The organism is Sphingomonas aerolata (genome assembly GCF_003046295.1).
Taxonomy (GTDB): Bacteria; Pseudomonadota; Alphaproteobacteria; order Sphingomonadales; family Sphingomonadaceae; genus Sphingomonas; species Sphingomonas aerolata.
The window spans coordinates 756,155-869,725 of the sequence record NZ_PZZN01000001.1 but is presented as its reverse complement, the minus strand read 5'-3'; the positions used below and the strand labels follow the sequence as shown (position 1 = coordinate 869,725).

Annotated in this window: 100 protein-coding genes and 3 tRNA genes (2 of these 103 only partly in view); 53 read left to right on the top strand and 50 right to left on the bottom strand. The window is 66.9% G+C overall.

Going from position 1 to position 113,571, the window contains the following annotated elements; translation table 11 throughout:
* A protein-coding gene (locus C8J24_RS03980; RefSeq protein ID WP_031396507.1) for a c-type cytochrome crosses the window boundary here: on the top strand, window positions 1–470 show its 3' portion. 235 nt of this gene lie to the left of the window's left edge; only the last 470 of its 705 coding nucleotides appear in the window; the start codon falls outside the window, past its left edge; it ends in the stop codon at window positions 468–470.
* Between the two features lie 105 nt (window positions 471–575).
* Here C8J24_RS03980 and C8J24_RS03975 read toward each other — a convergent pair whose 3' ends face one another.
* Together C8J24_RS03975 and C8J24_RS03970 are read right to left on the bottom strand one after the other, a co-directional pair.
* Window positions 576–1,460, bottom strand: coding sequence for an LOG family protein (locus C8J24_RS03975; RefSeq protein ID WP_031439794.1), 885 nt, complete (start codon window positions 1,458–1,460; stop codon window positions 576–578).
* 46 nt (window positions 1,461–1,506) lie between these two features.
* Window positions 1,507–2,172, bottom strand: coding sequence for an extensin family protein (locus C8J24_RS03970; RefSeq protein WP_056407193.1), 666 nt, complete (start codon window positions 2,170–2,172; stop codon window positions 1,507–1,509).
* Between the two features lie 187 nt (window positions 2,173–2,359).
* Here C8J24_RS03970 and C8J24_RS03965 point away from each other — a divergent pair, with 187 nt between their 5' ends.
* From C8J24_RS03965 to C8J24_RS03950, 4 genes are all read left to right on the top strand, one after another.
* Complete coding sequence (locus C8J24_RS03965; RefSeq protein ID WP_107930446.1) at window positions 2,360–3,514, top strand: phosphoserine transaminase; 1,155 nt, start codon at window positions 2,360–2,362, stop codon at window positions 3,512–3,514.
* A 203-nt stretch (window positions 3,515–3,717) separates the two neighbouring features.
* Entirely contained in the window at window positions 3,718–5,295 is a 1,578-nt protein-coding gene (serA, locus tag C8J24_RS03960; RefSeq protein ID WP_031439797.1) for a phosphoglycerate dehydrogenase, read from the top strand.
* Between the two features lie 39 nt (window positions 5,296–5,334).
* Window positions 5,335–6,435, top strand: a complete 1,101-nt coding sequence (locus tag C8J24_RS03955; RefSeq protein WP_107930444.1) for an ATP phosphoribosyltransferase regulatory subunit — start codon at window positions 5,335–5,337, stop codon at window positions 6,433–6,435.
* Window positions 6,436–6,465: 30 nt separating this feature from the next.
* On the top strand, window positions 6,466–7,755 hold the full coding sequence (locus C8J24_RS03950) for an adenylosuccinate synthase (RefSeq protein ID WP_031440105.1): 1,290 nt from the start codon (window positions 6,466–6,468) through the stop codon (window positions 7,753–7,755).
* Between the two features lie 67 nt (window positions 7,756–7,822).
* Here C8J24_RS03950 and C8J24_RS03945 read toward each other — a convergent pair whose 3' ends face one another.
* The 6 genes from C8J24_RS03945 to C8J24_RS03920 all read right to left on the bottom strand — a co-directional run bounded on the left by C8J24_RS03945 (window position 7,823) and on the right by C8J24_RS03920 (window position 12,622).
* Window positions 7,823–8,320 carry a hypothetical protein gene (locus C8J24_RS03945; RefSeq protein WP_043158426.1) on the bottom strand — a complete coding sequence of 166 codons (498 nt, stop codon included), beginning with the start codon at window positions 8,318–8,320 and terminating at the stop codon, window positions 7,823–7,825.
* A 56-nt stretch (window positions 8,321–8,376) separates the two neighbouring features.
* A complete protein-coding gene (aroC, locus tag C8J24_RS03940; protein WP_107930443.1) occupies window positions 8,377–9,444 on the bottom strand; it encodes a chorismate synthase in 1,068 nt (355 codons plus the stop codon).
* A complete protein-coding gene (locus tag C8J24_RS03935) occupies window positions 9,441–9,854 on the bottom strand; it encodes an endonuclease domain-containing protein (RefSeq protein WP_107930441.1) in 414 nt (137 codons plus the stop codon). Before C8J24_RS03935 ends, aroC begins: the two co-directional genes overlap by 4 nt.
* A 62-nt stretch (window positions 9,855–9,916) precedes the next feature.
* Window positions 9,917–10,720 (bottom strand): enoyl-ACP reductase FabI, encoded by an 804-nt coding sequence (gene fabI, locus C8J24_RS03930; RefSeq protein ID WP_107930438.1) that lies wholly within the window; start codon window positions 10,718–10,720, stop codon window positions 9,917–9,919.
* A complete protein-coding gene (locus C8J24_RS03925; RefSeq protein WP_192069620.1) occupies window positions 10,717–11,682 on the bottom strand; it encodes a YihY/virulence factor BrkB family protein in 966 nt (321 codons plus the stop codon). Before C8J24_RS03925 ends, fabI begins: the two co-directional genes overlap by 4 nt.
* Window positions 11,683–11,689: 7 nt before the next feature.
* Window positions 11,690–12,622 carry a DnaJ C-terminal domain-containing protein gene (locus C8J24_RS03920; protein ID WP_082446926.1) on the bottom strand — a complete coding sequence of 311 codons (933 nt, stop codon included), beginning with the start codon at window positions 12,620–12,622 and terminating at the stop codon, window positions 11,690–11,692.
* A gap of 95 nt (window positions 12,623–12,717) precedes the next feature.
* On the opposite strand from C8J24_RS03920, the gene C8J24_RS17490 reads away from it, so the two are divergent.
* On the top strand, window positions 12,718–12,864 hold the full coding sequence (locus C8J24_RS17490; RefSeq protein ID WP_156360378.1) for a hypothetical protein: 147 nt from the start codon (window positions 12,718–12,720) through the stop codon (window positions 12,862–12,864).
* A 93-nt stretch (window positions 12,865–12,957) separates the two neighbouring features.
* Here C8J24_RS17490 and C8J24_RS03915 read toward each other — a convergent pair whose 3' ends face one another.
* The 4 genes from C8J24_RS03915 to ku all read right to left on the bottom strand — a co-directional run bounded on the left by C8J24_RS03915 (window position 12,958) and on the right by ku (window position 20,064).
* The gene (locus tag C8J24_RS03915; RefSeq protein WP_107930436.1) at window positions 12,958–13,851 is read right to left on the bottom strand and encodes a transglutaminase family protein; all 894 of its coding nucleotides are present in this window, start codon (window positions 13,849–13,851) and stop codon (window positions 12,958–12,960) included.
* A complete protein-coding gene (locus C8J24_RS03910) occupies window positions 13,848–16,355 on the bottom strand; it encodes a circularly permuted type 2 ATP-grasp protein (protein ID WP_107931432.1) in 2,508 nt (835 codons plus the stop codon). The genes C8J24_RS03915 and C8J24_RS03910 overlap by 4 nt, the downstream gene beginning before the upstream one ends.
* A 254-nt stretch (window positions 16,356–16,609) precedes the next feature.
* Complete coding sequence (gene ligD / locus C8J24_RS03905) at window positions 16,610–19,111, bottom strand: DNA ligase D (protein ID WP_107930434.1); 2,502 nt, start codon at window positions 19,109–19,111, stop codon at window positions 16,610–16,612.
* Between the two features lie 65 nt (window positions 19,112–19,176).
* Window positions 19,177–20,064, bottom strand: a complete 888-nt coding sequence (ku, locus tag C8J24_RS03900) for a non-homologous end joining protein Ku (RefSeq protein ID WP_107930432.1) — start codon at window positions 20,062–20,064, stop codon at window positions 19,177–19,179.
* 113 nt (window positions 20,065–20,177) lie between these two features.
* Between ku and pdxH the strand changes: the two genes are divergently transcribed.
* The 3 genes from pdxH to C8J24_RS03885 are packed head-to-tail and all read left to right on the top strand — an operon-like array spanning window position 20,178 to window position 22,528.
* Window positions 20,178–20,756, top strand: a complete 579-nt coding sequence (gene pdxH / locus C8J24_RS03895; RefSeq protein WP_107930430.1) for a pyridoxamine 5'-phosphate oxidase — start codon at window positions 20,178–20,180, stop codon at window positions 20,754–20,756.
* The gene (locus C8J24_RS03890) at window positions 20,753–21,700 is read left to right on the top strand and encodes a cation diffusion facilitator family transporter (RefSeq protein ID WP_031440565.1); all 948 of its coding nucleotides are present in this window, start codon (window positions 20,753–20,755) and stop codon (window positions 21,698–21,700) included. Before pdxH ends, C8J24_RS03890 begins: the two co-directional genes overlap by 4 nt.
* 36 nt (window positions 21,701–21,736) lie before the next feature.
* Entirely contained in the window at window positions 21,737–22,528 is a 792-nt protein-coding gene (locus tag C8J24_RS03885; protein ID WP_031440564.1) for a PhzF family phenazine biosynthesis protein, read from the top strand.
* Window positions 22,529–22,646: 118 nt separating this feature from the next.
* Here C8J24_RS03885 and C8J24_RS03880 read toward each other — a convergent pair whose 3' ends face one another.
* A complete protein-coding gene (locus C8J24_RS03880; protein WP_107930428.1) occupies window positions 22,647–22,895 on the bottom strand; it encodes a UvrB/UvrC motif-containing protein in 249 nt (82 codons plus the stop codon).
* A gap of 15 nt (window positions 22,896–22,910) precedes the next feature.
* Window positions 22,911–24,035, bottom strand: a complete 1,125-nt coding sequence (mnmA, locus tag C8J24_RS03875; protein ID WP_107930425.1) for a tRNA 2-thiouridine(34) synthase MnmA — start codon at window positions 24,033–24,035, stop codon at window positions 22,911–22,913.
* A 136-nt stretch (window positions 24,036–24,171) separates the two neighbouring features.
* On the opposite strand from mnmA, the gene C8J24_RS03870 reads away from it, so the two are divergent.
* The 3 genes from C8J24_RS03870 (at window position 24,172) to C8J24_RS03860 (ending at window position 25,161) form a co-directional block, all read left to right on the top strand.
* Window positions 24,172–24,399: a hypothetical protein gene (locus C8J24_RS03870; RefSeq protein WP_031393005.1), complete on the top strand. Its 228-nt coding sequence runs from the start codon at window positions 24,172–24,174 to the stop codon at window positions 24,397–24,399.
* A gap of 102 nt (window positions 24,400–24,501) precedes the next feature.
* On the top strand, window positions 24,502–24,801 hold the full coding sequence (gene sciP, locus C8J24_RS03865; RefSeq protein WP_031393004.1) for a CtrA inhibitor SciP: 300 nt from the start codon (window positions 24,502–24,504) through the stop codon (window positions 24,799–24,801).
* Window positions 24,802–24,903: 102 nt separating this feature from the next.
* Entirely contained in the window at window positions 24,904–25,161 is a 258-nt protein-coding gene (locus C8J24_RS03860; protein WP_031393003.1) for a GlsB/YeaQ/YmgE family stress response membrane protein, read from the top strand.
* A gap of 66 nt (window positions 25,162–25,227) precedes the next feature.
* On the opposite strand, the gene C8J24_RS03855 is transcribed toward C8J24_RS03860, so the two are convergent.
* Window positions 25,228–25,953 carry an SIMPL domain-containing protein gene (locus C8J24_RS03855; protein WP_107930423.1) on the bottom strand — a complete coding sequence of 242 codons (726 nt, stop codon included), beginning with the start codon at window positions 25,951–25,953 and terminating at the stop codon, window positions 25,228–25,230.
* 233 nt (window positions 25,954–26,186) lie between these two features.
* Here C8J24_RS03855 and C8J24_RS03850 point away from each other — a divergent pair, with 233 nt between their 5' ends.
* From C8J24_RS03850 to C8J24_RS03840, 3 genes are read left to right on the top strand one after another with little or no spacing between them, the layout of a single operon-like run.
* A complete protein-coding gene (locus tag C8J24_RS03850) occupies window positions 26,187–27,401 on the top strand; it encodes an efflux RND transporter periplasmic adaptor subunit (RefSeq protein ID WP_107930422.1) in 1,215 nt (404 codons plus the stop codon).
* Window positions 27,402–27,407: 6 nt separating this feature from the next.
* Window positions 27,408–30,563, top strand: coding sequence for an efflux RND transporter permease subunit (locus tag C8J24_RS03845; protein WP_031440559.1), 3,156 nt, complete (start codon window positions 27,408–27,410; stop codon window positions 30,561–30,563).
* Window positions 30,564–30,620: 57 nt separating this feature from the next.
* Complete coding sequence (locus C8J24_RS03840; protein ID WP_244180393.1) at window positions 30,621–31,889, top strand: DUF445 domain-containing protein; 1,269 nt, start codon at window positions 30,621–30,623, stop codon at window positions 31,887–31,889.
* Window positions 31,890–31,898: 9 nt separating this feature from the next.
* Here C8J24_RS03840 and C8J24_RS03835 read toward each other — a convergent pair whose 3' ends face one another.
* The gene (locus C8J24_RS03835) at window positions 31,899–32,579 is read right to left on the bottom strand and encodes an HAD family hydrolase (RefSeq protein ID WP_031440557.1); all 681 of its coding nucleotides are present in this window, start codon (window positions 32,577–32,579) and stop codon (window positions 31,899–31,901) included.
* A 62-nt stretch (window positions 32,580–32,641) separates the two neighbouring features.
* Here C8J24_RS03835 and C8J24_RS03830 point away from each other — a divergent pair, with 62 nt between their 5' ends.
* From C8J24_RS03830 to C8J24_RS03815, 4 genes are read left to right on the top strand one after another with little or no spacing between them, the layout of a single operon-like run.
* On the top strand, window positions 32,642–33,751 hold the full coding sequence (locus tag C8J24_RS03830) for an ABC transporter permease (RefSeq protein ID WP_031440556.1): 1,110 nt from the start codon (window positions 32,642–32,644) through the stop codon (window positions 33,749–33,751).
* Window positions 33,751–34,647: an ABC transporter ATP-binding protein gene (locus C8J24_RS03825; RefSeq protein WP_031396264.1), complete on the top strand. Its 897-nt coding sequence runs from the start codon at window positions 33,751–33,753 to the stop codon at window positions 34,645–34,647. The genes C8J24_RS03830 and C8J24_RS03825 overlap by 1 nt, the downstream gene beginning before the upstream one ends.
* Complete coding sequence (locus C8J24_RS03820) at window positions 34,647–35,609, top strand: MlaD family protein (protein WP_031396265.1); 963 nt, start codon at window positions 34,647–34,649, stop codon at window positions 35,607–35,609. The genes C8J24_RS03825 and C8J24_RS03820 overlap by 1 nt, the downstream gene beginning before the upstream one ends.
* An 8-nt stretch (window positions 35,610–35,617) precedes the next feature.
* Window positions 35,618–36,208 carry an ABC-type transport auxiliary lipoprotein family protein gene (locus C8J24_RS03815; protein WP_081874269.1) on the top strand — a complete coding sequence of 197 codons (591 nt, stop codon included), beginning with the start codon at window positions 35,618–35,620 and terminating at the stop codon, window positions 36,206–36,208.
* A 7-nt stretch (window positions 36,209–36,215) separates the two neighbouring features.
* On the opposite strand, the gene C8J24_RS03810 is transcribed toward C8J24_RS03815, so the two are convergent.
* The 8 genes from C8J24_RS03810 to C8J24_RS03770 all read right to left on the bottom strand — a co-directional run bounded on the left by C8J24_RS03810 (window position 36,216) and on the right by C8J24_RS03770 (window position 48,432).
* Window positions 36,216–37,070 carry an HpcH/HpaI aldolase/citrate lyase family protein gene (locus C8J24_RS03810; RefSeq protein ID WP_107930420.1) on the bottom strand — a complete coding sequence of 285 codons (855 nt, stop codon included), beginning with the start codon at window positions 37,068–37,070 and terminating at the stop codon, window positions 36,216–36,218.
* Between the two features lie 66 nt (window positions 37,071–37,136).
* Entirely contained in the window at window positions 37,137–38,756 is a 1,620-nt protein-coding gene (locus tag C8J24_RS03805; RefSeq protein WP_107930418.1) for an alpha-D-glucose phosphate-specific phosphoglucomutase, read from the bottom strand.
* Window positions 38,753–40,198, bottom strand: a complete 1,446-nt coding sequence (gene glgA / locus C8J24_RS03800) for a glycogen synthase GlgA (RefSeq protein ID WP_107930416.1) — start codon at window positions 40,196–40,198, stop codon at window positions 38,753–38,755. The genes C8J24_RS03805 and glgA overlap by 4 nt, the downstream gene beginning before the upstream one ends.
* Window positions 40,199–40,241: 43 nt before the next feature.
* Window positions 40,242–41,504: a glucose-1-phosphate adenylyltransferase gene (gene glgC / locus C8J24_RS03795; protein ID WP_031396272.1), complete on the bottom strand. Its 1,263-nt coding sequence runs from the start codon at window positions 41,502–41,504 to the stop codon at window positions 40,242–40,244.
* A 59-nt stretch (window positions 41,505–41,563) separates the two neighbouring features.
* Complete coding sequence (glgB, locus tag C8J24_RS03790; RefSeq protein WP_107930414.1) at window positions 41,564–43,726, bottom strand: 1,4-alpha-glucan branching protein GlgB; 2,163 nt, start codon at window positions 43,724–43,726, stop codon at window positions 41,564–41,566.
* A complete protein-coding gene (locus C8J24_RS03785; RefSeq protein WP_208620906.1) occupies window positions 43,723–46,149 on the bottom strand; it encodes a glycogen/starch/alpha-glucan phosphorylase in 2,427 nt (808 codons plus the stop codon). Before C8J24_RS03785 ends, glgB begins: the two co-directional genes overlap by 4 nt.
* Window positions 46,150–46,279: 130 nt before the next feature.
* The gene (locus C8J24_RS03780; protein ID WP_107930412.1) at window positions 46,280–47,587 is read right to left on the bottom strand and encodes an Nramp family divalent metal transporter; all 1,308 of its coding nucleotides are present in this window, start codon (window positions 47,585–47,587) and stop codon (window positions 46,280–46,282) included.
* 221 nt (window positions 47,588–47,808) lie between these two features.
* Window positions 47,809–48,432 (bottom strand): DNA-3-methyladenine glycosylase family protein, encoded by a 624-nt coding sequence (locus C8J24_RS03770; protein WP_107930408.1) that lies wholly within the window; start codon window positions 48,430–48,432, stop codon window positions 47,809–47,811.
* 72 nt (window positions 48,433–48,504) lie between these two features.
* Between C8J24_RS03770 and C8J24_RS03765 the strand changes: the two genes are divergently transcribed.
* Entirely contained in the window at window positions 48,505–48,822 is a 318-nt protein-coding gene (locus C8J24_RS03765) for a 2Fe-2S iron-sulfur cluster-binding protein (RefSeq protein WP_107930406.1), read from the top strand.
* Between the two features lie 115 nt (window positions 48,823–48,937).
* On the opposite strand, the gene rlmB is transcribed toward C8J24_RS03765, so the two are convergent.
* Window positions 48,938–49,684: a 23S rRNA (guanosine(2251)-2'-O)-methyltransferase RlmB gene (gene rlmB / locus C8J24_RS03760; protein WP_031396279.1), complete on the bottom strand. Its 747-nt coding sequence runs from the start codon at window positions 49,682–49,684 to the stop codon at window positions 48,938–48,940.
* Between the two features lie 21 nt (window positions 49,685–49,705).
* Window positions 49,706–51,355, bottom strand: coding sequence for a M20/M25/M40 family metallo-hydrolase (locus C8J24_RS03755; protein ID WP_107930404.1), 1,650 nt, complete (start codon window positions 51,353–51,355; stop codon window positions 49,706–49,708).
* A 126-nt stretch (window positions 51,356–51,481) separates the two neighbouring features.
* Between C8J24_RS03755 and C8J24_RS03750 the strand changes: the two genes are divergently transcribed.
* The 6 genes from C8J24_RS03750 to C8J24_RS03725 all read left to right on the top strand — a co-directional run bounded on the left by C8J24_RS03750 (window position 51,482) and on the right by C8J24_RS03725 (window position 57,207).
* Window positions 51,482–51,568 (top strand) — tRNA-Tyr (locus tag C8J24_RS03750).
* 188 nt (window positions 51,569–51,756) lie between these two features.
* Window positions 51,757–52,770: a sigma factor-like helix-turn-helix DNA-binding protein gene (locus tag C8J24_RS03745; protein WP_107930402.1), complete on the top strand. Its 1,014-nt coding sequence runs from the start codon at window positions 51,757–51,759 to the stop codon at window positions 52,768–52,770.
* 33 nt (window positions 52,771–52,803) lie between these two features.
* Window positions 52,804–53,262: a hypothetical protein gene (locus C8J24_RS03740; RefSeq protein WP_042467030.1), complete on the top strand. Its 459-nt coding sequence runs from the start codon at window positions 52,804–52,806 to the stop codon at window positions 53,260–53,262.
* 41 nt (window positions 53,263–53,303) lie between these two features.
* Window positions 53,304–53,696: a helix-turn-helix domain-containing protein gene (locus tag C8J24_RS03735; protein WP_042467029.1), complete on the top strand. Its 393-nt coding sequence runs from the start codon at window positions 53,304–53,306 to the stop codon at window positions 53,694–53,696.
* Window positions 53,697–54,100: 404 nt separating this feature from the next.
* Complete coding sequence (mqo, locus tag C8J24_RS03730; protein ID WP_244180392.1) at window positions 54,101–55,834, top strand: malate dehydrogenase (quinone); 1,734 nt, start codon at window positions 54,101–54,103, stop codon at window positions 55,832–55,834.
* Between the two features lie 221 nt (window positions 55,835–56,055).
* A complete protein-coding gene (locus C8J24_RS03725; protein WP_146163633.1) occupies window positions 56,056–57,207 on the top strand; it encodes an acyltransferase family protein in 1,152 nt (383 codons plus the stop codon).
* On the opposite strand, the gene C8J24_RS03720 is transcribed toward C8J24_RS03725, so the two are convergent.
* A complete protein-coding gene (locus tag C8J24_RS03720; protein WP_146163632.1) occupies window positions 57,204–58,046 on the bottom strand; it encodes a glycosyltransferase family 4 protein in 843 nt (280 codons plus the stop codon). The genes C8J24_RS03725 and C8J24_RS03720 overlap by 4 nt on opposite strands.
* Before the next feature lie 517 nt (window positions 58,047–58,563).
* Window positions 58,564–58,637, bottom strand: a tRNA-Gly gene (locus C8J24_RS03715).
* Window positions 58,638–58,797: 160 nt separating this feature from the next.
* Here C8J24_RS03715 and C8J24_RS03710 point away from each other — a divergent pair.
* Window positions 58,798–60,117, top strand: coding sequence for a methyltransferase family protein (locus C8J24_RS03710; protein WP_107930393.1), 1,320 nt, complete (start codon window positions 58,798–58,800; stop codon window positions 60,115–60,117).
* On the opposite strand, the gene C8J24_RS03705 is transcribed toward C8J24_RS03710, so the two are convergent.
* The 3 genes from C8J24_RS03705 to C8J24_RS17485 form a co-directional block, all read right to left on the bottom strand.
* On the bottom strand, window positions 60,114–61,502 hold the full coding sequence (locus C8J24_RS03705; RefSeq protein ID WP_107930391.1) for a glutamate--cysteine ligase: 1,389 nt from the start codon (window positions 61,500–61,502) through the stop codon (window positions 60,114–60,116). The genes C8J24_RS03710 and C8J24_RS03705 overlap by 4 nt on opposite strands.
* 64 nt (window positions 61,503–61,566) lie before the next feature.
* Window positions 61,567–62,340 carry a 16S rRNA (uracil(1498)-N(3))-methyltransferase gene (locus tag C8J24_RS03700; protein ID WP_107930389.1) on the bottom strand — a complete coding sequence of 258 codons (774 nt, stop codon included), beginning with the start codon at window positions 62,338–62,340 and terminating at the stop codon, window positions 61,567–61,569.
* Between the two features lie 79 nt (window positions 62,341–62,419).
* Window positions 62,420–62,575 (bottom strand): hypothetical protein, encoded by a 156-nt coding sequence (locus C8J24_RS17485; RefSeq protein ID WP_166746254.1) that lies wholly within the window; start codon window positions 62,573–62,575, stop codon window positions 62,420–62,422.
* Window positions 62,576–62,659: 84 nt separating this feature from the next.
* On the opposite strand from C8J24_RS17485, the gene ubiA reads away from it, so the two are divergent.
* The 3 genes from ubiA to C8J24_RS03685 are packed head-to-tail and all read left to right on the top strand — an operon-like array spanning window position 62,660 to window position 65,735.
* Window positions 62,660–63,583 carry a 4-hydroxybenzoate octaprenyltransferase gene (gene ubiA, locus C8J24_RS03695; RefSeq protein ID WP_208620905.1) on the top strand — a complete coding sequence of 308 codons (924 nt, stop codon included), beginning with the start codon at window positions 62,660–62,662 and terminating at the stop codon, window positions 63,581–63,583.
* A gap of 15 nt (window positions 63,584–63,598) precedes the next feature.
* Window positions 63,599–64,945 carry a TldD/PmbA family protein gene (locus tag C8J24_RS03690; protein ID WP_107930384.1) on the top strand — a complete coding sequence of 449 codons (1,347 nt, stop codon included), beginning with the start codon at window positions 63,599–63,601 and terminating at the stop codon, window positions 64,943–64,945.
* On the top strand, window positions 64,938–65,735 hold the full coding sequence (locus C8J24_RS03685; RefSeq protein WP_277352393.1) for a 3'(2'),5'-bisphosphate nucleotidase CysQ: 798 nt from the start codon (window positions 64,938–64,940) through the stop codon (window positions 65,733–65,735). Before C8J24_RS03690 ends, C8J24_RS03685 begins: the two co-directional genes overlap by 8 nt.
* A 152-nt stretch (window positions 65,736–65,887) precedes the next feature.
* Here C8J24_RS03685 and typA read toward each other — a convergent pair whose 3' ends face one another.
* Entirely contained in the window at window positions 65,888–67,732 is a 1,845-nt protein-coding gene (gene typA / locus C8J24_RS03680) for a translational GTPase TypA (RefSeq protein WP_031441243.1), read from the bottom strand.
* A 260-nt stretch (window positions 67,733–67,992) separates the two neighbouring features.
* Between typA and C8J24_RS03675 the strand changes: the two genes are divergently transcribed.
* From C8J24_RS03675 to C8J24_RS03660, 4 genes are all read left to right on the top strand, one after another.
* Window positions 67,993–69,216, top strand: coding sequence for a toxic anion resistance protein (locus C8J24_RS03675; protein WP_107930382.1), 1,224 nt, complete (start codon window positions 67,993–67,995; stop codon window positions 69,214–69,216).
* Between the two features lie 3 nt (window positions 69,217–69,219).
* Complete coding sequence (locus tag C8J24_RS03670; RefSeq protein WP_107930379.1) at window positions 69,220–69,933, top strand: hypothetical protein; 714 nt, start codon at window positions 69,220–69,222, stop codon at window positions 69,931–69,933.
* A gap of 154 nt (window positions 69,934–70,087) precedes the next feature.
* Window positions 70,088–70,462, top strand: a complete 375-nt coding sequence (locus tag C8J24_RS03665) for a hypothetical protein (protein ID WP_107930378.1) — start codon at window positions 70,088–70,090, stop codon at window positions 70,460–70,462.
* A gap of 89 nt (window positions 70,463–70,551) precedes the next feature.
* Complete coding sequence (locus C8J24_RS03660) at window positions 70,552–70,815, top strand: DUF3297 family protein (protein ID WP_037529686.1); 264 nt, start codon at window positions 70,552–70,554, stop codon at window positions 70,813–70,815.
* A 122-nt stretch (window positions 70,816–70,937) separates the two neighbouring features.
* Here the strand turns inward: C8J24_RS03660 and C8J24_RS03655 are convergent, their stop codons facing one another.
* The 7 genes from C8J24_RS03655 to C8J24_RS03625 all read right to left on the bottom strand — a co-directional run bounded on the left by C8J24_RS03655 (window position 70,938) and on the right by C8J24_RS03625 (window position 83,753).
* Complete coding sequence (locus C8J24_RS03655) at window positions 70,938–72,806, bottom strand: ABC-F family ATP-binding cassette domain-containing protein (protein ID WP_031440648.1); 1,869 nt, start codon at window positions 72,804–72,806, stop codon at window positions 70,938–70,940.
* 158 nt (window positions 72,807–72,964) lie between these two features.
* Window positions 72,965–73,762 (bottom strand): LytR/AlgR family response regulator transcription factor, encoded by a 798-nt coding sequence (locus C8J24_RS03650; protein WP_107930376.1) that lies wholly within the window; start codon window positions 73,760–73,762, stop codon window positions 72,965–72,967.
* The gene (locus tag C8J24_RS03645; protein WP_051916213.1) at window positions 73,759–74,901 is read right to left on the bottom strand and encodes a sensor histidine kinase; all 1,143 of its coding nucleotides are present in this window, start codon (window positions 74,899–74,901) and stop codon (window positions 73,759–73,761) included. Before C8J24_RS03645 ends, C8J24_RS03650 begins: the two co-directional genes overlap by 4 nt.
* 161 nt (window positions 74,902–75,062) lie before the next feature.
* Window positions 75,063–78,416, bottom strand: coding sequence for a TonB-dependent receptor (locus C8J24_RS03640; RefSeq protein ID WP_107930373.1), 3,354 nt, complete (start codon window positions 78,414–78,416; stop codon window positions 75,063–75,065).
* 216 nt (window positions 78,417–78,632) lie between these two features.
* The gene (gene ligA / locus C8J24_RS03635) at window positions 78,633–80,777 is read right to left on the bottom strand and encodes an NAD-dependent DNA ligase LigA (protein ID WP_107930371.1); all 2,145 of its coding nucleotides are present in this window, start codon (window positions 80,775–80,777) and stop codon (window positions 78,633–78,635) included.
* Between the two features lie 41 nt (window positions 80,778–80,818).
* Complete coding sequence (gene recN / locus C8J24_RS03630; protein WP_107930369.1) at window positions 80,819–82,483, bottom strand: DNA repair protein RecN; 1,665 nt, start codon at window positions 82,481–82,483, stop codon at window positions 80,819–80,821.
* Between the two features lie 301 nt (window positions 82,484–82,784).
* Window positions 82,785–83,753: an outer membrane protein assembly factor BamD gene (locus tag C8J24_RS03625; protein ID WP_056407265.1), complete on the bottom strand. Its 969-nt coding sequence runs from the start codon at window positions 83,751–83,753 to the stop codon at window positions 82,785–82,787.
* A 236-nt stretch (window positions 83,754–83,989) separates the two neighbouring features.
* Here C8J24_RS03625 and C8J24_RS03620 point away from each other — a divergent pair, with 236 nt between their 5' ends.
* Window positions 83,990–84,814 (top strand): pirin family protein, encoded by an 825-nt coding sequence (locus C8J24_RS03620; protein ID WP_107930367.1) that lies wholly within the window; start codon window positions 83,990–83,992, stop codon window positions 84,812–84,814.
* Here C8J24_RS03620 and C8J24_RS03615 read toward each other — a convergent pair.
* Window positions 84,790–86,370, bottom strand: a complete 1,581-nt coding sequence (locus C8J24_RS03615; protein WP_107930364.1) for a glycerol-3-phosphate dehydrogenase — start codon at window positions 86,368–86,370, stop codon at window positions 84,790–84,792. The two genes, C8J24_RS03620 and C8J24_RS03615, sit on opposite strands and share 25 nt — an antisense overlap.
* 92 nt (window positions 86,371–86,462) lie before the next feature.
* Here C8J24_RS03615 and glpK point away from each other — a divergent pair, with 92 nt between their 5' ends.
* The gene (glpK, locus tag C8J24_RS03610; protein ID WP_107930362.1) at window positions 86,463–87,956 is read left to right on the top strand and encodes a glycerol kinase GlpK; all 1,494 of its coding nucleotides are present in this window, start codon (window positions 86,463–86,465) and stop codon (window positions 87,954–87,956) included.
* 18 nt (window positions 87,957–87,974) lie between these two features.
* On the opposite strand, the gene C8J24_RS03605 is transcribed toward glpK, so the two are convergent.
* Both C8J24_RS03605 and C8J24_RS03600 read right to left on the bottom strand, forming a co-directional pair.
* Entirely contained in the window at window positions 87,975–88,355 is a 381-nt protein-coding gene (locus C8J24_RS03605; RefSeq protein ID WP_107930360.1) for a hypothetical protein, read from the bottom strand.
* A 317-nt stretch (window positions 88,356–88,672) separates the two neighbouring features.
* Entirely contained in the window at window positions 88,673–90,001 is a 1,329-nt protein-coding gene (locus tag C8J24_RS03600; RefSeq protein ID WP_107930358.1) for an MFS transporter, read from the bottom strand.
* A 319-nt stretch (window positions 90,002–90,320) separates the two neighbouring features.
* Here C8J24_RS03600 and C8J24_RS03595 point away from each other — a divergent pair, with 319 nt between their 5' ends.
* The 10 genes from C8J24_RS03595 (at window position 90,321) to C8J24_RS03550 (ending at window position 99,798) form a co-directional block, all read left to right on the top strand.
* On the top strand, window positions 90,321–91,433 hold the full coding sequence (locus C8J24_RS03595; RefSeq protein WP_420894097.1) for a ubiquinol oxidase subunit II: 1,113 nt from the start codon (window positions 90,321–90,323) through the stop codon (window positions 91,431–91,433).
* A gap of 10 nt (window positions 91,434–91,443) precedes the next feature.
* A complete protein-coding gene (gene cyoB / locus C8J24_RS03590; protein WP_031395866.1) occupies window positions 91,444–93,444 on the top strand; it encodes a cytochrome o ubiquinol oxidase subunit I in 2,001 nt (666 codons plus the stop codon).
* A 4-nt stretch (window positions 93,445–93,448) separates the two neighbouring features.
* Window positions 93,449–94,093, top strand: a complete 645-nt coding sequence (gene cyoC / locus C8J24_RS03585) for a cytochrome o ubiquinol oxidase subunit III (RefSeq protein WP_042467557.1) — start codon at window positions 93,449–93,451, stop codon at window positions 94,091–94,093.
* Window positions 94,090–94,491 (top strand): cytochrome o ubiquinol oxidase subunit IV, encoded by a 402-nt coding sequence (gene cyoD, locus C8J24_RS03580; RefSeq protein WP_031395868.1) that lies wholly within the window; start codon window positions 94,090–94,092, stop codon window positions 94,489–94,491. The genes cyoC and cyoD overlap by 4 nt, the downstream gene beginning before the upstream one ends.
* Window positions 94,491–95,207: an SURF1 family protein gene (locus C8J24_RS03575; protein ID WP_107930355.1), complete on the top strand. Its 717-nt coding sequence runs from the start codon at window positions 94,491–94,493 to the stop codon at window positions 95,205–95,207. Before cyoD ends, C8J24_RS03575 begins: the two co-directional genes overlap by 1 nt.
* Window positions 95,208–95,282: 75 nt before the next feature.
* Window positions 95,283–96,593: an ATP-binding protein gene (locus C8J24_RS03570; RefSeq protein WP_042467562.1), complete on the top strand. Its 1,311-nt coding sequence runs from the start codon at window positions 95,283–95,285 to the stop codon at window positions 96,591–96,593.
* Window positions 96,590–97,138 (top strand): response regulator transcription factor, encoded by a 549-nt coding sequence (locus C8J24_RS03565; protein ID WP_197975339.1) that lies wholly within the window; start codon window positions 96,590–96,592, stop codon window positions 97,136–97,138. Before C8J24_RS03570 ends, C8J24_RS03565 begins: the two co-directional genes overlap by 4 nt.
* A 66-nt stretch (window positions 97,139–97,204) precedes the next feature.
* A complete protein-coding gene (locus tag C8J24_RS03560; RefSeq protein ID WP_244180391.1) occupies window positions 97,205–98,242 on the top strand; it encodes a radical SAM protein in 1,038 nt (345 codons plus the stop codon).
* A gap of 133 nt (window positions 98,243–98,375) precedes the next feature.
* Entirely contained in the window at window positions 98,376–98,942 is a 567-nt protein-coding gene (locus tag C8J24_RS03555; RefSeq protein WP_107045232.1) for an NADPH-dependent FMN reductase, read from the top strand.
* A gap of 1 nt (window position 98,943) precedes the next feature.
* The gene (locus C8J24_RS03550) at window positions 98,944–99,798 is read left to right on the top strand and encodes a pirin family protein (RefSeq protein ID WP_107930349.1); all 855 of its coding nucleotides are present in this window, start codon (window positions 98,944–98,946) and stop codon (window positions 99,796–99,798) included.
* Window positions 99,799–99,920: 122 nt separating this feature from the next.
* Here the strand turns inward: C8J24_RS03550 and C8J24_RS03545 are convergent, their stop codons facing one another.
* Window positions 99,921–101,864, bottom strand: coding sequence for a CocE/NonD family hydrolase (locus C8J24_RS03545; protein ID WP_107930347.1), 1,944 nt, complete (start codon window positions 101,862–101,864; stop codon window positions 99,921–99,923).
* A gap of 143 nt (window positions 101,865–102,007) precedes the next feature.
* Here C8J24_RS03545 and C8J24_RS03540 point away from each other — a divergent pair, with 143 nt between their 5' ends.
* A complete protein-coding gene (locus C8J24_RS03540) occupies window positions 102,008–102,394 on the top strand; it encodes a potassium channel family protein (RefSeq protein WP_107930345.1) in 387 nt (128 codons plus the stop codon).
* On the opposite strand, the gene C8J24_RS03535 is transcribed toward C8J24_RS03540, so the two are convergent.
* Window positions 102,391–103,275, bottom strand: coding sequence for a LysR family transcriptional regulator (locus C8J24_RS03535; protein WP_107930342.1), 885 nt, complete (start codon window positions 103,273–103,275; stop codon window positions 102,391–102,393). The genes C8J24_RS03540 and C8J24_RS03535 overlap by 4 nt on opposite strands.
* A gap of 94 nt (window positions 103,276–103,369) precedes the next feature.
* Here C8J24_RS03535 and C8J24_RS03530 point away from each other — a divergent pair, with 94 nt between their 5' ends.
* Window positions 103,370–104,917, top strand: coding sequence for a CoA-acylating methylmalonate-semialdehyde dehydrogenase (locus tag C8J24_RS03530; RefSeq protein ID WP_107930340.1), 1,548 nt, complete (start codon window positions 103,370–103,372; stop codon window positions 104,915–104,917).
* 94 nt (window positions 104,918–105,011) lie between these two features.
* On the opposite strand, the gene C8J24_RS03525 is transcribed toward C8J24_RS03530, so the two are convergent.
* Entirely contained in the window at window positions 105,012–105,329 is a 318-nt protein-coding gene (locus tag C8J24_RS03525) for a GIY-YIG nuclease family protein (RefSeq protein ID WP_031439858.1), read from the bottom strand.
* Between the two features lie 113 nt (window positions 105,330–105,442).
* On the opposite strand from C8J24_RS03525, the gene C8J24_RS03520 reads away from it, so the two are divergent.
* The 4 genes from C8J24_RS03520 (at window position 105,443) to mmsB (ending at window position 109,690) form a co-directional block, all read left to right on the top strand.
* A complete protein-coding gene (locus tag C8J24_RS03520) occupies window positions 105,443–106,588 on the top strand; it encodes an acyl-CoA dehydrogenase family protein (protein WP_031394233.1) in 1,146 nt (381 codons plus the stop codon).
* A gap of 139 nt (window positions 106,589–106,727) precedes the next feature.
* A complete protein-coding gene (locus tag C8J24_RS03515; protein WP_107930338.1) occupies window positions 106,728–107,768 on the top strand; it encodes an enoyl-CoA hydratase/isomerase family protein in 1,041 nt (346 codons plus the stop codon).
* A gap of 56 nt (window positions 107,769–107,824) precedes the next feature.
* A complete protein-coding gene (locus C8J24_RS03510) occupies window positions 107,825–108,601 on the top strand; it encodes an enoyl-CoA hydratase (RefSeq protein ID WP_037529758.1) in 777 nt (258 codons plus the stop codon).
* A 207-nt stretch (window positions 108,602–108,808) separates the two neighbouring features.
* Window positions 108,809–109,690, top strand: coding sequence for a 3-hydroxyisobutyrate dehydrogenase (gene mmsB, locus C8J24_RS03505; RefSeq protein ID WP_107930336.1), 882 nt, complete (start codon window positions 108,809–108,811; stop codon window positions 109,688–109,690).
* On the opposite strand, the gene C8J24_RS18020 is transcribed toward mmsB, so the two are convergent.
* Together C8J24_RS18020 and C8J24_RS18015 are read right to left on the bottom strand one after the other, a co-directional pair.
* Complete coding sequence (locus C8J24_RS18020; protein ID WP_338110776.1) at window positions 109,687–110,082, bottom strand: hypothetical protein; 396 nt, start codon at window positions 110,080–110,082, stop codon at window positions 109,687–109,689. The genes mmsB and C8J24_RS18020 overlap by 4 nt on opposite strands.
* A gap of 48 nt (window positions 110,083–110,130) precedes the next feature.
* Entirely contained in the window at window positions 110,131–110,547 is a 417-nt protein-coding gene (locus C8J24_RS18015) for a peptidylprolyl isomerase (protein WP_338110775.1), read from the bottom strand.
* An 88-nt stretch (window positions 110,548–110,635) separates the two neighbouring features.
* Here C8J24_RS18015 and C8J24_RS03495 point away from each other — a divergent pair.
* A tRNA-Ser gene (locus C8J24_RS03495) sits at window positions 110,636–110,726 on the top strand.
* Window positions 110,727–111,056: 330 nt separating this feature from the next.
* Here the strand turns inward: C8J24_RS03495 and C8J24_RS03490 are convergent.
* The 3 genes in view from C8J24_RS03490 to C8J24_RS03480 are tightly spaced (each overlapping or abutting the next) and all read right to left on the bottom strand, a layout consistent with a single transcriptional unit that may run on beyond the window.
* Window positions 111,057–111,512, bottom strand: a complete 456-nt coding sequence (locus C8J24_RS03490) for a Csu type fimbrial protein (RefSeq protein WP_107930334.1) — start codon at window positions 111,510–111,512, stop codon at window positions 111,057–111,059.
* Window positions 111,509–111,889 (bottom strand): FimD/PapC C-terminal domain-containing protein, encoded by a 381-nt coding sequence (locus C8J24_RS03485; protein WP_107930333.1) that lies wholly within the window; start codon window positions 111,887–111,889, stop codon window positions 111,509–111,511. The genes C8J24_RS03490 and C8J24_RS03485 overlap by 4 nt, the downstream gene beginning before the upstream one ends.
* Window positions 111,890–113,571, bottom strand: partial view of a fimbria/pilus outer membrane usher protein gene (locus C8J24_RS03480; RefSeq protein ID WP_107930331.1) — the 3' portion only. It continues 280 nt past the right edge of the window; the window shows 1,682 of its 1,962 coding nt (coding positions 281–1,962); its start codon lies off the right edge, out of view; it ends in the stop codon at window positions 111,890–111,892. It abuts the gene before it with no gap.

Sequence of the window (113,571 nt, the reverse complement as noted above, 5' to 3'; positions counted from 1 at the left end):
CCGCGTGCCACACGATCAACCAGGGCGGCGCGAACGGGATCGGTCCGAACCTGTATGCGACGCTGGGCGAAGGGATCGCGCAGGGCAAGGGCGGCTATGCCTTTACCGACGCGCTGAAGGGCGTCGGCGGCAAGTGGGACTTCGACAAGATGAACGCGTGGCTGACCAGCCCGCGCAAGTTCGCGCCGGGCACCAAGATGACCTTTGCGGGATTGGGCAGTGCCGAGGACCGCGCGAACGTGATCCTGTATCTCAACCAGCAGGGGTCGAACCTGCCCTTGCCGGCAGCGCCTGCCGCCGGTGCAGAACCCGCCGCTGCTGGAGATCAGCCTGCGACCGCCAACGCTGCCGAGGCTGCGGTCGAGAACGGCGGCGATACCGCCGATATCGCGAACACCGGCACGGCCGCGTCGGGTGCGCCATCGGTCGATCCGGAAGCTGCACGCAAGGGTGCGCGGACGGAGCAGTAATTGCGGCTCCCTCTCCTCGGTGAGGAGAGGGGCTGTTGCGGGGTGTGCGCTGTTTGGCAGCCCCTCACCCCGGCCCTCTCCCCCGAGGGGAGAGGGGGCAGAAGATCAGGCTTCTGCGGCTTCGGCCGCGGCACGCTCGCGGTAGAAGGACTGGACCGCGGCCCAGGCTTCGTCGGCAGTCTCGACATAGCGGAAGATCGACAGGTCCTTTTCGCTGACCACGCCTTCCTCGACCAGCGCGTCGAAGTTCACCACGCGCTCCCAGAACTGGCGACCGAACAGCAGCACGGGGATCGGCTGGATCTTGCCCGTCTGGATCAGCGTCAGCAGTTCGAACAGCTCGTCGAACGTGCCGAACCCGCCCGGGAATGCGGCGAGCGCGCGGGCGTGCAGCAGGAAGTGCATTTTCCGGAGCGCGAAATAGTGGAACTGCACCGACAGCGACGGGGTAACGTACGGGTTGGGGGCCTGCTCATGCGGCAGGACGATGTTCAGCCCGATCGACTCGGCCCCGACATCGGTCGCACCGCGGTTCGCCGCTTCCATGATCGACGGACCGCCGCCCGAACACACCACGAACTGACGCCAGCCGCGCTCGTCGCGGGGCAGGACGCTGACCTTGGCGGCGAGCTCGCGCGCGACGTCGTAATATTTCGACTTCTCGACCAGCCGCTCGGCGATCTTCTTCGACTTTTCGTCGCTGGCGAGTTCGAGCAGCGCCTGTGCCTTGGCGGGCTCGGGGATGCGCGCCGAGCCGTAGAAGACGAAGGTCGAGGCGATCTTCGCTTCCTCGAGCACCAGTTCGGTCTTGAGCAGCTCGAGCTGGAACCGCACCGGGCGGAGATCTTCGCGGAGCAGGAAGTCCATGTCCTGGAAGGCGAGCCGGTAATGCGGATGCTGGGTCTGCGGCGTGGAAACGATCTCGCGGGCGGTTTCAGCGTCCTGGCTGGCGTTCGCGAAAACGCGTGAGGGAATGCGGGTATCTGTCATTTCGGCGGATTTAGTCGAAAGCCGTGCGCAGGGCTAGACCGGTGTACTAGCGGCAGAAATTCGCGCGATCGTCCTCGAGATGGAGGTGATTGCGGTGCGCGGCGTTATAATCGGGGCTGAGCACCGTCCCGAACCGCTTGCAGGCCGAGGCGCGGATCGTCTGGAGGAATTGGCGAACCTGCGGGTCGGGCGACGACCAGTCGTTCAGGATGCTGATCCGTCGTCCGTCCTTCAGCACGAACCCGCCGATATCGACCGCGTTGGCGACCGCATGGCCCGAGCGGCGGCTCGCGTTGCGAGCCGAACCGACCACGTTGCGGCATGCATAGCTGCCCATGCTGTCGATCCGCGCGAGTTCGCTGCCGAGCATCTGATAGGCGGCGGGGGCGACCGCGTTGCGCGTCCAGCCGATCAGCGCGCGCGCCGCGCCGCAGCGGACCGCGGTGAGGTTGGCGACGGGCACGCCGATATCGACCAGCTTGACCGTGCCTGCGAGACCGCAGCCGGGGCCGGTTTCGCGGTCGGGCAGGAGCTGGAACGAGACGTGGAGCTGGCGCAGGTCGGCGAGGCATTGCGCGGTCTCGCGATTGCTCGGAACCGAGAGGTTGGGGCGGGTCTGTTGCGGCGCGGCGGGGCGATCGGCGCGGCCGCAGGCGGCGAGCGCGAGAATGGGCGCGAGCGCGAGCAGGACAGGGTAAAGGACGCGGTACATGGGGCCATCATCCCCGCGTGGCACCGGCTTGTCACGCGTCGCGGGGCGGCGTTGCGGCGAGTCGAGGCGTGGGCAGCGTAACGGGAGCGCATGCGCGGACATGGTTGACTCGCCGCGCCACGTCGTTAGGGCCGGCGACGGGCCACGCGGTCCCAACGCCGCGCGTGCTCTCTGTGAGGAGAGATACATGACTGATACGACCTACGCCACCGCCACAGGTGCGCCTGTGCTGCCTGCAACCAAGCCGGCACGCCCCTTTTTCTCCAGCGGTCCCTGCGCGAAGCCTCCGGGCTGGTCCGCGGACAAGCTCGCCACCGATTCGCTCGGCCGCTCGCATCGCTCGAAGATTGGCAAGACCCGCCTCCAGTACAGCATCGACCTGATGCGCGAACTGCTGAAGCTTCCCGATACGCACCGCATCGGCATCGTCCCCGGCTCCGACACCGGCGCGTACGAGATGGCGATGTGGACGATGCTGGGCGCCAAGCCCGTCACCGCGCTCGCCTGGGAAAGCTTCGGCGAGGGCTGGGTGACCGATGCGGTCAAGCAGCTCAAGATCGACCCGACCGTGGTGCGCGCCGATTACGGCCAGCTGCCCGATCTGGACTCGGTCGACTGGTCGAACGACGTGCTGTTCACCTGGAACGGCACCACCAGCGGTGTGCGCGTGCCGAACGCGGACTGGATCCCCGACGACCGCGAAGGCCTGTCGTTCGCCGATGCGACGTCGGGCGTGTTCGCCTATGACATCGACTGGACCAAGATCGATGTCGCGACCTTCTCATGGCAGAAAGTGCTCGGCGGCGAGGGCGCACACGGCGTGCTGATCCTCGGCCCGCGCGCGGTCGAGCGGCTCGAGAGCTACACCCCCGCCTGGCCGTTGCCGAAGGTGTTCCGCCTCGTCTCCAAGGGCAAGCTCGCCGAGGGCGTGTTCAAGGGCGAGACGATCAACACGCCGTCGATGCTGGCGGTCGAGGACGCGATCTTCAGCCTCGAATGGGCGAAGTCGCTGGGTGAGGACGGGCTGATCGCGCGGTCCGACGCGAATGCCGCGGCTCTGGACACGATCGTGGCGGAGCGCGACTGGCTTGGCCATCTTGCCGCCGATCCGGCGACGCGGTCGCGCACCAGCGTCTGCCTGACGGTCGAGGGTGCGGACGAGGCGATGATCAAGGCGATGGCGTCGGCGCTCGAAAAGGCCGGTGCTGCGTATGACGTCGCGGGCTACCGCGACGCACCGCCGGGCCTCCGCATCTGGTGCGGCGCGACCGTCGACACCGCCGATATTGTGGCGCTCGGGCCCTGGCTCGACTGGGCCTACGCGACCGCCAAGGCTGCCTAAAACTCGCTACTGCCGCCCTTTTTCCCACCGCCCTTTTCCGTCATCCCGGCGAACGCCGGGACCCATGGACACGGAGCATCCGCTCACTAAGCGGACCGCAACCATGGGCCCCGGCGTCCGCCGGGGTGACGGGACAGGGTGAGGACGGACTTTCAAAACCGAGCGCGCACCTCCGTTCCCCCGACATTCCCAGGAGCAATCCCATGCCAAAAGTCCTCATTTCCGACAAAATGGATCCCCGCGCCGCCCAGATCTTCCGCGAGCGCGGCGTCGAGGTCGACGAGATCACCGGCAAGACGCCCGCCGAACTGATGGCGATGATCGGCGAGTATGACGGTCTCGCGATCCGCAGCTCGACCAAGGTCACCAAGGAGATCCTCGAGCACGCGACCAACCTCAAGGTCGTCGGCCGCGCGGGCATCGGCGTCGATAATGTCGACATCCCCGCCGCCTCGGCGAAGGGCGTGGTCGTGATGAACACGCCGTTCGGCAACTCGATCACCACCGCCGAGCATGCGATCGCGCTGATGTTCGCGCTCGCCCGCCAGCTGCCCGAGGCCGACGCCTCGACCCAGGCGGGCAAGTGGGAGAAGAACCGCTTCATGGGTGTCGAGCTGACGTCGAAGACGCTCGGCCTGATCGGCGCGGGCAATATCGGCTCGATCGTCGCCGACCGTGCGCGCGGGCTCAAGATGAAGGTCGTCGCATTCGATCCGTTCCTGACGCCCGAGCGCGCGATCGAGATCGGCGTCGAGAAGGTCACGCTCGACGAGCTGCTCGCACGTGCCGATTTCATCACGCTGCACACGCCGCTGACCGATCAGACGCGCAACATCCTCTCGGCCGAGGCGCTCGCCAAGACCAAGAAGGGCGTGCGGATCATCAACTGCGCGCGCGGTGGCCTGATCGACGAGGTTGCGCTGAAGGCGGCGCTCGATTCGGGCCAGGTCGGCGGCGCCGCGCTCGACGTGTTCGTCGAGGAGCCCGCCAAGGCGTCGCCGCTGTTCAACACGCCGAACTTCATCAGCACGCCGCATCTTGGCGCGTCGACGACCGAGGCGCAGGTCAATGTCGCGATCCAGGTCGCCGAGCAGATGGCCGATTTCCTGATGTCGGGCGGCGTCACCAACGCGCTCAACATGCCGTCGCTGTCGGCGGAGGAAGCGCCGAAGCTGAAGCCGTACATGGCGCTGGCGGAAAAGCTCGGCGCGCTGGTCGGGCAGCTGACGCATGGCGCGGTGACGCGTATCTCGGTGCACACCGAGGGCGCGGCGGCCGAGCTGAACCCCAAGCCGATCACCAGCGCGGTGCTGGCGGGCTATCTCCAGACGCAGACCGCCACCGTCAACATGGTCAATGCGCCCGTGCTGGCGCGCGAACGCGGGCTCGAGGTGCGTGAGGTGCGGACCGAGCGCGAGGCGGATTACCACACGCTGCTGCGCGTCTCGGTCAGGACCGAGGATGGCGAGCGCTCGGTCGCGGGCACGCTGTTCGGCGATTCGGCGCCGCGTCTGGTCGAGCTGCTCGGCATCAAGATCGAGGCGGATCTGGCGGGGCCGATGCTCTATGTCGTCAACGAGGATGCGCCGGGGTTCATCGGCCGTCTCGGGACGGCGCTGGGCGAGGCAGGGGTCAATATCGGCACCTTCCATCTCGGCCGCCGCCAGGCGGGCGGCGAGGCCGTGCTGCTGCTGTCGGTCGATGAGGCGGTGACGCCGGAGCTGCTGACCAAGGTGCGCGCGCTGCCGGGGGTTAAGACCGCGATGGGTCTCAACTTCTAAGGCTCGCGAACGGGGGGCGAAGTGGTTAGAGGCACGCGCATGACTGCTTTGCTTCCCGAAGGTTTTCGAGACCGCCTGCCCCCCTTCGCCGATTCGGCAGCCGCGCTCGAGGCGCGTGTGCTCGAGGCTGCACGCCTGCATGGCTATGAGCGCGTCGATCCGCCGCTGGCCGAATTTGCCGACGGCCTTGAAATGCGACTGAAGGCGGGCGGGCTGCACGATGCGGTGCGGTTCGTCGATCCGGTGTCGCAGCGTACGCTCGCGATCCGGCCCGACATCACCGCGCAGGTCGCGCGGATCGCGGCCACGCGGATGGGGCATCACCCGCGGCCGGTGCGGCTGAGCTATGCCGGCTCGGTGCTCAAGCTGCGCGCGTCGCAGCTCGCGCCCGCGCGCGAGACGCGGCAGATCGGCTGCGAGCTGATCGGGCTCGATTCGGTCGCCGCCGCGCAGGAGGTCGTTGCGGTCGCGGTCGACATGCTCGGTGCGGCGGAGGTCCGCGGCGCGTCGATCGACTTCACGCTGCCCGATCTGGTGTCGACGCTCGCGGCGGGTCCGCTGCCGGTTGCGCCCGACCAGGTCGCGACGCTGCGCGACCGGCTCGACGCGAAGGATGCCGGCGCGGTCGCCGCGCTCGCGCCCGCCTATCTGCCGCTGATCGAGGCGGCGGGGCCGTTCGAACCGGCGATGGAGCGGCTGCGGATGTTCGATACGACGGGCGCGCTCGCGTCGCGGCTCGACGCGCTCACGCGGATCGCCACGGCGCTCGATGGCCGCGTCGCCCTGACGCTCGACCCGACCGAGCGGCACGGGTTCGAATATCAGACCTGGCTCGGCTTCTCGCTGTTCGCGGATGGCAGCGCGCGCGAGGTCGGGCGTGGCGGCACCTATACCGTGGTGCATGAGAGCGGTGCCGAGGAAGCGGCAACGGGCTTCTCGCTGTTTGCCGACCCGCTGGTCGACCGGGTCGTCAGCGTCGATCGTCGCCGCCTGTTCCTGCCGCTGGGTACGCCGGCGGCCGACGGTGCGGCGATGCGGGCGCAGGGCTGGGTCACGGTCGCCGCGCTCGACGCGGGCGATACCCCCGAAGCGCAGGTCTGCACGCATCTTTGGGTGGCGGATGCGCCCCGCGCGCTGTAGGCGCTGCGGGTAATTCTCAGGAGATAGAGTTTGGCCAACGTAGCAGTCATCGGCGCGCAATGGGGCGACGAAGGCAAGGGCAAGATCGTCGACTGGCTCGCCGAGCGGGCCGACATGGTCGTGCGGTTCCAGGGTGGCCACAATGCCGGCCACACGCTCGTCGTCGGCGAGAATGTGTACAAGCTGTCGCTGCTGCCGTCGGGCATCGTCCGCGGCACGCCGTCGTTCATCGGCAACGGCGTGGTGCTCGATCCCTGGGCGCTCAAGGACGAGATCGCGCGGCTCGGCGCACAGGGTGTCGTCGCGACGCCCGAGACGCTGCGCATCGCCGATACCTGCGCGCTGATCCTGCCGTTCCACCGCGATCTCGATGGTCTGCGCGAGGATGCGAGCGGCGCGGGCAAGATCGGCACGACACGTCGTGGCATCGGTCCGGCCTATGAGGACAAGGTCGGTCGCCGTGCGATCCGCGTGTGCGACCTGGCGCATCTCGACGATCTGGGGCCGCAGCTCGACCGTCTGACCGCGCATCACGACGCGCTGCGCGCCGGGTTCGGCGAGCCGCCGATCGACCGTGCGGCGCTGATCGCCGAGCTGCGCGAGATTGCCGGCTTCGTCCTGCCGTTCGCCAAGCCCGTGTGGCGCGACCTGAACGCGGCGCGCTCGGCCGGCAAGCGGATCCTGTTCGAGGGTGCGCAGGGCGTGCTGCTGGACGTCGATCACGGCACCTATCCGTTCGTCACCTCGTCGAACACGATTGCAGGCGCTGCGGCGGGCGGTTCGGGTCTCGGGCCAAGTGCAGTCGGGTTCGTGCTCGGGATCGCCAAGGCGTACACGACGCGGGTCGGGTCGGGGCCGTTCCCGACCGAGCTCGAGAACGAGACCGGCGAGCGGCTCGGTGTGCGCGGGCATGAGTTCGGGACGGTGACGGGGCGCAAGCGTCGCTGCGGCTGGTTCGACGCGGTGCTGGTGCGCCAGTCGGCGGCGGTCGGCGGCATCACCGGGATCGCCCTGACCAAGATCGACGTGCTCGACGGGTTCGAGACCGTGTCGATCTGCACCGGCTATCGTCTGCGCGGCGAGACGCTCGATTATTTCCCGGCGCATGCCGCCGATCAGGCCCTCGTTGAGCCGATCTACGAGACGATGGAAGGCTGGCAGGAAACGACTGCCGGTGCGCGCAGCTGGGCCGATCTGCCGGCGCAGGCGATCAAGTATATCCGGCGTATCGAGGAGCTGATCCGCTGCCCGGTGGCGCTGGTCTCGACCAGCCCGGAGCGGGCGGACACGATCCTGGTACGGGATCCGTTCTCGGACTGATGCGACGATCGCTGACATGAAAAAGGCCGGGCGATTGCCCGGCCTTTTTTGGATCAGCCCGTGTGGCTCAGCGTGGCGGCGTGCCGCCCACGGTCCCGCCGGTCGTTGCCGAACCGCCCATGGTGCCGCCCATGGTACCACCTGCGGCCGTGCCGCCCATCGTTCCACCCATGGTGCCCGGGCCGGTGCTGCCGGTCGACATCGAACCGGAGGTCGTGCCGGTCGTGGTGCCGGTGCCGGTCACCGTATCGGGACCCGTGGTCGTACCGGTCGTCGTACCCGTCGTGCCGCGCGTGCGGCTACGGGCGCGGGTGCCGCGCTGGGTGCGGGTCTGGGTCGCGGAATCGGTCGCCGTGGTGCCCGACTGCGTCGTCGGTCCCGTGGACATGCCGCCCATCGCGCCACCGGTGGTGCCGCTACCCATGGTACCGCCCATGGTACCACCAGTCGTGCCGCCGCCCATCGTGCCGCCCATAGTGCCACCTGCGGTACCGCCGGTGGTCTGGGCCATGGCGGCGGCCGGAAGGATCAGGGCTGCCGCTGCGATCGAGGTCAGAATACGCATGTTTCTCTCCTATCGTGTTGGAGACACAGCGTTCCGGTTCGACTTATGTTCCAGGGTCAGCCGCATTGGCCGCGGTGGAGCAGCGCCTGATCGGCAAGGACGAGTGCGACCATCGCCTCGACCACGGGCACGCCCCGGATGCCCACGCAGGGGTCGTGGCGGCCCTTGGTGGCGATCGTTGCGGCCTCGCCGGTCGGGCTGATCGTCTCGACGGGCGTGAGGATCGAGCTGGTCGGCTTGAACGCGACGCGCAGCCGGATCGGCTGGCCGGTGGCGATCCCGCCGGCAATCCCGCCTGCATGGTTGGCCAGGAATTCGGGGCCTTCTGCGCCCGGTCGCATGGGGTCGGCATTGGCCTCACCCGACAGTGCGGCGGCGGCGAACCCGTCGCCGATCTCGATCCCCTTGACCGCGTTGATGCTCATGCAGGCCGAGGCGAGTTCGGCATCGAGCTTGGCATAGAGCGGCGCGCCCCAGCCCGCGGGGACGCCGGTCGCCTCGCACGCGATCACCGCACCGAGCGACGATCCCGCCTTGCGCGCTGCGTCGACCAGCGCTTCCCATCGTAAGGCCGCTTCGGCATCGGGGCAGAAGAACGGGTTCTGATCGATCTGTGCGTCGTCGAAGTTCGTCGGGTCGATCGCGTCGCCGCCAATCGCCTCGACCCAGGCGCGGACGCGGACCTGGGGCACGACGAGCCGCGCGACTGCGCCGGCGGCGACGCGCGCCGCGGTCTCGCGCGCAGATGAGCGGCCGCCGCCGCGATAATCGCGAAACCCGTATTTGGCGTCATAGGCATAGTCGGCGTGGCCAGGGCGATAGGCCTTGGCGACGTCCGAATAGTCCTTCGAGCGCTGGTCGACATTCTCGATCATCAGGCTGATCGGCGTGCCCGTCGTGCGGCCGTCGAACACGCCCGAGAGGATCCGCACCGCATCGGGCTCGCGCCGCTGCGTGGTGAAGCGCGAGGTGCCGGGGCGGCGCTTGTCGAGCCAGGGCTGGATATCGGCTTCGGTGAGGGGGATGCCGGGGGGGCAGCCGTCGACCACCGCGCCGAGCGCGGGTCCGTGGGACTCGCCCCAGGTGGTGAAGCGGAACATCCGCCCGAAGCTGTTGACGCTCACTTGGCCCTCTCCCCGACGGGGAGAGGGAGGGGCCCATGCGCAGCATGGGAGGGTGAGGGCACGCTGGTGAGCGCGGACAGGATCGCGGCAAGCGCGTCGTCCATCCGCTGCATCACGTCGTTGTTCCAGACACGGATCACACGGTATCCCTTGTTCGCGAGGTAGGCACTTCTGTCGGCATCATAGGCCGCGTCGCCAATATGCTGGCTGCCGTCTACCTCGACGACGAGCATGGCGTCCATGCACAGAAAGTCGGCGATGAACGGGCCGATCCACACCTGGCGGCGGAACTTTGAGTCGGCGAGGCGGCGGCTGCGGAGCTTCTGCCATAAACGGGTTTCCGCCTCGGTGGCGTCACGACGCAGCTTCCGCGCGCGGTTGAGTGCTTCGGTGCCGTCCTTCTGCCTCACCGTGCCCTCACCCTCCCATGCTGCGCATGGGCCCCTCCCTCTCCCCGCAGGGGAGAGGGTATTTACACCAGTGCGATGTCGGGGGCGTCTTCGGCTTTCATGCCGATCACGTTGTAGCCGGCGTCGACATGGTGGGTTTCGCCCGTGACGCCCGATGCGAGGTCGCTGAGCAGGTACAGCCCGGCGCCGCCGACATCGTCGATCGTCACGTTGCGCTTGAGCGGCGAGTTCAGCTCGTTCCACTTCAGGATCAGGCGGAAGTCGCCGATCCCGCTCGCGGCCAGCGTCTTGATCGGGCCGGCCGAAATCGCGTTGACGCGGATATTGTCGCGGCCGAGATCGACCGCGAGATACTGCACGCTCGTCTCGAGCGCGGCCTTCGCCACGCCCATCACGTTGTAATGCGGGATGACCTTCTCGGCGCCGTAATAGCTGAGCGTCAGCATCGAGCCGCCCGGGTTCATCATCTTCGCCGCCCGCTGCGCGACCGCGACGAACGAATAGACGCTGATGTTCATCGTCATCAGGAAATTGTCGAGGCTGGTATCGACGAACCGCCCGCGCAGCTCGTTCTTGTCCGAAAAGCCTATCGCATGGACGACGAAGTCGATCGTCGGCCATTCCTCTGCCAGCTTGGCGAAGGTCGCGTCGAGCGCACCCATGTCGGAGACGTCGCAGTCGAACAGCCGTGCGACGCCCAGTTGCTCGGCGAGCGGGCGGACGCGCTTCTCCATCGTCTCGCCCTGATAGCTGAACGCGAGCTCCGCGCCGGCCTCGGACAGCTTCTTGGCGATCCCCCAGGCCAGCGACTTGTCGTTCGCCAGCCCCATGATCAACCCACGCTTGCCCGCCATCAAACCGTTCACGCCGTTCTCGCCTTCGCCTCTACCTCGTCAGCCGATTGCTCTAGCGCTGTTTCGAGGGGTTCCGCCAGTGCTGCGTTCAAATGGGCCCCGAATACCAGCCCCAGACCGATGACGTAGAAAAACAGGAGCATGATGACGACGCCCGCCAGGCTGCCATAGGTCAGGTCATAGCCACCCAGGCTCGACAGGACGATCGGCAGCAATGCGGTCGCGCTGATCCACCAGACGGCCGTGAAGAGCGCGCCGGGCCATTTGCGGCATTTCGAATAGCGATAGCGCGACGGCGTCACGGAATAGAAGAGCATGTAGAGCGCGCCGAACATCAGTAGCGCGGGGATCAACCGCGACAGGCCGACCCATCCGGCGGCGTCCTGCGCAAAGGGGACGAGGCGGTAGATGAACTGTTCGGCCGCGGTCAGGATGCCCTGCACCAGGAAGGAGAGCAGTGCCATGATCACCGAGCCAACGATCACTGCGGACGAGCCAAGCCGTGATTTCCAGAAGGGTGCGGTCGCCTTGATCCCGTAGGCGCGGTGGAAGATGTCGCGGATCGTCTCGACGAAGCTGCCGACGGTCCACAGCCCGACCAGCGCGCCGAGCCACAGCAGCGAGCCGGTGCGCGCGGCGAGCACGTCGGCGATCGGCTTGCGCAACAGGTCGGCGACGTTGGGGGGTAGAACATGGAGGAAGGATTCGACCGCACGGATCGTCTCCGTGCTCTGGCCGAACAGCGACAGGATAGCAGCCGCCACGATGAAGAACGGAAAGACCGTCATCAGCGCGAGATAGGCGAGGTTGCCCGCGTGGATGAAGCCGTCGTTGAACACGCCGACCGCGGCACGCTTGACGACCTCGAACGCATGGCTGCCCGGCTTGACCTTCGCCATGCCGCGATTGAGGCGCCTGCGCGTGCCGCCATGATCATGGGCGCGCGCCTCGGGCGTAAGATTGCTGTCGTTCACAAGGCGTTCAGACGCCCATGGCCCCCCGCGGGTTCCCGGTATTGCTCTTCGCCCAGCCCTCGACGAAGTCGGCAAGAGCCTTGTTGTCGGCCGGAATGTCGATCATCAGCGTGACGAGCTGATCGCCGCGGCCACCGGTTTTCTTGTGGAAGCCCTTGCCCTTGAGGCGCAGCGTCTTGCCCGAGGTCGTGCCCTTGGGGATCGTCAGCATGACCGGCTTTTCGACCGTCGGCGCCTTGATCGATCCGCCGAGCACCGCCTCGGCAAGGCTGATCGGCAGGTCGATGCGGACGTCATCGCCGTCGCGCGTGAAGAAGCGGTGGGGCTGGACATCGATGGTCAGGATCGCATCGCCCGCGCCGCCCGGGCCCTGCTCGCCCTTGCCTGCGAGCTTCATCTGCGTGCCACTCTCGACGCCTGCGGGCAGTTTCAGATCGAGCGTCTTGCCATCGGAGAGCGTGACGCGCTGAGGCTCGAGCGTCGCCGCGTCGACGAACGGGACCTGCAGGCGATAGGCGACGTTTTCGCCCTTGGGCTGCGGCCGCCGGCCGAAGCCGCTCGCGAACCCGCCGCCACCGCCGCGCTGGGCGCCGCCGAACAGCCCCTCGAAGATATCGCTCATGTCGGGGCCGCCGCTCTCATAGCCTTCGCTGCGAAAGCCACCGCCGGGCTGAGGACGTCCGCCGCCGCCTCCGCCGAAACCGAACGGCGCGGCGGGGTTTCCGTCGCCATCGATCTCGCCGCGATCGAAGCGCGCGCGCTTGTCCTTGTCGTTCAGCAGGTCGTACGCGTTGGTGACCTGGCTGAACTTCTCCGATGCCTTCGGATTGTCCTTGTTGCGATCGGGATGAAGCTCCTTGGCGAGCTTGCGATACGCCTTCTTGATGTCGGCTTCGTTCGCGTCGCGGGCAACGCCCAGGGTCTTGTACGGATCGGCCACTTAGGTCCCCACTCTGTCTTGCGCGTCTATGTGGGGCCGCGGCGGGCGCAACGCAATTCCCGTGCCGTGCGTTTGGCGGGCGAGAGGAGACGATGATGGCTGACAAGCAACCGATGCAGGGCGTGCCCGAGGGCGATGACGGTGCCAAGCAGAAGGACGGGGTGAACGATGCGCCGGCCAAGGACAAGGGCGGCGAGAGTGGCGGCGGATCCTATCCGAACCCGCATGAGGGGAAGGACTGACCTGTCTGTTCTCCCGCGAAAGCGGGAGCCCAAAGTCGCGGGGACGGCGTTCGTGGTTCTGGGCCCCCGCCTTCGCGGGGGAACACATAGGAGCTAGCTCGAAACCGTGTCGTCCAGCGGGGCGACGTCGACGCTGACGTCCATGCTCTGTGCGCCCGAGCCCAGCACCACGCCGTCGACCGGTGCGATCTCGGCATAGTCGCGGCCGACCGCCATGACGATATGGTCGCTGGCCATCCAGATGCCGTTGGTCGGATCCATTCCGACCCAGCCATGCACCGGCCCGCACCACAGCAGGACCCAGGCATGCGTCGCGTCCGCGCCGACCAGCCGTGGCTGGCCCGCGGGCGGGATGGTGCGGATATAGCCGGACGCATAGGCGGCGGGCAGGCCGGCGGCGCGCAGGCCGGTGATCATGATCTGCGCGAAATCCTGGCACACGCCCTTGCGGTGGAGGAACGCCTCGTGCGGCGGGGTGTCGACCAGTGTCGCATCCGCATCGAACACGAATTCGCGCTGGATCCGGCGGGCGAGCGCGATCCCTGCCTCCAGCGCGCCGCGCGTGGGGTCGAGATCGGCCGCGCAATAATCGGCGATCGCGTGGTCGAGCGGGATCAGCGGCGAGGGATAGAGATAGGTGGCGGGGCTCGCCGCGGACAGGTCGGTGCTCGCGCGCGCCAACGCCGCGATCTCGGCGAGCGTCGGGTCGCCGGCGGCGGGGACGGGGACGAGCCGGTCGACCGTCATCCGCGACCGGCTCTCGATCGTCAGGTGGCGGACCGGGCTGTCGACCACCAGCCGCGTGACGTTGGCGAGCCCGGCCTCGGCGCGCGCGGGGCTGATCCGGCCCGCGGGATGGACCGAGAGCGTGTAGGCGTCGAGCCGCTGGCCGGGCCAGTCGATGGGCTTCAGCCGGAGGTTGCAGCGCGCGAACTTGACGCTCGCGCCATAGTCGAAAGTGGTGACGTGGCGGATGTCGTAGATCATGCGAGCGTCAGTTCGCTGGTGCGGAGCGGTTCTGCGCCCTGGAGGAAATAGCGTCTCGCCAGCGCGTCGGACACGCCCGCCAGCCGGCGTTCGACATCGCCCAGCGTATCCGCGTCCAGCTCGGCGGCGGTCGCGGTCATCACGATCGCCATGAGTGCGGTCGCCTGGGCCTGTTGCGGTTCGGCCATCTCGTCGTCGCTCAGCACCGGCAGTTCGGCGAGCCGGGCGGCGATGCGGTCGGCGGAGAAGGCGAGGCTGCGCGGGTTGCCGGGGTCGAGCGCCACCAGGTCCATGACCGGCACGCGCGCGATTCCCGTCGGATAACGCTGGCGATAGGTGATCTGGCTGTCGGCGAGGTCGAGCAGCACCGACAGGTCGTCGGGCGAGGCGCCGGGCATGCCGAACAGCCGGATCGCGCGGGCCATCGCCATCGCACGCTCGATCCGGCGGCCGAGATCGTGGAACCGCCACGCCGCGGTGCGTCCCATATGCTCGGCGGACAGCCCGGCGATCGCGGCATAGCGGCGCTGGAGCGAACCGGCGCGTTCGAGCATCCCGCGATGCGTGGGGAAGGGCGCCTCGAGCAGCCGGACCATGTCCGCGGACAGCCGGTCGCGCGATCCCTCGCCGATCGCACGCGCATGGCGGTTGATCGTCGCGACGGACTGCCAGCCCTCGTCCTCCATCGCGGTGCGTGCGAACGCGGTCAGGTCGGCGCGGCGCAGCGCGGGGGGATGCGGTGCGGCGCCGCTGCCGACGATCAGCCCGACGAGCTTGCCGACGGTCTGCGCCGACAGCACCGCGCCGCCGTCCGCGTCGATCGAATTGCCGAGCATCACGCGGATCGCGGCCAGCAACGCCTCGCCGCGCTCGAGATAGCGGCCGAGCCAGTAGAAATTGTCCGCGACTCGGCTGGGCAGCGTGCCGGGATTGCGGCGGACGTGGAGCGAATCGGGCGCGGTGAGCAGCGAGACGGGTGCGACCGGCTCCGGCCCATAGACGCAGACATCGGCGGACCAGATGCCCTCGCCCATCACCGCGGCGCGCGCGTCGGGGTGCTCGCCGATCCGCGCGAACCCGCCGGGCAGCACGGTCCATTCGCCGTCGCCGCCGCGTGCTGCAAAGACGCGCAGCGTGAACGGGCGCGGTTCGAGCGTGTCGCCAACGACGACGGGCATAGTCGAGAGGCGGACGATCTCCTGCCCGACATAATCCTGCGGGCGGCGCGCCATGTCGGCGAGCAGCGCGGCACGGTCGGCGCCGGTGATGTCGGCACCCGCGGTCGCGCCGTTGGGCAAGCCGAGCGGGCGGGTGTGATAGGCGGGGGCGATCAGCAGCCGGTCGAGATCGGCCTCGACCGCGGTCCGCGCCGCGTCCTGCCCGCACCACCAGGTCGCGATGTTGGGGAGCAGCAGGTCTTCGCCGAGGATCGTGCGCGCGAGTTGCGGCAGGAAGGCCGAGAAGGCGGGGGCCTCGAGCACCGCGGAGCCGGGCGCGTTCGACAGCACGACATTGCCCGCGGCATAGGCGTCGATCAGGCCGGGCACGCCGATCTGCGAATGCGTGTCGAACGCCAGCGGATCGAGCAGCCGGGGATCGAGCCGCCGCCACAGCGCGTCGATCCGCTTCAACCCGCCGATCGTGCGGACATAGAGCTTGTCCTCGAGCGCGGCGAGATCCGCGCCCTCGACGAGCAGCAGCCCCAGATAGCGCGCGAGATGCGCCTGTTCGGGATAGCTCGGGTTGAACCGGCCGGGGGTGAGCAGCCCGATCCGCGGATCGGTGCGCTTGCACATCGCCGCCAGCCCCGCGCGGAACGCGGCGAAGAACGGCGCGTGACGCTGGACGTTCAACCGCGCCTGCAACCCGCCGAGCGTCCGGCCGACCGCGAGCCGGTTTTCGAGCGCATAGCCCGCACCCGCGGGTGCGCGCAGATGGTCGGCGAGCACGCGCCATTCGCCACTGGGCCCGCGGCCGAGATCGATCGCGATGAAATCGAGATGGCGGCCGCCGGGCGGGTCGAGCCCGACCATCGGCCGCAGGAAGAACGGGCTGCCGGTGACGAGCGCGGCGGGGATATGGCCGTCCGCGACCAGCTTTCCCTCGCCGTACAGATCGGCGATCACCGTTTCCATCAGCGTCGCGCGCTGGACGACGCCCGCGGCGATCCGCGTCCATGCGTCCGCCTCGATCAGCAACGGGACGGGGGAGACGGGCCAGGGGCGCTCGTCGGGTTCGTCGGCGATGCGGAAGCCGGTGCCGATATCGACCGCGTGGCGCTGGACGCGTTCGCGGACATGGCCGAGATCGTCCGAGGCGACCATCGCGAGCTCGGCGAAGGTCGCGGTCCAGGCGGGGTCGATGCTGCCGTCGGCGGCGGGGCAGAGCATGTCGGCGGCGGTACTGCGCGCGCAATAGTCGGCGATCCAGCGCTCGGCATGGCGTGTCGCGTCATAGGCGCTCGATTGCGCCGTATCGGTCGGGGGCGTGGATTGCGTCGCCATCTCCATGCCTTGATGCCTTCGAATAGTGGCGGCGGGTGTTTCACCTTTCGCTGGTGCGGCGCAACCTAAATTGTCGGGCGTGGGGTAGGTCGGGGAGGGGGAACAGGACTTTCCCGGGCTGGCCGTTCCCCGGCGGAGGCCGGGGCCCAGGTGGGAAGGTGGTCGTAACCTTGCGCTGCATATCCTTAGCGACTGTTCCCCAACTGGGCCCCGGCCTTCGCCGGGGAACGAGCCATATAGAGGCTGCCGCGCCCTCAGAAATCCGGCAACACCTGGTCCGCCACACCCCAGCCCTTCAAACCGCGTGACCCGGCGCGTGCGATCAGGTCTTCGGCGTCGCGCACACCCCAGCGGGCGGCGGTGTCGATGTCGCGCAATTCGCTCCATGATACGGGGGCGGCGACAGGCGCGCCGGCGCGGGCGCGGGCGGAATAGGGCATCACCGCGGTGCTGCCGCGCTGGTTGCGCAGCCAGTCGATGAAGATGCGGCCCTTGCGCTTGGCCTTGACCATCGATGCCACGAACCGGTCGGGCTCGGCGCTTGCCAGCGCCCGCGCGAAACGGTCGGCGAAATCCTTGACCGCGGGCCATTCCGCCTTGGGGGTGAGCGGGACGACGACATGGACGCCCTTGCCGCCCGACAGCATCGCGAAGCTGACGAGCCCCAGTTCGGCGAGCTGCGTCTTCAAATACTCTGCGGCCTTCTTCGTATCGTCGAAGTCGAGGCCCTCGTCGGGGTCGAGATCGAAGACGAGCCGGTCGGGCTTTTCGAGCGTCTCGTTGGAGGATCCCCAGCCGTGGAACTCGATCGTCCCCATCTGGACGCAGGCGACCAGCCCATTGGCGTCGTCGACATAGAGATAGTCCTCGGTCGACCCATCCTTCTCCCGGATCGGCACCTGATGGACCGCGTCGCCGAAGCTGCCGGCATCGTGTTTCTGGAAGAAGCAGGCGCGCGACCGGCCTTGCGGGCAGCGGACGAGGCTGATCGGGCGATTGCCGGCGAAGGGAAGGATGAGGCCGGACAGCGCGGCGTAATAGTCGGCGAGATCGCCCTTGGTGACGTCGGAGTCGTCGAAGATGACGCGGTCGCGGTTGGTGATCTTGATCGTGGTCTCAGGCGCGGCATCGGGGAGCGGGGCGGGGGTCTCGGCGACGACGTCCTTCGCCGCCTTGTCCTCGCGCAGGCCGATGAAGCTCGAATGGCGCAGCACGCCGTCGGGGGTGGTTTCGGCAAAGGCGATCTCGGCGACGAGCTTCGGCGTCACCCAGTGCGCGCCGCGGACCGCGGCTTTCGGGGCTTCGACGGTCGGCGTCTTGCGGTCGAGCGCATCGAGTTTCTCGCGGAGGTCGTCCATCAGCGCCTGGTCGAAGCCGGTGCCGACCTTGCCCGCATAGCGATAGGTCTTGCCGTCGCGGACGCCGAGCAGCAGCGACTTGAAGCCGCGCTTCTTGTCGGACGGGAGCCAGCCGACGATGACGAATTCCTGGCGGTGCGTGCATTTGACCTTGAGCCACGCCTTGGTCCGCTTGCCCTGATAGGGCGCGTCGGCGCGTTTCGAGACGATGCCTTCGAGGCCTTCGCGGCACATGGTCTCGAACAATTTTTCGCCCGCGCCGATGACGTGGTCCGAATAGCGCAGGCGGTCGTCATCGGCCGGGATCAGCGGTTCGAGGCGGGCCTTGCGGTCGAGATTGGACAGGCCGGTCAGGTCCTCGCCGTCGACTTCGAGCAGGTCGAACGCGAACAGCGTCATGTCTCCGCCGTTCGAGATCGCGTCCTTCAGCGTCGAAAAATCGGGGTGGCCGTCCTTGAAGGCGACGATCTCGCCGTCGATCAGCGCGGATTTTACGGGGAGCTTCGCGGCGGCGGCAGCGATTCCGGCGAACTTTTCGGTCCAGTCGAGGCCGGTGCGGGTGAAGACCTTGGCCGTGCCGTTCGCGACCGCGACGAGCGCGCGGTAGCCGTCATATTTGACCTCGTGCAGCCAGGCGGTGCCGGTGGGGACGGCGTCGACGAGCGTGCAGAGTTGGGGGTCGCAGAATTCGGGAAGCGTGCCGTCATTCTGGCGAAGGCCAGGATCCGGAGTATCCGCCGCGACGCTTTTCGCTCTGGGTCCCGGCTTTCGCCGGGATGACGGGGAGGGGGCGGGTTTGCTCGCGCGTGCCGGCTTCTTGCCCTCAGCAATCTCCGCCATCGTGCGGCCGGTGGACACGCTTGTCAGCGCTTCGTCGACCAGCGTGTCGGTGCCGCCCGCCGCGTCGTCGTCGATCTTGCGGAGCAGCCAGTTCTCGCGCTTTTCCTTCGCGCGGGGTTTGAGGCGGATCAGCAGCCATTCGCCCTTCATCCGCTCGCCATCGAGGACGAAGTGGAGATGGCCCTTGTCGAGGTCCTTGGCCGACTTGCCCTTGATCGGTGCCCAGGTGCCGCGGTCCCACAGCATCACCGTGCCGCCGCCATATTCGCCCGCGGGGATCGCGCCTTCGAACGTGGCGTAGCTCAAGGGATGGTCCTCGGTGCGGACCGCGAGGCGCTTTTCGTCCGGGTCGAGGCTGGGGCCGCGGGTGACCGCCCAGCTTTTGAGGACGCCGTCGACCTCCAGGCGCAGGTCCCAGTGGAGGCGGGTGGCGTCGTGCTTCTGCACCATGAAGCTGTTGCCGTTGCCGGGGGTCAGCGTGCCGGCGGGTTCGGCGGTCTTCGCGAAGTCCCGCTTGGCGTTGTACCGCGCGAGGGGGTCTGGGGTGTCAGCCACCATCGGTTTCCCGCGAAGGCGGGAGCCCAGGCTGGGTCCTCGCCTTCGCGGGGACACAACAGGGGGCGTTACGCACGTTTCTTGGCCGGGGTCTTGGTCGCAGTCTTCGGCGCGGTCTTGGCCGGGGCTTTCTTGGCGGGTGCCTTCTTCGCAGCCGTGGCCGTGCCGCCCGATTTCTCCATCGACTTCTTCAGCGCCGCCATCAGGTCGACCACGTTCGAGCCGGTGCGTTCGCCGCTGTCCTTGTCGTCGATGATCGTCTTGCCGTTCGCCTTGCGTTTGCGTTCGATCAGGTCCTTCAGCGCGTCGACATAGCGATCATGGAAGTCCTGCGGGTGGAAGTCGCCGCTGCGCTTCTCGATCAGGGCCTCGGCGAGTTCGAGCAGCTCCTCGGACGGCTTGTCGTCGGGGATGTCGCGGAAATAGCCCTGCGCCTTGTGCACCTCGTCCGCGTAGCGCAGCGTCTCAAGCACCAAGCCGCGCCCGCAGGGCTTGAGGCTGACGACATATTCGCGGCCGCGCATCGCGAGCTGGCCGAGCCCGACCTTCTTCGTGCGCCGGAGCGCCTCGCGCAGGACGATGAACGCCTCTTCCGCCAGATCGTCCGCGGGGACGACGAAATAGGGCTTCTCATAATAGAGCACGTCGATCTCGCTCGCATCGACGAACTGGGTCAGTTCGAGCGTCTTCTTCGATTCGAGCTTCACGGCGTCGATCTCGTCCTGGTCGAGCAGGACATATTCACCCTTTTCGACCTCATAGCCCTTCATGATCTCGTCCGCGTCGACCGGGCCGACGCCGGTGACGACCTTGTCGTAATGGATCGGCTGGCCCGAGGGTTCGTGGATCTGCTTGAACGAGACCGCCGCACCCGATTTGGTGGCGGAGTAGATTTCGACCGGGATCGAGACCAGCGCGAGCCGGATCTGTCCCTGCCAATAGGCGCGCGCTGCCACGGTGCGGTTTCCTTCGTTGCGAAACCGATTCAATCGTCGGCGTGGCGAGTCGTTCCGTGAGCGCCGTGCCGTGCGCTGTTTCGCGGCCCGCCAAGTTTCGCTATGGCGCTGCCATGTCCGATAACCCGATCACGCTGTTCGAGGCCTGGTACGCCGAGGCCAGGCAAACAGAAATCAACGACTCCAACGCTGTAGCCCTCGCCACTGCGGATGGGCAGGGACGTCCGTCGGTGCGGATGGTGCTGCTGAAAGGGCATGGCCCCGATGGTTTCGTCATCTACACCAACCGCGAGAGCCGCAAGGCGGGCGAGCTGACCGCGAACGCGCATGCGGCGTTGCTCTTCCACTGGAAGTCGCTGCGCCGGCAGGTCCGGATCGAGGGGCGCGTCAGCCTTGTGAGCGATGCGGAATCGGACGCCTATTTCGCGACGCGCGGCCGTGATTCGCAACTCGGGGCCTGGGCGTCGGAGCAATCGCGCCCGCTCGACACGCGCGACACGTTCGAACGCCGTTTTGCCGAGGCGCAGGCGCGGTTCGAGGGCGGCGACGTGCCGCGGCCGCCGCACTGGGGCGGGTACCGGATCGCGCCCGATCGTATCGAGCTGTGGCAGGACCGCGAACACCGCCTACATGAGCGGCGACTGTTCGTGCGCGACGGTGAAGGCTGGACCGAAGGATTGCTGTTCCCATGACCCAGGACGAACGCCGCAGGGTGATCCCGCTGGCGACGCGCGCGGCGCTCGCCAGCGTCGCGATGGCGTGTTTCCTGCTGCTGCTGAAGGGCTTTGCGGCGTGGACGACCGGATCGGTCGCGATGCTCGGCTCGCTCGCCGACACCGCGCTCGACCTGCTCGCGAGCCTCGTCACGCTGTACGGCGTGCGGCTGGCGGCGACGCCTGCCGATCACGACCACCGTTTCGGCCACGGCAAGGCAGAGGCGCTCGCCGCGCTGTTCCAGGTGATGCTGATCACCGCGTCGGCGGCGGGCATCGCCTGGCGCGCGATCCTCGCATTCAACGATCCGCAGCCGACCACGGGCGCCGATTTCGGCATCGGCGTGTCGGTCGTCGCGATCGTCGCGACGGTCTTCCTGCTCGCCTATCAGCGCCGGATCATCCGCCAGACCGGATCGGTCGCGATCCTTGCGGACAATGTTCATTACCAGTCGGACGTGCTGCTGAACGGGTCGGTGATCGTCGCATTGGTGCTCGACCAGTATATGGGGTGGAGCGGGGCGGATCCGATCTTCGGCATCGTCATCGCCTTGTGGCTCGCCTGGGGTGCTTTCTCGGCATCGTCGAACGCGATCGACCAGTTGATGGACAAGGAATGGCCCGAGGATCTGCGTGCACAGTTCCTCGACGTCGCCGCGCGCCAGCCCGGCATCCGCGGCATCCATGACTTCCGCACCCGCCGGTCGGGCAGCCATGATTTCGCACAGTTCCACATGGAGGTCGCGCGCGACCTGACCGTCGCGCATGCCCACGACATCGTCGAGGCGGTCGAGCGCAACCTGCGCACCGCGTTTCCGAAGGTCGAAGTGCTGATCCACCTCGATCCCGAGGGGCATGTCGATACCGACAATCCGCTGGTCGAGGCGGACGTGACGCCCCATTGGTTTGGCAAGCGGGTTTAACCTGCGGCGATCGACAACGGGCAGAGGGGCAGCAGCATGAGAATACCGTTCGCGCAGATCGATGCGTTCGCCGACACGGCCTTTGCGGGCAATCCGGCGGCGGTGATGCCGTTGTCCGCGTGGCTCGACGATGCGGTGCTGCTGGATATCGCGCAGGAGAACAACCTGAGCGAGACCGCGTTCATCGTCCCCTCCGCCGAAGAGGGCGTCGATTTCGACCTGCGCTGGTTCACGCCGGGCGCAGAGGTCGCGCTGTGCGGTCATGCGACGCTGGCGAGCGGGCATTTCGTGCTGTCGTCGGATAGCGCGCGCGACCGGGTCCGGTTCGCGACGCGGCAGGCCGGGATCCTCGAGGTCGCCTGCGCGGATGGCGGATACACGCTCGAGCTGCCAGCCTGGGCGCCCGCGCCAAAGGCGATGCCGGAGATCGTCGCGGCACTGACGATCGATTCGCCGGTCGAGACGCTGTGGCACGACAAGGGCTATGCGCTGGTGATCGTCGAGGACGAGGCGATCGTCCGCAACCTGAAACCCGATTTCGTTGCGCTGGCGAAGTTTCCGATCGTCGCGATCGTCGCGGCGAAGGGGTCCGCGACCGCGATCGTCAGCCGCGTCTTCACGCCTTATTATGCAATCAACGAGGACCCGGTGACGGGGTCGGCGCATGCGGTGATGGTACCGTACTGGGCGCAGACGCTGGGGGACAGTTTCACCGCGTTCCAAGCGAGCGCGCGCGGGGGGCGGCTGACCTGCCGGCTCGAAGGCGACCGGGTGGTGCTTGGCGGTGCATGCGTGACGGTGATCGAGGGCACGTTCCTGCTGCCGTGATCACGGTCTAACTCTACGTCATCCTGACGAAAGTCAGGATCCAGAGCCAGGATCGTCTTGCTTCGTTACCCTGGATCCTGACTTTCGTCAGGATGACGGAAGAGGAGCGGCGTGGCGGCTAGCGCTTGCGGCCCTTGGTCATCGGGTCAGGCTTCTTGGGTTTCACCCAGCCGGGCGGCGGGGTCAGACGTTGCTGGCTGGTGCCCAGACCCATCGCGCCGGGTTGCTGGCGGGTGAGTCCCGCGGTGTCGGCGACGGCGCCGCCGCCGCGGAGCAGGCTGATCTGGTCGCGCAGCCGCCCCGCGGTCTCGAAGTCCATCGCCGCGGCGGCGGCTTCCATCTGGCGGCGCAGGTCGTCGATATCCATACCGCGTTCAACGCGTCAGGCGGCGGCGAGTGCCGCCTCGGTCGACGAGATCCAGCCGCCGCCGAGCACGCGGTCGCCGGCATAGAGGACGGTCGCCTGCCCCGGGGCTACACCATATTCGGGTGCGTCGAACACGACGCGGTCACAGATCAGGCGGGCCGGGACGGGCTTGGCCATCGAGCGCACCTTGGCGGTAAGCGGCCCGGTAAAATCGTCGCCGAGCCAGTTGATGTCGCTCAGCTGCGCCGCCGAAACCGCGAGCGCCCGGCGCGGGCCGACGACGACGCGCCTGGTGTCGGGCTCGACGCGCACAACATAGAGCGGCTCGGGGCTGCCGCCGATCTCCAGTCCGCGACGCTGGCCGACGGTGAAGTGGATCAGCCCGCGATGCTCGCCGAGCTTCATGCCGCCGATATCGACGATATCGCCTGCGGTATCCGCCTCCGGGCGCAGCTTCTTGACCAGTCCGGCATAATCGCCGTCGGGGACGAAGCAGATATCCTGGCTGTCGGGCTTGGCCGCGACGCCGAGGCCGAGTTCGGCCGCGATCTCGCGCACGCGCGCCTTGGGCAGGCCGCCGAGCGGGAAGCGCAGATAGTCGAGCTGCGCCTGCGTCGTCGCGAACAGGAAATAGCTCTGGTCGCGGGCCGGATCCGCGCCGCGATGGAGTTCGGCGCCGTGCGTCCCCTCGACGCGGCGGACATAATGGCCGGTCGCCAGGCAGTCCGCGCCGAGATCGCGCGCGAGCTTCAGCAGATCCGTGAACTTGGGCCCCATGTTGCACTGGACGCACGGAATCGGCGTGCGCCCCGCGAGATAAGCGTCGGCAAAGGTGTCGACGACCTGTTCGCGAAAGCTCGATTCATGATCGAAGACGTAATGCGCGATGCCCAGCCGGTCGCAGACCGCGCGCGCGTCGCGAATGTCGCGGCCCGCGCAGCACGAGCCCGCGCGGCCGACCGCCTCGCCGTGGTCGTAGAGCTGCAACGTCACGCCGATCGTCTCCGCGCCGGTGGCATGCGCGAGCGCCGCGACGACCGAGCTGTCGACCCCGCCCGACATCGCGACGACGATCCGTCGACCGGCCAGCGACCCCGACCCTGGTGTCGCGCCGCCGAGCTGAAAATCCGCCTGTTCCATCGGTACACCATAGTCTCTGCGACGAGGCGTTGCAAAAAAAGCGACAGGCGCGACAACTCTTTGTCCCGAACTTTACCTCGTTTTCATTCCCCGGCGTTTAGACGGAACCTGTAGTTGGTGTTTTGCGAGTGTCGCGTTGGATCTGAGCTTCCCCCGTTTCGATCGAGAGGCCGAGCTGACCGTTCTGCCCGGTGACCTGGCGGTGTTGATCGTCGGGATCGCCGCGCGTCAGGCGGCGAGCCCGACCGCGGCGGTTCAGGCCGGGTTTTCGCGGGGTGCGATCGATCCCAAGCTGTTCGCCCCCGTCCACGGGGCGTTCAACGGGCCAATGGCGGATGCCTTGACGCGATGGAAACAGGAATGACCGCGGCGTTTACCGCGGCGTTTCAGCCATTCTTCAACTCCCTTGGCTACGGGTCGTAGCCACGTATCGAGAGGGGGCCCCCGCCCCGATCAGAGGTTGTAAATGATCGAGAACCAGAAGTTCCGCCCTGCCAAGGTCATCGGACCGCTTGGCGAGCAATTGACGCTGGATTCGCTGCCGCCGCCGAGCACGACGCGGTGGGTCGTACGCCGCAAGGCCGAGGTCGTCGCCGCGGTCAATGGCGGTCTGTTGTCGGTCGACGAGGTCTGCGACCGCTATGGGCTGACGGTCGAGGAATTTGCCGGATGGCAGCGCGCGATCGACCGGTCGGGGATGCCGGGCCTGCGCGTGACGCGGATCCAGCACTATAAGTCGCTGTACGAAAGGCAGCAAAAATACTGACCCGAATCAGCCTACATAATCAAAACGCGGGCGGAACAAACGTCCGTGCTCGCACGTCTTTCCGCCATCGCCCGGCTACGGGAACAACGGAGGGAAAGTAAAATGGGTATCATTCTTTGGCTGATCATCGGCGGCGTCATCGGCTGGATTGCCAGCATGATCATGCGCACCGACGCGCAGCAGGGCATCTTCCTGAACATCATCGTCGGCATCGTCGGCGCCTTCATCGGCGGCCTGATCCTGTCGGGTGGCTCGATCAACAGCGCACCGCTGACGCTGACCTCCTTCATCGTGTCGCTGCTTGGCGCGATCGTGCTGCTCGCGATCGTCAACCTCGTGCGCCGCGGCAGCGTCCGCTAAGAGCGGTCGCTACACAGCGTTAGAAAAGGGCCGTCCGGGCAACCGGGCGGCCCTTTTTCTGTGCGCTCAGTTCAGCAGGAAGCGGACCGAGACCGAGACGGTGACGTCCTTCTCGCCCGCGACGATCTGCGTGCTGTCCTTGGCCATCGCCGCGCGGGCCATGAAGACCGGCGGGTTCGGGTTGCCGGCATTCTCGCCATTCTCGGTGATCGAGACGATCCGCGAGACGCGCATGCCGGCGGACCGCGCATAGATCTCGGCGCGCGCGCGCGCGCGCTTGACCGCGTCGGCCCGCGCCTCGTCCAGCGCCGCATCGGGCTGGTCGATCGACAGATTGGGACCGTCGATCTGGTTCGCGCCCTCGGCGACCAGCGCATCGAGGATCGCGCCCGACTTCGCCACGTCGCGGAAGCGGATCGAGACGCTGTTGGTCGCCTGATAGCCGGTGACCGCCGGCGGCTGGTTGTCGGCATAGCGATATTGCGGCGCGAGCCCGACCGTCGCGGTGGCGATGTCGCGCGGCGCGACCCCGGCCTTCTTCAATGCCGCGAGGACGCGGTTCATCCGCTGCGCATTGTCCGCCAGCGCGGCCGCGGCGGTCGTCGCCTGCGAGACGACACCCGCACGGATCGTCGCGACATCGGGCACGCGCGTGGTGCGGCCCTCGGCGCTGACGTCGAGCACGGTCCCGGTCGCGGGGACCATCGGTTCGACCGTCGACGCCTGCGCCTGCGCCGAAACGGCGGCGGGGATCGCGGCGGCGAGCGGAACCGCCGCCAGCGTCGCGATCATGGTGAGCCTGGTCATATCGTGTCTCCCTGTAAGTCAGCCTGCTTTCGCGATTGATCGAAGCCGGGTCAACGCAGGCTGAACATCGCGTGCAGCTTGCAGACAGGTGCGATCCTGGTCATGTCTGACATTTGGCTGCGCGGCGTGCCGGGGGGGCTTGAGCACGGTGATCTATTTATATAATACAGCTGGCGAGTGGTCCGGCGGATTCGGGTCGGGACGGGGATAGCGCGCGCATGAACTACGAAGCCAGGACGATCGGCGGCGAGCCGCAGCAGGTGCTGACGGATCAGACGCCGCCGTCGCATACCCGTCGCAACATCATCATCGCGGTGGTCGTCATCCTCGTGGCGCTGGCCATCGCCTGGTTCGCGTTCGGATCGGGCAAGAAGGATGCAGCGGCGCCCGGCGCACCGACCGAGCAGATCCCGAGCGTCACCGTCATCGTGCCCGGCCGCCAGACCGTCGACCGGGTGATCGCCGCGACCGGTACGCTGGCCGCGCGCCGCGAAATGCCCGTCGGCGTCGCGGGCGAGGGCGGCATGATCACGCGCGTGCTGGTCGAGCCGGGCCAGTGGGTCGCGGCGGGGCAGGTGCTCGCGACGGTCGATCGCTCGGTCCAGACCGAGACCGCGGCATCGCTGTCGGCATCCGTAACCGTGGCGCGGTCGGACGAGACGATCGCGCAGGCGGAGCTCGACCGCGCGCAGCAGCTGGTCGATCGTGGGTTCATCTCGAAGGCGGATCTCCAGCGCAAGGCGGCGACGCGTGATGCGGCGGCGGCGCGCGTCAAGGTGGCGCAGGCGTCGCTCGGCGAGGCCCGCGCGCGCAACGGGCGACTCGACATCCGTGCACCGGCCGCCGGCCTGGTGCTGACCCGCGGCGTCGAGCCCGGGCAGATCGTCAGCTCGGGGACCGGCGTGCTGTTCCGCATGGCGATGGGCGGACAGATGGAAATGCGCGCGGCGCTGGCCGAAAGCGATCTGCTCGGCCTTCCCGTCGGCGCGCGGGCGACGGTGACGCCGGTCGGTTCGGCCAAGGGGTATAAGGGCGAGGTCTGGCAGGTGTCGCCGGTGATCGACCCGCAGACGCGCCAGGGCGTCGCGCGAATCGCGCTCGCCTATGATCCCGCGCTGCGCCCGGGCGGGTTCGCCGCGGCGTCGATCGTCGGTGGCGCGACGGTCGCACCGCAGCTTCCCGACTCGGCGTTGCAGAGCGACGACAAGGGCAGTTTCGTGTATGTTGTCGGTCCCGACGACAAGGTGGTGCGCCGCGACGTGAAGATCGGTCAGGTTTCCGACAGTGCGGTGACGATCGCAGGCGGGCTGCAGGGCAACGAACGCGTCGTCCAGTCGGCCGGCGGGTTCCTCGCACCGGGGCAGAAGGTCAAGCCCGTGACCAAGGCGACGACCAGCGCGACGACGACACCCACCAGTATCAAACGGGGCTGACGCACCATGGGTTTCCGCAACATCTCGGCTTGGGCGATCCGCAACCCGGTACCGCCGATCGTGCTGTTCCTCGCACTGACGCTGGCGGGAATCGTCAGTTTCATGCGGATGGACGTGAACAATGATCCGGATATCGATTTCCCGATCGCGATCGTCGTCATCAGCCAGCCGGGCGCGGCGCCCACCGAACTGGAAACCCAAGTCACGCAGCGGGTCGAGGCGGCGGTGCGGACGCTGCAGGGCATCGACCAGATCAGCTCGACGGTCACCGAAGGCACGTCGCAGACGGTCATCCAGCTCAATATCGGCACGCCGATCGACCGCGCGGTCAACGACGTTCGCGACGCGATCGCGCAGATCCGCGGCGACCTGCCCGAGGGGATCCTAGAGCCGCAGGTGTTCCGCGCCAACACCACCGACGAGGATATCGCGAGCTATTCCGCGATCGCCAGCGACATGACGGTCGAACAGCTGAGCTGGTACATCGACAATACCGTGGCGAAGGAGCTGCTGTCGGTATCGGGGCTTGCCGCGGTCAACCGCAATGGCGGGGTGAGCCGCGAGATTCGCGTGATCCTCGATCCCGTCAAGCTGCAAAGCCAGGGCCTGACCGCGAGCCAGGTCAACGCGCAGCTGCGCCAGGTCAATCTGAACGCGGCGGGCGGCCGCGCGGAGATCGCCGGATCCGAACAGTCGGTGCGCGTGCTCGGCAATGCCAAGAACGCCTATGACCTTGGCCAGACGCAGATCTCGGTCGGCGGGCGGACCGTGCGGCTGGCGGACATCGCGCAGGTCCGCGATCTCTATGCCGAGCAGCGGACGGCGGCGGCGATCAACGGTCGCCAGGTCATCAGCTTCGACTTCCAACGCGCCAAGGGTGCCTCCGACGTCACCGTGTTCAACGATGCGGTCAAGAAGCTCGAGGCGCTGGAGAAGCGCAATCCGGCGGTGCATTTCGTGCTGCGCTCGAACAGCGTGAAATATACCGAGGAGCAATATCACAGCGCGATCGACGCGATGATCGAGGGCGCGGTGCTCGCGGTGATCGTGGTGTTCCTGTTCCTGCGCGACTGGCGCGCGACGATCATCTCCGCGCTCGCGATTCCGCTGTCGGCGATTCCCGCCTTCTGGTTCATGGACCTGCTCGGCTTCACGCTGAACCAGATGACGCTGCTCGCGCTCAGCCTCGTCGCGGGCGTGCTGGTCGACGATGCGATCGTCGAGATCGAGAACATCGTCCGGCACATGCGGATGGGCAAATCCGCCTATCAGGCGTCGATCGATGCCGCCGACGAGATCGGGCTGGCGGTGCTCGCGACGACGATGTCGATCGTCGCGGTGTTCCTGCCGGTCGGACTGATGCCGGGTATCTCGGGTCAGTTCTTCAAGAATTTCGGTCTGACCGTGGTCGCCTCGGTGCTGATGAGCCTTGCGGTCGCGCGTCTGATCACGCCGATGATCGCGGCCTATTTCTTGAAGGCCCACGGCACCGCCAGCCACGGCGAGGGCAAGCTGATGGACTGGTACATGGCGTCGCTGCGCTTCACGCTGCGGCACCGCTGGCTGCCGGTCGTCGCCGGTGCGGCCGCGACCGCGATCACGATCGCGATGTTCTTCGTCCTGCCCTCGACCTTCCAGCCGCCGCGCGACAGCGATACCAGCACCGCGACGATCGACATGGTCCCCGGCACGACGCTGGCGCAGACCCAGGCGGTCGTGACCCGGGTCGCGAGCATCCTCCAGGCGCAACCCGATGTCGCATCGGTCTATGCCCGCACCGCGGTCGGCAATGGCCGCGTCACCGCGACGCTCAAGGACGATCGCTCGATGAAGAGCACCGCGTTCGAGCGGAGTCTCGCGCCGCAGCTCGCGGCGATCCCCGATGCGCGCGTGTCGTTCCGGTCGCAGTTCGGCTGGGGCGGCAGCAATCGCGACGTGACGATCACGCTGGGCGGCGACGACCCGGTCAAGCTCGACGCGACCGCGCAGAAGATCGTGACCGAGATGGCGAAGCTGCCGTCGCTGGTCGCGCCGCGCGTCGCGGGCAATCTGCAGCGTCCTGAAATCGTCATCCGCCCGCGGCTCGATCTCGCCGCCAATCTCGGCGTGACGACGCAGGGCCTGTCGAGTGCGATCCGCATCGCGACGCTGGGCGATATCGACCAGAACAGCGCGCGCTTCTCGCTCAGCGATCGCCAGATCCCGATCCGCGTCGCGCTCGACCAGAATGCGCGGACGAGTCTCGCGACGATCCAGAACCTGCCGGTCGCCACCGCGACGGGCGGATCGGTGCCGCTCAGCCTGGTCGCCGATATCGGGCTGGGCTCGGGGCCTACCAAGATCGACCGCGTCAACCAGCAGCGCCAGCTGTCGATCGGTGCGGATCTCGCGCCCGGCGTGATCAGCGGCGATGCGCAGAAGCAGATCCATGCGCTGCCGACGATGAACGCGCTGCCGATCGGGGTGAGCGAACTCGTGCTCGGCCAGGCCAAGTGGCAGGCCGAGATGATCAGCAACTTCATCGTCGCGGTGGTGGCGGGCGTGCTGCTCGTCTTCGCGGTGCTCGTGCTGCTCTATCGCCGTCTGTTGCCGCCGTTCGTCAACATGGGCTCGCTGATCCTCGCGCCGCTCGGCGGGCTGCTCGCCTTGTGGGTGACGGGTCATCCGATCTCGATGCCGGTCTATATCGGGCTGCTGATGCTGCTCGGAATCGTCGCGAAGAACTCGATCCTGCTGATCGACTTCGCGCTCGAGGAGATGGGCAAGGGCGTCGATATCTGGACCGCGATCGTCGATGCCGGGCACAAGCGTGCGCAGCCGATCGTCATGACCACGGTCGCGATGGTCGCGGGCATGGTGCCGACCGCGCTGTCGATCGGCGGCGACGGATCGTTCCGCGCGCCCATGGGCATCACCGTGATCGGCGGTCTGGTGATGTCGACCGTGCTGACGCTGTTGATCGTGCCGGCGACGTTCAGCATCGCGGTCGGAATCGAGCGCTGGGCGGGGCCACGACTGGGTCGCCGCCTGCTCACCTTCCGGCCCGGCGACGACGGCGCTGAAGTGGTCGGGATCGCCGGCCCCAACGCGCCGGCGCTCGGGCCGGCATCGCCCAAGATCGGCTTTCGCGATGGCGATGGCGGGACACAGCCGGCGGAATGATCGCCGGCGTGACACCTCACGGGTGAACTATCCCTGCGCTCGGGGATTGTTTCGGGCATGACATCGAATTCCCGCGTGCGCCTGGCCAAGGAAGCGACCAACCCGGCTCTCATTCGCATGCGGATCGTCGCGACCGGGCTGCTGGTGCTGATGGCGGTCGTGTTCCTGGTCAGCCGCGCGCTGGTCGACCGGCACCCCTCGATCGGCTTCGTCCGGGCCTTTGCCGAGGCAGCGATGGTCGGCGGGCTGGCGGACTGGTTTGCAGTCACCGCGCTGTTCCGCCATCCGCTCGGGTTGCCGGTCCCGCACACCGCGATCATCCCGCGGAACAAGGACCGGATCGGTGACACGCTCGCGATATTCCTGCGCGACAACTTCCTGCTACCCTCGGTCATCTCGCGCCGGATGCGGCGGCTCGACGTCGCGGGCGCGATCGCACACTGGCTGACCGATCCGCCCGAAGGGGCAGGGGGACGGTTCCGGTCGGGCGCGTCGAAGCTGGTCGCGCAGATTCTCGAAGGCCTCGACCCCGCGCGGCTCGGCGGCATGGTGAAGGCCGGCATCCGCGCAAGGCTGCGCCAGACCGAGATATCGCCGATCCTCGGCCAGCTGCTCAAGGCCGCGATCGCCGAACGTCGTCATGCCCCGCTGCTCGAGGCGGCAATCCGCTGGGCATCGGTCACGCTCGCCGCGAACGACCATCTCGTCCGCGCAATGGTGCATGAGAAGTCGGGTTCGATCCTGCGCTGGACGGGGCTCGACACCACGGTCGCGGACAAGCTGATCAACGGGTTCGACCGCCTGCTCGCCGAGATGGCGGAGGATCCCCAGCACTCGTTGCGGCTAAAGGCAGAGGAGGCGCTCGAGCGGCTGGCCTGGGACCTGCAATATGACCGCCGCATGCGCGAGCGGGTCGAGGCGATGAAGAACGACCTGCTCGACAACCCCGCGATGCAGCGCTGGCTCGACGGTCTGTGGGAGCAGGCGCGCGGCGCGCTGCTGGCGATCGCGCGCGATCCCGAGCGCGCGATGGCGGGCAAGCTGGGCGACGTGCTGCGCCAGCTCGGCGAGACGCTGCTCCACGATCCGCGGCTGTCGCATACGATCAACCGGTTCGTCCGCCGCGCGGTCGTCGGCATCGCGGCGGATTATGGCGACGGGATCGTCCGGCTCGTGTCGGAGACGGTGCGCGGCTGGGATGCGGAGACGATCACCAGCCGGCTGGAGAATGCGGTCGGTCGCGACCTGCAATATATCCGCGTCAATGGCACGATCGTGGGCGGGCTCGTGGGCCTGGTGATCCACACGGTCGACCGGATCCTCTAGTCGCCCCGGTTATCGCTCCCAGTCGGGCATCGGCCAGCCCTTTGCCTTTGCCAGCAGGCGGAGCGGGCCATGCGCGTTGACCGCGAATGGCTCGTCGGCCCAAGCAAAGGTCGGCGCATCGGAGACATGGTCCGAATAGAAGCGGACATGCGCATCGTGCCGCGCGATCCCCTCGCGCGCCATCCAGCGCTCGATCATCGCGAGCTTGGCGGGGCCGTAGCAATTCTCGCCGTCGATACCGGCGAGCAGATGCCCGTTCGCGTCGCGCAGGCTCTCGGTACCGATCACCGCATCGAAGCCGAGCCGCTCGGCGATCGACTCGACGTAGAAGCGATAGGAGGCGGTCGCCATCACCAGCCTGTATCCCGCCGCGCGATCCGCCTCGATCTGGCGGAGCGCGGCGGCGAAGACGCCGTCGCGCATCACGCGGTCGGCGAACGCCTCGGCGGCACGACGCTCCTGCGCCGGGGTCAGCGTCTTGCCGAGCATCATCCGCTGCATGATGTGCTTCAGGCGGCCGCGGCTCATCAGCTTGGCGAGATATCCCGCCGCCGCAAGCGCCGCGACCGGCACCAGCGCGAGTCGCCACGGCGCGCCGCCGGTGCGCGTGGTGTGGATCAGGAACGGCGTCCAGGTCGGCGCGTGGGTGATCGTCTTGTCCATGTCGTAGATGGCGAGAAGCTGGGTCATTGGGCCGGCTTACACAGCATTCGTCTTGCCGATCCAGTCCGTTTGCCGCAAAGGTGCCGCCGATGAGCGCGATGGCCGATTTTCAGCAGGACGGTGCCGACACGGGTACGCTTCGCTTCACCGGCGATCTGTCGCTCGCCAACATCGGAAATCTTCCCGATCGGCTCGAGGCGGTTGATGCCGCGTCGATCAAACGAGTCGATCTGAGCCAGGTCGACCGGATCGACACGATAGGCGCCTGGATCGTCCACCGCTTCGCCGCACGCAACGACGCGACGATCGACGGACTCAATGCCGACGGTCAGAATCTCTTCGATCAGGTCGTCGCCTCCGATCAGCCGCTGGCGGCACGCGGCAAGCCGGTCGGTTCGGTAAAGCGCGTGCTGGGCGAGATCGGCGACGCGGTCGTCCTGACCGGCCGGACGATGCTTGGCCTGCTCGCCTTTCTGGGCGCGACGACGATCGCCTTTGGCAGCGTCATTCGCCACCCCAAGCGCTTCCGCTTCAACGCGGTCGTCCAGCGCTTCGAGGTCGTGGGCATCGCCGCACTCGGCATCGTCGGGCTGATGAGCTTCCTGATCGGCGTCGTCATCGCGCAGCAGGGCGCGGTCCAGCTCCGCCAGTTCGGGGCAGAGGTGTTCACGATCAATCTGGTCGGGCGGCTGACGCTGCGCGAACTCGGCGTGCTGATGACCGCGATCATGGTCGCGGGCCGGTCGGGCTCCGCCTTTGCCGCGCAGCTCGGCACGATGAAGCTGACCGAAGAGATCGACGCGATGCGGACGATCGGGGTGTCGCCGATGGAGGCGCTGGTCCTGCCGCGCGTGCTGGCGGCGATCGTGATGATGCCGCTGCTCGCCTTCTACGCGTCGCTGATCGCGATCATCGGCGGTGGGCTGCTGTGCTGGATCCAGCTCGGCATCCCGCCCGTCACCTTCATCGCCCGGATCCGCGAAGTCGTGCCGATCACCGATCTGTACATCGCACTGATCAAGGCCCCGGTCTTCGGCGCGATCATCGCGGTCGCGGGTTGTTTCCAGGGCATGCAGGTCGAGGCTGACGCCGAACAGGTCGGGCTGCGCACGACCTCGGCGGTGGTGCAGGGCATCTTCCTCGTCATCGTGCTCGACGCGTTCTTCGCGGTATTCTTCACCTGGATCGGCTGGGACTGATGGCCCGCAAGACTGACGACAGCATCATCTCCGTTAAGGGGCTGAGGAACGAGTTCGGCGATTCGGTCGTGCATGATGGCCTCGACCTCGACGTCCGGCGTGGCGAGATTCTCGGCGTGGTCGGCGGGTCGGGGACCGGCAAGTCGGTGCTGATGCGCTCGATCATCGGCCTCCAGACGCCCGCCGAAGGCGCGATCACGGTGTTCGGCGAATCGAATATCGGCCGCGAGGAGACCGAGGCGACCGAGATCCGCAAGCGCTGGGGTGTGCTGTTCCAGGGCGGTGCGCTGTTCTCGACGCTGACCGTCGCCGAAAATGTCGAAGTGCCGCTGCGCGAATTCTATCCCGACCTGCCGCCCGCGCTGCTCGCCGAGATCGCGGCGTACAAGGTCGTGATGACCGGCCTGCCCGCGGATGCCGCGAACAAGTTTCCCGCCGAACTGTCGGGCGGCATGAAGAAGCGCGCCGGGCTCGCCCGCGCGCTCGCGCTCGACCCCGAGCTGCTGTTCCTCGACGAACCGACCGCCGGGCTCGACCCGATCGGCGCGGCGGCGTTCGATTCGCTGACGCAGTCGTTGCAGAAGACGCTGGGCCTGACCGTCTTCCTGATCACGCACGACCTCGATACGCTTTACGCGATCTGCGACCGTGTCGCGGTGCTCGCCGACAAGAAGGTGATCGCGGTCGGCACGATCGACGAACTGCTCGCGCTCGACCATCCGTGGATCGAGGAATATTTCAAGGGACCGCGCGGCCGCGCCGCGGTGGCGACCAAGGAGGCGCATCGCAGCGCCGACGCGGTTGCCGATGCCCACCCGACCGAAGTCCAGTCCAAGCAGTCCGCGCCGGACGACGCCGACGCGACATATGCCGAGAAAGAAGCAAGGACGCTCTGATGGAAACCCGTTCGAACCATGTCCTTGTCGGCGCCGTCGTGCTGATCCTGCTGGCGATGCTCGCGCTGTTCACCGTGTGGATCGCGCGGCTCGGTGGCACGGAAGAGAAGGAATATGACATCTTCTTCCGCCAGTCGGTCGATGGTCTGGCGCGCGGCTCCGCGGTGACCTTTTCGGGTGTGCCGTCGGGTCAGGTGAAGTCGATCTCGCTGTGGAAGAACGACCCGCAGTTCGTTCGCGTCCGTATCAGCGTGAACGAGGAGACGCCGGTGCTCCAGGGCACGACCGCGTCGATTTCGGGCGTCGGGTTCACCGGTGTCAGCCAGGTATCGCTCGATGGCGCGCGCAAGGGTGCGCCCGCGGTCGGCTGCCCCGATTCGAACGGCCAGCCATGCCCGTATGGCGTGCCGGTCATCCCGACCAAGCAGGGTGGCCTTGGCGCGATCCTCAATTCGGCACCGCAGCTGCTCGAGCGTCTGTCGACGCTGACCGAGCGGCTGACCGGGCTGCTGACCGATCGCAACCAGGCGTCGATCGCCGGGATCCTCGAGAACACCAATCGCCTGACCGATGCGCTGGCCGATCGCGGGCCGGAAATCGCCGCGACGCTGGCGCAGACGCGGGTCGCGATCCAGCAGGCGGGCGATGCCGCACAGCAGTTCGGGGTGCTCGCGCAGACCACCAACGGGGTGCTGTCCGAAGACGTGAAACCGGCGATGGCCAATCTGAACAAGGCGATCCAGTCGGCACAGACCAGCGCCGAAACGCTGAACGCGGCGATCGGCGACGCGCGGCCCGGGCTGCAGGCCTTCTCGAAGACCACCATTCCCGAAGCCAACCGCCTCGTCCACGATCTGCGTACCACCGCCGCGGCGCTGTCCTCGGTTGCCGAACGTGTCGACCAGCAGGGGGCAGGCTCGCTCGTCGGGCAGCAGAAGCTTCCGGACTATAAGGGTAAGTGATGACCGCCATGAAGACACCGCTGTTCATCCTTCTCGCGGCGCTGCCGCTCAGCGCCTGCATCAGCTTTGGTGCCGCACCGCCGCCGACCCTGCTGACGCTGACGACGCAGTCCGCGGTCGCGGTCGGGCAGAACCAGAATTCGGCGACGTCGAAGTCGATCACGCTGCAGGTGCCGACGGTGCCGCAGGCGCTGGCGACCGCGCGCGTGCCGGTGCAGGCGACCGCGACGTCGATCGCCTATGTGAAGGACGCGCAATGGGCCGAGCCGCCTGCGCGGCTGTTCGCGCGGCTGATGTCCGACACCGTTGCGGCGCGCACCGGGATGGTCGTGCTGTCGACGGTCCAGGCGGTCGGCGATCCGAGTGCAATGCTGGGCGGTGAACTTCGCAATTTCGGGCTCGACGCGACGACGCGCGAGGCGGTCGTGACGTTCGATGCCTCGCTGACGCGGGCAGGGATGCAGTCGGTCGAGAAGCGTCGCTTCGAGGCGCGCGTCCCGGTCGCGGCGATCGATGCGCCGTCCGCGGCGGCGGGGATCAACACCGCGGCCAATAGCGTCGCACAGCAGGTCGCGGACTGGGTCGGCCGCCCGCGCTGAGCTTGGGTCAGCCTTCGGGCTGATCCGCCTGCGCGAGCATCGCCTCGGCTTCGGCGAGGTGGAGTCGTTCAACCATCTCACCGTTCAGGCGGATCGCGCCCTTGTCCGCAGTGGCGCCGTCCGCGAACGCGTCGACTATTGTCCGAGCCCAGGCGAGCTGGTCGGGGGTGGGGCCGAACGCGGTGTTCGCCGCCGCGAGCTGCGCCGGATGGATCAGCGTCTTGCCGTCATAGCCAAGACCAGCGCCCTGTTCGGCTTCGGCGGCGAGGCGCTTCGCATCGTCGAGCGCGTTGCAGACGCCGTCCAGCGCCACCAACCCGGCCGCGCGTGCGGCCGTCACGATCGCCATCAGCGCGGGAATGAGTGGCGTTCGATCGACGCCTGGGCGGCAGCGCAGCTCCTTGGCGAGGTCGTTGGTGCCGGCAATCAGCGCGGTGAGCCGCGATCCCGCGGCCGCACGAGCAATCCCTGGGAGTTCGAGCACGCCGCCACAGGTCTCGATCATCGCCCAGATTGGTGGCCCGTCGGTACCCAGTGCGGCGCGGACGGCGGCAAGATCGACGGCGCCGGAGATCTTGGGCACGAGCACCGCATCGACGCCGAGACCGCGCAAGGCGGCGATGTCGTCGGCACCCCATGGGGTATCGAGCGCGTTGATCCGCACCACCAGCTCGCGCGACCCGAAACCCCCCGTGCCGATTTCGGCAACGACACGGTCGCGCGCCGCCGCCTTCTCGTCGGGCGCCACCGCATCCTCGAGGTCGAGGATCACGACGTCGCAGGCCAGACTGCGGGCCTTGGCGATGGCGCGGGGGTTGGAGGCGGGCATGTAGAGCGCGCTGCGGCGACGGCGAAGGATCATGACGGCCAGCCTAGAAGACTATGGCCGGGGTTTGAACCCCGGCCCGCCCGCCGCGCGGCGACGCGCTCAGGTGACGACGTCGGGTGCGCTGCGGCCGGTATGCTGCGCGATCCCCGCGATCGATTCGGCCGCCGCGACGATGCTTGCCAGCATGTCGCTGGTTTCGCGGTCGAGATCACCGCCGACGGGCTCATAGCGTTCGAGATAGACGCGCAGCGTCGCGCCGGTGGTGCCGGTGCCCGACAGGCGGAACACGACGCGGCTGCCGCCGGTGAAGAGAATGCGGACGCCCTGGTTGCGGCTGATCGAGCCGTCGGTCGGGTCGGTATAGGCGAACTCGTCCGCGGTCTCGACGGTGAGGTCGCCGAACTGCTTGCCGGGCAGGGTCGCGAGGCTGGCGCGCAACGCAGCCATCAACGCATCGGCGCGCGGGGTCTCGATGCCCTCGTAATCGTGACGCGCGTAATAGTTGCGGCCAAACTTCGCCCAGTGATCGCGGGCGATGGCGTCGACGCTCTCGCCGCGGACCGCGAGGATGTTGAGCCACAGGAGCACTGCCCAGAGCCCGTCCTTCTCGCGGACATGATCGGACCCGGTCCCTGCGCTTTCCTCGCCGCAGATCGTCGCCATGCCGGCATCGAGCAGATTGCCGAAGAACTTCCAGCCGGTCGGCGTCTCGTAGGCGGGGATGCCAAGCGCCGCCGCAACGCGGTCGGCGGCCGCGCTGGTCGGCATCGAGCGGGCGATACCCTTCAGCCCTCCGGCATAACCGGGGGCGAGGTGCGCGTTTGCCGCCAGCATCGCGAGGCTGTCCGACGGGGTCACGAAGCGGTGGCGGCCGATGATCAGGTTGCGGTCGCCATCGCCATCCGATGCCGCACCGAAATCGGGGGCGTCGGGGGCCATCATCGTCTCGTACAGCTCATGCGCGTGGACGAGATTGGGGTCGGGATGATGCCCGCCGAAATCAGGGAGGGGCGTGCCGTTGCGCACCGTGCCGGCCGCAAAGCCCAGCCGGCGTTCGAGGATCTCTGTCGCATAGGGCCCGGTGACCGCGCTCATCGCGTCGAACGCCATCGTCAGCTTGGACGCGCGGATCGCGTCGAAGTCGAACAGCGTCTCCATCAGCGCGGCATAGTCCTCGACCGGATCGACCACCTCGACGGGCATGTCGCCGACCATGACCTCACCGTCCTGGTCGAGATCGATGTCGGCCGCGTCGACGGTCAGCCAGCGGTCGATGTCGAGCGTCCGCGCATTGATCGCGTCGGTGATCGATTCAGGCGCGGGACCGCCATTGGCGATGTTGTACTTGATCCCGAAATCCTCGTCGGGACCGCCGGGATTGTGGCTGGCGGACAGGACCAGCCCGCCGATCGCGCCACGTTTGCGGATCATGTGGCTGGCGGCGGGCGTCGACAGGATGCCGCCGCGGCCCACGATGGCGCGGCCAAAGCCGTTTGCCGCGGCCATGCGGATCGCGATCTGAATCACCTCACGGTTGAGGAACCGGCCGTCGCCTCCAATCACCAGGGTCGCGCCGGCCTTGTCCTCGACCACGTCGAACACCGACTGAACGAAGTTTTCGGCATAATTGGCCTGCTGGAAGACCTTCACCTTCTTGCGCAGACCCGATGTGCCCGGCTTCTGATCGGTATAGGGCGTGCTAGTAACGGTACGGATCATGTAGGCTCCACAAGGCTCGAATACAGGGTCGCATAACGCCGGCCACTCTCGTCCCACGAGAAGTCCGCGCGCATCGCATTGCGCTGCAACATGGCCCAGCGATCGGGGCGTGCATAGAGCGCGATCGTTCGGCGCAACGCATGGCTGAGCGCTTCGGGCGTGATGCCGTCATGCTGAATACCGGTAGCGACGCCTGCGGCGACCGCCGCCTCGTTCGCGTCGATCACCGTGTCGGCCAGCCCGCCGGTGCGCGCGACGACGGGGATGCAGCCATAGGCCAGCCCATAGAGCTGAGTCAGGCCGCAGGGTTCGAAGCGCGACGGGATCAGGATCGCATCGGCACCCGCCTGAAGCAGATGCGAGACCGGCTCGTCATAGCCGATGCGGACGCCGACCCGGCCCGGATGCCGCTCGGCGGCGGCGAGAAAGGCGTGCTCCAGCGCGCTATCGCCCGACCCGAGCAGTGCCAGCCGGCCACCGAGCGCCACCAGCTCGTCGATCGCCGCGACGAGGACGTCCATGCCCTTTTGCCAGGTGAGCCGGCTGATGACGGTGAAGATCGGGCCGTCGCCGGTGTCGAGGCCGTACAGCGTCTCGACCGCACGCTTGTTGTTGCGGCGGCGGGTGAGCGTGCGCGCGGTGTAGCGCGACGGCAGCGCGGCATCGGTGGCGGGGTTCCAGACCGCGGGATCGATGCCGTTGACGATCCCCGTCAGCCGATCGGCACGAACGTTGATCAGCCCTTCGAGCCCCATGCCGAATTCGCCGCGACGGATCTCGGCGGCATAGGTCGGGCTGACCGTGGTGATCGCATCGGCAGCCTCGAGCCCGGCCTTCAGAAAACCCACGCCGCCATAATATTCGATCCCGTCGAGCGCGAATGCCGCATCGGGCAGCGCAAGGTCGGTGAAGATCTCCGCGCCATAGCGGCCCTGGAACGCGATATTGTGGATCGTGACGATCGTCTTGGCCGGCGCGCCGGGGCCGGGGGCGTAGCGCAGATAGGCCGGCGCCATCGCCGCCTGCCAGTCATGCGCATGAAGGATGTCGAAATGCTGGCCATCGACAACGCCCGAGGCGAGGTCGGCGGCAGCCCGGCTGAACGCGGCAAAGCGCAGCCAGTTGTCGACCCAATCGGCGCCGGTCGCGTCGCCATACGGACCGCCGCCGCGCGCAAACAGGCCGGGGGCGTTGAGGATCAGCAGCGGATGGTCGCCGATGCTCGCCGCCAGGATCCGCGCCTCGACGCCGAGCAGGTCGGTGTAGCGGTGGACGACCTTTGCCGTCCGCATGACCGCGGCGAGCGCGGGATAGCCGGGAAGGAAGGTCGTCATCGCGACGCCGTGATGCGCGAGCGCCGCGGGCAGCGCGCCGACGACATCCGCAAGGCCACCGGTCTTGATCAACGGATAGGCTTCTGACGCTACCGAGAGAACACGCATCAGCCGGGCCCCTGTCCTGATCGAGAAAGCGTCGTATACACCCTCACGCGATCAGCCGGTCGATCATGGATTTGGTTACGAGCACCACGCCGCTGTCGGTGCGGCGGAAACGCTGCGCGTCGAGTTCGGCATCCTCGCCGACGACGAGGCCGTCAGGGATGACGACGCCGCGATCGACCACGACTTTCGACAGGCGCGCACCACGGCCGATCTCGCAATGTGGCAGGATCACCGCCTGGTCGAGCATCGAATAGCTGTGCGCGCGCGTGCCCGTGAAGATCAGGCTGCGGTGGATCGACGAGCCCGAGATGATGCAGTCGCCCGAAACCAGGCTCGACACCGCTTCGCCGCGGCGTCCGTCATCGGCATGGACGAACTTGGCGGGCGGGGTGACCTCCGAATAGGTCCAGAGCGGCCAGCTGCGGTCGTAGAGGTCGAGCTTGGGCACCACGTCGGTGAGGTCGATATTGGCCTCCCAATAGGCGTCAACCGTGCCGACGTCGCGCCAATAGGCCTCGACCTCGCTGCCCGAGCGGACGCAGCTGTCGGAGAAGCGATGTGCGACCGCCTTGCCGTGCTTGACGAGGTAGGGGATGATGTCCTTGCCGAAATCGCGTGCGGATCCCGGCGTCTCCGCATCGCGGCGCAGTTCGTCGAACAGCAGCTTGGTGTGGAAGACGTAGATCCCCATCGACGCCAGCGCGATGTCCGGATTACCCGGGATCGCGGGCGGATCGGCCGGCTTCTCGACGAACGCGGTGACATTGTCATGCTCGTCGACTGCCATCACGCCGAAGCCGACCGCCTCCATGCGCGGCACTTCGAGGCAGGCGATCGTGACGTCCGCACCGGTCTCGCAATGCTGTTGCAGGATCAGCTCGTAATCCATCTTGTAGATGTGATCGCCGGCCAGGATGACCATGTATTCGGGCGCGTGGCTCTCGATGATGTCGATATTCTGGTAGACCGCGTCGGCGGTGCCCTCATACCATTGGAACTCGCTGATCCGCTGCGACGCGGGCAGGATGTCGAAGCTCTCATTGCGTTCGGAGCGCAGGAAGTTCCAGCCGCTCTGAAGATGGCGGATCAGCGAATGCGCCTTGTACTGAGTCGCGACGCCGATCCGGCGAATGCCCGAGTTGATCGCATTCGACAGCGCGAAATCGATGATCCGCGCCTTGCCGCCGAAATACACCGCGGGTTTTGCGCGGGTATCGGTCAGTTCCATTAACCGACTGCCGCGACCACCGGCCAGCACATACGCCATTGCGTCGCGCGCCAGTGGCTGTCCCCGCCGTTCAACCATGTCCGTCTCTCCCTAATCGTCCGCCGTATAACGCCCCGTTACCCGCGGCTTGTTCCGTCTCAGCCCTCAAACTCGAGCATGATCGTCGCGAGCGGGGGCAAGGTGACCCACGCCGCACCGTCCTCCGCGACCACGCCGCCGAGGTTGCCGAGCCCGCTGCCCCAATATTCATGCGCGTCGCTGTTGATAATCTCGCACCAGCGGCCGTCGAGCGGCAGCGGGATGCGGTAAGGCGCGCGCGCGATCGGCGTCATGTTGGCGATGACGGCGACGGGCTTCGCGCCAGGTGCCTTGCGCAGCCAGGCGAAGACCGAATTGGCGGCATCGTCGGCGATCAGCCATTCGAACCCGTCCGCTTCGCAATCGCGCGCGTGAAGCGCGGGCTTGTCGCGATAGACCGTGTTGAGGTCGCGGACGAGGTTGCGGATGCCCTCATGGCTGCGGCTGTTGCGCAGGCACCAGTCGAGCGCGCGGCCCTCGGACCATTCGCGGCGCTGCGCGAATTCCTGTCCCATGAAGAGCAGCTTCTTGCCCGGATAGCCCCACATGAACGCGTAATAGGCGCGCAGATTGGCGAATTGCTGCCAGTCGTCGCCGGGCATCTTGGTCAGCAGCGAGCCCTTGCCGTGGACGACCTCGTCATGGCTGAGCGGCAGGACGAAATTCTCGCTGAACGCATAGACCAGCCCGAAATTGATCTCGCCGTGATGATGCTTCCGGTGCAGCGGATCACGCGCCATGTACTGGAGCGTGTCGTGCATGAAGCCCATGTTCCACTTGAACCCGAAGCCCAGGCCGCCGCTCTTGCCGTCGTCGCCGACCGGCGCGGAGACACCCGGCCATGAGGTCGATTCCTCGGCGATCGTGAAGATGCCGGGATGCTGGCCGTACACGGCGCGGTTCATGTCGCGCAGGAAGGCGACCGCCTCCCAGTTCTCGCGCCCGCCGGTGTCGTTGGGGATCCATTCGCCCGCCTCGCGCGAATAATCGCGGTACAGCATCGACGCGACCGCATCGACGCGAAGCCCGTCGATATGATAGCGCTCGGCCCAGAACAGCGCATTGTTGACGAGGAAGGACGACACCTCGCGACGCCCGAAATTGTAGATCGCGGTGTTCCAGTCGGGATGGAAGCCGAGCCGCGGATCCTCATGTTCGTAGAGCGCGGTACCGTCGAAATGCGCGAGCCCGAACGCGTCGGTCGGGAAATGCGCAGGGACCCAGTCGAGCAGCACGCCGATCCCCGCCAGATGCGCGCCGTCGACGAACCGCGCGAACCCCTCGACATCGCCGAACCGCGCGGACGGCGCATAAAGCCCGGTCGTCTGATAGCCCCAGCTCGGATCATAGGGATGTTCGCTGATCGGCATGAACTCGATGTGCGTGAAGCCCATCTCGACTACGTACGGGATCAGCCGGTCGGCGAGCGCATCCCAGGTCAGGAACCAGCCCTCGGCATCGCGGTCCCATGATCCTGCATGCACCTCGTAGATGCTGATCGGCACGCGGCGCGGATCGACCGAGGCCCTGTGTTTGCGGTGGCTCGTATCCGCCCATTTGTGCGCGAGCGTGCGCGTGATCGACGCGGTCGCGGGACGCAGTTCGCTGGCAAAGGCGAAGGGATCGGCCTTCAGCGGCTGGAGCCGGCCATCGGGACCGACGATCTCGTATTTATAGGCGCGATATTCGGCAATGTCGGGGATGAAGATCTCCCAGACGCCGACGTCGCCGCGCCTGCGCATCGCATGGCGGCGGCCATCCCAGTCATTGAAGTCGCCGACCACCGAGACGCGCTGCGCATTGGGGGCCCAGAGCGCGAAATGCACGCCCGGCGCGCCTTCGTGCTCGATCAGGTGCGCGCCCAACTTGTCATGGAGGCGGTGGTGATTGCCCTCCGCCATCAGCAGGTCGTCGATCGGGCCGAGCACCGGGCCGAAGCTGTACGGGTCGGTCACCCACCAGTCCGCGCCGCCGCCCTCGGCATGATATTTCACCGGTTGCGGATCGCCGTCGATCGGCCCCTCGAACAGGCCGCGATCGTCGATCCGGGGGAGGGTGCCGAGTGTCGTGCCGTCGAGCGCATGCGCCTCGGCGGTCGTCGCACCCGGCAGCCACGCGCGCGCGAACGTGCCGCCGGGGCCGGCATGCACGCCGAGCAGCGAGAAGGGATCGTCGTGACGCCCCTCCAGCAGGGCAACGATGGCGCCTTCGGGTGGCTTCACATTACCGTCCAGATATCACGGGCATATTCACGGATCGTCCGGTCCGACGAGAACCAGCCCACACGCGCAACGTTGCGCACGGTCGAGGCGACCCAAGCGTCGCGATCGTTCCAGCGCGTGTCGACGCTGCGCTGCGCGGTGGCATAGCTGTCGAAATCGGCGGCGAGCATGAACCAGTCGCCCTCGTACAGTCCGCCCATCAGTCCGGCGTAGCGCTGACGATCATCGGGCGAGAACACGCCCGAGGCGATCGCCGAGACCGCCTGGCAGAGCTCGTTCGACCCGTCGATCACGCTGCGCGGATCATAGCCCGATGCGCGCTTCACTTCGACCTCGTCCGCGGTCATGCCGAAGATGAAGATGTTGTCGTCGCCGACCCGGTCCTTGATCTCGATATTCGCGCCGTCGAGCGTGCCGATCGTCAGCGCGCCGTTCATTGCGAACTTCATGTTGCCGGTGCCCGACGCCTCGAGCCCGGCGGTCGAGATCTGTTCGCTGAGATCGGCGGCGGGGATGATCTGCTCCGCCAGCGACACATTATAGTTTGGCAGGAACGCGACCTTCAGCAGCCCGCCGACCGACGGATCCGAATTGATCCGGCGCGCGACGTCGTTCGCCAGCTTGATGACGAGTTTCGCATTGTGATAGCTCGACGCCGCCTTGCCCGCGAACAGCTTCACGCGGGGCGTCCAGTCGCGTTCGGGATGGCTGCGGATCTGGTCGTACAGCGCGACCGTCTCGATGATGTTGAGCAGCTGGCGCTTATATTCGTGAATGCGCTTGATCTGCACGTCGAACAGCGCGTCGGGGTCTATGCGCAGCCCCATGCTGTCCTTGATATGATTTGCCAATGCCACCTTGTTCGAACGCTTCACCGCCCAAAACCGCTCCCTGAACGCGGAATCGTCGGCAAAAACATCGAGATCGATCAGCCGTTCGGCATCATCGAGGAAGCCGTCGCCGATCGCGTCGCGGATCAGCGTGGTGAGGCCGGGGTTGCATTGCTGAAGCCAGCGGCGCGGCGTGATCCCGTTGGTCTTGTTGTTGATCCGCGTCGGATAGAGGCGGTGGAGATCCGCGAAGACCGTCTTCTTCATCAGCTGCGTATGCAGCGCCGCGACGCCATTGACGCTGTGCGATCCGGCAAAGGCGAGGTTGGCCATCCGCACGCGCCGCTCGCCGCCTTCGTCGATCAGGCTGATCGCGGCGATCGCGCGGTCGTCTATCCCTGTGACCCCGCGTGCCTCGCGCAGCAGCCTTGCGTTGATCGCGTAGACGATCTGCATGTGCCGCGGCAGCAGGCGCTCGAACAGCGGCAGCGGCCAGCTCTCCAGCGCCTCGGGCAGCAGCGTGTGGTTGGTGTAGCCGAAGGTCGCGCGCGTGATCTTCCACGCTTCGTCGAACGCGAATTCGTGATGATCGATCAGCAGCCGCATCAGCTCGGCGACCGACACCGCGGGGTGCGTGTCGTTCAGCTGGATCGCAGCCTTGTCGGGCAGCGTGCGGATGTCGCCGAAATACTGGATGTGGCGGCGGACGATGTCCTGGATCGAGGCGGACGAGAAGAAATATTCCTGCCGCAGCCGCAGTTCCTGCCCCGCGGCGGTCGAGTCGTTGGGATAGAGTACGCGCGTGAGCGTCTCGGCGCGGAGCTGGTCGGCGAGCGCGCCGGAAAAGTCGCCCGCGTTGAACCGGTCGAGCTTGATCGGATCGAACGCGCGTGCGGTCCATAGCCGCAGCGTGTTGACGTGTTCGCCGCGCCAGCCGACGACGGGGGTGTCGACCGCCATCGCCTCGACCGCCTCTGCGGGGCTCCAGTGAACCTGACCGCTGTCGGTCGCGATGACCTCGCCGCCGAAGCCGATGAAATAGGCGCTCTCGCGGCGTTCGAACTCCCAGGGATTGCCGTGCGCGAGCCAGCTTTCGGGCATCTCGACCTGCCAGCCATCGTCGATCCGCTGGCGGAACATGCCGTTCACATAGCGGATGCCATAGCCGTAAGCAGGGAGCGCGAGGCTCGCCATGCTCTCCATGAAGCACGCCGCCAGCCGCCCGAGCCCGCCATTGCCGAGTGCCGCATCGGGCTCGATCTCCTCAAGCGCGGCAAGGTCGACGCCGTGCAGCGCGAGCGCCCGCGACACCTCGCCGCTGCGTTGCAGGTTCGTCACCGCATCGCGCAGCAGCCGGCCGATCAGGAATTCGAGGCTGAGATAATAGACGCGCTTCGCACCCGCCGCATGCGCCGCCTTGGTCGATGCCATCCAGCGTTCGACGATGTCGTTGCGCACGGTGAGGATCGTTGCCGCGAGCCAGTCGTGCGGAAGCGCGGCCTGCGCATCCTTGCCGATCCGGTGGACGAGCGTGTCGAGGATCGAATCGGCCAGCGTCTGGAGGGAGCGCTGCAGGGCGGGGTTTACGGTCACGCGAATTCCGGATCTCGTTGTCGTCACCGGTGATCCTAGCCGCGCGGACACCTTTGTCACGCGGACTTGCGAGGTCGCGGGACGCGATCGGCCAGTTAGCCGTGCATCCCCTGATCCATGTCAGTTTATCTCAGAGCATGCCGATCAGCAGGGTCGCGTTGAGGCCGATAATGACCGCGGCGATGACCCAGGCGAGCGCTTTCAGCCAGACCGGGCTGACCAGCGAACCCATGATTCGCGCGTCACCGGTGAACTTGACGAGCGGCACGACCGCGAAGGGGAGTTGCAGGCTCAGCACGACCTGGCTCAGCACGAGCAGCCGGGTCGCGCCCGCATCGCCCGCGGCGCCGACGACGAATACTGCGGGGATAATCGCGAGCAGCCGCGTGACGAGCCGCCGCGCCCAGACGGGCATGCGCAGGTTGAGGAAGCCCTCCATCACGATCTGGCCGGCGAGCGTGCCCGTCACGGTCGAATTCTGCCCCGAGGCGAGCAGTGCGACTGCGAACACGACGCTCGCGGCCCCCATGCCGAGCATCGGCGCGAGCAGCGCATGCGCCTGGTCGATATCGGCGACGTCGGTGCGCCCGGCGACGTGGAAGGTGGCGGCCGCGAGGATCAGGATTGCGGCGTTGATGAAGAAGGCGAGGCCGAGCGCGATCGTGCCGTCGATCGTCGCCATCGTCACCGCGTCGCGCTTGCCCGCCTCGGTCGGCGCGAACGCGCGTGTCTGGACGATCGACGAGTGGAGATACAGGTTGTGCGGCATCACCGTCGCACCGAGGATGCCGATCGCGATATAGAGCATCGCCGGGTTGGTGACGATCTCGGTCGTCGGCACCAGTCCGCCGAGCACCCCCGCCATGTCGGGCCGCGCGAGGAACAGTTCGAAGATGAAGCAGCCGGCGATGATCACCAGCAGCGCTACGATGAACGCCTCGAGCTTGCGGAAGCCGAAGCGTTGCAGCGCGAGGATCAGGAACACGTCGAGCGCTGTCAGCACGACACCCCAGACCAGCGGGAGCCCGAACAGCAGTTTGAGCGCGATGGCGGTGCCGAGCACTTCGGCCAGATCGCAGGCGATGATCGCGATCTCGCACAGGAACCAGAGCACGACCGAAACGCGCTTCGAATAATGCGCGCGGCAGGCCTGGGCGAGGTCGAGCCCGGCGACGATGCCGAGCCGAGCGGACAGCGCCTGGAGCACCATCGCCATCAAATTGGACAGCAAAACGACCGACAGGAGGGTGTAGCCGAACGCCGAGCCGCCGGCGATGTCGGTCGCCCAGTTGCCCGGATCCATATAGCCGACCGCGACGAGATAGCCTGGCCCGACGAACGCGAACAGCCGCCGCCAGAAGGGCGCGCCTTCGGGGATCGCGACGGTGCGATAGCTGTCGGACAGCGAATGGGCGAGGGCGGAACTGGGCGGCGGCATCGCGGGTGCTTTGCCGGATGGGAGCGGGGGGGACAAGCGGTTCGGTCGGCAGCCGGATATCGGGCGGGCGCATGGCTCTTTTTGCTCCCGTCATCCTGACGGAAGTCAGGATCCAAGGTCACGGGCACTCGCCTGCTTGGCTCTGGATCCTGACTTTCGTCAGGATGACGGGAGGGGGCTAGTGGGGTCTCGCGGGCATGGCCTCGCTTGAGCGGCCGCGCTCAGATCACCTTCATGTCAGCCTGGTAATGGTGCCAGAGGAAGATCGCCGCCGCGCCGCGGTGCGGGCGCCAGGCTTCGGCGAGTTCGCGAGTCATCTTCTCGCTCGGGCGGGCGTCGTGGCCGAGGATGCGGCCGATCTCGATCTGGACCGCGAGGTCGCCCGCGGGCCAGATGTCGGTGCGGCCCTCGGCGAACAGCAGGTAGATCTCCGCCGACCAGCGGCCGATTCCCTTGACCCGGACCAGCGCGGCGATCGCCTCCTCGTCGTCGGCGGGCAGGTTCGTCAGGTCGAGGCGGCCGCTCGTCACCTCGTCGGCGAGGCTGCGGGCATAGCCGAGTTTCTGCCGCGACAGCCCCGCGCTGCGCAGCGTCTCGTCGCTGGCGGCGGCGATGTTGGCGGGGTCCGCGGCACCGCCGACAAGCGCGTCGAGCTTGTTCCAGACCGATTGCGCGGAGGCGACGCTGACCTGCTGGCCGAGGATGGTGCGAAGCAAGGTCGCGAAGCCGCGCTCGCTGATCCGCGGGGCAGGGTGGCCCTTGTTCGCGACCGCGACCGCAAAGGCGGGTTCGATCGCACACAGCGCGGTCATGGCAGCCTGCAACTGGGCGGCGTTCAGGCCCATGACGCGAACCTTGCAGCTTGATCGGGGCGGCGGCGCGCGGCATGGACCGCGCACGGTTTTTCGGAGGACAGCATGCCCAAGCTTATCGTCGTGACGCGGGACGGGGAAGAACGCGAGCTCATGGGCGAAACGGGTCTTTCGGTCATGGAAGTCATCCGCGACGCCGGGATCGACGAGATCCTCGCTTTGTGCGGCGGCTGCTGCTCCTGCGCCACCTGCCACGTCCATGTCGACCCGGAATTTGCGGCCAAACTCAAGCCGATGAGCGAGGACGAGAACGACCTGCTCGATTCGACCAGCGACCGCGACGACTATTCGCGACTGTCGTGCCAGATCGACGTGACCGACGCGCTCGACGGTTTGAAGGTCCGGATCGCCGCCGAGGATTGATCCGGTCCCTTGGGACGGGCGGTTGGGGCGGGGGTTTCGAGCCCCACGCCCCTCACCCTTCCCACCGCTGCGCGGCGGGCCCCTTCCCTCTCCCCCGGGGGGAGAGGGGGGATAGTTAGCGCGTCGTCACCGCGTAGAGTGCGATCGCCGCGGCGTTCGAGACGTTGAGGCTCTCGACCTTTTCCGAGATGGGGAGCTTAGCGAGTTCGTCGCAGTGATCCTCGGTGTTCTTGCGCATGCCCTCGCCCTCGGCACCGAGCACGATCGCGATGCGCTGCGTCCCCATCGCGTCGGACAGCGTCTGTGTCGCATGGCCGGTGAGGCCGATCCGCCAGAACCCGGCTGCGGCGATTTCCTCGAGCGCGCGGGCGAGATTGACCACGCGGATCCACGGCACCGTCTCGAGCGCACCCGACGCCGCGCGTGCGATCGTGCCCGATTCGGGTGGTGCGTTGCGGTCGGGGGTGACGATGCCGAGCGCATCGAACGCCGCCGCCGAGCGCAGTATCGCGCCGACATTGTGCGGATCGGTCACGCCGTCGAGGATGACGAGCGGACGGTTGTCGTCCTTGCCATGCTCGAGCAGGTCGGCGAGCCACATGTCCTCGAGCGGCTCGACCTCGATCACCACGCCCTGATGCGGGGCGTCGCCCGGCACCAGTCGCGCGAGATCGGTGGCCTCGGCGAAGGTCACCGGCACGGCGGCGGGCAGGTCGAACCCGGCCAGCGCCTCGCGCGTGCCCATGATCTTGCGCACCGTGCGTTCGGGATTGGCGAGCGCCGCGCCCACCGCATGCTTGCCCCAGAAGCGCGGACGCCCCGCGGGGGCCTTGCTCGGCCGATGGCCCTTGCGTGCTGCCATCAGAGCGCTCCCGTCATCATATCAGTCATCGTCATCGCTATATCCATAAGGGTCGGTCACCACCGGCTTGGTCGGCAGTGGCGTGCGTGGCAGCGCCTTGTCCGCATTCGCCGCGCTGAGCAACACCGATGCGAGCACGATCGACGCCTGGCGCATGTCGTCGGCCTTCAGGTGATCGAAGGTGTCGGCCGACGTATGATGGATCCGGCTGCCATAATCGAGCGGATCCTGGATAAACTGGAACCCCGGCACGCCGACCTGTTGCAGGAAGACGTGATCGGTGCCGCCGGTCGGCCGCAGGACGACGTTCGACGCGCCCATTGACGCGAACGGGCTGAGCCAGTCGCGAAAGATCGGTACGACTGCGGGGTTGGTCTCCGCATAGAGCCCGCGCAATTTGCCCGAGCCATTGTCGATGTTGAAATAGGCAGCGAGGTCGGCATGACCCGGCAGCGGGGTGATCGGCCATTTCTGCGAAAAGCCGTAATAGCTTTGCATGCCGGTCTGCGGCGGGTCGTTGGGGCTGCCGCGGGTCGCCAGATGGCGGGTGACATAGGCCATCGAACCGAGAATGCCCTGCTCCTCGCCCGACCAGAGCGCGAACCGGATCGTCCGCTTCGGGCGGACGCCGGTTGCGGCCAGGATCCGTGCGGCCTCCATGATCATCGCCGAGCCCGCCGCATTGTCCGCGGCACCGTCCGCAGCGACCCAGCTGTCCAGATGCGCGCCCGCCATGACATAGCCGGCCTTCGGATCGGTCCCGGGAATGTCGGCGATGATGTTGTACGCCTGCGCATCGCTGTCGTCGAAGCGGACGTCGCTGACGATCTCGAGCGTCGGGGCGGGGCCCGCCTTGGCGAGCCGCGCGAGGCGTCGATAATCCTCCGCGGCGATCTGCACGCCCGGCAGCGCAGGCGTGTCGCCGACACCGAACAGATAGCCTTCGCCGCTGACCAGCTTGCCGTCGTGATAGGCCATCGTCGCGGTCGCGACCGCGCCTTCGCTTTTCAGGAACGCATCGAGTTTCTTCGAGAAATCGAGCCGCTTCATCCGGCGGTCGGCGGCATCGGGGTCGTAATTCGGCTGCTGAAACCGGTCGAGCCTCGCGATATCCTCGCCGCTCAGCCGCTTGAAGGCGGGCTCGGCAGGTTCGTCACCGGTGCCGGGCCGCGTGAGCATCACGATCTTGCCGCTGAGCTTGCCGCGCCATTTCGCGAAGTCGCGCTCGCGCGCCATCGGTGCGACGATCACGGCCGCGCTCAGCGCGGTGCCGTTCGTGCCGGGAGTCCAGGCAATGGGAATCGCGGTCAGCTGCACCACCCGCGGGGTCGTCATCCGCACGCTCGACCGTTCGATCGACCAGCCTCGACCGAATGCGAACCCTTCCTTGTGGACATTCGTGAGGCCCCAGTCGGCGAAGCGGCGCTGCGTCCATGCCTCGGCCGTGCGCATCGACGGCGAATTGGTGAGCCGCGGGCCGATCACGTCGGTCAGATGCTGGACGGTCACCATGACCTGGCTGTGGTTGGTCCCTTCGTCGATGATGCGGTTGACCATGGGTTGATCAGGCTTTGCGGTGCCGCCACGCTCCTTGGCGGCCGCGGGGCTGAGCGCGATGATCGTTACGGTTGCGGCGAAAATGGCAAGTCGGCACGGACGCGATTGGTGCATGAAGGTCCCCCTGGGCAATTTTTTATGCATGAAAGGCTATGCGGGGGCGGAAGTTGGCGCAACCCGCGTTGACAGCACCGACAAGCTTCGCCATTGAGCCGCCTCGCTCGAAAGAGTGGCCCCTTTGGACAGGTGGCCGAGTGGTTAAAGGCAGCAGACTGTAAATCTGCCCGGGTTTCCCGTACGCTGGTTCGAATCCAGCCCTGTCCACCAAAGCTTTGCGGTATCACCGTCCAAGCTTTGGTCCTTCGCCGGTAGCAAGGCCAGGCGCGAACCTCACAACCTTCAGATCTGTGCCGGGATGTCGTGCGGACATTATGCGCGAAAACGCGTCCCGCGACGGCATTCGGCGCGCCTCAAACAGGGATGCCTAACCGCGGAATTGCGGTTAATGTAGGTCTATGTCTGCCAGCCGCATTGATCTCCTGACCGAAGCGCAACGGGCCTGTCTTCGACTGGTCCTGACGCATCACAATTCGAAGGAGATCGCAGCGCTGCTCGGCGTGTCGCCGTCGGCGATCGACAAGCGGATCGAACGCGCGGTTCAGGTGCTGGGCGCGGGGTCGCGGTTCGAGGCTGCGCGGCTGTTGCAACGGCACGAAACCGCCGGGGATATCGACGCGCCCGCAGAGCCCCGCGTCATGCCCTCCGCCACGCCCGCGCCCCGCGCTGCGAACGACAGGACGGAGGACGGGACGTCGCCAACGCCGTCGTCCGACCTGCTGGTCGCGACGTATGATCGGCTCCCATCCGAACCAATCGACGTAGCGCGCGCGCCGTCGCATCCGCCACAGGTCGGCCAGGACGATCCATGGGGGCTCGTCCGCCGCTTCATGGGGATGACGCCCGGAGGCGGACCGGAGGGAGCGGCGCGGAACCGCCTGTCCAAGGGGGACAGGCTGATCCGACTGGTCGGGCTCATGGCGTTGCTGGCGATCACCACGGTGGCGCTGGTGACGATGACGATGACCATGACGAGCCTGTTCAGGCAGGTTCGCGGCAGCGCCGCCTCTCCCCGGGTTGAGCATTCGTCGCGCTGGGGTGGGGAATTCGACATGTTGAAGGAACGTCGTCAGGCAACCGACAGGGTTACCGCGGACTTTCTGAAGGCAGAGGCAGCGGTCGACCAGGCCGCGTCGCTCGCTGCTTCCTGCGTCGCGACCTTGTTGCAGCAGCGTGCGGCGGCAAGATTGCCGGTCGCGACCGGGATCGCCGCGCTGCAACTCGTCGCGGATGCATCGTCCGATCTGATCAAGGCCCGCCAGCGCTTCGTCGACGCGCACCGGGCGCTGGTCGCGGTACGCAGCGAAATCGGCCTCGGTGCCTTTTATGCCTATGGTGACGAGGGCGAGTGTCCGCCCAACGAAGGGGCTTTGCGCGACGATGCGCGACTGCACCTCGTCGTTGCCGCCTGACGACGCGGCCGGTGGATCGCTTGACCCGATAACGTGGACCGCGTCTGGATCTTCAACGCGCTGCAACTGGCGGCGACCGGCTATGCATTCTGGCGTGGCGGTGCCCCCGAGCGGCTGACCGGGCTTGCCCTGCTGCTCGCGGCACTGGCCACGCGGATGTTTCACCAGCTTGGCGCAGGCGAGTTCGTCGACGTCGAGATCGGTATCATGACCGTCGACATCGTCCTGCTCGGCGTGATGATCGCCATCACGCTGCACGCCGATCGGTTCTGGCCGGCCTGGGTCACCGCGCTCCATGCACTGGGGACCGGGGCGCATCTGGCCCGGGCGATCAACCCCGACGTGATCCGGCTCGCTTATGCGGTCCTGTCGGTCATGTGGAGCTACCCCATCGTCCTGCTGCTCGCCGTCGGAACGATGCGGCATGCCAGACGGGTCCGGTCGCGAGGCTGGGATCTCGACTGGAGCCGCCAGGACCCGACCCTTCCTTAGCCCTGCATCTGAGGCTTTAAATGTCTTATGCCATTCCTTTCATGCGACTCTTGAACGGCGCACGGCCCGGGCCGGCTCTTGCACCCGCCGCCGTCGATCCCGCCCGCCTGGTGAGCGCTGCCAAGCATCTGTACGAACTGCGTCGCCAGCGCGACGCGGCATTCGGTGCGGACCTGTTCTCCGAACCCGCCTGGGACATGCTGCTCGACCTGTTCATCTCGCATCACGAGGGGCGTCAGCTCAGCGTGTCCGCGGTGTGCATCGGCGCGCGGGCGCCCTCGGCGACGGCGCTGCGCTACCTTGCGATCCTGCAGGAGGCGGGTCTCGTCCTGCGGACCCGCGACAAGAATGACGGTCGACGATCGCATATCCAGCTGTCGGTCGTCGGGCGTCAGCGGATGAGCGATCTGCTCGCGGGTCTGGTGGATTGCTGATCCTCATGCCGGCCGGGTGACCGGTCGAGCTTGACGGACGAACGAACAAGATGCCTGCGGCCGGCGCCGACCGGGCGTCTTCGCGGCCGCTGCCGCACGGCTCGATCCGGCGCGCATGGCGGGCCCCGATCCGGCCATCCGCCATCCAAAGCTTGAAAAATTGCGCCTGCGATGGCATGTAAGTCTCGGATACCCGTCAATTTTACTGGTTTGCGGGCCTCCCAATAAATTCCGGCAAATGGGCGAGGACTTTGAGCAACGGTTGTGCTCGGTCGATCGCTTCTGTGCGTCTTTCGGCCGATCCTGCGCAGCCCATCCATCATCCGGCGATGCGCCCTTAGCCGTCTCCGCCCCTCGGGGGCCGGGATCGGGGGCGGGCAGGCGGTAACGAAAAAGGCATCATAGTGCGAATTGGATCGAACGACGACACGCGGACCGCCGAGCAGTCAGGCGACGCTCCGGCGGCCGGCACGGGCGTAACGCGCCGCAATCTTCTAGGCTCGGCGATCGTTGCGGGCGTCGCGGGGTCCTCCGCCATGGTCCCCCTGTCGTCGGCGCAGGCCGCGACGACGGAACGCTCGGTCGACGTGCTGCTGATCGGCGGCGGCATCATGAGCGCGACGCTCGCCGTGCTGCTGCGCCAGCTCGAGCCGAGCTGGACGATCGAGCTGGTCGAGCGGCTCGACAAGGTCGCCGAAGAGAGCTCGGGCGGCTGGAACAACGCGGGCACCGGCCATTCGGCGCTGTGTGAACTCAACTACACGCCGGTCAATGCGGCCGACGGCCGTGTCGAGATCGCCAAGGCGGTCGAGATCAACGAGCAGTTCCAGGTCACGCGCCAGTTTCTCAGCCACCAGGTCAAGGCCGGCATGCTCGGCGCACCGCGGACGTTCATCAACTCGACCCCGCACATGAACCTCGTCTGGGGCGACGCCAATGTCGCCTTCCTGCGCAAGCGCTGGGAAGCGCTGGGCGCCAGTCCGCTCTTCTCGGGCATGGAGTTCTCCACCGACCGCGCCCAGATCGCCAAATGGGTGCCGCTGATGATGCAGGGCCGCGATCCGGCGCTGCCGCTTGCAGCGACCCGCTCGCCGCTCGGCACGGATTGCGACTGGGGTGCGGTGACGCGGCAATATATCGCCGCGCTCGACAAGCAGGCGAATTTCACGCTGACGACGGGGCATGAGGTTCGTTCGCTCGAGCGCAATGCCAAGGGCGGCTGGGAAGTCACCGCGCGCGACATGAAGACCGACGACAAGCAGGTCATCAATGCGCGCTTCGTCTTTGCCGGCGCGGGTGGCGGCGCACTGCCGATCCTGCAGAAGTCGGGCATCCCCGAGGCGGACGACTATGCCGGCTTCCCGGTCGGCGGCTCCTTCCTGGTCGCGGACAAGCCCGAGATCACGCACCGCCATCTCGCCAAGGTCTACGGCAAGGCTGCGGTCGGCTCACCGCCCATGTCGGTCCCGCATCTCGACACCCGCTATCTCGACGGCAAGCAGGCGCTGCTGTTTGGACCGTTCGCGACCTTCTCGACCAAGTTCCTGAAGCAGGGGTCCTATTTCGATCTGCCTGCATCGGTGACGATCGACAATTTCCGGCCGATGGTCGCGGTCGGCTGGGACGATTTCGCGCTGGTCGAATATCTCGCGGGGCAGCTGATCATGTCGGATGCCGACCGGATGGAGGCGCTGCGCGAATATTTCCCCGGCGCCAAGGACGGCGACTGGCGCCTGTGGCAGGCGGGCCAGCGCGTGCAGATCATCAAGCGCGATCCTGAAAAGGGCGGCGTGCTGAAGCTGGGCACCGAGATCGTTGCGTCGAAGGACGGCTCGATCGCGGCGCTGCTCGGCGCGTCGCCCGGTGCGTCTACCGCGCCGTCGATCATGCTCGACCTGCTTAAGAAGGTGTTTCCGAACCGGCTGTCGACCGCCGGCTGGCAGGCCAAGATCCGCGAGATCGTGCCGAGCTACGGCATCAAGCTCAACGAGCATCCCGAACTGCTCGCCGATCACTGGGGCAATACCGCCGAGACGCTGCAACTCGCCATCGCCTCGCCGGTGGTCCATGTCGCGACCAAGCCCCGGCCCGCCGCGATGCGCGTCAAGCCGGACCGCAGCCCCGACCTCGCCCTCTGACAGCTGTCCTCGACCGCGCCCTCCCCGGCATTGCCGGGGAGGGGCAAGCTATGGCGCGCACGCGGGCCCTACTGGCGGGAAATGCCCCATATCCGATCCACGCCGCTAACGAAGATCAGGCACTCTGCGGTCATGCGCGAGCGAACATCAGAACGCCAGAATAGTAAAGCCGTCGAAATCATGTCGACCTGGGACGGTCTTGGTCAAAAAACACGATAGACTTGTCTGTCGATGCCCCCGACAGTTCTCCCGATATTCGTGTTTTGCCCCGCTTAATCGGGATAAGCGCTGGGGGAATGTATATGCAGCCTGTCCGGGCCGCCGAACACTCGAAACGTCGCTTTGTCGCATTGGATGGGTTGAGGGGGGTCGCGGCGCTGATGGTCGTGGCATACCATATCGGTATCTTCCTGAAGTTCCCGAGCGGAATGACGGTCCATGGCAATATCGCGGTGGACTTTTTTCTGTGTCTTAGCGGTTTCGTCCTCGCCTTCGCGCATGAGCGGCGGTTGCGCGAGAACGGCGGTGAGCTGGCGCGCTTTCTGATGTCACGGGTGGTTCGGCTCTGGCCAAGCGTGCTCGCCGGATCGGTGGCGGCCTTGCTCGTAGCGCTCGGCATGGCGGGCGGTCCGGGGGCGTCATCCGCCTATCGGGCGTTTGCCCTGTCCCTCGTCGTCCTGCCGCGTCTCGAGGGGCAGAATCTGGTCTGGTTCAACGGCGTCTATTGGTCGCTTTTTGCCGAGATCCTCGTCAATGTGCTTTGGGCGATTTCCGTCAAGGCCCTCGGCAATCGCGGGCTGATCACGATCGCCTTCGTCCTTTCGGTCGCGATCACCTGGATCGCCATCGACCATAATAGCGTCCATTTCTTTTATCAGTCGGTCGATATGATCGTGCCAACGACGGTCAGGGCCTTGGCGTCCTTCTGCATGGGGGTGGTCGCATACCGGATCTACGAGGCGCGTCGCGTGAAGGCGGATGTTGCGCCCGTGATCCTGATCGCCGCACTCCTCTTTCCGATGATCGTGCCCGGCGTCTCCTGGTTTGGCATCCCGCTGTCGCTCTTCTACATCCTGTGCGCCAACCCGATGATCGTATTGCTCGGCGCACTTGGGCAACGAGAGCAGTCGCGCGTGCTGACATGGCTGGGGAATATCTCCTTCCCGCTATATGCCACGCATCTGCCGGTCGTCATGCTGCTCTCTCGATTGATGGCGGGCCAGCCGCTCGCCGAGCGACTGACCGCAGCGGTCGGTATTGTGGGGGCTGCGCTGATCGTGGCGGAGGTCGTCCGCCGTTACGTCGAAAAGCCGGCGCTCGCCTATCTGGGCGCGCGCCTGCTCGTCCCGCGTCGCGCCGTTTCGGTCGGCTAGAGCGAGGCGACGAGCGGCGCCGGCCGATGCTCGGCCTCGGCACGCAGAAAGGCCCTCCACGCATCGACAAAGGTTGGCATCGAGAACGCGTCGAGACGCGCCTCGAGATCGACCCGCCGTGCTGCGATCTGGTCCGGGCGGAGTTCGGCGAGCTGTATCATCCCCGCGGCGATGGCCTCGACGGAGTGCGGATCCACCGCGATCGCACTTGGTCCCGCGACCTCTTCGAGGACGCTGTCGGCGCTGATCAGGGGCACCAGTCCGTTGCGCATCGCTTCCGCGACGGGGACGCCAAATCCTTCGAGAAGGCTCACCAGCACGAACCCCCGCGCATGCGCATAGAGCCAGCGCAACTGTTCGTCCGAGACATAGGGCAGGAGGATAACGCCGGGGGTTTGCTCGGCCTCGGCGATGACGGCGTCGGATCCCGGCTCGCGGCTGCCGCAGATGACATAGCGATAGCCCGCATCGGCAAGGCCCGCACGTGCGAATGCGCGGATGCTGGCCAGTTGGTTCTTGCGGCGCCCGATGCTGCCCACGGTCAGCAGAAACAGGCCTTCAACGCCGTCCACGGCGTGTTGCGCGCCACCCGCCACGCCGGTGCGGATCGGCGGGTAGATCACGGTGGCGGGGGACCCGGTGCCATAAAGGCGCTGAAATGCCGCCTTAGATGCCTGGCTGACAAAGGCCATGCGGGGCTGGCGTTCGGCGATGCGTGCATAGACCCGCTCGTAGAGCGCGGTGACGGACGGGGCGAAGAGTTCGGGATGCGTCAGGGGGCCGAGATCATGGCACAGCACGGCATCATGCGACGTGACGTGCCAGCCCAGCACGGTCATCGGATCGAGATGAAGGACCGCGCGTCGGCTCCGCTGTCGCGGCACCAGCCTGGGATACCGGGCTCTGAGGCGATCCTCTTCGGCCCATAATCGACCGATGACTTTGCGGGACAAGGCATTGACGCCGACCCTTTCGGGAAGTCTCCATATCTTCACGCTGCGAAATACCTCCGGCAGCGTGTCGATAATGTCCCTGCCGATAAAATACTTTCCGGTTCGATTGTGAAGCGAGAGGGTGAAGTCGACGTCCCATCGTTGAAAAGACTTGCTAATAGTATTTCATCCCGAAATCATCGGTAATATGCGCCATAGAGCTACCAGAAATCAGCAAATGGGTCATGTCGAAATCGGAATGGGCAGCCCGATTTCTAACAATCAGAAAATGCGGCGGGGCGGATGCTGTAAGGCACAGAGTTCGCCATGCCGGCTATCGCCGCTCATAACAGCGCATCTCACGGCATAGTCAGGCGATGATCGGGTCGCGCCCGTCAAGACTGGTCGACACCCTTGGAAACGATGGAGCGGGTAACGGGAATCGAACCCGTGTATTCAGCTTGGAAGGCTGCTGTACTACCATTGTACTATACCCGCGAAGCCGGCGTCGCCGCGGCCTGCGCCCCCGCTCTGACCGTCGCAAAGGCGAGACGGGTGGCAGAAGGTGTAGGGTCGCGATAGCGCGGGTCGTGGGGTGGTGCAAGCCGGGGCAGGATGGTTCATGGTTTGCTGACGAAAATCGGCTACCCCTGGCGCCATGTCCGACGCGCCCGTGCTTCCCGAGACGACGAGCCTGACCCTGCAGCGTCGCCGCGCCGCGGATCCGCGCCCCGCGTCCGCGGTCAGTCATGGCGCCGGGCTGTCGGGGCTGGCGGGGGTGCTCGGCTGGGTGGCGTGCGCGCGCGGCTGGGGGATGGACGGGCCCTATGCCGCGCTGGTCAACCTGCTCGCCTGCGCGGTCCCGATGATCCTGTGGTCGGTGCTGGTCGACAAGGTCCATTGCCGGCCGAGCACCGGGCTGGACTGGTCGCGGCCCCGGCCATGGCGCGAGACGATCGACGTCAGCCTGACCAAGCTTGCCGCCTTCTGGGTGACCTGGGCGGGGATCGCGGTGATCTATGGCACCGGGCGGTTCTATTGGGAGGGCAATTTCGCGTTCGCGATGTGGTGCTTCACCAACGCCGCGCCGATCCTCGTGCTCGTGTCGATCCCCTATGTCCTCTGGCTCGACCGCTATCTGGTCGCGCCGAAGGACGGAGCGTGGTCGCTCGGGGCATGGCTGACCGGGCAGCCGGGGGGCGACCGCGCGGCGCTCCACAACCATCTGCGCAGCTGGGGAGTGAAGGCGTTCTTTCTCGCCTTCATGCTCGCCATCGTGCCGGGCGGGTTCGGCGAGTTCATCCGCGGCGACACAAGCGCGATCCTGCGCGACCCGGTCGCGCTCGCCAGGTGGCTGATCACCTTCATGTTCCTGATCGACGTTGCGTTCGCGACGGTCGGCTATGTCCTGACGCTGCGACCGCTCGATTCGCATATCCGCAGCGCCAATCCGTTCGCAGCCGCCTGGATGGCGGCGTTGATGTGCTATCCGCCGATCATCCTGATGAGCGACGGCGGGCCGATGGACTATCACCCGGGCACGCAGGAATGGGACGTCTGGTTCCAGTATCACCCCGTCCTGCTGGTGATGATCGGCGCGGTGCTGGTCGTGCTGACCGCGATCTATGCGTGGGCGACGATGGCGTTCGGCTTGCGATTCTCCAATCTCACCAACCGCGGTATCCTGACGCACGGGCCCTATGCCTGGTCGCGGCACCCCGCCTATCTGTCGAAGAACCTGTTCTGGTGGCTGTCGACGATCCCCGTGCTGACCACGGGGACGCCGATCGACGCGGTGCGCGCGACCTTGCTGCTCGCGGCGGTGAGCGGGGTCTATTACTGGCGTGCGCGGACCGAGGAGCGGCATCTGGGCCTCGACCCCGATTACCGCGCCTATAGCGACTGGATGGCGCGCAACGGACCGGTACCGCGCCTTCTGGCGTGGGTGGCGGGGTCGCGCCGAGCGTCAGGCGCCTAGAAGCTTTCCACGCCGTAGACCTTGGCGATATCGCCGCCCCAGACACCGTTATACTTGTCGAGCAGCAGCTCGGCGGGGACCTTGCCCGAACGGACGATCTCGCGCAGCGGATCGAGGAAGCCGGTCTCGTTGTCGCCCGCCTTGTTGAGGCATGCGCGCGACGACAGGCCGGCACCCGCGATATCGAGCACCTGTGCAGCGATGTCGCGCAACTGGCCGCCACCCGCGATCGGCGCATTCAGCCCGAGCTTGGGCACGGCATCGCGCAGCGACTGGCGTTCGTCGATCGTCCAGTCCTTGACCAGATCCCAGGCCGCATCGAGCGCGCCCTGGTCGTAGAGCAGCCCGACCCAGAGCGCGGGCAGCGCGCAGATCCGGTTCCACGGTCCGCCATCGGCGCCGCGCATCTCGAGGAAGGTCTTCAGCCGCACCTCGGGAAAGGCGGTCGAGAGATGGTCGATCCAGTCGTCGAGTGTCGGCTTCTCGCCGGGCAGGACGCTGAGCTCGCCCTTCAGGAAGTCGCGGAAGCTGAGCCCCGCCGCGTCGATATATTTGCCGTCGCGGTAGACGAAGTACATCGGCACATCGAGCGCATAGTCGGTGTAGCGGTCATAGCCGAAGCCGTCCTCGAACACGAAGGGCAGCATGCCGGTACGGTGCGGGTCGGTGTCGGACCAGATATGGCTGCGATAGGACAGCATGCCGTTGGGCTTGCCCTCGGTGAACGGCGAATTGGCGAACAGCGCGGTCGCGAGCGGCTGAAGCGCGAGGCCGACGCGGAATTTCTTCACCATGTCCGCTTCCGACGCGTAATCCAGGTTCACCTGGATCGTGCAGGTCCGCAGCATCATGTCGAGCCCCATGCTGCCGACGCGCGGCATGTGCCGCAGCATGATCGCATAGCGACCCTTGGGCATGATCGGCAGCTCCGCGCGGGTCTTGTCGGGCCACATGCCGAGACCGAGGAAGCCGATGCCGAGCTTTTCGCCCGCGGCCTTGACCTGTTCGAGATGCCGGCCGGTCTCGGCGCAGGTTTCGTGGAGGGTCTCGAGCGGCGCGCCCGAGAGTTCGAACTGGCCCGCGGGCTCGAGGCTGATGCTGCCGTCCGCACCGGTCATCGCGATGACGTTCTCGGTACCATCGGGGCCGCGTTCGAACACGGGCGCCCAGCCATATTGCTCGAGCTCGCCGAGCAGCGCGCGGATGCCGCCCGCCTCGATGTACGAAGGCGCGCGGTGATCGTCCTTCGCGTACACGAATTTCTCGTGCTCGGTGCCGATCCGCCAGCGGTCCTTGGGCTTTTCACCGCGCGCGAAGCTGGCGATCAACTGGTCGCGCGACTCGATCGTCGGGCTGGTCTTTGCAGGGGCGGTCTTGCTCGTCATCGCCGCGCCTTACGCGGCGATGAACGAGGGTGCTAGAGGGGATTCGGACCGGTCGGTAGCAATGTCACGCGACGGGTGTCGGGACGGGCGGTTCGGCCGCCCAATCGCCCGCCGCCGCCATCCACAGCGCGACCGCCGCCGCCGCTGCGGTTTCCGCGCGGAGGATGCGCGGGCCGAGCCCGATGCCGACCGCCTGCGGATGCGCGCGAATCGCCGCGCGCTCGTCGGAGTCGAAACCGCCTTCGGGGCCGATCAGGATTGCCGCGGGACCGGCATGCGCGCGCATTGCCGCGAGCGCGGGCGCGCCGCCCGTCTCGTCCGCGAAGAACAGCGTGCGATCGGCGGGCCAGTCGCGGAGCAAAGCTGCGAGCTTCACCGGTTCGGCGACCTGCGGCAGCGCGGTGCGCCCGCATTGCTCGGCCGCCTCGATCATGTGCGTGCGCAGACGGTCGGTATTGGGCTTGTCGACCACGGTGCGGCGCGTGACGACCGGGACGAGCCGGTCGACGCCGAGCTCGCACGCCTTCTCCGCCAGCCAGTCAACCCGGCCTTTCTTGATAGGCGCAGCGCAGAGCCAAAGATCGGGCACCGCCTCGCGTTCGCGGAGCCGTTCGGTCACGTCGAGGACGAGGTCGCGCTTGCCGACGCTGGCCGCGGTGGCGAGCCATTCGCCGGTGCGATCGTCGAACAGCTTGACCGGGTCGCCGATCTTCAGCCGCATGACGCCGGCGAGATAATGCGCGGCGGGGCCGTCGACCGGGAGCGGACCGGAGCTTAGCGGCGTGTCGACGAACAGCCGCGGCGTGGATTGCGGCGGCCAGGCTGGGGTTGCAGGCATGGCGGGGGCCTAGCAAATCCCGCCGCATGCGGGGAGGGCGTTTCGCTCGTTCGCGATCCTCCGCCGTCAGGGGGATTGGTTAGCGGCGGTTCCAGAGTTTGCGGGCGACGATCCATACGATGATCGCGACCGCGATGCCGAGGATCAGCGCGCCCGCCACCGCGCCCGCGACGCGGAAGATGCCCCAGAAGAGCGCCTCGACGAAACGGCCGACCGCGACCGACAGGCCGATCATGCAAAGGGGCTCGAACGCGACACTGACTTTATCCTAGCCGCTGCGGGCTTGCGCGCCAAACGCCGTCTTCCTACGCCCCGCGTCATGCAGACGACACCGAGCCCGATGGACATCGTTCCCGACAGCGAACATCGCGGCCTGGTCGCGCGGCTGCCGCCGACGCTGCGCGGGCTGGCGCTGCTTGCGCGGTTCGACCGGCCGATCGGCTGGTGGCTGTTGTTCTGGCCCGGCGCCTGGGGGATCGCGCTGGCGGGCGGGGCCTGGGCGCGCTGGGACCTGATCGCATGGTTCCTGCTCGGCAGCATCGCGATGCGCGGCGCAGGCTGCGTGTTCAACGACATCGTCGACCGCGATCTCGACGCGCAGGTCGCGCGGACGCGGGCGCGGCCGATCCCGAGCGGGCTCGTCTCTCTGCGGCTGGCGTGGATCTGGCTGGCCGTGCTGGCGCTCGTCGGGCTGGTCGTGCTGCTGCAGCTGACGCCGCTCGCCGCGATTGTCGCGCTGGCGAGTCTCGCGCCGGTCGCCGCCTATCCGTTCATGAAGCGGATCACCTGGTGGCCGCAGGCATGGCTCGGGCTGGTGTTCAGCTGGGCGTTGCTGGTCGGGTGGAGCGACATCGCCGGCGCGCTGACGTTGCCGATGTGGCTGCTCTATGCGGGGTCTATCGCCTGGGTGATCGGCTATGACACGATCTATGCGCTGCAGGACCGCGAGGACGATGCGATGATCGGCGTCCGGTCGTCCGCGCTCCGCATGGGGCGGCATGTAAAGGCGGGGGTCGGGATTTTCTATGCGATCGCAGTCGGGTTCTGGGCGGCGGCGTTCTGGACGATGCGGCCCGATCCGCTCGCGATCGCCGCGCTGGCGCCCGCCGCGCTGCATCTGGGGTGGCAGGTCGTCACGCTGCGCGCGGACGACGGCGCCGGTGCGCTCGCCCGATTCCGCGCCAACCGCTTCACGGGGTTGCTGATCTTCCTCGCCTGCGTGGTTGTCGGCACGAGCCTGTGACCCTAGATCGGCGGCATGCTCACACCCGATCAAGCCCGCGACCGCGCCCATGACATCGTAGCGCGCGCCAAGGCCGCCGGCGCGGACGCCGCCGATGCGGTCTTCGCCGCCGATGCCTCGCTCGACGTTTCGATCCGCCTCGGCAAGCTCGAGGATATTGGCCGGTCGGAAAGCGAGGACCTGGGCCTGCGCGTGTTCGTCGGCAAGCGATCGGCGAGCGTCTCGACCTCCGATCTGTCGTCCGCGGCGATGGACGCGCTCGCGGCGCGCGCGGTGGCAATGGCGCGCGAGGCCCCCGAGGATGCCTGGGCCGGCCTCGCCCCTGAAAACCGCCTGTTGCACGGCGTACCGCCGATGCTCGGGCTTGCCGATCACGGTGAGGTCTCGCCCGAGCAGCTGCGCGATGCGGCGACTGCAGCGGAGGATGCGGCGCGCGCGGTGCCTGGCGTAACGAACAGCGAAGGCGGCGGCGCGAGCGCGTCGAGCAGCGTCTGGGCGCTCGCCACCAGCCATGGATTCGCGGGCGCCTATGCTTCGACAGCCTATGGCATGTCGGCGAGTGTGCTGGCGGGCGAGGGCGGCGCGATGCAGCGTGACTATGCCTATCACAGCGTGCGGCATCGCCAGCATCTCGAATCACCCGAGGCGATCGGGCAGCGCGCGGGCGAGCAGGCGGTCGCGCGGCTCAATCCGGGGCGGCTCGCGAGCGGGCCGATGACGGTGGTGTATGATCCGCGCGTCGGCAGCTCGCTGCTCGGCCATCTGATCGCGGCGATCGCGGGGCAGGCGATCACGCGCAAGACGAGCTTCCTGCTCGATTCGCTCGGCTCGCAGGTGTTTGCGCATGGCATCACGATCCGCGACGATCCACATCGGCCTTACGGATTGCGGTCGCGGCCGTTCGATGGCGAAGGACTGCCGGTATCGCCGACCGCGATCATCGAACATGGCATGCTCGAAAGCTGGCTGCTCGATTCGGCCTCGGCGCGCCAACTGGGGCTCGAGCCGACCGGCCATGCCGCACGCGGCGTCAACGGCGCGCCGGGTGTGTCGACGAGCAACGTCTTCATGGAAGCGGGCACGATGCCGCCCGAGACGCTGATCGAGGATATCGTGTCGGGCGTCTATGTCACCGAACTGATGGGCGGCGGCGCCAACGGCGTCACCGGCGATTACAGCCGCGGCGCGGCGGGCTTCAGAATCGAGAATGGCGTCATCACCGGGCCGGTCGCCGAATTCACGATCGCGGGCAATGCGAAGGACATGTTCCTGGCGATGACCCCCGCCAACGATCTCGAATTCCGCTACGGCATCAACGTGCCCACGTTGCGCGTGGAGGGGATGACGGTGGCGAGTGGCTGAACCGCCCCCGGGTCCCGTCACGACGTTGCGCGAGGCGGTCGAATCGATCGCTGCCGAAGCCGGGCAGATGGCGCTCGCGCGGTTCGGGACCGATTTCCACCGTTGGGAAAAGACGCCGGGCAGTCCGGTGTGCGAGGTCGATATCGATATCGACCGGATGTTGAAGGTGCGGCTGTCCGCACTCCTGCCCGATGCCGGCTGGCTGTCGGAGGAAACCGCCGACAATCCCGCGCGGCTCGCGTGCGACCGGCTCTGGGTCGTCGACCCGATCGACGGCACGCGCGACTATATCCGGGCACGTCCGGGCTGGTGCGTGTCGATCGCGTTGGTCGAGCGCGGGCGAGTGGTGATCGGCGTGCTCGATGCGCCGGCACGGGGTGAGATCTGGTCGGCGGCGCTGGGCGAAGGCGCGACGCTCAACGGCGCGGCGTTGCAGGCCGGATCGCGCACCGACTTTCCCGGATCGCGCGTGCCGACCGATGCGCTGCCCAAGGCGGACCGCGATCTGGTGGTGGTCGAGAAGCCCAATTCGATCGCGCTCAGGATCGCGATGGTCGCGGCCGACCGTGCCGATCTGGTCGCGACGCTGCGCTGGGGAAATGAGTGGGACATCGCTGCCGCCGCGCTGGTCGCGAGCGAGGCCGGCGCGGCAGTGACCGACGCGGTCGGGATCCCGCTGGTGTTCAACAAGCCGCGCCCGCAGGCGTTCGGGGTCGTCGCGAGCACGCGCGGGATCCACCGCGCGGCGATCGCGCGGCTGGCGGATCGGGCGGCGGCTATTCTGGGGTAGGACTGGGCGCTTCGCTGGACACGAAAAAGGCCGGAGGTTTCCCTCCGGCCTTTTTCGTTTTTGTTGAGCGCCGCGGCTAAGCCGCGTCGTCGGACCTCGCCTGAGCGAGGCCGGCCGAGCTTGTAAGCCTGGCCGGCTTCGCCATGCCAGGCTTACGCGCTCTGCTTGGCCCGGCTCGCGCGCTTGCGCTCGTTCGCATCGAGGAAGCGCTTGCGCAGACGGATCGACTTCGGCGTGACTTCGACCATCTCGTCGTCGTCGATATAGGCGATCGCCTGCTCCAGCGTCGCACGCTTCGGCGGGGACAGGCGGACCTGGTCGTCCTTGCCGCCGCTTGCGCGGAAGTTGGTCAGCGCCTTGGTCTTCATCGGGTTGACCTCGAGGTCGTCCGGCTTGGCGTTCTCGCCGACGATCATGCCCTCATAGAGTGCCTCGCCGTGGCCCACGAACAGGATGCCGCGCTCTTCGAGCGGACCAAGGGCATAGTTGTTCGCTTCGCCCGAGCCGTTCGAGATCAGCACGCCGTTCTTGCGGCCTTCGATCTGGCCCTTGTGCGGACCGTACTTCTCGAACAGCCGGTTCATGATGCCCGTGCCGCGCGTGTCGGACAGGAATTCACCATGATAGCCGATCATCCCGCGGCTCGGCGCCGAGAAGGTGATGCGGGTCTTGCCGCCGGTCGACGGACGCATGTCGGTCATCTCGGCCTTACGGATGTTCATCTTCTCGACGACGGTGCCCGAATGCTCCTCATCGACGTCGATGATGACGGTCTCGTACGGCTCGGTCTTCTTGCCGTCCTCGTCCTCGCCGAACAGCACGCGCGGACGCGAGATGCCGAGCTCGAAGCCCTCGCGGCGCATCGTCTCGATCAGCACGCCCAGCTGAAGCTCGCCACGACCGGCGACTTCGAAGCTGTCCTTGTCGGCCGCCTCGGTCACCTTCACGGCGACGTTCGACTCGGCTTCGCGGAACAGACGCTCGCGGATCATGCGGCTCGTCACCTTGGTGCCCTCGCGGCCCGCCATCGGCGAATCGTTCACGGCAAAACGCATCGACAGCGTGGGGGGATCGATCGGCTGCGCGTGCAGCGGCTCGGTTACCGTGATGTCGGCGATCGTGTCGGCCACCGTGGCAACCGAAAGCCCTGCGAGCGAGATGATGTCGCCGGCCTTGGCTTCGTCGACCGGCACGCGGTCGAGGCCGCGGAACGACATGATCTTGGACGCGCGACCCGTCTCGATGATCTTGCCGTCGTTATCGAGCGCGTGGATCGCCTGGTTGGTCTTCACGGTGCCCGAATTGACGCGACCGGTGAGGACGCGGCCGAGGAACGGATCGCGGTCGAGCAGCGTGACGAGGAAGGTGAAGGGCACGCCGGCGACTTCCACGGCGGGGGGCGGCACGTGCTTCACGATCGTCTCGAACATCGGGATCAGCGTGCCTTCGCGCGCGTCCATGTCGGTCGAGGCATAGCCGTTGCGGCCCGAGGCGTAGAGCACGGGGAAATCGAGCTGCTCGTCATTCGCGTCGAGCGACACGAACAGATCGAACACCTCGTCGAGCACTTCCTGGATGCGCGCGTCGTTGCGATCGACCTTGTTGACAACGACGATCGGCTTGAGGCCGAGGGCCAGCGCCTTGCCGGTGACGAACTTGGTCTGCGGCATCGCGCCTTCCGACGAATCGACCAGCAGGACGACGCCGTCGACCATCGACAGGATGCGCTCGACTTCGCCGCCGAAATCGGCGTGGCCGGGCGTGTCGACGATGTTGATGCGGATGCTCTCGCTCTCGCCCGGGGGCGTCCAGTCGACCGAGGTCGGCTTGGCGAGAATCGTGATCCCGCGCTCCTTTTCGAGGTCGTTGGAATCCATTGCGCGCTCTTCGACACGCTGGTTGTCGCGGAAGGTGCCGGACTGGCGGAAGAGCTGGTCGACCAGCGTCGTCTTGCCGTGATCGACGTGCGCAATGATCGCCACGTTGCGGAGGCTCATGGGAATGCTTTCGGTTTGGACGGAATTTGCAGGCGCGCTTAGCGTTTATTCCGCGATGCGGCAAGTTTGGCGTTTCGATTGCCGCCCGAATGGTTCCCCGCTGCCGGAAAAATCGCCGATCGCGAGCCTGTTTCGGGGTGGCCCGCGCCAGTCTCCGGGCGAGCCGCCAAGACGATTGCGTGGCTTGCGTGTATTATCTAGACACCACAGTTGAATGCGGGTGTCGTTCCCCTAGGATGCGGCACCGATTGGAGGATTGCATGGCGACGACACCCGAGACGCTGACGACCGAGCCCGGCCTGGTCCTGACGCCGCCCGACCCCGTGCCGACTGTCTCCGCGACGAAAGCCGCGGGACTCGTGCCGGTCGATGCGGGGGTGAAGTCGCAGCTCGATGACCGGGTCGCCGGCTTTGTCACAGATTTGGTCGCGGAGGACGTCAACAGCCCCGAATTCGGCAAGCGTGTCGATGCGATCACCGCGATGGGGGCGAAGGAAATCCGCGAGGCGGCGGGCCAGTCGAACCGGTTCCTCGATCGCCCGGTTCGCGCGATGGATCAGGAAACCGGCGTCGGCAAGGATCTGGCGGAGCTGCGCCGCGTCGTCGAGGATCTTGATCCCGGCAAGAAGGGCAATCTGACCGCGCCGCAGAAGCTGTTCGGGATCATCCCGTTCGGCGGCAAGATGCGCAATTATTTCGACGGTTACAAATCGTCGCAGACGCATATCGCGCAGATCCTGAAGAGCCTGTCGTCGGGCAAGGACGAGCTGCTGATGGACAATGCCGCGATCGATACCGAGCGCGCGAATTTGTGGGCGGCGATGGGGCGTCTCGAACAGATGATCCATCTGTCGAAGACGATGGATGCCAAGCTCGAGGACGTCGCGAACGATCTCGACCACAGCGATCCGGCCAAGGCCAAGGCGATCCGCGAAACGGCGTTGTTCTACACCCGCCAGCGCACGCAGGATCTGCTGACGCAGATGGCGGTCACCGTGCAGGGCTATCTCGCGCTCGATCTGGTGAAGAAGAACAATGTCGAGTTGGTGAAGGGCGTCGACCGCGCCTCGACCACGACCGTGTCCGCGCTGCGCACCGCGGTGACGGTCGCGCAGGCGCTGACCAACCAGAAGCTGGTGCTTGAACAGATCACCGCGCTCAACACGACGACCGCGAACATCATCGATTCGACCGGCAAGCTGCTCAAGTCGCAGACCGCGCAGATCCATGAACAGGCCGCATCGGCGACGATCCCGCTGGAGACGCTGCAGCGCGCGTTCCAGAATATCTACGACACGATGGACGCGATCGACGTGTTCAAGCTGAAGGCGCTCGACAGCATGAAGACCACGGTCGGCGCGCTGTCGAACGAGGTCGACAAGTCGCGCGGCTATATCGCGCGGGCGGAGGGCGCCACCCAAGGTCAAAATGGGGGGCAGCTGGGCGGCCCGTCGCCAAGCGCGTTCAAGCTGGAGGCGATGTAGGGCGTGAGCGAAGTCGACGACGCCATCGCCAGCGCGCGCGCCTCCTGGTCGCGGATATCGGACGACCGCGGCGCCGTCGGCGCGGCCCGGCTGCCGACGCGGGCCCGTGCGCGCAATACGCAGGCGATCGGCAAGCGGCTGACGCGGATCGTCGTGGCGGATGCGGTGATCCTGATTGCCGCCATGGTGATCGGCTGGGTGGTGCCGCTCGGGATCGGCGGGGCGATGCTGGTGATGGCGTTGCTGGTCGCGGCGACATTGCTGTTCGCGGTGTGGCCCGCCGAGCGCGCGCCGACGCCCGAGCGGCTCGCATCGGTCGATATCAAGGCGCTGCCGCTGCAGACCGAACGCTGGCTGGAGGCGCAGCGCCCCGCCTTGCCCGCGCCCGCGGTGACCCTGGTCGACCGGATCGGCTTGCGGCTCGAAACGCTCGCGCCGCAGCTCGCGCGGTTCGCCGACGACGCGCCCGAGGCGATCGAGGTGCGCAAGCTGGTCGGCGAACAGCTGCCCGCGTTCGTCAAGGATTACGAACGCGTGCCCCAGGCGCTGCGCACGACGCCGCGCAATGGCCGCACACCCGATGCCGAACTCGTCGCGGGGCTGTCGCTGATCGAGCAGCAGATCGGCGAGATGACGCAACGGCTCGCGCAGGACGATCTTGACACGCTGGCGACGCGCGGTCGCTTCCTCGAGATGAAATATCGCGACGAGACCTAGCCGGCCGTCATGGCGGGGTGGGTTGCTCTCCACGCCGTTAAACCTCAGCTTAACAGCACATTCCGCTTCGGTTCAGCCCGACTCGGATAGAGCGGGACCACGGTCGCGGTTCATGCGTTTGCTTCATGCGGACCGGACGTAGAGGAGGTTCTCGATGAACGGATTGATGAAGAAGGCAGGTCTCGGCATCGCCCTTGCGGCGACCGCGCTGACCGCGGCGGCGCCAGCCGATGCGCAGCGTTGGGGTCGCGGCTATCGCGGCGGCGGCTGGGGTGGGTATCACCATCGCGGTGGCGGCAATGCCGCGGGCGCGGCGGTGCTCGGCGGTATTCTCGGGCTCGGCGTGGGTGCAGCTATCGCGAGCAGCAACCGCGACCGCTATGTCGACCGCGGCTATTATAATGGCGGCTATTACGACGGTCCGCCGGTACGGACCTATTACCGCCAGGATTATCGCCCGCGGTGCTGGAGCGAGTGGCGGGTCGATCCCTATTATGGCGATCAGGTCCAGGTGCAGGTGTGCAGCTGATCTGATCTGACGGAAAACGCGGCGTCGGGAGCAATCCCGGCGCCGTTTTTTTGTGGCGCCACCGGCCCGCTTGCGGCTAAGCGCGCGCGATGACCGACACGCCCCCAGATCGCCTTTCGACCAACCATCGCAGCCCGTTTTTCCAGCAGGAGCTGCTGGAGCGCGGGATCGGCATCCGCTTCAAGGATGGCGTGCGCCACGACGTCGAGGAATATTGCATCTCCGAAGGCTGGATCCGCGTCGCGCTCGGCAAGAAGGTCGATCGCAACGGCAACCCGCTGACGCTGAAGCTGTCGGGGCCGGTCGAGGCGTGGTTCGAGCGGCCTGCGGCGAGCGACGCCGACGAGGGCTGAGCCTCGCGTTCACGAAACCTACCCCGTCATCCTGGGCTTGACCCAGGATCCAGAGTCACAGGCGCTACCCTGCGTAACTCTGGATCCTGACTTTCGTCAGGATGACGGGGAAGGGGCGTGGCTTAAGCCGCCACGCCCTCCAGAGCCTCGCTCGCCTCGAGCCACTTGGCTTCGCTCGCCTCGAGCTTCGCATTCACCTCGGCGCGACGCTTGCTGAGATCACCCATCGACATCCGCGAGAAGCGTGGCTCGGCGTTGGCCGGGTCGACCATCGCGCGGTCGATCGCGTTGCGTTCCTTGGTGAACTTCGCGGTCTGCTCCTCGACCTCGCGCAGCGTCTTGCGCAGCGCGGCGTCGTTGCTCTTGGCCTCCGCCGCGGCCTTCTTGCCCGCCTTCTTGTCGGCCTTCGACGCCGCATCGCCCTTGCCCGCATCGCCCTTCAGGACGAACGCGATGTAATCGTCGAGGCTGCCGTCGAATTCCTTCGCCGTGCCGCCATCGACCAGCACGAGCCGGTCGGCGGTCAGCTCGAGCATGTGACGGTCATGGCTGACCAGCACGACGGCGCCGGTATAGGCGTTGAGCGCCTGCACCAGCGCCTCGCGCGCGTCGACGTCGAGATGGTTGGTCGGCTCGTCGAGGATGAGCAGGTGCGGCGCGTCGCGCGTGATGAGCGCGAGCGCGAGCCGGGCGCGTTCGCCACCCGACAGCTTGCCGACCTTGGTCGTCGCCTTGTCGCCGGAGAAACCGAACCGGCCGAGCTGGCCGCGCACCGCGGCGGGCGTCGCGCCCTTCATCAGATGCGCCATATGCTCGATCGGCGTATCGTGCGGATCGAGTTCCTCGACCTGATACTGGGTGAAATAGCCGACCTTCATCTTGTTCGACGACGCCATGTCGCCGTCCATCGGCGTCAGCTGCGCCGCGAGCAGCCGCGCGAGCGTGGTCTTGCCGTTGCCGTTGCGCCCGAGCAGCGCGACCCGGTCGTCGGGATCGAGCCGCATGTTGAGCCGCTTCAGAATCGGCACGTCCGCATAGCCCACCGTCGCCATGTCGAGCGTGATCAGCGGTGGGCGCAGCTCGGTGGGGTTGGGGAAGCCGAACGAGAGCGTCGGATCATTATAGCTCTCGGCGATCGGCTGCATCTTCGCCAGCATCTTCTGGCGCGACTGGGCCTGCTTGGCGGTCGAGGCGCGCGCGCTGTTCTTCGCGATATACTCCTGCAGCTTCTCGCGCTGCACCGCCTGGTTGGCGCGTGCCGCCTCGATCTGCGCCAGACGCTCGGCACGCTGACGCTCGAACGCGTCATAGCCGCCGGGATACAGCGTGATCTTGCCGCCCTGCAGATGCAGGATGTGATCGACGACGTTGTTGAGGAAATCGCGCTCGTGGCTGACGACGACGATCGTCGCCTTGTAGCTCTTGAGGAAGTCCTCGAGCCACATCACCGCTTCGAGATCGAGATGGTTCGAAGGCTCGTCGAGCAGCAGCAGGTCGGGCTGCGAGAACAGCAGGGCGGCGAGCGCGACGCGCATCTTCCAGCCACCCGAAAAGCTGTCGAGCGTGCGTGCCTGCATCTCCTCGTCAAAGCCGAGGCCGAGCAGGATCTGCGCCGCACGCGCGGGCGCGGTATAGGCGTCGATCGCGATCAGCCGTTCGTACACGTCGCCCAGCCGGTCGGGATCCTCGCTCGTCTCGCTCTCGATCATCAGCGCGGCGCGTTCGAGATCGGCCTCGAGCACGGTCTCGAACGGGGTTTTCACCCCGTGCGGGGCTTCCTGCGCGAGATAGCCGATGCGCGCACCCTTGGGCATGTCCGCGGACCCGTCATCGGGCTCCAGCTGCCCTGCGATGACGCGCACCATCGTCGACTTGCCCGCGCCGTTGCGGCCGATCAGCCCGACGCGGCTGCCCGGCGGCAGCGCCGCACTGGCGCCGTCGAGGATAACGCGTCCGCCGAGGCGCACCGTGATATTGTTCAGGTTCAGCATGGCCGCGGGCGTTAGCAGATGCAGCATGGTTTTGCGAGAGGGCGGGCGAGGCGGGGCAGCGCCGATCGCGGGGCGGCGCCTCTCGCCCTCCCGTCATCCTGACTTTCGTCGGGATGACGGCGGGGATTATGGAGCGGCGGGAAACGACCCGCCGCGTTCTAGTGAACGAAGCGCGCCACGACGTCGCGATACGACCGCGACACCTTCACGCTGGCCCCCGAATTGAGCACGAGGAAGCATTCGCCGTTGGTATGCGGCTTCACCTGCTTGACGAGGTCGAGATTGACGATTGTCGAGCGATGCACGCGCTGGAACCGGCGCGGGTCTAGGCGCTTCTCCAGATCCTTCATCGTCTCGCGCAGGATCAGCGTGTTATCGCCGGTGTAGATGCACATGTAATCGCCGGCCGCGTCGATCCGCTCGATCGTGTCGACATCGACGCGGAAGATCTGGCCGCGATCCTTGATGTTGATGAGCTTTTCGAAGCGGTTGGCGGACACCGCATCGCCATCGGGCATGTCGGCCGCCGCATCGGGGGCGACGTCGGCGAGCACTTCGCGCAGACGGTCGACCTCCTCGATGCCGCGCTTTTCCGAGAGGCGCTGGCGGACGCGTTCGATCGTGTCGGCGAGCCGCGACTCCTCGACCGGCTTCATCAGATAATCGACCGCCTGCGCCTCGAACGCGCGCAGCGCGTGGTCCGAATAGGCGGTGACGAACACGAACAGCGGCGGTTCGACCTCCATCAGCCCCTGGACGACGGAGAAGCCGTCAAAGCCGGGCATCTGGATATCGAGGAAGACGAGATCGGGCTTGTGCGTCTTGATCGCACGAATCGCCTCGCGGCCGTTCGAGCATTTTTCGATGATCTCGACGTCTTCATGCGCCTGGAGGCGGAGTTCGAGCCCCTGGATCGCCAGCGGCTCGTCGTCGACGAGAATGGTACGGATGGTCATGCGGCCTCTCTGTTCACGTCTTCAAGCTGGTAGGGAATCTCGATCTCGACCGAGAAGCCGCCAGCGGGCGTGGAGCGGGTTTCAAAACGATGGTCGGGGCCATATGCCTGCGCCAACCTGTCTCTAATATTAGCGAGCCCGACGCCTGTTGAAAGGCTTGGACTGATCCGCCCCTCGATCAAGCCCGGTCCGGTATCGGATACGGCGATCTGCACCCGTTCCCCGGCCAGCCGCACGGTGACGCAGATTTCGGCGCCTTCCTCCTGCGGCGTGACCGCATATTTGATCGCATTCTCGACCAGCGGTTGCAGCAGAAGCGAGGGCAGCCGGGCGCGCTCGGCGCGCGGGTCGATGTCGAATTTGGGCCGCATCCGGTCCTCGAACCGCATCTTCTCGATCTCGAGATACAGCTTCAGCGTCTCCATCTCCTGCGCGACGGTGACGTGCGCGGTCGGCTCATTGGCCAGCGTGTAGCGCAGAAACGACGACAGCCGCGACAGCATCGCGTTCGCCCGCTCGGTCTGTTTGAGCAGCACCAGCGTCGAGATCGAGTTCAGCGTGTTGAACAGGAAATGCGGGTTCAGCTGATACCGCAGCATCGCGAGCTGGGCCGAGGAGGCCTGATTCTCCAGATGCTGCATCTGGTCGATCTGTTCCTCGACGATCAGGTAGAAGTTGATGCCGAAATAGAGCGCCGACCAGCCCGCCAGCGTGACAAAGTTGAGGAACACGAAGCCGAGCATGCGGGTGATCGTGATGCCCGGCGTCGCGGTCTGGATGAACGAGAAGGAAAAGGCGTCGAGCACCGCGTAGAGAAACGTCGCCGCCGCCAGCGTGGCGATCGTCAGGAACAGCCCGATCACGCGCGGGATGCGGCGGTAATAGCCATAGAGCGTCGAGAGCAGCAGCGTGATGCAATAGCCGACGATCGCCTCGATGATGACCGGGATGATCGAGGTGAGCGTGAGGCCATTCGACACCGACGACACGCCGCGCAGCATCAGATAGCCGCTCCAGCCCACCGCCTGCAGCGTCCAGAACGCGCGCGCCTTGTTCTCGAAGAACGGCCGCGCGGAAAATGGCAGGCGGGGGGGCGTGCCGGGGGGCTGGGTGGAAGACGGGGCGGGGGAGCTGGCCATGGTTAGCGCCGGTCTTACACGCGGGCGGCGGCGGGCGCAAAAGTGGTTGCGGCTCCAGGAGATTTTCGTGCCGGCGGCGAAGGGCCGGCGACCGGACGCGAAAGGGCCGCCGTTTCCCATCTGGAAACGGCGGCCCGGTCGTCACGTCGAGGCGATAGGGCTCAGAAGCTGAACCGTGCGCCGACGCGGATCGAGTAGAGCGACTGACGCGAATAGATCGTGTCGCTCGGCGCCGATGCGGGCGCGCTGTACCGATATTGTGCGCAGGCCTGGCTCGAATTCGCCGTGACCGCTGCGCCCGGCGCCGTGCCGGTCGCGACCGCCGTCTGGAGGCACTGAACGCGAACCGCCGGGATCGTGTACGGGAACTGGTATTCGCGGATCTGGCCCCAGTTCTTGTTCAGGAAGTTGGTGACGTTCTCGATATCCGCGAACAGCTGGACGCGGCTGGCGCCGACGAAGGTCGGGATTTCCTGCGACAGATGAAGGTCGAAACGCGTGAACCACTTCGAGTTGAAGCCGTTGCGCGGCGTGATCTTGCCACGATACTTCTTCAGGTCGGTCGAGTTTATAAGCGCCTCGAACGTGTCGCGCGTTGCCACGCTGTCATACGACACCAGCGCATCGGTGGTCGAGGTCGGCACGTAGAGGAGGTAGCGCGATGCGCTGCCGATCGTGCCGAACACCGGCGACCGGTTCGAGGACAGATCCTGCATCGTGTAGCTGTACGGGCGACCGATACGCGTCTCGCCGAACAGCGTGAAGTTGGTCTTGTAGTCGCCGAAGAACGCGTGGTTGAAGCTGACGTTATACTTGATGTTGTGCTTCACCTGGTCGTTCGAGATGCCATAGGCGGCGCCGTTGGCATCGAGGAACGCGCCGTTGCCGTAGTTGGACGACGCGGTCGACGAGGTTGCCGGCGCCTGATCCTTGATGTCCTGATAGGTGTAGCTGACGCCCAGGTTGAGGCCGAAATCGAAGTCCTTGCTGACGCGCGCGACGCCGATGTAGCTGCGGCCACGCGTGGTGTTCGTCAGATACAGGTCCGAATTGGTGTCGGCGAACGTGGTCCGCGAGGCATAGCGTACGCGGCCATCTGGCGTCCGCAATGCCGTCGGCGCGACGCGCAGATCGGTGAAAAACACCTGGTTGCGGACGTCGGACCACAGGAAGTCGGCGCCGAAGTGCCAGCCATCGCCGAACGTGCCACCCCAGTTGGGATCATAGTCGGCCGACAGCGTGCCACGCCACTGCGACGGCACCTTGAAGTTCGGATCGAGTGCGTTGGTCGGCGAAAGCGTGTTGACCGTCGCGTTGGTGAGCACGCCATTGGCCGCCGCCGGGACCGCCGTGCCGTTCACGTTGGTCAGGATCGCGCCGCCGTTGGTCTGCGCGTCCGCCGCGGACAGCCCGGCGATCGTGTAGCTGTTGTTGTTGTTCTGGCGGACGTCGATCGCGTTGGTCAGGAAGCCCGTGTTCGAGAAGCTGTTCGAGACATAGACGTCGGGCGCGCCGCCCGAGAAGATGCCGATACCGCCGCGCAGCGACACCGCCGACACCGGCTTGAAGTCGAACCCGATGCGCGGCTGGAACACGCCGCGGCCCGAGATATAGGCGGTGTTCGGGAAGTTGTAGCGCGACAGGAATGCCGAGTTCAGCTCGGGACGGCTATGGCCGCCGAACGTGTCGTAGCGTGCGCCGTAGGACAGCGTGAACAGGTCGCTCAGGCGCCACGTGTCCTGAACACCGAAGCTGTAGGACTGGTAGCGGAAGCGCGCGGCACCGTTGACCGGGTCGAGCGACGGAACGGCATTGCCATAACGGAAACGCTGCGCATTGCCGGCCTGGAAATCGGCGATCGAGTCGAAGTAGTAATCGCCCGCCGTCCGCTGGACGAACAGGTTGTTGATCTTCGAATCGGTGAACTCACCGAACACGCGGACGTCATGATTGTCCCGCGTCAGGCGCCCCTGCACGAGGCCGCCGAAGCTGCGGCTGGTCAGTTCGTTCGACTGGCGCGAGATGTCCGGTCCGAACGAGACGTTGCCAAAGCCCGACTGGCAAGTGTTGGACAAGTCGTTGTTGGTCGCGGTGCCGGTGCCGCGATCCGAGGTCGGCGCGGTGCAGACCTGCATCTGGGCGAAGCCGCGGCCGAGGATCGGGTCCTGACCGCGCTTATAGTCCTTGTAGAAGCCGCGGATTTCGGTCGAGAATTCCTCGCTCCAGTCGCTGTTCAACTGCGCGACGCCGGTATGGAGGCGGTTCGACGAGATATAGCCGTTCGACTCGAGGCCGAGCCCGGGCGTGCCCGTGACGAAGGTGTTCTGACCGAGCTGGATCGAATCCTTCGTGTAGAGATAGGTCAGCGACGCGCGCTGCGTATCCGACAGGTTGGCGTCGATACGGGCGACGAGGCGATCGTCGCGATCGTTCGAATCCTGCAGCACACCGCCGGTGTCATAGCCGTAGCGCGAGTCCGCGATCTGCTGGATCTGGGCGACCTGTGCGTCGGTGATGTTGGGGACGACCGTACCGGCGTTGGTGCCGGCGGTACCCTCGACGATCGGGGTGTTCGCACGGATGCGCTCGCCCGCGATCATGAAGAACAGCTTGTCCTTGATGATCGGCCCGGACAGCTCCGCGCCGAAATTCTCGTACTTGAAGTCGGGAATGTTGACGCGGCCGGTGGGAACGCCGGGGCCTGCCTTCGTGCGGTTGCCGGTCAGGCTGTCGTCCGAATAGGCATAGAAGCCCGTGCCGTGGAATTCGTTGGTGCCCGACTTCAGGATTGCGTTGATCGCGCCGCCCTGGAAGTTGCCTTCGCGGACGTCATAGGGCGCGACCTTGGTCTGGAACTGGCCGATCGAATCGAACGGGATAGGCGCGCGGCGGGTCGGCAGGCCGTCGGGGTTGAGGCCGAAATTGTCGGTGACCGGCACGCCGTCGACCGAGAAGCGGTTGAAGCGCGCATTCTGGCCGGCGAACGAAACGGCACGACCGCCCGAGGGGGTGTCGTCGAGACGCGCGAACGGATCGCGGCGCATCAGGTCGCGGACGTCGCGGTTCACGGATGCGACCGAGCCGATCTGCTCGGCGTTCAGGACCGTTGCCGGGCCCTGGCTGACGTTGCGCGCGCGGGGCAGCGACGACGCGGTGATGACGATGTCCGCACCACCAGATTCGGCGGCGGCCAGCTCGATCGGCAGTTCATAGGTCTGCGCGACGGTGGTCTGGATGTCGGTGATCGACGTTTCGGGATAGCCCGCCGCGGTGACCGTGACGGTGAACGGACCACCCACGCGCAGGCCGCCGGCATTGAAGCTGCCCGAGGCGTCGGTCGTCTGCGTCGAGCGCGAACCCGACGGCACGTTCAGGATCACCACCGTCGCGCCGGCTACGGGCGCGCCATTGGCTGTAACAGTGCCGCGGATCGAGGAGGTCGTCTCCTGCGCGGACACGGCCATCGGCGCGATCAGCGCAATCGCCGCCGCACCCAGGAAAAGGTTGTTACGCATTTGAAATGTCCCCTTTGAGCTTATGCTCGAGATCCGCGACTTGATCGTTCGGTCAGCCGCGCCCCTGCGCTCCAAATATTTCGGTTCCATGACATTGGCGAGTCGCGTGTTGCGCCGGACGCACTCCGTCATATTGCGTTGCAAAAAAGCCACGGCCCGGCATCGATTGGTCCACGACGGAACCAATCTCGATCAAGTGCGTGGCACGCTGCGCGTTCAGCTCGCCGCGACGATCGCCGCCCATTCCGCCTCGGTGATCACGCGAATCCCCAGGTCGGTCGCCTTCTTCAGCTTCGACCCCGCGCCGGGGCCGGCGATGACGAGGTCGGTCTTGGCCGAAACCGACGCCGCGACGCGAGCGCCGAGCAGCTCGGCCTGCGCCTTGGCCTCGTCGCGGCTGAGCGTCTCGAGGCTGCCGGTGAAGACGAGCGTCTGGCCGCTGACGTCCGAATCGCGCGTCTCGTGGATGACATCGAGCGGGGTCACCTCGCGGAGCAGGTCGAACACGACCGCGCGGTTGTGCGGCTCGGCGCAGAAGCCGATGAGCGCGTTGGCGACCTCGGGGCCGACGCCCGCGGTTTCGATCACGCCGACGAGCAGCTTGTCGCGGCGCAGGACATATTTGCGCTCGGGCTCGCCGAGTACCGGCGTGATGCTGTGATACAGGAACACCGCGCGGCGCAGCATGCTGCCGAGCGCCTTGGCCGAGCGATAGCGGCGGGCGAGGTCGCGTGCGGTGATCTCGCCGACATGGCGGATGCCGAGCGAGAAGAGGAAGCGGTCGAGCGCGATGCTGCGTCGCGCGTCGATCGCGGCGATCAGCTTGGCCGCCCAGACACGGCCGTCCTTCTTGCGCGCGACCAGCTGCTCCTCGGTCAGGCGGAAGATGTCGGCGGGCGATTCGATCAGCCCGTCGCGGAAGAACGCCTCGACCAGGGTCTGGCCGAGCCCGCCAATGTCGAAGGCGTGGCGCGAGGTGAAATGGATGAGCCGCTCGACGCGCTGCGCGGGGCAGATCAGCCCGCCGGTGCAGCGATAGACGACCTCGCCCTCCTCGCGCTCGGCGGCCGACCCGCACTCGGGGCAGAGCCGGTCGAAGACATAGGCGGGGCGATTCTCGGCGGCGGTCAGGCTCTCGACGATCTGTGGGATGACGTCGCCGGCGCGCTGGACGAGGACGCGGTCGCCGACGCGGACGCCGAGCCGTTCGATCTCGTCGAAATTGTGCAAGGTCGCGTTGGTGACGACGACGCCGCCGACGGTGACGGGGTCGAGCCGCGCGACCGGGGTGAGCGCGCCAGTGCGCCCGACCTGGATGTCGATCGCGTTGAGCGTGGTCTGCGCGCGCTCGGCGGGGAATTTGTGCGCGATCGCCCAGCGCGGCGCGCGCGCGACCTGGCCGAGTCGCGCCTGCCAGTCGAGCCGGTCGACCTTGTACACGACGCCGTCGATGTCGAAGGGGAGCTCGGCCCGGCCGGCCTCGATCGCACGGTAGATTCCGAGCGCGCCCTGTTCGTCCTCGACGCGCGCGAAGGCATCGGCGACCGCGAAGCCCCAGGCGCGGAACTGGTCGACGATCGCGGACTGTGTCTCCCCGGGGACCGCGCTCGCCTCGCCCCAGCCATGCGCGAGGAAGCGCAGCGTGCGCTCGGCGGTGATGCCCGCGTCCTTCTGGCGGAGCGAGCCGGCGGCGGCGTTGCGGGGGTTGGCGAACTGGCGCGCCTCCTTGCCGGTCTGCTCGGCCTCCGCGAGCAGGCGGGCGTTGAGCGCGGCAAAGTCGGCCTTCGCCATATAGACCTCGCCGCGGATCTCGAAGACCGCAGGGTAGGGGGGCTCGCCCGCCAGTTGCTGCGGAATGTCGGCGATCGTGCGGACATTGGCGGTGACGTCCTCGCCGACCTGGCCGTCGCCGCGGGTGAGCGCCTGGACCAGCCGGCCGTCCTCGTAGCGTAGCGAGCAGGACAGGCCGTCGATCTTGGGCTCGGCGGTGAGCGCGACGGGGGCGTCGTCGGCGAGCTTGAGGAAGCGGCGGACGCGGCCGACGAATTCCTCGACCTCCTCGTCCGAGAACGCGTTGTCGAGGCTCATCATCGGTCTGGCGTGCGCGACCTTCGACAGATGCCCGGCGGGGGCGGCACCGACACTGCGGCTCGGTGAATCGGCGCGGACGCTCGCGGGGAACGCGGCCTCGATCGCGGTGTTGCGGCGGACCAGCCCGTCATAGTCCGCGTCGCTGATCTCGGGCGCGTCGTCGGTGTGATAGCGCGCATTGTGATAGGCGATGCGCTCGGCGAGCGTCGCCAGCTCGGCGGCGGCCTCCGCTTCGGTGGCGGGCAGGGCGGACGTGGGCAGCGCAGTCATGATCGCGGGGTTAGGCAGCTGCCCCGCGCGCGGCAAGAGTGTCAGGCGGTTTCGAGCAGCCGTTCGGCCTGTGCGCGCGCTTCGTCGGTGATCGTCGCACCCGAGAGCATCCGTGCGATCTCCTCGCGGCGTTCGGTCTCGTCGAGCGCGCGGACCCCGGTGCGCGTGACGGTGCCGTCATTGCTCTTGGCGATCAGCAAATGCTTGGCGCCGCGTGCCGCGACCTGCGGGCTGTGCGTGACGACGAGCAGCTGCGTGCTCTGCGCGAGCCGTGCGAGTCGCTCGCCGATCGCGCTGGCGACCGCACCGCCGACGCCGCGGTCGATCTCGTCGAACACCATCGTCGTCGCGCCGCCTTCCTCCGCGAGCGCGACCTTCAAGGCGAGGATGAAACGCGACAATTCGCCGCCGCTGGCGATCTTGGTGAGGCCGGCGAACGGCGCGCCGGGGTTGGTCGAGATCTCGAACTCGACTCGGTCCTTGCCCGCGCCCGACCAGCCCTCCTCGCCGAGCGGGGCGCAGACGGTGCGGAAGCGGGCGGCGTCGAGTTTCAGCGGCGCGAGCTCGCCCGCGACCGCGGTGTCGAGTCGCAGCGCCGCCTTGGCGCGGCGGGCCGAGAGCGCGTCCGCAGCCTTGTCGTAGGCGGCGCGCGCCTTGGCGAGCGTCGCCTCGAGCAACGCGATACCGCCTTCGCCCGCGTCGAGTCGTTCGAGCCGGGCGCGCATCTCGTCGGCCAGCGCGGCGAGGTCATCGGGCTGGACGCGGTGCTTGCGTGCCATCGCGCGGAGTTCGAACAGCCGCGCCTCGTCGTCCTCGAGACTGCGCGGGTCATAGGCGAGGTCGATCCGCGCATCGCGCATCCGCTCCTCGGCGACCGATCCCTCGATCACCGCGCGGTCGACCGCGGCGAGCGCATCGGCCAGCGCGACATGATCGCCCGAAATCCGCTCCAGCACACGCGCCGCCTGGCGCAGCTTGGCGAGCCCGCCATCCGAGCCTTCGAGATAGTCGTCGATCGCCGACAGGTCGTCCGCGATCTTCTCCGCGCGCTGCATCGATCGGCGGGTATCGGCGAGCGTTTCCTCCTCGCCCGGCTCGGCACCGAGTGCGGTCAGTTCGGCGACGGTGTGTTCGAGCCAGTCGCGGTCGCGCGCGGCGCTTTCGATATCGGCGCGCGCGGTGGCGAGTGCGTCCTCGGCCTCGCGCAATGCGGTCCAGGCGCGGGTCGTCGCGGCGGGTTCGGTACGGCCGAAAATGTCGAGCAGTGCACGGTGGCCACGCGGGTTAAGCAGGCCGCGCTCGTCATGCTGGCCGTGAATCTCGACCAGCGTCGGCGCCATCTCGCGTAGCAGGCCAGCGGAGGCGGGCTGGTCGTTGACGAAGCCGCGGCTGCCGCCATCGGCCTTGACGATACGGCGGATAATCAGCGGTTCGCCCGCCTCGATCGTCAGCCCGTTCTCATCGAGCAGCGCCATCAGCGGCGTGCCGGGGGCGGGCGGATCGAAGGTCGCGGTGACCACCGCCTGCGCAGCACCATGCCGGACCAGTCCGCTGTCGCCGCGACCGCCGAGCGCGAGTCCGAGCGCATCGAGCAGAATCGACTTGCCCGCGCCGGTCTCGCCGGTCAGCACGCCGAGCCCCGGGCCGAAGCCGAGGTCGAGCGCCTCGATCAATACCACGTCGCGGATGGAGAGTTCTGTCAGCATCGGTTCGTCCCTTAGACGATCCGGATGCGAAAATGATCCCCCAATGTTCCGCTTGGTGCGGATGGGGGCTTTCAGGCTTGACGCTTTGCGGTCGAGGCTTCTCGTCACCGCCGCGCTCCGTGAACACTGCCCTCCTCGTCATCCTGACGAAAGTCAGGATCCAGGGTCACGCGCGCTCGGGTTTGTGGCTCTGGATCCTGACTTTCGTCAGGATGACGGCGGAGGGGCGGACGTCGTGGCTCTGGGCAGTGACGTCCGTCAGGATGACGAGTGGGGGAGGGGCGGCGCGCGCCGCCCTTGCTCAGTTGCCGGGCGTGGTGCGCGTGGTGCCGGCGGGGCCGACCGGGCCCGACCCGCCTGCCGCAGCGGAACCAGAGCCGCCATTGCCGGGCGAGCCCGGGATTGCCGGGGTCTCGCCGAGGCCAGCGGCGGGGAGCGCGCCGGGGGTGCCGGCGGGGACGATCTGCGCGCCCGTCGCGATCGGCGCCAGCGGCTTGACCGGATGCTCCTGCATGAGCTTGTACGCGCGTTGATACCAGGGCGTGCCCGGATAGTTGCGACCCAGCACCGCCGCGGCCTTCTCGGCCTCGATCGGGACGCCAAGCGCGAGATAGGTCTCGGTCAGACGCATCAGCGCCTCGGGGGTGTGCGTGGTCTGCTGATACTGGTCGATCACGGTGCGGAACCGCCCGTTCGCCGCGAGCCATTGGCCGCGCGTCTCGTAGAAGCGACCGATCTCCATCTCCTTGCCGCCAAGGTGATCGTTGACGAGATCGATCTTCAGCCGCGCATCCGACGCATAGCGCGTGTTGGGATAGCGCCGTGTCAGCTCGCCCAGCGCGTCGAGCGCCTGGCGCGTGATCTTCTGGTCGCGCGTGACGTCGGTGATCTGCTCGTAATAGCCCAGCGCGATCAGGTAATAGGCATAGGGCGCGTCGCGGTTGCCCGGGTGGACCGCGATGAACCGCTGCGCCGACTGGATCGACTTGGTATAGTCGGTGTCGAGATAATAGCTGAACGCGCTCATGATCTGCGCACGGCGGGCCCAGATCGAATAGGGATGCTGGCGCTCGACTTCGTCGAACAGCTGCGCCGATTCCTTGTAGCGCCCCTGGTCGAGCCGCTTCTTCGCCAGCGAGTAGAGCGTGCCCACGTCGCGCGCGACATACGGGATGTCGGTGGAGGTGCGCGAACTCGCGCACCCGGCCATGGGGAGCGCTATGGCGGCGAGGAGCGCGATCGAGAGCGCGCGAGACTGGGGGATACGCATGGACGTCGTCCTTAGCGTAACCGGGGGCACGCGAACAATCCCCCCTAGCGAGGGCGTTTGGAGACGTCTGAAGCAGGGGCCTTCGGGGCGGTCTATTCAGCCACAATTCACCGGTCGACGGGCGCGATACGCCTGGCGCGATGCCGCGTCGACGACGGGACATTCCCGGCGTCTCGCCAGTTGGGCCCCGGGGCGCTATGCCGCGCCAGTCCGCCAGCCTTGAGAAGGAACGTTTGATGCCCGCCACCCTGCTTCACACCCATCGTGTCGAGAAGCCCTGGGGACGCCACACGCTGTGGCCCGGCTTTGACGATCCCGCCCCGGATGCGCCGGCGATCGGCGAGGTCTGGTTCCAGGAACCCGGCGACACGACCCCCGATCTGCTGATCAAATATCTGTTCACCAGCGAGAAGTTGTCGGTGCAGGTCCATCCCGACGACGACCAGGCGCATGCGCGCGGCCTGCCACGAGGTAAGGACGAATGCTGGACGGTGCTGGCCGCCGAACCCGATTCGACGATCGCCGTCGGCACCAAGGCGCCGATGTCGCGCGACGACCTGCGCGCGGCCGCGATCGACGGCACGATCGAGGACAAGCTTTACTGGAAGCCGGTCAAGGCGGGCGATTTCATGTACTGCGCCTCCGACACGATCCACGCGATCGGCGGCGGCCTGACGGTGATCGAGGTTCAGCAGAATTCGGAAACCACCTATCGCCTCTATGATTATGGCAGCGACCGCGAACTACACCTCGACGACGGCATCGCGGTCTCGGATCCGGTGCCCTATCAGCCGATCACGTCGCCGGGCGTCGTCTCCGAAGGTCGGACGATCCAGGTCGAAGGCCCCAAGTTCGTGCTCGAGCGCTGGACCGGTGGCGAGCATGCGGTGACCCTTCCTGAAGGGCGGACCGCCTGGCTGATCCCGATCACCGGAACGGGCAGCGTCGCGGGCGTCGCGTTCAAGGCGGGCGAATGCGTCACCGTGACCGGGTCCGAGCGGATCGAGGCCAGCGACGACGCCGACCTGCTGTTCGCCTATGCGGGCGACACGCGGATCTGATCGGGCGCTGCGGCGGGGGGCGGTGCGCCTCCCGCCGCCCCATCGATGCGACCGGCCAGATATACGTCGATCCGTGCGGCGGCGTCGGCGGGTACGTGCAGCCCGAGCTTGCTGCGGCGATAGAGGATGTCGGCCGCCGACCGCGCCCATTCCTGATCGACGAGATAGTCGATCTCGGCAGCATGAAGCCCCGCGCCGAAATCCTCGCCAAGCTCGGCGGTGGTGCGCGCCGCACCGAGGATCCGGTCCACCCGCGTCCCGTAGGCGCGGCCGAGTCGGCGCAGCAGTTCAGTCGGCAGGTCGGGGTACGCCCGGATCAGCGCTTCGAGATACCGGTCGAAATTGCTCTCGGGCAGATCGCCACCGGGCAGCGCGACCGTCGCGGTCCAGCTTTTTGTCAGGTCCGTGTTTCGATCGGGGAAGAAGGGGGCAAGCTGAATCAGCGCGTGCTCGGCGAGCTTGCGATAGGTCGTGATCTTGCCGCCGAAGATGCTCAGCATCGCGGCGCGATCCTCCGCGGCGTCGAGATCTAGCACATAGTCGCGTGTCACCGCCGACGCACTGGCCGCGTGATCGTCGTAGAGCGGGCGGATCCCCGAATAGCTCCACACGATGTCGGCGGGGGTGATGCCACGCTGGAAATACCGGTCGATGGTGTCGCACAGATAGGCGGTCTCGGCGGCGTCGATCGTCGCGGGGCCGGGCGCGCCCTGCCACGCCTCGTCGGTGGTGCCGATCAGCGTGAAGCGACCTTCATAGGGAATCGCGAAGACGACGCGCTTGTCCGGGTTCTGCAACAGCAGGGCGTGATCGCCCGCATAGAGGCGCGGCACGACGATGTGGCTGCCCTTGATCAGCCGGACGCCGCGGTCGCGGCGCGAATCGGGCACCTTCCCCAGCACATCGGCGACCCAGGGTCCCGCCGCGTTGACGAGCACGCGGGCGGTGACGGTGCGCTCGCCCTGCGCATCGGCGATCGTCGCGGACCAGCCGCCGTCCCGTCGGGTCGCCGCGACCAGCTGGGTGCGCGTCAGGATCGTCGCGCCGCGCTCTGCCGCGTCGCGCGCGTTGAGGACGACCAGCCGGCTGTCCTCCACCCAGCAATCCGAATAGACGAAGGCGCGCGTCGCGCCGGGTTTCAGCCCGTCGCCCAGCGGATCGCGGTCGAAACGCACGGTCCGCGTCGCGGGCAGGATCTTGCGGCCGCCCAGATGGTCGTAGAGGAACAGCCCGAGCCGGACCATCCAGGCAGGACGCGGCGAATGCGTCTGCGGCAGGACGAACTGCAGCGGCCAGATGATGTGCGGCGCGATCGCCAGCAGCCGCTCGCGTTCGATCAGCGCCTCGCGCACCAGCCGGAGTTCGCCATATTCGAGATAGCGCAGCCCGCCATGGATCAGCTTGGTGCTGGCTGACGAGGTATGGCTGGCGAGATCGTCCTGCTCGACCAGCAGGACCGACAGTCCGCGCCCGGCGGCATCGCGCGCGATCCCGGTGCCGTTGATGCCGCCGCCGACGATCAACAGGTCGACGTCGAATTTCGCGGGCGTTTTCATCATCGTCTCCCGTTTACCACCGCGGGCCGACCGGTGGCTAGCCTCGACGCGGGGTGGTGGGGCGGCCTAGAGCGGTCGCAAAGGAGAGCCGCATGGGCCAAGCCACGCATGTCCTCGCGATCGATCAGGGTACGACATCGACGCGCAGCATCCTGTTCGATGCGACGGCCAGACCGGTAGCGACGGCGCAGCGCGAATTCGCGCAGCATTATCCGCGACTCGGCTGGGTCGAGCATGACCCCGAGGACATCTGGCGCGATACGCTGGTGACCGCGCGCGAGGCGATCGCACGCGGCGGCGTGCCCGCGCGCGACATCGCGGCGATCGGCATCACCAACCAGCGCGAAACCGTCGTCGTCTGGGATCGCGCGACGGGCACGCCGATCTACCCCGCGATCGTGTGGCAGGATCGCCGCACCGCAGACGTGTGTCAGAGCCTGAAGGCCGAGGGCGCGGAACAGATGGTCCGCGACAAGACCGGCTTGCTGCTCGATCCCTATTTCTCCGCGACCAAGATCGCGTGGATCCTCGACACCGTGCCGGGTGCGCGGGCGCGCGCGGACAAGGGGGAGCTCGCCTTCGGCACGATCGACTGTTTCCTGTTGTGGCGGCTTACCGGCGGCGCGGTGCATGCGACCGACGTGACCAATGCCGGCCGCACGCTCCTCTATGACATTCGCCGACAGGACTGGGACGATGCGCTGTGCCGGCTGCTGCGCGTGCCCCAGGCGATGCTGCCCGAGGTGCACGACAACAGCCATGTGTTCGGCACGACCGCGCCCGGGCTGTTCGACGTCCCGATCCCGATCGCGGGAATGGCGGGGGATCAGCAGGCGGCGTTGTTCGGCCAGGCCTGTTTCGCGCGCGGCATGGTCAAGTCGACCTATGGAACGGGATGTTTCATGCTGCTCAACACCGGTGACACGGCGATCGCGTCCGACCACCGGTTGCTGACCACGCCCGCCTATCGGCTGAACGGGCAGATGACCTATGCGCTGGAGGGATCGATCTTCGTCGCCGGCGCGGCGGTCAAGTGGCTGCGCGACGGGCTCGGCGTGATCACCAGCGCGCACCAGACGCACGACATGGCGACCGAGGTTCCCGACAGCCACGGCGTCTACATGGTCCCCGCCTTTGTCGGGCTGGGCGCGCCGCACTGGGATCCCGACGCGCGCGGGCTCATTACCGGGCTGACGCTGGGCGCGACGGGTGCCCATCTCGCACGCGCCGCGCTCGAGGCGGTCGGCTATCAGACGCTCGATCTGGCGCAGGCGATGGTCGCGGACGGCGGCGCGGCGCCCGCGACGCTCAGGATCGACGGCGGCATGGCGGCGAACGACTGGCTCTGTCAGTTTCTCGCGGACATGCTCGAGACACCGGTCGAGCGGCCGACGCATCTCGAGACGACGGCGCTGGGCGCGGCGTTCCATGCGGGGCTGGCGACCGGGGTCTGGCCCGATCTCGATGCGTTGTCGCAGACGTGGCGGCGGGGGGCGTGTTTCGAGCCGCGCATGGGGGCGAGCGACCGCGCCGCGCTGATCGCCGGCTGGCACGCCGCGTTACGCAAGGCGCTCAGTACGGACTGACGATCGGCGGGGTATTAGTTAGGATGCGACGCGCAGGCCCGTCACGCGCTGGACCAGGACTTCGATCTGGCCGCGGTGAAAGCCTGCGGCGAGGAACCGCTCGATCTCGGCGACCGGCAGCGCGAAGCCGTGGCGCCACGCATGGACCGAGAGCCGACGCAGCGCCTCGAGCCGCGGGTCGGCCAGCGGCGAGCGCTCGGACAGGCCGAAGATCGTCCGCAGTGCACGGTCCAGCCGTCCCGGCACCGCCAGGCGGCGCAGGCCGTCTTGCTTGGCAAGCATGATGACGTGCCATTCGAGCTGCGTGAACCCGGCCCGGCCTTCGGTCTGCGCGGCGCTGATCGTCGGCCGGCTGGCGACGGGGGCGGCGAACAGGTTGTCGAGGTCGAGATAGGCCATGGTCGGGTCTCTTCGGATGGACAAAGGGGCACGCGGCGAGGGTGCCGCGTGGGAACGGGTCGAATTGTGGTGCAGCGCTTCGGGGCGGCAGCAAAATCATCGGTCGGTGAAGACCGGAGCAGGATCCCAGGACCCCGATCGTCTTCGATACCGCTCGGTATAGTAAGCGCAGGCGGGCGTCAATCGCCTTTTGTACCGCCGGGTAGGGTTTCGACAGGGGCTGAAAACCGTAACGTCACCCGCCGCGGGGGCGGCGAGTGACGTCAGTCGGGCAGTCTTGGATTGGCGGGCAGCTGTAAGCCGGCCCGGGGGTCGGCTCAGCCCTCGTTGGCGCGCTTCGCCAGTTCCTTGTTCACGCCAAGCGCGATCAGCGTGCAGACCGCACCCGAGAACAGATAGGCGCCGCTGGCCGCGAGGCCGAGCTTGCTCGACAGGAGCAGTGCGGCGAGCGGGGCGAAGCCCGCACCGAACAGCCAGGCCAGATCGGTCGTGAGCGCCGAGCCGGTATAGCGGTGCGTCTTGCCGAGGCTGGTCGCGAGCGAGCCCGACGACTGGCCGAAGGACAGGCCGAACAGCGCGAAGCCGACGATCATGAACACCCACTCACCGGTTGCGCCGCCATCGAGCAGCATCGGCGCGCCGATTGCGAACAGCGCGATCAGCACCGCGGTGCTGCCGAGCAGCGTGCGGCGACCGATGCGATCGGCGAGCAGCCCGGAAACGAGCGTCGCGCACAGACCGATCGCCGCGCCGATCACCTCGATCGTCAGGAACCGGCCCGGCGTCTCGCGCGTGAACAGCACGATCCACGACAGCGGGAACACCGTCACCATATGGAACAGCGCGAAGCTGGCGAGCGGGGCGAAGGCGCCGAGCACGATGGTGCGGCCTTCCGCGCGAATCGTGTCGAGCACGGGCGCCGGCTGTAGCGCACGCGATTCGAACAGCGTCGTGAACTCAGGGGTGACGACGAGGCGGAGGCGGGCGAAGAGCGCGACGACGTTGATCGCGAACGCCACGAAGAACGGATAGCGCCAGCCCCAGTCGATGAAGTCGGCGGCAGGCAGCGTCGCGACGAAGAAGGCGAACAGGCCGCTAGCCACCAGCAGGCCGAACGGCGCGCCGAGCTGTGGCAGCATCGCGTACCAGCCGCGGCGACCCTCGGGCGCGTTCAGCGAGAGCAGCGAGGCGAGACCGTCCCAGGCACCCGCGAGCGCGATGCCCTGCGCGATACGCAGGATCGACAGCAGCACGACCGACCAGTTGCCGACCTGCGCATAGCCGGGGAGGAAGCCCATCGCCACGGTCGCCGTGCCGAGCAGGAACAGCGCGATCGTCAGCTTGGCGCTGCGGCCATAGAGCCGGTCGACCGCGATGAAGATCACCGACCCGAGCGGGCGCGCGATGAAGGCGAGCGCGAACACCGCGAACGAGTAGATCGTCCCCTGCAGCCGGTCGACATAGGGGAAGATCAGCGTCGGGAAGACGATGACCGAGGCGATCGCATAGACGAAAAAGTCGAAAAATTCGGACGTGCGTCCGATGACGACGCCGATCGCGATCTCGCCCGGCGACACCTTTTTCCCGTGATCGTGAAGATCGCGGGCATCGTCTTCAAAAGACGTCGATGCGGCGTGTGCACTCATTCTCAAACTCGCTTCCGTGAGGCGGCTCGCCGCCCAATGGCCTTTTCGGACGGCGCACCGATCATACGCCTTTTCGTCGACTGCGGGCAGGGCCTTTCGGAGTCACACCGAGAGACCTATCTCTGTCGCATCATGAGCGCCATGCCTTTGCTGCAGTGCGGCGCCCATTGGACAAATTGTCCACTATGGAATGATCTAACAGCGGCGTAGGGGCGAGTACATGACCGCCGAGCTATCGAATTCCAGGCCCCGATCCTGGCTCTTACGCGCAGCAGCCCTGCTGCCCGCGCTGTTGATCAGTGGATGCAACTGGGTCGTGATGTCGCCATCTGGCGATATTGCGGTGCAGCAGCGTGACCTGGTCCTCATCTCCACCGGGCTGATGCTCATCATCATCGTCCCGGTGATCGCGCTGACGTTGTTCTTCGCCTATCATTACCGGCAGACGAACAAGAGCGCGAAGTACGAGCCGACCTGGGATCACTCGGTCGGGCTCGAGCTGCTGATCTGGGGCGTGCCGCTGCTGATCATCATCGCACTGGGCGCATTGACCTGGACCAGCACGCATCTGCTCGATCCCTATCGTCCGCTCGGCCGCATCTCGGCACAGAGCGGCGATATCGGCGAGAACACGCCGGTGGGGCAGCTCGCGGGTAACCAGCAGACGATCACGGGCGGCAAGCCGCTCGACGTCCAGGTGGTCGCGCTCGACTGGAAATGGCTGTTCATCTACCCCGAATACGGCATCGCCACGGTCAACGAACTGGCCGCGCCGGTCGATCGCCCGCTGCGCTTCAAGATGACCTCGTCCTCGGTCATGAACGCCTTCTACATCCCCGCGCTCGCCGGCATGATCTACACCATGCCCGGGATGGAGACGACGCTGCATGCGGTGATCAACAAGCCCGGCAATTACGAAGGCTTCTCGTCCAACTATAGCGGCGCGGGCTTTTCGGGCATGCGCTTCCGCTTCCACGGGGTGTCCGACGCGGGCTTCGATGCCTGGGTCGCGAAGGTCCGCAACGGCGGCGGCGGTCTGAACCGTGCGAATTACATGCAGCTCGAAAAGCCGAGCGAGAAGGTCCCGGTTCGCTATTTCGGCGGTGTCGAGAGCTCGCTGTTCAAGGCGATCGTCGAGCAGTGCGTGAAGCCTGGCAAGCCGTGCATGTCAGACATGATGGGCAAGAACCCGCATGACGGCATGGCGATGCCCGGCGTCAATGGCGGCAGCGGGCCCCAGGATGCCGGCCCCCGACCCGAGGGCGGCTTGATGAAGGACGGCGACGAAAAGGGGAGCGGGAAACACTGGTCTGCGCCAGCCGACATAAAACGCGACGGCGCCAACGCCGCGCCCGGCTCGCCTGCCAACCGCAATCACACCATGCTGACCCCCTCAACCATGCCGGGCTCGCGCCCCGTCGCGAACGGCTAGAGAAAAGCTCATGTCAGACTCCATATTGAAGACGATCTTCGGCCGACTGACGCTGGAATCGCTGCCGCTGCATGAACCGATCGTCGTCGCGACGTTCGGCATGGTGGCGATCGGCGGTGCCGCGCTGCTGGCCGCGCTCACCTATTTCAAGGTGTGGGGCTATCTGTGGAACCAGTGGTTCACCAGCGTCGATCACAAGAAGATCGGGATCATGTACATGATCCTCGCGATCGTCATGCTGCTGCGCGGCTTCTCCGACGCGATCATGATGCGCCTGCAGCAGGCGATGGCGTTCGGGGGTAGCGAAGGCTATCTCAACGCGCATCACTATGACCAGGTCTTCACCGCGCACGGCGTGATCATGATCTTCTTCGTGGCGATGCCGATGGTCACGGGACTGATGAACTATGTCGTCCCGCTCCAGATCGGTGCGCGCGACGTGTCCTTCCCGTTCCTGAACAATTTCAGCTTCTGGATGACCGCGGCGGGTGCCGTGATCGTCATGATGTCGCTGTTCATCGGCGAGTTCGCGCGGACCGGCTGGCTCGCGATGCCGCCGCTGTCGGGGATCGCTTATTCGCCCGATGTCGGGGTCGATTATTATATTTGGGCGCTCCAGATCGCGGGCATCGGAACGTTGCTGTCCGGCGTCAATCTGGTCGCGACCATCGTCAAGATGCGTGCGCCCGGCATGGGCATGATGAAGATGCCGATCTTCACCTGGACCGCGCTGTGCACCAACATCCTGATCGTCGCCGCCTTCCCGGTGCTGACCGCGGTGCTCGCGATGCTGTCGCTCGACCGTTACATCGGTACCGCGTTCTTCACGAACGACGCGGGCGGCAACCCGATGATGTACGTCAACCTGATCTGGATCTGGGGTCACCCCGAGGTCTACATCCTGGTCCTGCCGGCGTTCGGCATCTTCTCGGAGGTCACCTCGACCTTCTCGGGCAAGCGCCTCTTCGGCTACAGCTCGATGGTCTATGCGACGCTCGTCATCACGATCCTGTCGTATCTCGTCTGGCTGCACCACTTCTTCACCATGGGGTCGGGGGCGAGCGTCAACTCGTTCTTCGGCATCACCACGATGATCATCTCGATCCCGACCGGGGCCAAGATCTTCAACTGGCTGTTCACCATGTACAAGGGGCGGATCCGGTTCGAACTGCCGATGATGTGGACGATCGCCTTCATGGTGACCTTCACGATCGGCGGCATGACCGGTGTCCTGCTCGCGGTGCCGCCGGCCGACTTCGTGCTGCACAACTCGCTGTTTCTGGTCGCGCATTTCCATAACGTGATCATCGGCGGCACGCTGTTCGGCATGTTCGCCGGGATCAACTACTGGTTCCCGAAGGCGTTCGGCTTCAAGCTGGACGAGAAGTGGGGCAAGGTGTCGTTCTGGTGCTGGGTGTCGGGCTTCTACTTCGCCTTCATGCCGCTCTATGTGCTCGGCCTGATGGGCGTGACCCGCCGCATGCGCTATTTCGACGATCCGAACCTGCAGATCTGGTTCGTCATCGCCGCCTTCGGTGCAGCACTGGTCGCGGTCGGCATCGCTGCCTTCCTGATCCAGATCTTCGTCAGCATCCGCAACCGCGAGGCGCTCGCCGATCACACCGGCGATCCCTGGGGTGGCCGGACGCTCGAATGGGCAACCTCGTCGCCGCCGCCCGACTATAACTTCGCGTTCACGCCCGTCGTCCATGACCTGGACGCCTGGTACGACATGAAGGACCGCAAGCATCAGCGGCCGGTCAGCGGCTTCCGCGCGATCCACATGCCGAGCAACACGGGTACCGGCGTCGTGCTGGGCGTACTCAGCATCGCCTTCGGCTTCGCGATGATCTGGTACATGTGGTGGCTCGCGGGTCTGACGCTGGTCGGGATCTTCGCCACGACGATCTTCCACACCTTCAACTACAAGCGCGACTTCTACATCCCGGTCGAGGACGTGATCGCCAGCGAGGACGCGCGCACCCGCATGCTCGCGACCCAGGGAGCCTGACGCGATGTCTTCGGTATCATTGAAGAAGGACGGTCTGGACGAGAAGGGTGAGCCCCTCTCGTTCTACCAACTCGAAGAGCATCACCATCCCGAGGGCAGCAGCACGATGCTGGGCTTCTGGATGTACCTGATGAGCGATTGCCTCATCTTCGCGGTGCTGTTCGCAGCTTACGGCGTGCTCGGCACCAGCTATGCCGGCGGACCGACGCCCAAGGAGATCTTCGAGCTGCCGCTCGTCGCGGTGAACACTGCGATGCTGCTGTTCTCGTCGATCACCTATGGTTTCGCGATGCTGTCGATGGAGGAAGGGCGTCAGCGCATCATGCAGATGTGGCTGGCCTTTACCGGGCTGTTCGGCCTCGCCTTCCTGTCGATCGAAATGTACGAGTTCGCCACCCTCATCCATGAGGGCGCGGGCCCGACGCGCAGCGCGTTCCTGTCGTCCTTCTTCACGCTGGTCGGCACGCACGGCCTGCACGTGACGATGGGCTTCATCTGGCTCGTCACGCTGATGGTGCAGGTCCAGAAGCACGGCCTGATCGCCGCGAACAAGCGCCGCCTGATGTGCCTCAGCATGTTCTGGCACTTCCTCGACGTCATCTGGATCGGCGTCTTCACCTTCGTCTATCTGATGGGTTCGCTGCGATGACCGACCGCCCCGCCACCGCGCACGACGCGCATGCCGACCATGCCCATGACGATCATGGGCATGGCGACGATCACGCATCGCACGGGACGCGCAAGAGCTACCTGAAGGGGTTCTTCCTCTCGGTCATCCTGACCGCGATCCCGTTCTGGGCCGTGATGACCGGTGCGTTCAAGGATCCTTCGACCGCCGCGCTGGTGATCATGCTGTTCGCGGTGATCCAGATCGTCGTCCACATGATCTACTTCCTGCACATGAACGGAAAGTCCGAGAATGGCTGGACGATGATGGCGCTGATCTTCACGATCATCCTCGTCGTGATCACGCTCAGCGGCTCGATCTGGGTCATGTATCACCTCAACACCAACATGATGCCGATGCAGGCCGCGGTAGATATGTGATGACAGGGCATGCCCGGCCGCGGCCGGCGATCTGGGTGGCGGGCTTCATCGCGCTGCTGCTGTTCGCCGGGTTCTGCGCGCTGGGTGTGTGGCAGGTCGAGCGGCGCGCATGGAAGCTCGACCTGATCCGGCAGGTGGCCGCGCGGTCGCAGGCCGCACCGGTCGCGCCACCCGGGCCAGCGCGCTGGCCGGCGATCACGGCGAGCAGCGATGCGTATCGCCGGATCCGGGTGAGCGGCGTCTTCGCGCATGACCGCACGACGCTGGTCCGCGCCGCCACGGCGCTCGGCAGCGGCTATTGGGTGATGACGCCGCTGCGGACTGCGCAGGGCTTCGATGTTCTGGTCAACCGCGGCTATGTCTCGCCCGAACAGCGCAGCGCCTATGCGCGGCCGGTCGGGACGGTGACCGTGACGGGCTATCTGCGGATCACCGAACCCGGCGGCGGCTTCCTGCGCAAGAATGATCCCGCGACCGACAATTGGTATTCGCGCGACGTCGCTGCGATCGCGGGCGCGCGTGGCCTTGGTCGCACGGCCCCCTATTTCATCGATGCGGACAAGGTCGGGGACGGCGCACCGGTCGGCGGCCAGACCGTCATCGCGTTTCCGAACAATCATCTCGTCTACATGCTGACATGGTTCGGCCTCGCCGCGATGACGGTGATCGGGTTCGTCGTGTTCGTGCGCCACGATCGTCGTCATGATAGACGCTGATCGGCGACGCCGTGCGTTGAGCGCGTCGCAGGAGAGATGGACCGCGTGACGGCGCACGACACGATGAGATTGGCGATGGATTCCTCGCGGTGGCAGGCCTGGGTCAGCCGCGCGCGCGCGGATACCGATGCCGCGGGCAATGCGAACATGCGGCAGCTGGTCACGCTGCGCTGGATCGCGGTGGCGGGGCAGCTGGTCACCGTGCTGACGGTCCGCTTCCTGCTGGGGATCGACCTGCCGCTGGTGCCGATGTTGATGGCGATGGCGGCGTCGGTCGCGCTCAACCTGGCGAGCATGCGGCTCTATGGCTGGCAGCGGGGGGCGAATGCGCAGCTGCTGCTCGCGATGCTGCTTGATGTCGGGTTGCTGACCGTGCAGCTCTACCTCAGTGGCGGCGCGACCAATCCGTTCATCGCGCTGTATCTGTTGCAGGTCGTGCTGGGCGCGGTGCTGCTCGATCGCTGGTCGAGCTGGGCGATCGTCGGGGTGACGGGCGGGTGTTTCGCGCTGCTGACGATCCGCTATCGCCCGCTCGCCCTGCCGACCGATTATGCGGGGGAGTATTTCGCGCTCTACACCGTCGGGTCGCTGCTCAATTTCCTGCTCGTCGCGACGCTGCTGGTACTCTTCATGACGCGGATCACGGGCAATCTGCGCGCCCGCGACGAGCATCTGGCGGATCTGCGCCAGCAGGCGGCGGAGGAGGATCACATCGTCCGCATGGGCCTGCTCGCGTCGGGTGCCGCGCACGAACTCGGCACGCCGCTCGCGTCGCTGGCGGTCATCCTCAACGACTGGAAGCGGATGCCCGCGCTCGCCACCGATGCGGGGATGCTCGAGGAGATTGGCGAGATGCAGGCCGAGGTCCAGCGGTGCAAGACGATCGTCACCAACATCCTGCTGGCGGCGGGCGAGGCGCGCGGCGAGGCACCCGAGGTCGTGCCGCTCCACGTCTTCCTCGACGCGATCGTCGAGGACTGGCGCGCGCTGCACGCCGGTGTCGAGTTCGACTATACCAGCCGGCTCGGCGACGATCCGCTGATCGTCTCGGATCCCGCGCTCAAGCAGGTGATCGCCAACGTGCTCGACAATGCCGCCGAAGCATCGCCCGCCTGGGTCGGGTTTTCGGGCGAGCGGTCGGGCGATCATCTGGCGTTGATCGTCCGCGATCACGGACCGGGGTTCACGCGCGACAAGCTGGCGAGCTTCGGCAAGCCCTATCAGTCGAGCAAGCGCGATCCCGGCCATGGTCTCGGCCTGTTCCTCGCGGTCAATGCGATGCGCAAGCTGGGGGGCAGCGTGGCGGTCGCCAACCGCGAGACGGGTGGCGCGGAAGTGACGTTGATGCTGCCGCTGGCGGCGATCGCCCTGGAGCGTGACGAATGAGCGAGCCCGATATCCCCCCGGTCAAGCGCCTCGTGATCGTCGAGGACGACGAGACGTTTGCGCGCACGCTGAAACGTTCGTTCGAGCGGCGCGGCTATGCGGTCCGGCTTGCGGCGAGCCATGAGGATCTGGTCGTGCTGCTCGCCGACGACGTGCCGCAATATGCGGTGGTCGACCTGAAGCTCGGCGGGGCATCGGGGCTGGTCTGCGTCCAGACGCTGCACGCGCATGACCCCGATATCCTCGTCGTCGTGCTGACCGGCTTTGCGAGCATCGCGACCGCGGTCGAGGCGATCAAGCTCGGCGCCTCGCATTATCTGGTCAAGCCGTCGAACACCGACGACATCGAGGCGGCGTTCGACCGGACCGAGGGCAAGGTCGACACCGCGGTGACCGAACGTCGCGCGACGATCAAGACGCTCGAATGGGAGCGGATCCACGCGACGCTGGCGGAAACCGGGTTCAACATTTCGGAGACTGCGCGGCAACTCGGGATGCACCGGCGGACGCTCGCGCGCAAACTCGAGAAGCGGCCGGTCAAATAGCCGCAACGCTTGGCGTGGGGCGGGCGTTATGGTGCGATGGTGTCGCCCTCTTCCTCCCGCCTCTGGGTGCCGCGGCGCCTCCTCGCGACGCCGTCGTCGCTCCTCTGGGACCATGGCGAACAGATCGTCGCGCGCGCACGGGCGCTGGACGTGGCGGTGACGGCGCTGCCCAGCGATCGTCTCCGCCTCGACCTGCCCGACGATCCCCGGCAGCAATATGCACAGGCGAAGGCGACGCTGGCGCTTGTCGTCGCCCCGCCCTCGAAACGCCGGTTGCAGCCGATCGCGCCGAGCGCCGACTGGCGGATCGATCTCGCCGAAGGGTGTCCTGCGCATTGCGGCTATTGCTATCTCGCGGGGTCTCTGAAGGGGCCGCCGATCACGCGGGTCTATGCGAACCTGCCCGAGATCCTGGCCGAGCTTCCTGCGCATCTCGGCCAGGGGACGGTCACCTCGCGCTCCGCCACGCGCGCGCAGGAGGGCACGACGTTCGAGGCGTCCTGTTATACCGATCCGCTCGCGATCGATCATGTCACGGGGTCGCTGTCCGCGCTGATCGCGCATTTCGGCGCGTGGGAGGCGGACGTGCAGCTGCGCTTCACGACGAAGTTCGACGCGGTCGAGCCGCTGCTCGCGCTCGATCACGCGGGGCGGACGCGGATGCGCGCGTCGATCAACCCCGCAGGCTATGCGCGGTTTGAGGGCGGCACGAGCCCGGTCGCGGCCCGGCTGGGCGCGCTGCGCCGGATGGCGGATGCGGGGTACAAGGTCGGGCTGACGATCGCACCGATCATCGCCGCGGAGGGATGGCGCGAGGCCTATGCCGAGCTGATCGCGCAGGCGGGGAAGGTGCTCGGCGATATCCCGGACCTCACGATCGAGCTGATCACGCATCGCTACACACCCGGGTCCAAGGCGGTGCTGCAGACCTGGTATCCCGGCTCGTCGCTCGATCTCGGCATGGCGAACCGCACCGAGAAGCGCACCAAGTTCGGCTCGGTCAAATATGTCTATGACGCGGACACGATGCGGGCGTTGCGCACCTTCTTCGCTGACGAGATCGCGTCGCGCCTGCCCGAGGCGCGGATCCTCTACTGGACGTGATCGCCGTCCAACCGGGCAACACAGCGTTGCCGACCCTGCGCTGGTGGGCGCCGGTACCGTCGCCTATCTGGATACCAAGATCTTGCGCGCCGCCGTCGCCCGGCGCTCGCGCGTGACAACAGGAGATTTCTGCATGCCCGTCCTTCTCGGTATTTCCGGCAGCCTGCGCCGCCAGTCGTTCAACGCCGCGATCCTCAATTCGCTCGCCGACGCGCTGGGGGACAAGGCGACACTGCGGATCTTCCCGCTCAACGCGATCCCGATGTACGATCAGGATGCCGATACCGACACGCCACCCGAGGCGGTCGCCGCGCTGCGGGCGGCCATCGGCGAGGCGGACGGGATCGTGATCGCGTCGCCCGAATATAATCACGGCATGCCCGGCGTGTTGAAGAACGCGCTCGACTGGGCGTCGCGGCCCTACGGCAAGGCGACGCTGACGGGGAAGCCGGTGTTCACACTGACCTCGTCGCCGGGCGCGGTCGGCGGTGCGCGTGCGCAGGCGCAGCTGAACGAGACGCTGGCGTCGATCGGCGCGCGCACGCTGCTGCGGCCGCAGTCGGTGATCGGTTCGGTGCACGAGAAGATCGCCGACGGGCGGCTGAGCGACACGTCGACGCTCGACTTCCTGTTGAGCGGTATCGACGCCCTGCTGGCGGAGATCGAACGGCCCGCATCGGCCGTGCGCGAGGCGAACTGAGATGCGGCGCGTGCTGCGGACCTATCCCGCCCAGCGTGACGACATCGCCGATCTCGTCACGCGGCGCCCGCTGCCGGGGCCGCAGCTGCCGCAGGTCGACCCGTTCCTGTTCCTCAACCATCATGGGCCGCAGACCTATCGGCCCGGCAATAACGGCCTGCCGTTCGGACCGCATCCGCATCGCGGGTTCGAAACGGTCAGCTTCATCCTGAGCGGCGCGATGGCGCATCTCGACAGCGGCGGGCACGAAAGCGTGATGCAGGCGGGCGGGGTGCAGTGGATGACCGCGGGGTCGGGGCTGATCCATGCGGAGGTCTCGCCCGCGTCGTTCAAGCGCGACGGCGGGCCGCTCGAGATCCTCCAGCTCTGGGTCAATCTGCCGGGGCGGCTGAAGATGACCAAGCCCGCCTATACCGGTCTCCAGCGTGAGGACATGCCGGCGGTCGCCGTCGAGGGCGGGGTCGTGAATGTCATCGCGGGCACGTTTGAAGGGCAGGCGGGGCCGGTTGAGTCGCTGACGGGTGTTGCGATGATGACGGTCGAGCTGGCAGCGGGGGGGCGGGTTACACTGCCGGCACCGCGGGGTCGCAGCGTATTCTTCTATGTGATCGAGGGGCGGCCCGAGATCAGCGGGACGGTCGTCGAGCCGTGGCACCTCGTCACGTTCGACGAAGACGGCGATACGATCGAGGTCGCGGCGTCAGGCCCGGTGCGGCTGGTCTTCGGCCATGCCGATCCAATCGACGAGCCGGTCGTGGCGCACGGGCCGTTCGTGATGACCACGCGCGAGGAGATCGGCGAGGCGATCCGCGATTACCAGGCGGGGCTGTTCGGGCCCGCGCCGGTTATCGCCTGAATCCATAACCGTCATCCCCGCGGAGGCGGGGATCCATACTGGCTGGCCTCGGTGACAGCGCCGGGAGGTCAGCCAGTATGGGTTCCCGCCTTCGCGGGAATGACGGTGGTGGGGCGGGGGGCTTACTTCGCCAGCACGGCCGACTGGTCGACCGCGACCACCGGCAGCCACACCGCGCTCGCCGACGCGCCGCCGCGTTCGATCGTTACCGTCGCCTTCTTGTAGTCCGCCTTCTTCGCGAGGAAGATGTTGGGGACGAAGGTCTGCGGGTTGCGGTCGTAGAGCGGGAACAGGCTCGACTGAACCTGCACCATGATCCGGTGCCCCGGCTGGAAGACGTGGTTCACGGTCGGCAGGCGGAACTTGTAGCGCTGCGTCTTGCCGGCCGGGATCGCGCTCGGCTTGGCGAAGCTGTCGCGGTAGCGACCGCGGAAGATGTCGAGGCTGATCGGCAGTTCATAGCCGCCCATCTTCGGATCGCTCGCGACCTCGTCGGGATAGACGTCGATCACCTTGACGACGAAGTCGGCATCGGTCCCCGTCGTCTTGGCATAGATGTCCGCGATCGGCGCGCCCGACACGCGGACCGGGGTCGTCAGTACGTCGGTCGTGTAGGTCATTACGTCGGTGCGGCCATCCACCCCGCGCTGGTCGCTGACCAGCCAGTCGCCCCAGCGGCCGTCGCCGAAATTGACCGGCCTCGGCAGATGCGGGACGGGCTTGGCGGGGTCGGAGACATAGCTGTCGCCGCCGCTCGCCGCCTTGGTGAAGTCCAGCCCGCCCTCGGCGCCGAGGTAGATCGGCTTGAGCGGTGCGGCACAGCCGCTCTCGCAGGCGAGCGGCCAAGTCGACAGCTTGTCCCAGTGATTCTCGCCGGTGTTGTAGATCGCCGCGGCGGGCAGCGTGACCGCGGGGCCGTCCTTCAGATACTGGTCGAACATCGGCAGCACCATCTGTTCGCGGAACTGCTGCGCGGTGTCGCCGTCCCACTGGAACGGGCCGAGGCTGCGGCCGTCGCGGTTGACCTGGCTGTGCCGCCACGGACCCATGACGAGATGGTTGTTGCCCATCTTGCCCTTCGCCTTCAGCGCCTCCCACGCGGTGATCGCGCCGTACATGTCCTCCTGGTCCCACAGCCCCTGTTCCCAGAGCGTCGGGACGTTCGAGGGGTTGGCGGCGAGCAGCTTGTCGAGCGCCTGGCCCTGCCAGAACGCGTCATAGGCGGGATGTGCGACCATGCGCTGCCAATAGGGAAGCTGGTCGTAGCCCGACGCCTTGGCCCAGTCGCCCGCCGAGCCGATGCGGCGGAAATTCTCGTAATCGTCATAGCCGCCGGTCGGCGGCGCCTTGCCCGCGCCCTTGTAGCCGGTCTGGCCGCCGAGCCAGGCGATGTTGGCGAGGCGGAACGCGCCGTAATGGAACCAGTCGTCGCCCATCCAGCCGTCGATCATCGGGCTTTCTGGCACTGCGGCCTTGAGCGCGGGGTGCGGGTTGAGCAGCGCCATGACGACGGTGAAGCCCTCATAGGACGACCCGATCATGCCGACGCGGCCGTTCGATTCGGGCAGGTTCGCCTTGTTCACCAGCCAGTCGATCGTGTCATAGGCGTCGGTGACATGATCGACCTTGGTCGGGTTGAGCGGGCCGATCACCGGGCGCGTGACGACATACTCGCCCTCCGAGCCATATTTGCCGCGGACGTCCTGATAGACGCGGATATACCCGCCCTTGACGAACATCTCGTCGGCGAGCGGCAGCGTCGAGAGGATGCTCGGGCTGTCCATCCGCGTCGCGCGCGACTTCGCGTCATACGGCGTGCGGGTCAGCACGATCGGCGCATTGGTCAGCCCCTTGGGATAGACGATGACGGTGTAGAGCTTCGTCCCGTCGCGCATCGGGACCATCACCTCGCGCTTGACGTAGTCGCGGTTGGCGGTGGCGGGGACGAACTTGGCCGGCACGTCGCCGCCGGCGGGGGCAGTCTTGTCAGAAACAGTCTGGGGCACCTGCGCCGACGAAACGGTGGCGAGCGCGATCGAGGCAAGAAGGACGAGCTTGAGGGTCATGAAACGCTCCGGAAGAGGATGCAGCCAAGCTAGGCGCAATTGTCGCGCGGGGGCAATCGGGTTCGTGATCGATCAGCCGCGTGCGTACCGCTTGAAATGTCGGCCGCTTGCTGGATGATGCGCCGAAACAACCGGGGGGTATCATGGCGCGCAGGGCAAAGGGATCGTGGCGGCCGTTCATCCAGGCCTTGCCGATCCTGATCGTCGGCTATGTCTCGACCATCCTGATCTGCGCGGTGCTGTTTGCGACGTTCGAGGGCAAGCCGGTCGATGTCGGCATCTGGTGGTCGTTCGTGACCGCGATGACGATCGGCTATGGCGACGTGTTTCCGGTGACGATGGGGGGCAAGATCGTCGCGGTCGCGCTGATGCATGCGGTACCGCTGTTCCTCGTGCCGCTGCTGACCGCGAAGATGGCGGCCAAGATGATCGTCGACAGCGACGCCTTCACGCATGCCGAGCAGGAGGAGATCAAGTTGGCGCTCGCGCGGATCGAGGCGATTCTCGCCCGTCATCCGCGGCAGGATTAATCGGGGGCCAGCACCGCGCGTTCGCGCCCGACCAGCGCCACCAGCCAGTCGGTGAAGGCACGGATCGCGTCGAAGCGGCCGGTGTCCTGGTGCGTCACCAGCCAGAAGGCGCGGCTGATGCGGATGTCGGGGAGGATCGCGACGAGCCCCGGATAGGCCTCGCCGATGAAGCACGGGAGCACGCCGATCCCCGCGCCCGACGCGATCATGTGCGCCTGCGCGTTGATGCTCGACGAGCGCAGCACGGGGTCGCGGACGCCCGGGATCTCGTCGAGATAGCGCAACTCGGGCGCGTAGACGATGTCGGGGACATAGCCGATCATCCGCCGGTCGCGCAGGTCGGCGATGCCGTGGACCGGGCCGTGCGCCGCGAGATGCTCCGCCGACGCATAGAGCCGCAGCGTATAGTCGGTGAGCTTGCGCGTCCGCAGCGGACCGCGGCGCGGGCGGGCGAGCAGGACCGCGACGTCGGTCTCGCGCCGGGTCGGGTTGAGGAAGCCGCTGGTCGCGACGAGATCGACCGCGAGTTTGGGATGCGCCTGTGCGAGCGTGCCGAGATGTCGGCTGACGAACCAAGTGCCGAACCCTTCGGCGACGCTGACGCGGATCGTGCCGTCGACCTCGGTCCGGCCCGCGGGCGGGGTGCGGATGTCCGACGCGATCGCCGCCATCGCGGTCGCGCGCGCGAGCAGGTCTTCGCCGGCGCTGGTCAGGATCTGGCCATCCGGGCCTTGTTCGAACAGCCGCTGGCCGACCGCGGTCTCGAGCCGACGGAGGCGGCGGCCGACCGTCGTCGCATCGACGCCGAGGCTCGCCGCGGCGCGCCCAAGCTGCTGCGCGCGAGCGACTTCGAGGAAGATCGGAAGGTCGCTCCAGTCCATGCCGACTGCAAATATGCAGCTAGCGCCTGCAAGTCTATCGCTTGTGTCGTGCGGGATGCGGTGGTGTAGAGGCCGCAAAACAAGGAGAGGCGCCATGACCGTTCGCACCATCGAGCATCTGATCGCAGGCGGCACTGCGGGTGGACCGTCCTCCGGCGGCGGCCGTAGCGGCGACGTGTTCGATCCCAATAGCGGCGAAATCCAGGCGCGCGTGACGCTCGGCACGCAGGCCGATCTCGACCGGGCAGTCGCTGCCGCGCACAAGGCGCAGCCGGGCTGGGCAGCGACCAACCCGCAGCGCCGCGCGCGCGTGATGTTCGAGTTCAAGCGGCTCGTCGAAGCGAACATGGACGAGCTCGCGCGGCTGTTGTCGTCCGAGCACGGTAAGGTGATCGCGGATTCAAAGGGCGATATCCAGCGCGGGCTCGAGGTGATCGAGTTCTGTTGCGGGATCCCGCACATTCTCAAGGGCGAGTACACGCAGGGCGCGGGGCCTGGGATCGACGTCTATTCGATGCGCCAGCCGCTCGGCATCGGCGCCGGCATCACCCCGTTCAACTTCCCGGCGATGATTCCGCTGTGGATGAGCGGGGTCGCGATCGCGACGGGCAACGCGTTCATCCTGAAGCCGTCCGAGCGCGATCCGTCGGTGCCGGTGCGGCTGGGCGAATTGTTCCTCGAGGCGGGGCTGCCCGAGGGGATCTTCCAGGTCGTCCACGGCGACAAGGAGATGGTCGACGCGATCCTCGATCATCCGGCGATTTCGGCGGTCAGCTTCGTCGGGTCTTCCGACATCGCGCATTACGTCTACCGCCGCGGCGTCGAGGCGGGCAAGCGCGTCCAGGCGATGGGCGGGGCGAAGAACCACGGCATCGTCATGCCCGACGCGGATCTCGACCAGGTCGTCGCCGATCTGTCGGGTGCGGCGTTCGGGAGCGCTGGCGAGCGCTGCATGGCGTTGCCGGTGGTCGTGCCGGTCGGCGAGAAGACCGCGATCGCGCTACGCGAGAAGCTGATCCCGGCGATTGCCGCGCTGCGCGTGGGTGTTTCGACCGACAATGACGCGCATTACGGCCCGGTGGTGAATGCGGCGCATCGCAGCCGGATCGAGAACTGGATCCAGACGGGTGTCGACGAGGGCGCAGAGCTGGTCGTCGACGGGCGCGGGTTCGAGCTTCAGGGGCATGAGAAGGGCTTCTTCATCGGGCCGTCGCTGTTCGATCACGTCACCACGGAGATGTCGGCGTACAAGGAGGAGATCTTCGGGCCGGTCCTCCAGATCGTCCGCGCCAAGGATTTCGAGGAGGCGGTGCGCCTGCCGAGCGAGCATCAGTACGGCAACGGCGTCGCGATCTTCACGCGCAACGGCCACGCCGCGCGCGAGTTCGCGGCGCGGGTGAATGTCGGCATGGTGGGGATCAACGTGCCGATCCCGGTGCCGGTGGCGTATCACACGTTCGGCGGCTGGAAGCGTTCGGCGTTCGGAGACACCAACCAGCACGGCATGGAGGGCGTGAAGTTCTGGACCAAGGTCAAGACGATCACGCAACGCTGGCCCGATGGCTCCGCGTTGCCAGCGATGGCGGAAGATGGCGGTCCGGCGCGGAACAACGACGCGTTCGTCATTCCGACGATGGGGTGAGTGGGGTGCGGCGTTTCCTCCCCGTCATCCTGGACTTGATCCAGGATCCAGAGCCATCGAGCGCAACGCCCGTGGCTCTGGATCCTCACTTTCGTCAGGATGACGGGGTGGGGAGGGGGTCGAAGCCCCAGTCTTCGGCCAGATCGCGCCAGGTCGGGTTGTCCGTCTCGATCAGCGTGGTCTTCCACGACCGTTTCCAGACCTTGAGCTGTTTCTCGCGCGTGATCGCCGCGTCCATCGTGTCTGCCATCGCAAACCAGACAAGCCGGTTCACGCCGTATCGCTTTGAGAACCCGTCGAACATGCCGTCGCGGTGCTGAACGATCCGCGCCATCAGGTCGGACGTGACGCCGATGTAGAGCGTTCCGTTGCGCCCGCTCGCCATGATATAGACCGCGGGTTGCCTAGCCATATCCTTCCCCCACCCCGTCATCCTGACGAAAGTCAGGATCCAGAGCCACAGGCGCCAGCATTCGCCGCTCTGGATACTGGGTCAAGCCCAGTATGACGACACAGGAAAGCCCGATGACCAACCAGTTCGACCTCACCGACGACCAGCGCGAGATCCAGGAGCTCGCGCGCCGCTTTACCGCCGACCGGATCACGCCGCATGCGGCCGAGTGGGACGAGAAGCACATCTTCCCGCGTGACACGATCAAGGCGGCGGCCGAGCTCGGTTTCGCGGCGATCTATGTCAGCGAGGAGAGCGGCGGCATCGCGCTCGGGCGTCTCGAAGCCGCGTTGATCATGGAGGCGATGTCGTACGGTTGTCCTTCGACCAGCGCGTTCATCAGCATCCACAACATGGCGGCGTGGATGATCGACCGGTTCGGCTCGGCCGCGGTGAAGGACAAGTATCTCCCCGATCTGGTGACGATGGACCGGCTGGCGAGCTATTGCCTGACCGAGCCGGGCTCGGGCTCCGACGCCGCCGCGCTCAAGACGCGCGCGGTGCGTGACGGCGACGACTGGATCGTGACGGGATCGAAGCAGTTCATCTCGGGCGCAGGCGAGAACGAGGTGTACGTCACCATGGTCCGCACCGGTGAGGAGGGGCCCAAGGGCATTTCGTGCCTGGTGATCGAGAAGGACATGCCCGGCGTGTCGTTCGGCGCGAACGAGAAGAAGCTTGGCTGGCATTCGCAGCCGACGCGGCAGGTGATCTTCGACGGCGTCCGCGTGCCGGGCGCGAACATGGTCGGCGGCGAGGGCGAGGGCTTTCGGATCGCGATGATGGGGCTCGACGGCGGGCGGCTCAATATCGGTGCCTGCTCGCTCGGCGGCGCGCAGCGGTGTCTCGACGAGGCGATCGCCTATACGCGCGACCGCAAGCAGTTCGGCAAGCCGATCGCGGACTTCCAGAACACGCAGTTCATGCTGGCCGACATGGCGACCGAACTCGAGGCGGCGCGCGCGTTGCTCTACATGGCGGCGGCCAAGGTCACGGCGAACGCGCCCGACAAGACCAAGTTCGCGGCGATGGCGAAGCGGCTGGCGACCGACACCGGCTCGTCGGTGGTCGACCGCGCGTTGCAGTTGCATGGCGGCTACGGGTATCTGCAGGATTACCCGATCGAACGCTTCTGGCGCGACCTGCGCGTGCATTCGATCCTCGAGGGTACCAACCAGGTCATGCGCATGATCGTCGGCCGCGAACTGACCCGGCAATGATTCGTAGGAAGAGGCCTCACACAGCGACCACCCCGGCGAAGGCCGGGGTCCAGGTGGGGGACGCGCATTGGCCAGGGGCCGTCCGTCGTTACATCGACCTTTCCAACTGGGCCCCGGCCTTCGCCGGGGTGGAGATTATATGAACGACCTGATCACGACCGTCGAAGGGCCTGTCGGCCGGATTCGATTGAACCGGCCCAAGGCGCTGCACGCGCTGAACCTTGCAATGTGCGAAGGCGTGCTGGACGCGCTCGAGGCGTGGCGCGGGGATGCGTCGGTTCAGGCGATCGTGGTGGATCACGCCGAGGGGCGCGGGTTCTGCGCCGGGGGCGATATCCGGATGCTCGCCGCGTCGGGAGCCGGCGACGGCGCCGAAGCGCGCGCGTTCTTCCATGCCGAGTATCGGATGAACCACCGGCTGTTCGTCTATGCCAAGCCGATCGTCGCGTTCATGGACGGGATCACGATGGGCGGCGGCGTCGGGCTCGCTTTACCGTGCGCGTACCGGGTGGCGACCGAGAACACGAAGTTCGCGATGCCCGAGACCGGGATCGGGCTGTTCCCCGATGTCGGCGGTGGCTGGTATCTGTCGCGGCTGCCCGGGCGGATCGGGCAGTATCTCGCGCTGACCGGGCACCGGCTCGATGGCGCGGAGTGTGTCGCGCTGGGGCTGGCGACGCATTATCTGCCGGGCGACGCGCTCGACACCGCCAAGGCGCGGATCGCGGCGACGCCGCAAGATATCGCGGGCGTGCTGGATGCGCTGTCGATCGCGCCGCCCGAAGCGCAGATCCTCGCGCGCAGGGACGAGATCGACCGGCTGTTCGCGTCCAATGTGCTCGAGGAAATCTATGCCGCGCTCGACGCCGATGGTGGGGAGTGGGCGGCAAGGACGCTCGCGACGCTCAGGACCAAGTCGCCGCAGACGATGAAGGTGTCGCTCCGGCTGCTTCACGAAGGCGCGGCGATGGCGAGTTTCGCAGACGAGATGAAACAGGAATATGCGGTCGGCGCGCATGTCGTGCAGCGGCACGATTTCATCGAGGGCGTGCGCGCGGTGATCGTCGACAAGGACAATGCGCCGCGCTGGGATCCGGCGACGCCCGAGGCGGTGAGCGATCACGTGATCGACCAGATCTTCGCGCCGTTGCCCGAGGCCGAGGCGTGGACGCCGGGCTAATCCGTCATCCTGACGAAAGTCGGGATTCAGGATGACGATGCTTATTGGAGACTGACATGGCCGATTACGAAACGATCCTCGTCGAGCAACGCGGCGGCGTCACGCTCGTCACGCTCAACCGGCCGCAGGCGCTCAACGCGCTCAATTCGCAGGTGCTCGCCGACCTGATCGCCGCGTTCGCCGCGTTCGATGCGGATCCGTCGCAGGGCTGTGCGGTGCTGACCGGTTCGGCCAAGGCGTTCGCGGCGGGCGCGGACATCAAGGAGATGCAGAGCCAGGGCTTTGCCGACATGTATGCGAGCAACTTCTTCGCCGGCTGGGAGCAGGTGACGCGGACGCGCAAGCCGATCATCGCCGCGGTCGCGGGCTATGCGCTGGGCGGCGGCTGCGAGGTCGCGATGATGTGCGACTTCATCCTCGCCGCCGACACTGCGAAGTTCGGCCAGCCCGAGATCAAGCTCGCGGTGTCCCCCGGCATGGGCGGATCGCAGCGCCTCACGCATGCGGTCGGCAAGGCCAAGGCGATGGAGATGGTGCTGACCGGGCGGATGATGGATGCGGTCGAGGCCGAGCGCGCCGGGCTGGTGTCGCGGATCGTGCCTGCCGACGAACTGGTCGAGGAGGCGGTGAAGACCGCCGCGACGATCGCCGCGATGGCGCCGCTGGCGGTGCTGGCGAACAAGGAGATGGTCAACGCGGCGTTCGAGACGAGCCTGTCGCACGGCGTCCAGTTCGAGCGGCGGCTGTTCCACGGCCTGTTCGGCACCGCGGACCAGAGCGAAGGCATGGCCGCCTTCGTCGAGAAGCGTGCGGGGACCTGGACGGGGAAGTAGCAGGCGCGTCGCTGCCCGCCCGCCCGCAATCGTCGCTGCCCGTCATCCTGACGAAAGTCAGGATCCAGGGTTACGGGCGGTGTCGGTCTTGGCTCTGGATCCTGACTTTCGTCAGGATGACGGAGTTTGGGGGGCAGGACGTAGCCGCAGATGGCGGGGTTGGTGCGCGAGCGGCACAGTCGCCGCGGCAGATTTAGGAGAGAGTACATGGCACGCATCGGATTCATCGGGCTCGGCAACATGGGCGGCGGGATGGCCGCGAACCTCGCGAAGAACGGCCATGACGTCCACGCGTTCGACCTGAACGCCGACGCGCTCGCCAAGGCAAAGGCGGCGGGCTGCCTCCCCGTCGACTCCGCCGCCGAGGCCGCCGACGGGGCGGAGGCGATCGTGACGATGCTGCCCGCGGGCAAGCACGTCGCCGAGGTGTATGACGCGCTGTTCGGCGTCGCGGGCCCGACCGCGATCCTGATCGACTGTTCGACGATCGACGTCGCGACCGCGAAGCAGGTCGCCGACGCCGCGCAGGCCAAGGGGCTCGCGGCGGTCGACGCGCCCGTCTCCGGCGGGATTGGTGCTGCCAATGCGGGCACGCTCACCTTCATGGTCGGCGGTTCGGCGGCGGCGTTCGAGCGCGCCGAGCCGATCCTTGCGGCGATGGGCAAGGCGGTGATCCATGCCGGCGCGAACGGCGCGGGGCAGGCGGCGAAGATCTGCAACAACATGATCCTCGGCGCGACGATGATCGCGACCTGCGAGGCGTTCGTGCTCGCGGACAAGCTCGGGCTCGACGCACAGGCCTTTTACGATATCGCCAGCGTCTCGTCGGGGCAGAGCTGGTCGATGACGAGCTATGCGCCGCTGCCGGGGATCGGCCCCGACACCCCCGCCGACCATGACTATCAGGGCGGGTTCGCCGCTGCCTTGATGCTCAAGGACTTGAGGCTCGCGATGGCGGCGGCGCAGGATGTCGGCGCCGACACGCCGATGGGGGCGAAGGCCGCCGAGCGCTACGAGGCGTTCGCCGAGGCCGGGCAGGGCGGACTCGACTTCTCCGCGATCATCCGCACGTTGCAGGGCAACGCCTAGCCCGGCGTGCGGCGGACCGGCGGGAGCGCGTTGCAGATGTCCGCACCGCCCGCCGGCACCGTGAAGAACGGCGGCGTCCGGTTCTCGCGCCCCGCGATCCAGGCGGTGAAGCGCGGGTTCGCCGTCGCGCGGTACTGGAAGTGCGGGCGGGTGGCGGCGGCAAGGTCGCTCGCCAGCCGCGCCGAGACGATCGGGCTGCGCTCCGCAGGCTTGGCGTAGAAGCCGAGCTCGCCCGTTCCGCGCGGCAGCGACGACAGCCACTCGATCCCGTCGACCACCCGCCCGACGACCGCGATGTTGCGGTCGAGCGCGCGCGGCGCATGGCCGATGACGGTGTAGAGCTCGGCGCCGCTGCCGACGCTCGGCGCCAGATCGCGCGCGACGCCGACCATGCCGTAGCAATGCGGCAGCCATTGCCGCGCGCCCGACCCAGCGAGCGGTCAGCCATCCGCGCTGTAGCCCGCCCATTCGGCATAGGGATCGCGCTTGGCCAGCCGCGCGACCGCGGTCGGCCCGGCCATATCATATTCGGCGGCGATCCCGTCCGCGACGCCGGGGACGAGCGGCTTCTTCTCGGTCGCATCGCCCCATTGCGCGACATAATTGTCCTGCACGCGGTACACGCTCGTCGCAGTGTCCCACCAGCGTGCGCGGGCGAGCGCGCGGATATTGGCGACATGCGCGGGGGCATAGGCAGATGCGAGTCGGAGCGTGAAGCCGTGTCCGTTCGCCAGCGTGAAGACGAGGATTTCGTCATCGGGGACCGCGACCCAGTCCGCCGCGACCGGATCGGACGGCAGCGGCGCCGGCACCGGCGTGGCTTGGGCGAGGGCGGCGGCGAGCAGGGTGGTGATCATCGCTGTGAGACTGCCCGAGTGCCGCCGCGCACGCAATCGCTTGCACCGCAGCCAAACCCGCTCTAGCAGGCGCGTTCCAGAGCAATGCGGAGCGGTGGCCGAGTGGTCGAAGGCGCTCGCCTGGAAAGTGAGTATACGTCAAAAGCGTATCGAGGGTTCGAATCCCTCCCGCTCCGCCACCCCACCTTTTGGATCTAAACCCAAAGTTGCGATCAAGTCGTCGGGTTCCTATAACCGTTTCCTGAAAGCGCGCGTGCTTGAAGCCGAACGTCACCGCACGATTTCCGCGGATATCGCGGGCCGTGGTTTATGTCGCGTTAGGCCGCGCCCCTGTATTGCGTACGGCCTATGCTCAGAGCTGAACGGTAAAAGCGGTGAAAATCCGCCCGTCCGCTTTCGGGCGGCGATTGCCGTGAACTGCCGTTCGTTCAGACGATGGGCTGCGGGTTTAGTCGCCTGACCCTTCCCGAGATCGGACGTCTGTTCAAAAGTCGTAAATATGTGATAGATCAATAGCTTACCGTAATTACAATCGTATCATTATAGGCTCCGGGGCGGGGCGAGAGATTGGCGGGGATCCTTCCGTAAATTTGGTAGGTCGAGCTCCCGCCAAGCAACGGGATGATATCGAAGGACCGCACGGTGGAGCTCCCGCCCGACCCGTCGCCCCAGATCTGCGTTCGCGCCGGATCCGCATAAAGCTGATAGGGCAAGGTCGCCGTTCCAGAGATCATGCGTCGCGCCGTATAGCTGCCATCTCGTCCCGGGCTGAGCGCGATCGTGTACCCGCCGAGACCGGAGAGTATGAAGCAGTTGATCGTGATCGTGCCCGTCGCGTCGTCCGCCGACGTGGCGGACCCGTCGTAGTTCCCGAACGCGACCCCGCTTGCCGATACCGAGCATCCCGCATCCGCGACCGCCGGTATCGCGAGGCAGAAGATCGCGAACAGCACGCGGGCGATCACGGGGCCGTCTCGACACAGGAAAACGGGCCAAGCCGCGCGAGACCCCGGTCCCGCGCAGCGACGGACAGTCCGACACGGCAGCGCGTGCCGTCGGGGCGCGCGACGTTCAGGACGGTGTGCTGGTCGAGCCCCTCGACGAAGGTCTCCCCGTCAAAGCCCAGGGGAAACGTCGCCCCGGACGCTTCCAGCGTGACGGTGCTTCCCGGTGGAAGTGGTCTACCGCTTGCGTCGACCAGGACCAGCACTGCGCCATTTGGTCGCTTGATCGGAAACCTGAGGACGACGCCTGCCCGATCCTGTGGCCGGACATCGCGTTCCCCGGTTGCGATCACGGCATCGGGCGGCAGATCGGTCGGCTCGATGGCGAGGTGATTCACCTAGAACGCCCGCAGGTCGGTCACCATCAGCTTGCCCGACCGGCCGGTTCGGCCGGCGACCCTGTTTTCGTGCAGCACCCGAACACCTGCCAAACCCTGCGTGTCGACAATCGCGAAACTGTCGTTGATCGTATTCGACAGGAATACCGAGCCATCGATTGCGGACACGGACCCGCGCGCCTGGGCACGGATCGTCGTTGCACCGTTGGCCCGATCGATCCCGGCGGCCAACCATCCGATGCGGGACCGATGTTGGACTTCGACAAACTGGCTGTCGATCGCGCCGCGCCCGATCGCCGCCTGATAGCCCCATGGATCGGCCTCGCTCGTGCCGCGCGCCGCCTGCAGCTGGCTTTGCCAGCGGCCGCCTTGCATCTGCCGATCAACACTCGCCTGACTGCGGCGTCCGAAGGGAAGCGACACGCCGAACATGATGCTGCGGCCGCCGCGTGCGGTGGTGTCGTGCGAGCCGTTCGCGTAGATCGATACCGGTCCCCGCTGCACGCTGTAGGTGACGGACGCCAGACGGACCGCGGAACCGCGGCCAAACATCGCCGGCGCGCCCTTCAGCCTTTCCCAGGCGACGTCGCCTGCCTGATCGAGGGCGGTATAGCCGAGGGACATCGTACCGGCCGGACCCATTGCAAGCGCAATGCTGGCGTCGGTCTGCTGGCGAATGGCAGGATAGCCATCGCTTGCCGCGATGTCGCGAAAGTCCTTCGTTGCAAATCCGTGGGACAGCCGGAGCGACACCAGTGAGTCGCGGTGTTCGATTTGCGCGACGCAGCGCACACCGTTCCCGTCCCGCCCGCTGCTGGCCGCACAGTCACCCGTGGCGATTGCCAAATTGGCCAGGTTTACCGACACGCCCGACCCGACGAGCGCCGCGCTGCGGGTTGCTTCGGCATAGAACGCCGCCGTCAGCCGTGGCGATACGCCCCAGCGGTAACTGCCGCTCGCCGCGAACTGTCCGTAGGCGTTGCTCTGGCTCCCGAATTGATGCCGGATAACGCCAGCCTGGACAGCGAACGTGTGCAACCCGGGTGCCAGCAGAGCATTGCTCGCATAATAGGCCACCGTCGTCCTGACGGATTGTCCCAGGGAATTCTGGAGGTTCAGCGAGACTTTGCCGCTGCCCGTCTGCACCGGCACGTTGCGGATCTCGAAGGGACCAGCGCCGATAGGCAGGGATATCGCGGATGTGTCGTTCACAAGGATGTCGGCGATGGTGGGAACGACCGCGTTTCCACGAAAATCGGGCAGCGGCATCGTGATCAGGTCGGGGCGCAGCGCGAAGTCCGAACCGAACTGGATGCCGCCGAGCCGGATCGCCCGTTGCGAGTCCGCGCCCGACGTTATGAAGTCGCCCAACCTGAGCCGCAGCAGGCGGTCGGGCAGCGAAACGGTGTAGTTGAAATCGAGCCTGGTCGCGCGATAGGTCGTCGTCGTCCCCGAACGGAATGCGGTCATCAAGGCCTGACCAGCCGCAACCCCATGGCCTGAAAAGACGCGTGCATCGAGGTACGCGGAAAAGGCCTGGCGACGAGCATCGCCGGTCGCTGTCGTATCGTAGTTCAGCGTGGAACCGGTCCCGCTCTCCACCGCTCCGGCCATGGCAGGATCGGCAGCGGCCGAGATCGTCGTTCTCACCAAACGCCCCTCGGAGGCGGTCACGTAGAGTC

Excerpts from the sequence above, each read along its gene's own strand:
- C8J24_RS03830 (WP_031440556.1), top strand. The coding sequence starts at position 32,642 with ATGAGCGCGATGGCCGATTTTCAGCAGGACGGTGCCGACACGGGTACG.
- C8J24_RS03600 (WP_107930358.1), bottom strand. The coding sequence starts at position 90,001 with ATGAGTGCACACGCCGCATCGACGTCTTTTGAAGACGATGCCCGCGAT.
- C8J24_RS03510 (WP_037529758.1), top strand. The coding sequence starts at position 107,825 with ATGGCCGATTACGAAACGATCCTCGTCGAGCAACGCGGCGGCGTCACG.
- C8J24_RS03520 (WP_031394233.1), top strand. The coding sequence starts at position 105,443 with ATGACCAACCAGTTCGACCTCACCGACGACCAGCGCGAGATCCAGGAG.
- C8J24_RS03975 (WP_031439794.1), bottom strand. The coding sequence starts at position 1,460 with ATGACAGATACCCGCATTCCCTCACGCGTTTTCGCGAACGCCAGCCAG.
- C8J24_RS03655 (WP_031440648.1), bottom strand. The coding sequence starts at position 72,806 with ATGCTGAACCTGAACAATATCACGGTGCGCCTCGGCGGACGCGTTATC.
- C8J24_RS03700 (WP_107930389.1), bottom strand. The coding sequence starts at position 62,340 with ATGCCTGCAACCCCAGCCTGGCCGCCGCAATCCACGCCGCGGCTGTTC.
- C8J24_RS17485 (WP_166746254.1), bottom strand. The coding sequence starts at position 62,575 with ATGATCGGCCTGTCGGTCGCGGTCGGCCGTTTCGTCGAGGCGCTCTTC.
- C8J24_RS03530 (WP_107930340.1), top strand. The coding sequence starts at position 103,370 with ATGACCGTTCGCACCATCGAGCATCTGATCGCAGGCGGCACTGCGGGT.
- C8J24_RS03910 (WP_107931432.1), bottom strand. The coding sequence starts at position 16,355 with ATGGCGACGCAATCCACGCCCCCGACCGATACGGCGCAATCGAGCGCC.
- C8J24_RS03710 (WP_107930393.1), top strand. The coding sequence starts at position 58,798 with ATGTCCGACGCGCCCGTGCTTCCCGAGACGACGAGCCTGACCCTGCAG.
- serA (WP_031439797.1), top strand. The coding sequence starts at position 3,718 with ATGCCAAAAGTCCTCATTTCCGACAAAATGGATCCCCGCGCCGCCCAG.
- ligA (WP_107930371.1), bottom strand. The coding sequence starts at position 80,777 with ATGACTGCGCTGCCCACGTCCGCCCTGCCCGCCACCGAAGCGGAGGCC.
- C8J24_RS03770 (WP_107930408.1), bottom strand. The coding sequence starts at position 48,432 with ATGGGCCTGAACGCCGCCCAGTTGCAGGCTGCCATGACCGCGCTGTGT.
- C8J24_RS03625 (WP_056407265.1), bottom strand. The coding sequence starts at position 83,753 with ATGCGTATCCCCCAGTCTCGCGCGCTCTCGATCGCGCTCCTCGCCGCC.
- C8J24_RS18020 (WP_338110776.1), bottom strand. The coding sequence starts at position 110,082 with ATGGTCGGCGTCGCGCGCGATCTGGCGCCGAGCGTCGGCAGCGGCGCC.
- C8J24_RS03535 (WP_107930342.1), bottom strand. The coding sequence starts at position 103,275 with ATGGACTGGAGCGACCTTCCGATCTTCCTCGAAGTCGCTCGCGCGCAG.
- rlmB (WP_031396279.1), bottom strand. The coding sequence starts at position 49,684 with ATGGCAGCACGCAAGGGCCATCGGCCGAGCAAGGCCCCCGCGGGGCGT.
- C8J24_RS03860 (WP_031393003.1), top strand. The coding sequence starts at position 24,904 with ATGGGTATCATTCTTTGGCTGATCATCGGCGGCGTCATCGGCTGGATT.
- glgA (WP_107930416.1), bottom strand. The coding sequence starts at position 40,198 with ATGCGTGTTCTCTCGGTAGCGTCAGAAGCCTATCCGTTGATCAAGACC.
- C8J24_RS03805 (WP_107930418.1), bottom strand. The coding sequence starts at position 38,756 with ATGATCCGTACCGTTACTAGCACGCCCTATACCGATCAGAAGCCGGGC.
- C8J24_RS03965 (WP_107930446.1), top strand. The coding sequence starts at position 2,360 with ATGACTGATACGACCTACGCCACCGCCACAGGTGCGCCTGTGCTGCCT.
- C8J24_RS03645 (WP_051916213.1), bottom strand. The coding sequence starts at position 74,901 with ATGGCCAGCTCCCCCGCCCCGTCTTCCACCCAGCCCCCCGGCACGCCC.
- C8J24_RS03720 (WP_146163632.1), bottom strand. The coding sequence starts at position 58,046 with ATGACCGTGCTGGGCTGGCACGTCACGTCGCATGATGCCGTGCTGTGC.
- C8J24_RS03705 (WP_107930391.1), bottom strand. The coding sequence starts at position 61,502 with ATGACGAGCAAGACCGCCCCTGCAAAGACCAGCCCGACGATCGAGTCG.
- C8J24_RS03650 (WP_107930376.1), bottom strand. The coding sequence starts at position 73,762 with ATGACCATCCGTACCATTCTCGTCGACGACGAGCCGCTGGCGATCCAG.
- C8J24_RS03880 (WP_107930428.1), bottom strand. The coding sequence starts at position 22,895 with ATGGATATCGACGACCTGCGCCGCCAGATGGAAGCCGCCGCCGCGGCG.
- C8J24_RS03640 (WP_107930373.1), bottom strand. The coding sequence starts at position 78,416 with ATGCGTAACAACCTTTTCCTGGGTGCGGCGGCGATTGCGCTGATCGCG.
- C8J24_RS03955 (WP_107930444.1), top strand. The coding sequence starts at position 5,335 with ATGACTGCTTTGCTTCCCGAAGGTTTTCGAGACCGCCTGCCCCCCTTC.
- C8J24_RS03660 (WP_037529686.1), top strand. The coding sequence starts at position 70,552 with ATGACCGACACGCCCCCAGATCGCCTTTCGACCAACCATCGCAGCCCG.
- C8J24_RS03615 (WP_107930364.1), bottom strand. The coding sequence starts at position 86,370 with ATGAAAACGCCCGCGAAATTCGACGTCGACCTGTTGATCGTCGGCGGC.
- C8J24_RS03565 (WP_197975339.1), top strand. The coding sequence starts at position 96,590 with ATGAGCGAGCCCGATATCCCCCCGGTCAAGCGCCTCGTGATCGTCGAG.
- C8J24_RS03915 (WP_107930436.1), bottom strand. The coding sequence starts at position 13,851 with ATGATCTACGACATCCGCCACGTCACCACTTTCGACTATGGCGCGAGC.
- C8J24_RS03575 (WP_107930355.1), top strand. The coding sequence starts at position 94,491 with ATGACAGGGCATGCCCGGCCGCGGCCGGCGATCTGGGTGGCGGGCTTC.
- cyoD (WP_031395868.1), top strand. The coding sequence starts at position 94,090 with ATGACCGACCGCCCCGCCACCGCGCACGACGCGCATGCCGACCATGCC.
- C8J24_RS03605 (WP_107930360.1), bottom strand. The coding sequence starts at position 88,355 with ATGGCCTATCTCGACCTCGACAACCTGTTCGCCGCCCCCGTCGCCAGC.
- C8J24_RS03855 (WP_107930423.1), bottom strand. The coding sequence starts at position 25,953 with ATGATCGCGACGCTGGCGGCGGTTCCGCTCGCCGCCGCGATCCCCGCC.
- C8J24_RS03885 (WP_031440564.1), top strand. The coding sequence starts at position 21,737 with ATGAGAATACCGTTCGCGCAGATCGATGCGTTCGCCGACACGGCCTTT.
- recN (WP_107930369.1), bottom strand. The coding sequence starts at position 82,483 with ATGCTGACAGAACTCTCCATCCGCGACGTGGTATTGATCGAGGCGCTC.
- ligD (WP_107930434.1), bottom strand. The coding sequence starts at position 19,111 with ATGGTGGCTGACACCCCAGACCCCCTCGCGCGGTACAACGCCAAGCGG.
- C8J24_RS03755 (WP_107930404.1), bottom strand. The coding sequence starts at position 51,355 with ATGCACCAATCGCGTCCGTGCCGACTTGCCATTTTCGCCGCAACCGTA.
- C8J24_RS03840 (WP_244180393.1), top strand. The coding sequence starts at position 30,621 with ATGACATCGAATTCCCGCGTGCGCCTGGCCAAGGAAGCGACCAACCCG.
- C8J24_RS03945 (WP_043158426.1), bottom strand. The coding sequence starts at position 8,320 with ATGCGTATTCTGACCTCGATCGCAGCGGCAGCCCTGATCCTTCCGGCC.
- cyoB (WP_031395866.1), top strand. The coding sequence starts at position 91,444 with ATGTCAGACTCCATATTGAAGACGATCTTCGGCCGACTGACGCTGGAA.
- C8J24_RS03545 (WP_107930347.1), bottom strand. The coding sequence starts at position 101,864 with ATGACCCTCAAGCTCGTCCTTCTTGCCTCGATCGCGCTCGCCACCGTT.
- C8J24_RS03555 (WP_107045232.1), top strand. The coding sequence starts at position 98,376 with ATGCCCGTCCTTCTCGGTATTTCCGGCAGCCTGCGCCGCCAGTCGTTC.
- C8J24_RS03665 (WP_107930378.1), top strand. The coding sequence starts at position 70,088 with ATGAACGGATTGATGAAGAAGGCAGGTCTCGGCATCGCCCTTGCGGCG.
- typA (WP_031441243.1), bottom strand. The coding sequence starts at position 67,732 with ATGAGCCTCCGCAACGTGGCGATCATTGCGCACGTCGATCACGGCAAG.
- C8J24_RS03845 (WP_031440559.1), top strand. The coding sequence starts at position 27,408 with ATGGGTTTCCGCAACATCTCGGCTTGGGCGATCCGCAACCCGGTACCG.
- mnmA (WP_107930425.1), bottom strand. The coding sequence starts at position 24,035 with ATGGAACAGGCGGATTTTCAGCTCGGCGGCGCGACACCAGGGTCGGGG.
- C8J24_RS03735 (WP_042467029.1), top strand. The coding sequence starts at position 53,304 with ATGCGACTCTTGAACGGCGCACGGCCCGGGCCGGCTCTTGCACCCGCC.
- C8J24_RS03550 (WP_107930349.1), top strand. The coding sequence starts at position 98,944 with ATGCGGCGCGTGCTGCGGACCTATCCCGCCCAGCGTGACGACATCGCC.
- C8J24_RS03820 (WP_031396265.1), top strand. The coding sequence starts at position 34,647 with ATGGAAACCCGTTCGAACCATGTCCTTGTCGGCGCCGTCGTGCTGATC.
- C8J24_RS03690 (WP_107930384.1), top strand. The coding sequence starts at position 63,599 with ATGCTCACACCCGATCAAGCCCGCGACCGCGCCCATGACATCGTAGCG.
- C8J24_RS03540 (WP_107930345.1), top strand. The coding sequence starts at position 102,008 with ATGGCGCGCAGGGCAAAGGGATCGTGGCGGCCGTTCATCCAGGCCTTG.
- C8J24_RS03780 (WP_107930412.1), bottom strand. The coding sequence starts at position 47,587 with ATGCCGCCGCCCAGTTCCGCCCTCGCCCATTCGCTGTCCGACAGCTAT.
- glpK (WP_107930362.1), top strand. The coding sequence starts at position 86,463 with ATGGGCCAAGCCACGCATGTCCTCGCGATCGATCAGGGTACGACATCG.
- C8J24_RS03890 (WP_031440565.1), top strand. The coding sequence starts at position 20,753 with ATGACCCAGGACGAACGCCGCAGGGTGATCCCGCTGGCGACGCGCGCG.
- C8J24_RS03970 (WP_056407193.1), bottom strand. The coding sequence starts at position 2,172 with ATGTACCGCGTCCTTTACCCTGTCCTGCTCGCGCTCGCGCCCATTCTC.
- C8J24_RS03745 (WP_107930402.1), top strand. The coding sequence starts at position 51,757 with ATGTCTGCCAGCCGCATTGATCTCCTGACCGAAGCGCAACGGGCCTGT.
- C8J24_RS03825 (WP_031396264.1), top strand. The coding sequence starts at position 33,751 with ATGGCCCGCAAGACTGACGACAGCATCATCTCCGTTAAGGGGCTGAGG.
- C8J24_RS03620 (WP_107930367.1), top strand. The coding sequence starts at position 83,990 with ATGCCCGCCACCCTGCTTCACACCCATCGTGTCGAGAAGCCCTGGGGA.
- cyoC (WP_042467557.1), top strand. The coding sequence starts at position 93,449 with ATGTCTTCGGTATCATTGAAGAAGGACGGTCTGGACGAGAAGGGTGAG.
- C8J24_RS03815 (WP_081874269.1), top strand. The coding sequence starts at position 35,618 with ATGAAGACACCGCTGTTCATCCTTCTCGCGGCGCTGCCGCTCAGCGCC.
- sciP (WP_031393004.1), top strand. The coding sequence starts at position 24,502 with ATGATCGAGAACCAGAAGTTCCGCCCTGCCAAGGTCATCGGACCGCTT.
- C8J24_RS03850 (WP_107930422.1), top strand. The coding sequence starts at position 26,187 with ATGAACTACGAAGCCAGGACGATCGGCGGCGAGCCGCAGCAGGTGCTG.
- glgC (WP_031396272.1), bottom strand. The coding sequence starts at position 41,504 with ATGGTTGAACGGCGGGGACAGCCACTGGCGCGCGACGCAATGGCGTAT.
- C8J24_RS03525 (WP_031439858.1), bottom strand. The coding sequence starts at position 105,329 with ATGGCTAGGCAACCCGCGGTCTATATCATGGCGAGCGGGCGCAACGGA.
- C8J24_RS03765 (WP_107930406.1), top strand. The coding sequence starts at position 48,505 with ATGCCCAAGCTTATCGTCGTGACGCGGGACGGGGAAGAACGCGAGCTC.
- mmsB (WP_107930336.1), top strand. The coding sequence starts at position 108,809 with ATGGCACGCATCGGATTCATCGGGCTCGGCAACATGGGCGGCGGGATG.
- C8J24_RS03675 (WP_107930382.1), top strand. The coding sequence starts at position 67,993 with ATGGCGACGACACCCGAGACGCTGACGACCGAGCCCGGCCTGGTCCTG.
- C8J24_RS03810 (WP_107930420.1), bottom strand. The coding sequence starts at position 37,070 with ATGATCCTTCGCCGTCGCCGCAGCGCGCTCTACATGCCCGCCTCCAAC.
- ubiA (WP_208620905.1), top strand. The coding sequence starts at position 62,660 with ATGCAGACGACACCGAGCCCGATGGACATCGTTCCCGACAGCGAACAT.
- C8J24_RS03570 (WP_042467562.1), top strand. The coding sequence starts at position 95,283 with ATGGATTCCTCGCGGTGGCAGGCCTGGGTCAGCCGCGCGCGCGCGGAT.
- C8J24_RS17490 (WP_156360378.1), top strand. The coding sequence starts at position 12,718 with ATGGCTGACAAGCAACCGATGCAGGGCGTGCCCGAGGGCGATGACGGT.
- C8J24_RS03595 (WP_420894097.1), top strand. The coding sequence starts at position 90,321 with ATGTCGCCATCTGGCGATATTGCGGTGCAGCAGCGTGACCTGGTCCTC.
- C8J24_RS03515 (WP_107930338.1), top strand. The coding sequence starts at position 106,728 with ATGAACGACCTGATCACGACCGTCGAAGGGCCTGTCGGCCGGATTCGA.
- C8J24_RS03835 (WP_031440557.1), bottom strand. The coding sequence starts at position 32,579 with ATGACCCAGCTTCTCGCCATCTACGACATGGACAAGACGATCACCCAC.
- pdxH (WP_107930430.1), top strand. The coding sequence starts at position 20,178 with ATGTCCGATAACCCGATCACGCTGTTCGAGGCCTGGTACGCCGAGGCC.
- C8J24_RS18015 (WP_338110775.1), bottom strand. The coding sequence starts at position 110,547 with ATGATCACCACCCTGCTCGCCGCCGCCCTCGCCCAAGCCACGCCGGTG.